105 protein-coding genes, 2 pseudogenes and 1 riboswitch (2 of these 108 only partly in view) are annotated in these 113,193 nt (G+C 66.3%); of the genes and pseudogenes, 52 read left to right on the top strand and 55 right to left on the bottom strand.

Features of this window, described 5'->3' with window-relative positions; all coding sequences use genetic code 11:
* Both QX135_RS18855 and QX135_RS18850 read right to left on the bottom strand, forming a co-directional pair.
* Positions 1–78, bottom strand: the beginning of a protein-coding gene (locus tag QX135_RS18855; RefSeq protein ID WP_315777516.1) for a hypothetical protein. Its footprint begins 507 nt before the window's first position; 78 of the gene's 585 nt are visible here — the first part of the coding sequence; the start codon lies at positions 76–78; its stop codon lies beyond the left edge, outside the window.
* Between the two features lie 116 nt (positions 79–194).
* The gene (locus QX135_RS18850) at positions 195–1,622 is read right to left on the bottom strand and encodes a carotenoid oxygenase family protein (RefSeq protein WP_316179148.1); all 1,428 of its coding nucleotides are present in this window, start codon (positions 1,620–1,622) and stop codon (positions 195–197) included.
* A gap of 109 nt (positions 1,623–1,731) precedes the next feature.
* Here QX135_RS18850 and QX135_RS18845 point away from each other — a divergent pair, with 109 nt between their 5' ends.
* Together QX135_RS18845 and QX135_RS18840 are read left to right on the top strand one after the other, a co-directional pair.
* Entirely contained in the window at positions 1,732–2,466 is a 735-nt protein-coding gene (locus tag QX135_RS18845) for a TetR/AcrR family transcriptional regulator (RefSeq protein WP_315739921.1), read from the top strand.
* 139 nt (positions 2,467–2,605) lie between these two features.
* Positions 2,606–3,262, top strand: a complete 657-nt coding sequence (locus tag QX135_RS18840; protein WP_315756537.1) for an SET domain-containing protein — start codon at positions 2,606–2,608, stop codon at positions 3,260–3,262.
* 26 nt (positions 3,263–3,288) lie between these two features.
* On the opposite strand, the gene QX135_RS18835 is transcribed toward QX135_RS18840, so the two are convergent.
* The 3 genes from QX135_RS18835 to QX135_RS18825 all read right to left on the bottom strand — a co-directional run bounded on the left by QX135_RS18835 (position 3,289) and on the right by QX135_RS18825 (position 4,686).
* On the bottom strand, positions 3,289–3,906 hold the full coding sequence (locus QX135_RS18835; protein WP_316179349.1) for a class I SAM-dependent methyltransferase: 618 nt from the start codon (positions 3,904–3,906) through the stop codon (positions 3,289–3,291).
* A 124-nt stretch (positions 3,907–4,030) separates the two neighbouring features.
* Positions 4,031–4,429 carry a hypothetical protein gene (locus QX135_RS18830; protein ID WP_315739918.1) on the bottom strand — a complete coding sequence of 133 codons (399 nt, stop codon included), beginning with the start codon at positions 4,427–4,429 and terminating at the stop codon, positions 4,031–4,033.
* Between the two features lie 32 nt (positions 4,430–4,461).
* Complete coding sequence (locus tag QX135_RS18825) at positions 4,462–4,686, bottom strand: hypothetical protein (protein WP_315739917.1); 225 nt, start codon at positions 4,684–4,686, stop codon at positions 4,462–4,464.
* A 100-nt stretch (positions 4,687–4,786) separates the two neighbouring features.
* Between QX135_RS18825 and QX135_RS18820 the strand changes: the two genes are divergently transcribed.
* Together QX135_RS18820 and QX135_RS18815 are read left to right on the top strand one after the other, a co-directional pair.
* Positions 4,787–5,605: a helix-turn-helix transcriptional regulator gene (locus tag QX135_RS18820; protein ID WP_316179152.1), complete on the top strand. Its 819-nt coding sequence runs from the start codon at positions 4,787–4,789 to the stop codon at positions 5,603–5,605.
* A gap of 67 nt (positions 5,606–5,672) precedes the next feature.
* Positions 5,673–6,338: a DsbA family oxidoreductase gene (locus QX135_RS18815; RefSeq protein ID WP_316179154.1), complete on the top strand. Its 666-nt coding sequence runs from the start codon at positions 5,673–5,675 to the stop codon at positions 6,336–6,338.
* Here the strand turns inward: QX135_RS18815 and QX135_RS18810 are convergent.
* The 3 genes from QX135_RS18810 to QX135_RS18800 form a co-directional block, all read right to left on the bottom strand.
* A complete protein-coding gene (locus QX135_RS18810) occupies positions 6,316–7,551 on the bottom strand; it encodes a GNAT family N-acetyltransferase (protein WP_410052034.1) in 1,236 nt (411 codons plus the stop codon). The genes QX135_RS18815 and QX135_RS18810 overlap by 23 nt on opposite strands.
* Before the next feature lie 139 nt (positions 7,552–7,690).
* Positions 7,691–8,737 (bottom strand): HD-GYP domain-containing protein, encoded by a 1,047-nt coding sequence (locus QX135_RS18805; protein ID WP_316179155.1) that lies wholly within the window; start codon positions 8,735–8,737, stop codon positions 7,691–7,693.
* A gap of 213 nt (positions 8,738–8,950) precedes the next feature.
* Positions 8,951–9,361: a hypothetical protein gene (locus tag QX135_RS18800; protein WP_316162750.1), complete on the bottom strand. Its 411-nt coding sequence runs from the start codon at positions 9,359–9,361 to the stop codon at positions 8,951–8,953.
* 218 nt (positions 9,362–9,579) lie between these two features.
* On the opposite strand from QX135_RS18800, the gene QX135_RS18795 reads away from it, so the two are divergent.
* Both QX135_RS18795 and QX135_RS18790 read left to right on the top strand, forming a co-directional pair.
* Positions 9,580–11,076: a caspase family protein gene (locus QX135_RS18795; RefSeq protein ID WP_316179157.1), complete on the top strand. Its 1,497-nt coding sequence runs from the start codon at positions 9,580–9,582 to the stop codon at positions 11,074–11,076.
* A 275-nt stretch (positions 11,077–11,351) separates the two neighbouring features.
* The gene (locus QX135_RS18790) at positions 11,352–13,325 is read left to right on the top strand and encodes a pyrroloquinoline quinone-dependent dehydrogenase (protein ID WP_410052036.1); all 1,974 of its coding nucleotides are present in this window, start codon (positions 11,352–11,354) and stop codon (positions 13,323–13,325) included.
* Positions 13,326–13,340: 15 nt separating this feature from the next.
* Here QX135_RS18790 and QX135_RS18785 read toward each other — a convergent pair whose 3' ends face one another.
* Both QX135_RS18785 and QX135_RS18780 read right to left on the bottom strand, forming a co-directional pair.
* On the bottom strand, positions 13,341–13,592 hold the full coding sequence (locus QX135_RS18785) for a PilZ domain-containing protein (RefSeq protein ID WP_315716061.1): 252 nt from the start codon (positions 13,590–13,592) through the stop codon (positions 13,341–13,343).
* Positions 13,593–13,753: 161 nt separating this feature from the next.
* Positions 13,754–14,212, bottom strand: a complete 459-nt coding sequence (locus QX135_RS18780; protein WP_409998121.1) for a PaaI family thioesterase — start codon at positions 14,210–14,212, stop codon at positions 13,754–13,756.
* A 249-nt stretch (positions 14,213–14,461) separates the two neighbouring features.
* Between QX135_RS18780 and QX135_RS18775 the strand changes: the two genes are divergently transcribed.
* Both QX135_RS18775 and QX135_RS18770 read left to right on the top strand, forming a co-directional pair.
* Positions 14,462–14,758: a hypothetical protein gene (locus QX135_RS18775; protein ID WP_316179161.1), complete on the top strand. Its 297-nt coding sequence runs from the start codon at positions 14,462–14,464 to the stop codon at positions 14,756–14,758.
* A gap of 121 nt (positions 14,759–14,879) precedes the next feature.
* Positions 14,880–15,128 carry a hypothetical protein gene (locus QX135_RS18770; protein WP_315798337.1) on the top strand — a complete coding sequence of 83 codons (249 nt, stop codon included), beginning with the start codon at positions 14,880–14,882 and terminating at the stop codon, positions 15,126–15,128.
* A gap of 18 nt (positions 15,129–15,146) precedes the next feature.
* Here QX135_RS18770 and QX135_RS18765 read toward each other — a convergent pair whose 3' ends face one another.
* From QX135_RS18765 to QX135_RS18755, 3 genes are all read right to left on the bottom strand, one after another.
* Positions 15,147–15,284: a hypothetical protein gene (locus tag QX135_RS18765; RefSeq protein WP_315739909.1), complete on the bottom strand. Its 138-nt coding sequence runs from the start codon at positions 15,282–15,284 to the stop codon at positions 15,147–15,149.
* 182 nt (positions 15,285–15,466) lie between these two features.
* Entirely contained in the window at positions 15,467–15,706 is a 240-nt protein-coding gene (locus tag QX135_RS18760; RefSeq protein WP_012045383.1) for a DUF6894 family protein, read from the bottom strand.
* A 1,369-nt stretch (positions 15,707–17,075) separates the two neighbouring features.
* Positions 17,076–17,369 carry a hypothetical protein gene (locus QX135_RS18755; protein WP_315777640.1) on the bottom strand — a complete coding sequence of 98 codons (294 nt, stop codon included), beginning with the start codon at positions 17,367–17,369 and terminating at the stop codon, positions 17,076–17,078.
* A gap of 563 nt (positions 17,370–17,932) precedes the next feature.
* Here QX135_RS18755 and recA point away from each other — a divergent pair.
* Positions 17,933–19,021, top strand: coding sequence for a recombinase RecA (recA, locus tag QX135_RS18750; protein ID WP_315739908.1), 1,089 nt, complete (start codon positions 17,933–17,935; stop codon positions 19,019–19,021).
* Between the two features lie 293 nt (positions 19,022–19,314).
* Positions 19,315–20,394 (top strand): DUF1835 domain-containing protein, encoded by a 1,080-nt coding sequence (locus QX135_RS18745; RefSeq protein WP_316179163.1) that lies wholly within the window; start codon positions 19,315–19,317, stop codon positions 20,392–20,394.
* Here QX135_RS18745 and gcvP read toward each other — a convergent pair.
* From gcvP to gcvT, 3 genes are all read right to left on the bottom strand, one after another.
* Entirely contained in the window at positions 20,373–23,246 is a 2,874-nt protein-coding gene (gene gcvP / locus QX135_RS18740) for an aminomethyl-transferring glycine dehydrogenase (RefSeq protein ID WP_316179165.1), read from the bottom strand. The genes QX135_RS18745 and gcvP overlap by 22 nt on opposite strands.
* A 148-nt stretch (positions 23,247–23,394) precedes the next feature.
* Entirely contained in the window at positions 23,395–23,760 is a 366-nt protein-coding gene (gene gcvH / locus QX135_RS18735) for a glycine cleavage system protein GcvH (protein WP_315770483.1), read from the bottom strand.
* A 9-nt stretch (positions 23,761–23,769) separates the two neighbouring features.
* Positions 23,770–24,918 (bottom strand): glycine cleavage system aminomethyltransferase GcvT, encoded by a 1,149-nt coding sequence (gene gcvT / locus QX135_RS18730; RefSeq protein ID WP_316179167.1) that lies wholly within the window; start codon positions 24,916–24,918, stop codon positions 23,770–23,772.
* 145 nt (positions 24,919–25,063) lie between these two features.
* A riboswitch (glycine riboswitch) is annotated at positions 25,064–25,175 on the bottom strand.
* A gap of 181 nt (positions 25,176–25,356) precedes the next feature.
* Here gcvT and alaS point away from each other — a divergent pair.
* Entirely contained in the window at positions 25,357–28,035 is a 2,679-nt protein-coding gene (alaS, locus tag QX135_RS18725) for an alanine--tRNA ligase (protein ID WP_316234217.1), read from the top strand.
* A 2-nt stretch (positions 28,036–28,037) separates the two neighbouring features.
* Complete coding sequence (locus QX135_RS18720) at positions 28,038–29,267, top strand: cyclic nucleotide-gated ion channel (protein WP_315739936.1); 1,230 nt, start codon at positions 28,038–28,040, stop codon at positions 29,265–29,267.
* Positions 29,268–30,110: 843 nt separating this feature from the next.
* Here the strand turns inward: QX135_RS18720 and QX135_RS18715 are convergent.
* Together QX135_RS18715 and QX135_RS18710 are read right to left on the bottom strand one after the other, a co-directional pair.
* Entirely contained in the window at positions 30,111–30,749 is a 639-nt protein-coding gene (locus QX135_RS18715) for a leucine-rich repeat domain-containing protein (protein ID WP_315798342.1), read from the bottom strand.
* Between the two features lie 719 nt (positions 30,750–31,468).
* Complete coding sequence (locus tag QX135_RS18710) at positions 31,469–31,846, bottom strand: tautomerase family protein (RefSeq protein WP_315798343.1); 378 nt, start codon at positions 31,844–31,846, stop codon at positions 31,469–31,471.
* A 97-nt stretch (positions 31,847–31,943) separates the two neighbouring features.
* Between QX135_RS18710 and QX135_RS18705 the strand changes: the two genes are divergently transcribed.
* The 4 genes from QX135_RS18705 to QX135_RS18690 all read left to right on the top strand — a co-directional run bounded on the left by QX135_RS18705 (position 31,944) and on the right by QX135_RS18690 (position 35,985).
* Positions 31,944–32,801 carry a LysR family transcriptional regulator gene (locus QX135_RS18705; protein ID WP_315716073.1) on the top strand — a complete coding sequence of 286 codons (858 nt, stop codon included), beginning with the start codon at positions 31,944–31,946 and terminating at the stop codon, positions 32,799–32,801.
* Positions 32,801–32,926 carry a hypothetical protein gene (locus QX135_RS18700; RefSeq protein ID WP_316234210.1) on the top strand — a complete coding sequence of 42 codons (126 nt, stop codon included), beginning with the start codon at positions 32,801–32,803 and terminating at the stop codon, positions 32,924–32,926. The genes QX135_RS18705 and QX135_RS18700 overlap by 1 nt, the downstream gene beginning before the upstream one ends.
* Before the next feature lie 305 nt (positions 32,927–33,231).
* Positions 33,232–34,581, top strand: coding sequence for a carbohydrate porin (locus tag QX135_RS18695; RefSeq protein ID WP_315739900.1), 1,350 nt, complete (start codon positions 33,232–33,234; stop codon positions 34,579–34,581).
* Between the two features lie 204 nt (positions 34,582–34,785).
* Positions 34,786–35,985 (top strand): adenylate/guanylate cyclase domain-containing protein, encoded by a 1,200-nt coding sequence (locus tag QX135_RS18690; RefSeq protein WP_316234209.1) that lies wholly within the window; start codon positions 34,786–34,788, stop codon positions 35,983–35,985.
* A gap of 156 nt (positions 35,986–36,141) precedes the next feature.
* Here QX135_RS18690 and QX135_RS18685 read toward each other — a convergent pair whose 3' ends face one another.
* On the bottom strand, positions 36,142–36,429 hold the full coding sequence (locus QX135_RS18685) for a DUF3303 domain-containing protein (RefSeq protein WP_316234208.1): 288 nt from the start codon (positions 36,427–36,429) through the stop codon (positions 36,142–36,144).
* Positions 36,430–36,605: 176 nt separating this feature from the next.
* On the opposite strand from QX135_RS18685, the gene QX135_RS18680 reads away from it, so the two are divergent.
* Positions 36,606–37,514 (top strand): amino acid ABC transporter substrate-binding protein, encoded by a 909-nt coding sequence (locus QX135_RS18680; protein WP_315770475.1) that lies wholly within the window; start codon positions 36,606–36,608, stop codon positions 37,512–37,514.
* Between the two features lie 74 nt (positions 37,515–37,588).
* Here QX135_RS18680 and QX135_RS18675 read toward each other — a convergent pair whose 3' ends face one another.
* The 3 genes from QX135_RS18675 to QX135_RS18665 form a co-directional block, all read right to left on the bottom strand.
* Positions 37,589–39,004 (bottom strand): TolC family outer membrane protein, encoded by a 1,416-nt coding sequence (locus QX135_RS18675; RefSeq protein WP_315739896.1) that lies wholly within the window; start codon positions 39,002–39,004, stop codon positions 37,589–37,591.
* 249 nt (positions 39,005–39,253) lie between these two features.
* Positions 39,254–40,033, bottom strand: a complete 780-nt coding sequence (locus QX135_RS18670) for an enoyl-CoA hydratase (protein ID WP_315739895.1) — start codon at positions 40,031–40,033, stop codon at positions 39,254–39,256.
* An 84-nt stretch (positions 40,034–40,117) separates the two neighbouring features.
* Positions 40,118–40,507, bottom strand: a complete 390-nt coding sequence (locus QX135_RS18665) for a hypothetical protein (protein ID WP_315739894.1) — start codon at positions 40,505–40,507, stop codon at positions 40,118–40,120.
* Positions 40,508–40,830: 323 nt separating this feature from the next.
* Between QX135_RS18665 and QX135_RS18660 the strand changes: the two genes are divergently transcribed.
* Positions 40,831–41,376 (top strand): sigma-70 family RNA polymerase sigma factor, encoded by a 546-nt coding sequence (locus QX135_RS18660; RefSeq protein WP_316179182.1) that lies wholly within the window; start codon positions 40,831–40,833, stop codon positions 41,374–41,376.
* A gap of 2 nt (positions 41,377–41,378) precedes the next feature.
* Complete coding sequence (locus QX135_RS18655) at positions 41,379–42,017, top strand: DUF1109 domain-containing protein (RefSeq protein WP_315777534.1); 639 nt, start codon at positions 41,379–41,381, stop codon at positions 42,015–42,017.
* Between the two features lie 28 nt (positions 42,018–42,045).
* Here QX135_RS18655 and QX135_RS18650 read toward each other — a convergent pair whose 3' ends face one another.
* Together QX135_RS18650 and QX135_RS18645 are read right to left on the bottom strand one after the other, a co-directional pair.
* On the bottom strand, positions 42,046–43,155 hold the full coding sequence (locus QX135_RS18650) for a DUF2336 domain-containing protein (RefSeq protein ID WP_315812633.1): 1,110 nt from the start codon (positions 43,153–43,155) through the stop codon (positions 42,046–42,048).
* An 11-nt stretch (positions 43,156–43,166) separates the two neighbouring features.
* Positions 43,167–44,315, bottom strand: coding sequence for a GGDEF domain-containing protein (locus tag QX135_RS18645; protein WP_316179185.1), 1,149 nt, complete (start codon positions 44,313–44,315; stop codon positions 43,167–43,169).
* Positions 44,316–44,637: 322 nt separating this feature from the next.
* Between QX135_RS18645 and QX135_RS18640 the strand changes: the two genes are divergently transcribed.
* From QX135_RS18640 to QX135_RS18615, 6 genes are all read left to right on the top strand, one after another.
* Positions 44,638–45,207 (top strand): sigma-70 family RNA polymerase sigma factor, encoded by a 570-nt coding sequence (locus QX135_RS18640; protein WP_316179187.1) that lies wholly within the window; start codon positions 44,638–44,640, stop codon positions 45,205–45,207.
* On the top strand, positions 45,204–46,046 hold the full coding sequence (locus QX135_RS18635) for a hypothetical protein (protein ID WP_316179189.1): 843 nt from the start codon (positions 45,204–45,206) through the stop codon (positions 46,044–46,046). The genes QX135_RS18640 and QX135_RS18635 overlap by 4 nt, the downstream gene beginning before the upstream one ends.
* 93 nt (positions 46,047–46,139) lie before the next feature.
* Positions 46,140–47,723 carry a S8 family serine peptidase gene (locus QX135_RS18630; protein WP_316179191.1) on the top strand — a complete coding sequence of 528 codons (1,584 nt, stop codon included), beginning with the start codon at positions 46,140–46,142 and terminating at the stop codon, positions 47,721–47,723.
* Between the two features lie 436 nt (positions 47,724–48,159).
* A complete protein-coding gene (locus tag QX135_RS18625; RefSeq protein ID WP_316179192.1) occupies positions 48,160–48,819 on the top strand; it encodes a TIGR03809 family protein in 660 nt (219 codons plus the stop codon).
* Positions 48,820–48,942: 123 nt separating this feature from the next.
* On the top strand, positions 48,943–49,539 hold the full coding sequence (locus QX135_RS18620) for a TetR/AcrR family transcriptional regulator (protein WP_316179354.1): 597 nt from the start codon (positions 48,943–48,945) through the stop codon (positions 49,537–49,539).
* A 68-nt stretch (positions 49,540–49,607) separates the two neighbouring features.
* Positions 49,608–50,468 carry a DMT family transporter gene (locus tag QX135_RS18615; protein ID WP_315739886.1) on the top strand — a complete coding sequence of 287 codons (861 nt, stop codon included), beginning with the start codon at positions 49,608–49,610 and terminating at the stop codon, positions 50,466–50,468.
* Positions 50,469–50,477: 9 nt separating this feature from the next.
* Here QX135_RS18615 and QX135_RS18610 read toward each other — a convergent pair whose 3' ends face one another.
* Complete coding sequence (locus QX135_RS18610; protein WP_316179193.1) at positions 50,478–51,854, bottom strand: TIGR03808 family TAT-translocated repetitive protein; 1,377 nt, start codon at positions 51,852–51,854, stop codon at positions 50,478–50,480.
* A gap of 228 nt (positions 51,855–52,082) precedes the next feature.
* Between QX135_RS18610 and QX135_RS18605 the strand changes: the two genes are divergently transcribed.
* Positions 52,083–52,370 (top strand): GlsB/YeaQ/YmgE family stress response membrane protein, encoded by a 288-nt coding sequence (locus tag QX135_RS18605; RefSeq protein ID WP_315739884.1) that lies wholly within the window; start codon positions 52,083–52,085, stop codon positions 52,368–52,370.
* Between the two features lie 46 nt (positions 52,371–52,416).
* Here QX135_RS18605 and QX135_RS18600 read toward each other — a convergent pair whose 3' ends face one another.
* From QX135_RS18600 to QX135_RS18555, 10 genes are all read right to left on the bottom strand, one after another.
* Positions 52,417–53,073 (bottom strand): pyroglutamyl-peptidase I, encoded by a 657-nt coding sequence (locus tag QX135_RS18600; RefSeq protein WP_316179195.1) that lies wholly within the window; start codon positions 53,071–53,073, stop codon positions 52,417–52,419.
* Complete coding sequence (meaB, locus tag QX135_RS18595) at positions 53,070–54,059, bottom strand: methylmalonyl Co-A mutase-associated GTPase MeaB (protein ID WP_316179197.1); 990 nt, start codon at positions 54,057–54,059, stop codon at positions 53,070–53,072. The genes QX135_RS18600 and meaB overlap by 4 nt, the downstream gene beginning before the upstream one ends.
* Positions 54,060–54,094: 35 nt before the next feature.
* Positions 54,095–54,868, bottom strand: a complete 774-nt coding sequence (locus tag QX135_RS18590) for an RsiV family protein (RefSeq protein ID WP_316179198.1) — start codon at positions 54,866–54,868, stop codon at positions 54,095–54,097.
* A 201-nt stretch (positions 54,869–55,069) separates the two neighbouring features.
* A complete protein-coding gene (scpA, locus tag QX135_RS18585) occupies positions 55,070–57,226 on the bottom strand; it encodes a methylmalonyl-CoA mutase (protein WP_316179200.1) in 2,157 nt (718 codons plus the stop codon).
* A 19-nt stretch (positions 57,227–57,245) separates the two neighbouring features.
* On the bottom strand, positions 57,246–57,710 hold the full coding sequence (locus QX135_RS18580) for a GFA family protein (RefSeq protein WP_316179202.1): 465 nt from the start codon (positions 57,708–57,710) through the stop codon (positions 57,246–57,248).
* Between the two features lie 2 nt (positions 57,711–57,712).
* The gene (locus QX135_RS18575) at positions 57,713–59,575 is read right to left on the bottom strand and encodes a methylmalonyl-CoA mutase subunit beta (RefSeq protein ID WP_316179204.1); all 1,863 of its coding nucleotides are present in this window, start codon (positions 59,573–59,575) and stop codon (positions 57,713–57,715) included.
* Between the two features lie 102 nt (positions 59,576–59,677).
* Positions 59,678–60,166: a 2-amino-4-hydroxy-6-hydroxymethyldihydropteridine diphosphokinase gene (gene folK / locus QX135_RS18570; RefSeq protein WP_315739934.1), complete on the bottom strand. Its 489-nt coding sequence runs from the start codon at positions 60,164–60,166 to the stop codon at positions 59,678–59,680.
* 5 nt (positions 60,167–60,171) lie between these two features.
* Positions 60,172–60,540 carry a dihydroneopterin aldolase gene (gene folB, locus QX135_RS18565; RefSeq protein WP_009028138.1) on the bottom strand — a complete coding sequence of 123 codons (369 nt, stop codon included), beginning with the start codon at positions 60,538–60,540 and terminating at the stop codon, positions 60,172–60,174.
* Complete coding sequence (gene folP / locus QX135_RS18560; RefSeq protein WP_315798357.1) at positions 60,537–61,394, bottom strand: dihydropteroate synthase; 858 nt, start codon at positions 61,392–61,394, stop codon at positions 60,537–60,539. The genes folB and folP overlap by 4 nt, the downstream gene beginning before the upstream one ends.
* A gap of 76 nt (positions 61,395–61,470) precedes the next feature.
* Positions 61,471–61,878 carry a DUF4332 domain-containing protein gene (locus QX135_RS18555; protein WP_315739877.1) on the bottom strand — a complete coding sequence of 136 codons (408 nt, stop codon included), beginning with the start codon at positions 61,876–61,878 and terminating at the stop codon, positions 61,471–61,473.
* A gap of 609 nt (positions 61,879–62,487) precedes the next feature.
* Between QX135_RS18555 and QX135_RS18550 the strand changes: the two genes are divergently transcribed.
* Both QX135_RS18550 and QX135_RS18545 read left to right on the top strand, forming a co-directional pair.
* A complete protein-coding gene (locus QX135_RS18550) occupies positions 62,488–64,098 on the top strand; it encodes a helicase HerA-like domain-containing protein (RefSeq protein WP_316179206.1) in 1,611 nt (536 codons plus the stop codon).
* A gap of 115 nt (positions 64,099–64,213) precedes the next feature.
* Positions 64,214–65,617 (top strand): M20/M25/M40 family metallo-hydrolase, encoded by a 1,404-nt coding sequence (locus QX135_RS18545; protein WP_316179208.1) that lies wholly within the window; start codon positions 64,214–64,216, stop codon positions 65,615–65,617.
* A 144-nt stretch (positions 65,618–65,761) separates the two neighbouring features.
* On the opposite strand, the gene QX135_RS18540 is transcribed toward QX135_RS18545, so the two are convergent.
* On the bottom strand, positions 65,762–66,979 hold the full coding sequence (locus QX135_RS18540) for a GGDEF domain-containing protein (protein ID WP_315812622.1): 1,218 nt from the start codon (positions 66,977–66,979) through the stop codon (positions 65,762–65,764).
* A gap of 145 nt (positions 66,980–67,124) precedes the next feature.
* Positions 67,125–68,219, bottom strand: a complete 1,095-nt coding sequence (locus QX135_RS18535) for a trypsin-like peptidase domain-containing protein (RefSeq protein WP_316179211.1) — start codon at positions 68,217–68,219, stop codon at positions 67,125–67,127.
* Between the two features lie 222 nt (positions 68,220–68,441).
* Between QX135_RS18535 and QX135_RS18530 the strand changes: the two are divergent.
* From QX135_RS18530 to QX135_RS18515, 4 genes and pseudogenes are all read left to right on the top strand, one after another.
* Positions 68,442–68,648, top strand: a pseudogene (locus QX135_RS18530) (co-chaperone GroES); the annotation flags it as partial.
* Positions 68,649–68,935: 287 nt separating this feature from the next.
* Positions 68,936–69,166, top strand: a complete 231-nt coding sequence (locus QX135_RS18525; RefSeq protein WP_315716108.1) for a hypothetical protein — start codon at positions 68,936–68,938, stop codon at positions 69,164–69,166.
* 234 nt (positions 69,167–69,400) lie between these two features.
* Positions 69,401–69,850, top strand: a complete 450-nt coding sequence (locus tag QX135_RS18520) for an Hsp20 family protein (RefSeq protein ID WP_315739871.1) — start codon at positions 69,401–69,403, stop codon at positions 69,848–69,850.
* A 90-nt stretch (positions 69,851–69,940) separates the two neighbouring features.
* Positions 69,941–70,474 carry a hypothetical protein gene (locus tag QX135_RS18515; RefSeq protein WP_316179213.1) on the top strand — a complete coding sequence of 178 codons (534 nt, stop codon included), beginning with the start codon at positions 69,941–69,943 and terminating at the stop codon, positions 70,472–70,474.
* A gap of 107 nt (positions 70,475–70,581) precedes the next feature.
* Here the strand turns inward: QX135_RS18515 and QX135_RS18510 are convergent, their stop codons facing one another.
* On the bottom strand, positions 70,582–71,361 hold the full coding sequence (locus QX135_RS18510; protein ID WP_315785119.1) for a class II aldolase/adducin family protein: 780 nt from the start codon (positions 71,359–71,361) through the stop codon (positions 70,582–70,584).
* Positions 71,362–71,465: 104 nt separating this feature from the next.
* Positions 71,466–73,118: a glycosyltransferase family 39 protein gene (locus QX135_RS18505; protein WP_315739867.1), complete on the bottom strand. Its 1,653-nt coding sequence runs from the start codon at positions 73,116–73,118 to the stop codon at positions 71,466–71,468.
* A 441-nt stretch (positions 73,119–73,559) separates the two neighbouring features.
* On the opposite strand from QX135_RS18505, the gene QX135_RS18500 reads away from it, so the two are divergent.
* Together QX135_RS18500 and QX135_RS18495 are read left to right on the top strand one after the other, a co-directional pair.
* Positions 73,560–74,492: a hypothetical protein gene (locus QX135_RS18500; RefSeq protein ID WP_316179214.1), complete on the top strand. Its 933-nt coding sequence runs from the start codon at positions 73,560–73,562 to the stop codon at positions 74,490–74,492.
* A 229-nt stretch (positions 74,493–74,721) separates the two neighbouring features.
* A complete protein-coding gene (locus QX135_RS18495; protein WP_315785129.1) occupies positions 74,722–75,138 on the top strand; it encodes a MucR family transcriptional regulator in 417 nt (138 codons plus the stop codon).
* 9 nt (positions 75,139–75,147) lie between these two features.
* Here the strand turns inward: QX135_RS18495 and QX135_RS18490 are convergent, their stop codons facing one another.
* Entirely contained in the window at positions 75,148–75,573 is a 426-nt protein-coding gene (locus QX135_RS18490; protein WP_315739864.1) for a SufE family protein, read from the bottom strand.
* Between the two features lie 74 nt (positions 75,574–75,647).
* Entirely contained in the window at positions 75,648–76,109 is a 462-nt protein-coding gene (locus QX135_RS18485) for a DUF5330 domain-containing protein (protein ID WP_316179216.1), read from the bottom strand.
* Positions 76,110–76,561: 452 nt separating this feature from the next.
* Here QX135_RS18485 and QX135_RS18480 point away from each other — a divergent pair, with 452 nt between their 5' ends.
* From QX135_RS18480 to QX135_RS18470, 3 genes are read left to right on the top strand one after another with little or no spacing between them, the layout of a single operon-like run.
* Positions 76,562–78,319, top strand: a complete 1,758-nt coding sequence (locus QX135_RS18480; RefSeq protein ID WP_316179218.1) for a PAS domain-containing sensor histidine kinase — start codon at positions 76,562–76,564, stop codon at positions 78,317–78,319.
* The gene (locus QX135_RS18475; RefSeq protein ID WP_315785137.1) at positions 78,312–79,004 is read left to right on the top strand and encodes a peptidoglycan-binding domain-containing protein; all 693 of its coding nucleotides are present in this window, start codon (positions 78,312–78,314) and stop codon (positions 79,002–79,004) included. The genes QX135_RS18480 and QX135_RS18475 overlap by 8 nt, the downstream gene beginning before the upstream one ends.
* 50 nt (positions 79,005–79,054) lie before the next feature.
* A complete protein-coding gene (locus QX135_RS18470; protein WP_315739860.1) occupies positions 79,055–79,405 on the top strand; it encodes a DUF1491 family protein in 351 nt (116 codons plus the stop codon).
* A gap of 32 nt (positions 79,406–79,437) precedes the next feature.
* Here the strand turns inward: QX135_RS18470 and QX135_RS18465 are convergent, their stop codons facing one another.
* Complete coding sequence (locus tag QX135_RS18465; RefSeq protein WP_316179220.1) at positions 79,438–80,391, bottom strand: DUF2336 domain-containing protein; 954 nt, start codon at positions 80,389–80,391, stop codon at positions 79,438–79,440.
* A gap of 398 nt (positions 80,392–80,789) precedes the next feature.
* Here QX135_RS18465 and QX135_RS18460 point away from each other — a divergent pair, with 398 nt between their 5' ends.
* Together QX135_RS18460 and QX135_RS18455 are read left to right on the top strand one after the other, a co-directional pair.
* Positions 80,790–80,978: a hypothetical protein gene (locus QX135_RS18460; protein ID WP_315777554.1), complete on the top strand. Its 189-nt coding sequence runs from the start codon at positions 80,790–80,792 to the stop codon at positions 80,976–80,978.
* A 20-nt stretch (positions 80,979–80,998) separates the two neighbouring features.
* Positions 80,999–81,760: a hypothetical protein gene (locus QX135_RS18455; protein ID WP_315785140.1), complete on the top strand. Its 762-nt coding sequence runs from the start codon at positions 80,999–81,001 to the stop codon at positions 81,758–81,760.
* On the opposite strand, the gene QX135_RS18450 is transcribed toward QX135_RS18455, so the two are convergent.
* Entirely contained in the window at positions 81,757–82,656 is a 900-nt protein-coding gene (locus QX135_RS18450) for a LysR family transcriptional regulator (protein ID WP_316179222.1), read from the bottom strand. The genes QX135_RS18455 and QX135_RS18450 overlap by 4 nt on opposite strands.
* A 97-nt stretch (positions 82,657–82,753) precedes the next feature.
* Here QX135_RS18450 and QX135_RS18445 point away from each other — a divergent pair, with 97 nt between their 5' ends.
* Entirely contained in the window at positions 82,754–83,602 is an 849-nt protein-coding gene (locus QX135_RS18445) for an MBL fold metallo-hydrolase (RefSeq protein ID WP_316179224.1), read from the top strand.
* Here QX135_RS18445 and QX135_RS18440 read toward each other — a convergent pair.
* The 5 genes and pseudogenes from QX135_RS18440 to QX135_RS18420 all read right to left on the bottom strand — a co-directional run bounded on the left by QX135_RS18440 (position 83,589) and on the right by QX135_RS18420 (position 89,269).
* Positions 83,589–85,078 (bottom strand): annotated as a pseudogene (locus QX135_RS18440) (acetyl-CoA hydrolase/transferase family protein). The gene QX135_RS18445 and the pseudogene QX135_RS18440 sit on opposite strands and share 14 nt — an antisense overlap.
* Positions 85,079–85,186: 108 nt before the next feature.
* Complete coding sequence (locus tag QX135_RS18435) at positions 85,187–85,690, bottom strand: CYTH domain-containing protein (RefSeq protein WP_315777559.1); 504 nt, start codon at positions 85,688–85,690, stop codon at positions 85,187–85,189.
* Positions 85,691–85,809: 119 nt separating this feature from the next.
* Positions 85,810–86,394 (bottom strand): DUF1254 domain-containing protein, encoded by a 585-nt coding sequence (locus QX135_RS18430; protein ID WP_315739852.1) that lies wholly within the window; start codon positions 86,392–86,394, stop codon positions 85,810–85,812.
* Positions 86,391–86,972, bottom strand: a complete 582-nt coding sequence (locus tag QX135_RS18425; protein ID WP_315777560.1) for a DUF1214 domain-containing protein — start codon at positions 86,970–86,972, stop codon at positions 86,391–86,393. Before QX135_RS18425 ends, QX135_RS18430 begins: the two co-directional genes overlap by 4 nt.
* Before the next feature lie 14 nt (positions 86,973–86,986).
* Entirely contained in the window at positions 86,987–89,269 is a 2,283-nt protein-coding gene (locus QX135_RS18420; RefSeq protein WP_315756480.1) for a PBP1A family penicillin-binding protein, read from the bottom strand.
* Positions 89,270–89,611: 342 nt separating this feature from the next.
* Between QX135_RS18420 and QX135_RS18415 the strand changes: the two genes are divergently transcribed.
* Complete coding sequence (locus tag QX135_RS18415) at positions 89,612–90,124, top strand: YcgN family cysteine cluster protein (protein WP_316179226.1); 513 nt, start codon at positions 89,612–89,614, stop codon at positions 90,122–90,124.
* Positions 90,125–90,293: 169 nt separating this feature from the next.
* Entirely contained in the window at positions 90,294–91,877 is a 1,584-nt protein-coding gene (locus QX135_RS18410) for an MDR family MFS transporter (RefSeq protein ID WP_316234207.1), read from the top strand.
* 188 nt (positions 91,878–92,065) lie between these two features.
* Here the strand turns inward: QX135_RS18410 and QX135_RS18405 are convergent, their stop codons facing one another.
* The 4 genes from QX135_RS18405 to QX135_RS18390 form a co-directional block, all read right to left on the bottom strand.
* Entirely contained in the window at positions 92,066–93,799 is a 1,734-nt protein-coding gene (locus tag QX135_RS18405) for a cell envelope biogenesis protein TolA (RefSeq protein ID WP_316179230.1), read from the bottom strand.
* A gap of 12 nt (positions 93,800–93,811) precedes the next feature.
* Positions 93,812–95,929 carry an OmpA family protein gene (locus QX135_RS18400; RefSeq protein WP_316179232.1) on the bottom strand — a complete coding sequence of 706 codons (2,118 nt, stop codon included), beginning with the start codon at positions 95,927–95,929 and terminating at the stop codon, positions 93,812–93,814.
* A gap of 258 nt (positions 95,930–96,187) precedes the next feature.
* Positions 96,188–97,780: an MBL fold metallo-hydrolase gene (locus QX135_RS18395; RefSeq protein WP_315756476.1), complete on the bottom strand. Its 1,593-nt coding sequence runs from the start codon at positions 97,778–97,780 to the stop codon at positions 96,188–96,190.
* Positions 97,781–97,826: 46 nt separating this feature from the next.
* Positions 97,827–99,359: a thymidine phosphorylase family protein gene (locus tag QX135_RS18390; RefSeq protein WP_315739844.1), complete on the bottom strand. Its 1,533-nt coding sequence runs from the start codon at positions 99,357–99,359 to the stop codon at positions 97,827–97,829.
* A gap of 382 nt (positions 99,360–99,741) precedes the next feature.
* Here QX135_RS18390 and QX135_RS18385 point away from each other — a divergent pair, with 382 nt between their 5' ends.
* Entirely contained in the window at positions 99,742–99,906 is a 165-nt protein-coding gene (locus QX135_RS18385; protein ID WP_315716136.1) for a Flp family type IVb pilin, read from the top strand.
* 229 nt (positions 99,907–100,135) lie between these two features.
* Here QX135_RS18385 and QX135_RS18380 read toward each other — a convergent pair whose 3' ends face one another.
* The 3 genes from QX135_RS18380 to QX135_RS18370 form a co-directional block, all read right to left on the bottom strand.
* Positions 100,136–101,632, bottom strand: coding sequence for a porin (locus tag QX135_RS18380; protein WP_316234206.1), 1,497 nt, complete (start codon positions 101,630–101,632; stop codon positions 100,136–100,138).
* 403 nt (positions 101,633–102,035) lie between these two features.
* Positions 102,036–103,037, bottom strand: a complete 1,002-nt coding sequence (locus QX135_RS18375; protein ID WP_315770659.1) for a LysR family transcriptional regulator — start codon at positions 103,035–103,037, stop codon at positions 102,036–102,038.
* A gap of 476 nt (positions 103,038–103,513) precedes the next feature.
* Entirely contained in the window at positions 103,514–104,488 is a 975-nt protein-coding gene (locus QX135_RS18370; protein WP_315739842.1) for a Ku protein, read from the bottom strand.
* Between the two features lie 263 nt (positions 104,489–104,751).
* On the opposite strand from QX135_RS18370, the gene QX135_RS18365 reads away from it, so the two are divergent.
* The 9 genes from QX135_RS18365 to QX135_RS18325 form a co-directional block, all read left to right on the top strand.
* Positions 104,752–104,904, top strand: coding sequence for a hypothetical protein (locus QX135_RS18365; RefSeq protein ID WP_315739841.1), 153 nt, complete (start codon positions 104,752–104,754; stop codon positions 104,902–104,904).
* 291 nt (positions 104,905–105,195) lie between these two features.
* Positions 105,196–105,870: a response regulator transcription factor gene (locus QX135_RS18360; protein WP_006614547.1), complete on the top strand. Its 675-nt coding sequence runs from the start codon at positions 105,196–105,198 to the stop codon at positions 105,868–105,870.
* A gap of 62 nt (positions 105,871–105,932) precedes the next feature.
* Positions 105,933–107,309, top strand: coding sequence for a sensor histidine kinase (locus tag QX135_RS18355; RefSeq protein ID WP_315739840.1), 1,377 nt, complete (start codon positions 105,933–105,935; stop codon positions 107,307–107,309).
* Between the two features lie 110 nt (positions 107,310–107,419).
* The gene (locus QX135_RS18350) at positions 107,420–108,886 is read left to right on the top strand and encodes a hypothetical protein (protein WP_315798372.1); all 1,467 of its coding nucleotides are present in this window, start codon (positions 107,420–107,422) and stop codon (positions 108,884–108,886) included.
* A gap of 107 nt (positions 108,887–108,993) precedes the next feature.
* A complete protein-coding gene (locus QX135_RS18345; RefSeq protein ID WP_315785165.1) occupies positions 108,994–109,263 on the top strand; it encodes a hypothetical protein in 270 nt (89 codons plus the stop codon).
* 138 nt (positions 109,264–109,401) lie between these two features.
* Complete coding sequence (ccmI, locus tag QX135_RS18340; protein WP_316179239.1) at positions 109,402–110,505, top strand: c-type cytochrome biogenesis protein CcmI; 1,104 nt, start codon at positions 109,402–109,404, stop codon at positions 110,503–110,505.
* A 31-nt stretch (positions 110,506–110,536) separates the two neighbouring features.
* Entirely contained in the window at positions 110,537–111,073 is a 537-nt protein-coding gene (gene ccmE / locus QX135_RS18335; protein WP_315756469.1) for a cytochrome c maturation protein CcmE, read from the top strand.
* Entirely contained in the window at positions 111,070–113,049 is a 1,980-nt protein-coding gene (locus QX135_RS18330) for a heme lyase CcmF/NrfE family subunit (RefSeq protein WP_316179241.1), read from the top strand. Before ccmE ends, QX135_RS18330 begins: the two co-directional genes overlap by 4 nt.
* A gap of 5 nt (positions 113,050–113,054) precedes the next feature.
* Positions 113,055–113,193: the beginning of a cytochrome c-type biogenesis protein gene (locus tag QX135_RS18325; protein ID WP_315812609.1), read on the top strand. It continues 350 nt past the right edge of the window; only the first 139 of its 489 coding nucleotides appear in the window; its start codon is at positions 113,055–113,057; its stop codon lies beyond the right edge, outside the window.

Raw genomic sequence — 113,193 nt, 5'->3', positions numbered from 1 at the left:
CAGGCTGAGCGTGGCCGAGACCACCATCATCAGCGCCGCGTAGACGCCGTAGGGCGCAAGGATAAGGAAGATCGTCATGGCGTTGGTCTGGCCAATCTTTACACTGCCAAGATTGATAGGGCGCGGATAGCGCCGCGTCAAGCAAATCTTGACAGTGTCAAAATTTCGTGAGATCGAGAATTAATCTAGTCTGATCAATGGTTTGGATTTTCGCTGCCGACCCAATTGCCGTGGAAGCCATCGGGCACGCGGTGTCCGAGATGCACCAGGGCGACGGGACCGCCGCCGATGTCGGTGGCGTTGAAGACGGCGAGGTCGCTGGTGTTGGAGCCGGCGCGCCAGACCACGGTCAGCAGCCAGCCGTCGCCCTCGGCGGCATCGAGGCTGCGCGGCACGAACACCGGCTCGGACAGGGTGTCGCCGGTGGGCAGGAGATGCGTCGCCTGGCGCGTGCCGGCGCCGTCGACATGGGCGAGCCCGGAGAGCGCGCCGAACAGCGGGCCGTCCGGATTGGCGCAGGCGTACCAGCCGTGACGGCTCTTGAGCCCGGCGCGGCGGTCGTCGATGCGGGGGAATTCGCCGGTGAGGTCGTCGAGATAGGTTTGCGTGTAGCGGTCGGTGCTGCCGGCGAGGTCGAAGCTCCAGCGGCACAGCCGCGCGACCGACTTTGCCGGATCGGTCGGGCGCCCGTCGGGATGCGGAAACAGCGGCGCTTCCTCGAACTGCATGACGTCGGCGACGATGCGGCCGCCGTCCTCCCAGGCGTTCATGATGTGGAAGACGTAGCAGGCGTCACCGCGAAACCAGACGATGTCCTTGATGTCGCCGCTGCGCTTCATCACACCGACATAGGCGCCCTTGTCGGGCTCCCAGGCATAAGGCGGCTTGCCGGACATTGCGCGCTCGATGCTGCCGGTGAGCGGCAGGATTGGAAACAGCACGTGGTTGGCCGTGACGATGAAGTCGTGCACCATGCTGGCATAGGGCGCCTCGAAACGATCGATGCGCGTCAGTTTGCCGGCCGCATCGACCGTGCCGTAGGACAGCGCCGGCGTCAGCGGACCGGCGGCGTTGTAGCCGAAGAACAGCAATTCGCCGGTGACCGGATCGGTCTTCGGATGCGCGGTGAAGGCGCCGCGCAGGCGGCCGCCGAAATCGTGGTAGCCGCGGGTGGCGAGCGTGCCCGGCTCGATCTCGGTCGGCAGATGCGCCTCTTCGAGCGCGAGCAGGCGGCCGGCATGGGCGATGATGTTGGTGTTGGCGACGCCGCCATCGGTGACGTCGGCGGGCGCGTCCGCCAGCCGGCGGCCGAAGCCGCCGAACAGGGCGTGGCCGGCCTTGCGCTCGGCCTCGAATTTCGGCGTGCGGATCCAGCGGTTGCGATAGGACGCGCGGCCGTTCTCGAGATGGAAGGCGTGCAGCATGCCGTCGCCGACGAACCAGTGCGAGCCGGGCGAAGCGAATTGCGGGTTGGGGCCATTGCGATAGAGCGTGCCGTTCAGCTCACGCGGCAGCTCGCCGGTGATTGCGAGGAACGGCGCGTCGCATTCGAACGGGATCGGCGCGAGATTGCTGCGCTCCTTCCGAGTCTGCCGGGCGGTCGTCGGCGTAGCGTCGCTCATGGTCGTTCCTCCACTTTATCTTTACGTTGTAAAGATAAAGCTAGCGGGCGAACATGGCGGGGTCAAGCCAAATCTTTACGCTGTCAAAATTGATTGTATAAGGAGGCTCATGACGAGCAAGACTGAAAAGGTCCGGGCGCAGCCTCGACGCATCGCGACATCGGCGGCACGGGCGCGGGTGCGGCGGGCGGCCGGCACTGCGGGCGAGGCGGCGACGCCCTATCATCACGGCGCGCTGCGTGATGCGCTGCTGGAGGCGGCCGAGCGCGTGCTGGAGCGCGACGGGCTCGCCGGACTCACCCTGCGCGCAGTGGCGCGCGAGGCCGGCGTGTCGCATGCGGCGCCGACGCATCATTTCAAGGATCTCACCGGCCTCGTCAGCGAGCTCGCCGCGATCGGCTTCACGCGCTTCAATGCCGCGATGAAGGCGGCGGGCGAGCAGCCGGGCACGCCGATCGAGCGCGCGATGGCGCGCGCCCGCGCCTATGTCGCCTATGCGCAGGCCAATCCCGGCATGTACGGGCTGATGTTCCGCACCGAGCGGCTCGACTATTCGCGGCCGTCGCTGCACGAGGCGGCCGAGGCCTCGTTCGCCGGGCTGGCGGGCTCGGTGGCCGCACGCAGCGAAGGCCAGGTCGGCAACGAGGAGCTGTCGCTCGATCAGGCCGCCGCGATCGCGCGCGCCTGGTCGCTGGTGCACGGCTACACGATGCTGCTGCTCGACGGCCGTCTCGCCGACATCCTGCGCCGCTCGCCTGCTGGCACCAACGCCGAATCGCTGCTCGAGGCGATGCTGAAGGCCACCGTGCCGAAGCTGCCGCCTGGCGCGCAAGTCGCGGGATGAGGACCAGGAATGCAAGAGAAAGCGGCTCGCGGCCCGCGCAAACTGGGGACGGCTCGAAACGGCGGCCGGAAACACCTGACAGCGTCGCCAAATTATCCTAGAACGGCGGCCTCGCGAGGTTCATCTCTTCTCATCGATCATGCCTGTCATCCCGCCGACCAAACCCTATCGCATCGGCCGCTCCAAGACGGGGCTCGGCCTGTTCGCAACCCAGCCGATCAAGAAGGGCACCAAGATCGTCCGCTATTTCGGTCCGCTGCTGGATTCGAAGAAGGCGGACGAGGACGCGATCGAGAACAAATATCTGTTCGAGCTCGACAAGCGCTGGACCATCGACGGCTCGGTCCGTGAGAACGTCGCCCGCTACATCAATCATTCCTGCAAGCCGAACGCCGAGTCCGACGTCAAGCCGCGCAAGAAGAAGATCTTCATCCGGGCCATCAAGAACATCGAGCCCGGCGAGGAGATCAACTACGACTACGGCACCGACTACTTCAAAGCCTATCTGAAGCCGATCGGCTGCAAATGCGACGCCTGCGAGAAGAAGCGGGCGAAGCAGAAGGCCGAGGCGCGTGCCGAGCGGACGCGGGTGAAGGCGAAGGCCGAGAAGAAGGCGAAGAAAAAGGCCGAGAAGCCCGTCAAGGACAAGGCCAAGCAGCGGCCCAAGGCCAGAGCCAAATCGGGCGGCGAGGCTGCTCGCGGCAAGGCCAAGACCCGGCGCCCGGCTGCTGGCAATCGCGGTAAGACCAGATCCACCCCGGCGAAGACCCTGACCAGCCGCGCCAAGGCGGCCTGAGCCGATCAGCTCGTTTCCGGGATCTCTCAGGACGGCTTGCCGAAGGCCAGCGTCGTCCAGGTGACGCCGGCAACCCGATTCTCCGCGCCGAGCGACTCGCCATGCCGGTTGAGCTGGAGCGTCAGCCCGAGCTGCCGCGCCGGCTCAACGATCGTCTCGGCCGCGATCTCGAACATCCGGCGGCCCGGCGGCACCGGACCATGCCGCAACGTCATGATCAGTATTCCGCCGGGAGCAATCCGCGCCGCGATGTTGGGAAGCGCGCGTCGCCGCTGCTCCTCATCGAGATGCATCAGGACGGCGGTCAGCATGACGAGGTCGAACTGCTCATCACGAGCGGCCAGTGTGGCGAGCTCCGGAAGGCTGTCGTCGATCCAGGTGATCGCAGGCGAGGCATGCAGCCGCATGGCGCCGACGCGCAGCGCATCGGTCGGCTCGACGGCAACCACCTGATGTCCGAGGCCTGCCAACCACGCGGCGTCGCGCCCCGTGCCCGCTCCAATGTCGAGCACGCGTGCGGGCGTATTCGGCAGCAGATGAAGCACGGCGGCATGAACCTGTTCCGACGGGATGCTCTCGTACCGCACGAAGAGACTGTCGGCTTCAGCGGCGTAGCCTTCCGTTCCTCTCACCTGCGGCTGCATCGCTGCGATCTCCTGTCGGTCGCCGATTATGCCGAAGGTGCATTCGCCGCGCATGCCCAATCTCGGTTGGGGCGGGAGCGCCGGCCCGCGCGAGCACGATGGCCGGTGCTCATCACCGATCGGGTCACGCCGTTACGGTGCCGGAACTGCGGCGCAAGCCGATATATTGCAGCTCGGCGAAGACGCCGGTGCCCACCGCCTGGGCCGCGACGAAGATTTCGCCGGGCACGTTCGGTGTGACGAGGCCGGAGAACAGCAGCGCGATGCTGCCGACCGTCCATGCCGCATTGCCGGCGATGACCAGAAGGATCAGCGGCCTTGGCGCCATCGGCCGCGCGCCCAGCCAGCCGACGAAGGCCGCGTAGACGATCAGGAACAGACCGGTCTCGCGCAGCAGCGCGTCGGGCAGTTGCAGCAGCGCCGCCAGCGGCGAGGCGCCGAATGTGAGCGCGAGCCCGGCAATGCCGCTGAAGGCGGCATCGGCGAGCAGGGCGCGGCGGAGCAGGGCGGACGAGGTGATCATGTCGGGTCTCCTTTGGTTTGGGGGAGGGCGGTTCAGCGGAACCAGGCCAGGAGCTGACGGCGCAGGCGCGCCGGGCGCAGCGAGCGTGCTGCCCTTGTCTCGATGGCATAGACCTGCGCGAAGACGAGGCTGCCCGTGACGTGCAGCAGCGGCTCCGGCAGGTTGAGCGAGCGCGCCAGCAGCGATGTCGCGAGACCCGCCAGCCAGTGGCCGACTGCGGTGAAGGGAAAGGTCTCGGGATTGCGCTGCCTGCTCATCGTCATCTCCTGTGGTGAGGACGATGACCTGCGCCGGGAGGCATTTCGATTACCTGGCAGGTCATGGAGGCGCTGACGTCAGCGTGATAGGTCTTGGCCCATGAATGCACAGCTTGCTTCGGCGCGCGCCGACCGCGCCAGACCCGTTCATGTCGGTGAGCACCTGCGGCAATGGCGGCAGCGCCGGCATCTCAGCCAGCTCGATCTCGCGCTCGATGCCGAGATATCGGCGCGCCATCTGAGCTTCGTGGAAACCGGCCGCGCCGCGCCGTCGCGCGACATGGTCCTCAAACTCGCGGAGCGACTGGACGTGCCATTGCGCGAACGCAACGTGTTGCTCGTGGCGGCCGGCTACGCGCCCGCCTTCCAGCAGCGCCCGCTGGATGATCCGGCGCTCAAGCCCGCGCGCGAGGCGATGAACCTCGTGCTCAAGGCCCATGAGCCCAACCCTGCGCTCGCGATCGACCGGCACTGGAACCTGGTCGCGGCGAACCGGATGATCGCGCCGCTGCTGACAGGCGTCCCACCGCGGCTGCTTGCGCCGCCGCTCAACGTGCTGCGCGTGGCGCTGCATCCGGAGGGGCTCGCAGCGCGGACGGTGAATCTCGCCGAATGGTCCGGACATCTGCTCGAGCGGCTGCACCGGCAATGCGAGGCGACGGCGGATGCCGATTTGCTGAAGCTCTATCAGGAGCTGAAGTCCTATCCGTTCCCGGCGCGATCGGCGCCGCTCGCGGCCGACAGCGTCGCGATCCCGCTGCGGCTGCGGGTCGGGATCGACGTGCTGAGCTTCTTCTCGACGACGATGGTGTTCGGCACGCCGGTCGACATCACGTTGTCGGAGCTGGCGCTGGAGACCTTCTTTCCGGCCGATGAGCTCACGGCCATCAGGCTGAAGGAGATGGTTACCTCGCCGTGACCGCGCTTGTCTCGGCGATGCAGAGGCTTATCTTGCGCGGATCGCAAGCGAACCTGGAGCGAGGCGCATGAGCACCTTGAAGCCGCTGATCATTGATGTTGTCTCCGACGTCGTCTGTCCCTGGTGCTACATCGGCAAGAAGCGCATCGAGGACGCGCTGGAGCTCGTGCCGGACGTCCCGGTCGAGGTGAATTTCCGGCCGTTCTTCCTCAATCCCTGGGTGCCGCGCGAGGGCATCAGCCGCGAGCAGTACCTGACGACCAAGTTCGGATCGGTCGAGGCCTACAAGGGCATCGCGGGCCGCGTGGTAGCGGCCGCGGAGCAGGAAGGGCTGAGCTATCATCCCGATCGTGTTGCCCGTCAGCCCAACACGATCGATTGTCATCGCCTGATCCGCTGGGCCGCCGAGATCGGCAAGGCGCCCGAGATGAAGCAGCGGCTGATGGAATTGTATTTCCGCGACGGCGGCGATCTCACCGATATCGATGTGCTGGTGCAGGCCGCAGCGGATTGCGGGCTCGATGCCCAGGTGGTCCGCAAGATGCTGGCGACCGACGAGGATGTGGCGCTGGTCTCTGCCCAGGCGCAGGAGGCCGCAGAGAAGGGCATCTCGGGAGTTCCGACCTACGTCTTCGCGCAGAAATACGCCATCTCCGGCGCGCAGGATCCGCAGATGCTGGCCCGTGCCATCCGGCAGGTGTCGGCGGAGGTCAACGCCGAGGCGGCTGAGTAGTCGGCCGGCGCTTTCGGATGGCGCGGACCGCGTGCACCGCGCGGCGTGCGATGGCCAGGCCTTCGCGTCGCGCAGTCAATGCGCCGTGAATTAGCTCGACGACCGGATCGCGCGTATAGAGCGGGATAATCACGTCGCCGATGACGAGGCGTTCGCGCCAGATCGGGTTGATCATGGGATGGTCGGGACCGGCAGTGGAGTCGGCGGCGTTGATCTTCGGATCCGCGCAAAGGTGCCGTGTCAGGTCGAGCGTCAGCTGGACACCGGGCGAGTATTTCGCGAAGCGCTCGTCGACGCCGAGCTTGAAGAAGAAGGCGCGGTCCTGATGGCGCAACACGACGCCAGCGGCGACGGTGGTGTCGCCCGCCCGGAGGCTGATGATCTCGCAGGCCTCGTGCTGCGCAAGCGCCGGTGCCGCGCGTCGGATGAACGCCGCGTCGCCGTCGTGCTGGATCAGCGCAGTGCCGCGGCGTCCCTTCCAGCCGCTCGCCTCCAGGACCAGAAACGTCTCCAGCGCAGCGGAGACGTCGCCGGGAGAGCGCGCGACCTCGAAGCGAACCGCACCATGCTCGGCCAGCCGATGACGCAGGCGGCGCAACTCCTTCAGCTTCTTGGCGCCGAGCGCGTCATGCAGCACTTGGTCGGCGTCCCCGGTCGCATCGAGAAAGGCTCTTTCATAGCAATGCAGCACGCGCGGGCGCAGGCCGCCGCGACGAAGGGCCGCGTCGAACGCCTGCATCACGGAGCCTGCCAGCGACATGTCGCGCAGCAGCACGGCGCGAGCGCCTGTTCGTCGCGCTTCGTCGAGCATCTGCGCCGCAGCCGGCTCCGCGCTCCCTGCGTCGAGCAGCGGCGTGCACAAAGTGCCGTAGGGATGGCCACTGGCGAGCGCGGGCAGTGGAAGCCTGCAGGCATGCCATAGGGAGGTCGTGGGCATCAGGCCGATGAGACGCGAGGGCTGATCGTCGTCCCATGCGCACAGCGCCGATGTTCCGGTGCGGCCGCGCGCCGTGGCGTTCACCGCGCGTTCCCATCCGGGCAGGTAATAGCCGTTCGGCTCGCGCGCACGCTCCGCGAGATCCTGCCATGCCTGCGGTGAAACGGTCTCGAGCGGCACCAGGTGGGCGGCGCGCACGCACGCGAGCGGATCGGCCTGGTGGTTCCTTGCCGTCGATGAAGCAGTCGCAATCGCGCGATCGATGATCTCGGCCACGTCCCGATGGTCCCCTCGCGGCGCGGACAACCCGCACCGCGTGGGCGACACTAGCGCAAAGCTGACAAGAGACACTTGACGTTGGCAGACAATTCGAATCGATGCGTTAACGGCCGGTTCAGCCTATCGCCGGCTGCGATCAGCGGATCAGCGCCACCTCGCGGAAGGCTCTGATCAGGGGCTTCTCGAGCTTGCCCTCCATCTCCTGGAGGATCTCATAGGCCTTCTCGCGCGTCATCACCGGCTTGTAGCTGCGATATTCGATCAGCGCAGAGAAGATGTCGGAGATGGTGAGGATGCGTGTCAGATCTGGAATGTTGTCGGCCATCAGCCCATCGGGATAGCCGCTGCCGTCGAGAAATTCGTGATGGTGGCGCACCGCCTTGAGCACTTCGTCGGTGATCGCTACGTTGTCCTTCAGCGCTTCGTAGCCGGCCACCGGATGGGTTTCCACCAGCGTGCGTTCCTTGACGTCGAGCCGTCCCGGCTTGTCGAGAATGGTCAGCGGGATTTTGGCCTTGCCGATGTCGTGGAACATCGCGGCCATGTAGAGACGCTCCAGATCGGAACTGTGGACGCCGAGGCTCAAGCCGAAATCGACGGTGATGCCGGTCACCAGCAGGCAGTGCTGATAGGTCCCCTCGTGATGGCGGCGAACGGTGGCGAGCCAATCGGACAGACCGTTTTCTGCAATGCATTCGGCAATCCGCTTGCCGGCGCGCCGGGTCTCCTCGACGTCGATCGCTGCACCGCCCAGAACGGCTGCAAACATCGAGGCGATGCAGGACGCGCCGGCAAATGCGGCCTGTCGGTCGTCGACCGCGATGCTCTTGGCCGCAGAACCGGGGCGCACATCGAGCAGCTTTCCGAGCAACTGATTGCGGCTCGGCATGCTCGACAGCACGCTCGTCGCGCCGAGCGCATAGGCCTGGACCGTCGACAGACGGGATTTGTTGTTGGTCAGGAAGATCCGCCGCGGAATACGCGAGAGCCGGTCGGAGATCTCCTTCAATGCGGTGATGTTGTCGACGTGGCGCAGATCGGCGGCCACGACGATCGCGTCGATGTCTCCGCCTTTGAAGTCGGCGTCACCGATCAGTTCAGATGTGAGCGAGCAGCGCTCGGCCAGCATGCCGCGAAGCAGAGCGAGCTTGGCCGTGTCATCGCCGACGAGGTGAACGTTCATGGAAAGCCAGGTCCAGGGTCATTCCGCGCCTTTTGCGAACCAGATGTTCCGCAGGAATCGTTAAATTTGAGCCATTCGTTCGCTGTGCGGTTGCGGAGTTGCGTTAGCTAAGAACTAACAATCCGCAACTGATGCGGTAGCCCGTTCCTGCACGCCAACTGACGTGGCGAGTTCCAGTCGACGTGGCGGATCCAGATCGCCTTCGGGTCAAGATCACTTCGTCGGCAGGACGGCTTTGTAATCTTCAGAAACACAGTCGTCGGCGGACGCCGCGCGTCGCCGGTCGATGATCTCGTTGTGCCTGATCGTGAGCCGATAGGTCTGGCGCCGGAGCGCGGCGCCGCTCACCGAGATGATTCCGGCCCGCACGCAGGCGGTCCATGTATCGCCGGCATCGGTCTGTCGGGCGGATGTGGCCTCGAGATCGCGCGGCAGCGTCGTTGCGACGAAGATCATGTCGAGATTCTTGCGCACCAGAAGCGCGACATCCGGCGCGGCTTCGGGCTGCGGCGGCGCGGGCGCCTTGGCGCGCATGAAGGCCGGCAGGCGCGCATTGCTGTCGGCGGCGCAGCCGGCCAGAAGCAGGGCCGAGAGCAGCCCCACCTGTGACGCAATCCGCCGCATGTCTCATCGCCCCCATTGCGGCGCGCACGCTAGCCAGCGATCGCGGCATTGCTACGGGGATCTCGTGCAGCAACGATGTCCGGCCGCGGGCGGATGCAGCAAGGGCGCGAACGGCGCTGGCCGTGCGGCATCGTGCTCACCGGATTGTGCCCGTCGGGATGAACCGGGTCACGAACCGGCCCGACCAACAGGCACGCCATGAGCAGATTGGAGGTCCCATGTTTCGGCACGCTCTCAGGGCTGCATTGCTCGCCGGCGGCCTGTTTGCCGGCCTCACTCCCGCATTGGCCGAAACCAGCAGGCTGGCGCTGGTGATCGGGCAGTCGGCCTATCGTTCGGTGACGCCGCTGCCGAATCCCGCCAACGACGCCAAGGTCATGGCGCAGATGCTGGGGGAGGCGGGGTTCGAGGTGACGACGGCCGCCGATCTGTCGCAGCGAGACCTCAACAGGGAGGTGGGCGACTTTGCCGCCAAGATTGCGGCCAAGGGACCCGACACGGTCGCGCTGGTGTTCTATGCCGGCCACGGCCTGCAGATCGATGGCGAGAACTATCTCGTGCCCGTCGACGTGGATCCGCGACGTGAAGCCGACATTCCGCTGCAGGCCGTGCGTCTCAACGATCTCCTGAACACGTTGAATTCTGTGCCGAGCCGGATGCGCATCCTGCTGCTCGATGCCTGCCGCAACAATCCGTTTCCTGCCATCAGTCAGAACGCGGGCCGCGGCCTTGCGCTGGTGGACACCAAGACCGGAGCACCGGGCACGTTCCTGTCCTACTCGACCTCGCCTGGCGCAGAAGCCGAGGATGGCACCGGCGCCAACAGCCCCTACACCACGGCGCTGCTGCAGGCGGCGCGGGAACCGGGCCTTCCGATCGAGCAGGCGTTCAAGCGCGTGCGCGTCGCGGTGAACAAGGTCACCGAGGGTCGGCAGACGCCGTGGGACTCCTCGTCCTTGACTGAGGATTTTCGCTTCGTGGTGTCGGCGGATGCGGGCGCTGCCAATGCCGGCCCGCGGCCGGTCGTCGCCAAGCGCAGCGTCGACGAATGGAAGCGCAACCTGCAGGGCAAGCCGATCGAGGCCGCCAACGAAATCATCGTTGGCGACGGCAGCGTCGAGGCGTATGAGGCCTTCGTGGCGCTCTACATCGCGCCGCCCTATGGCCCGCAGGCGCGCGAATGGCTCGACCTCCACAACAGGATGGCAGCCTGGAACGAGGCGGTGCTGATCAATATGGTGGCGTCCTATCAGGGCTTTCTCGACCGCTATCCGAACAGCGACCTGACCCCGACCGCGCGCAAGCTGATCGAGCGCTTGCGCAACCGGCCCGTGGTGACGCCGGTGGTGGCGGCCGCCAATGCGGCGATCCCGGCAACCCCGCCGGTCGTGCCGGCCGTTGCCGCGGCTGGTCCCACCTGTCCATGCTCGCAGACGCCTCCGCCGGGCCGGAAGTCCGAGACGCAGAAGCGGGTCGAAGAGAAGCCGGCCCGAAAGCGCGACGAGGATCCGCCCAGGCGCGCCAGCCGCACACCCCGTCGCGACCCAGATGATGTCGTCGTCTATGCGCCGCCGCCTCCGCCGCGCGAGTATTATGGACCGCCGGTGCGCGTGGCGCCGCCGGTCAGTATCGGGATCGGCATCGGCGGTGGCTATGGCGGTGGTTATGGGCGGGCTCCGCAGAGCTATCCGACACGGCGTGGTTACGGCTACTGAAGCTCGCTGACCTCTGCGCATCGATGTGGCCGTCCGCAGGGGCGGCCACTGACGTTTGAGAGGTTCGTTCGGGTCATCCGCTCGGTTCCGCCATCCGTCATCGCCCACCACCACTCGTCCCGCGGATGCCGCCGCCCGTCCCATCCCGCTCGATCCGCCTGCGAAGGCTGCTTTCATGGCCCGGCTGCGTCGCCTCGGATGCAGTTTGCGGGAGGAAGAGGTCCATGTCATTGCGTCGAGCGGGTGTTTGCGCGGTCGTCATCTGGAGCCAACTGATGGTGGTGCCGGCCGTCTCCTGGCAGCACTGGAGCGGCGATGCCGGTGGGACGCGGTTCTCTCCGCTGGCGCAGATCACGCCTTCCAATGTCGATCGGCTCGTGCCTGCCTGGGACTATCACACCGGGGATCTGCAGAGCCGGCCGCCCGCGGCCGCCTTGCGGACCAAGTTCGAGGCGACGCCGATCCTGGTCGAGGACAGCCTGGTGTTCTGCACGCCGTTCAACGAGGTGGTGGCGCTCGATCCCGGCACCGGCGTTCAGCGCTGGCGTTTCGATCCCAAGGTCGGCAACGGACGGCGCCCGGCCAATCGCTATGCCTGCCGCGGCGTTGCCTATTGGGTGGACGAGCGGGCGCCGGCCGGCGCGGCGTGCCGCAGCAGGTTGTTCATGGGCACGGTCGATGCCCGCCTGATCGCCCTCGATGCCCGGACAGGGCAGCCCTGCGCCGGCTTCGGAGCAGACGGTGAAGTGCGGATCGACATCGCCAAGGACCTGCTGTGGCCGGGCGAATTCCAGATCACCTCGGCACCGGTGGCGAGCAGGGGTGTCGTGGTGGTCGGCTCATCGATCGGCGACAATGTGCGGGTCGATGCGCCCGAAGGCACGGTCCACGGCTTCGATGCGCGCACCGGCGAGCTGCGCTGGCGTTTCGATCCGCTGATCCATGACGGCATCGCGGCGGGACATGCGAACGTCTGGGCGCCGATGTCGGTCGACGAGGTGCGCGGCCTCGTGTTCCTTCCGACATCCTCGCCCAGTCCGGATTTCTTTGGCGGTGCGCGTCCGGGTGACAACAGGCACGCCGATTCCGTGGTCGCTCTGCGGATCGAGAGCGGCGCACTGGCCTGGTCGTTTCAGACCACGCATCACGACGTCTGGGACTACGATCTGCCGGCGCAGCCGACCCTGGCGCGGATCGAGACCGGGCAGGGTGCACGTGACGTCGTGATGCAGCCGACCAAGCAGGGTTTCGTGTTCGTGCTCGACCGCGACACCGGCGCGCCGATCTGGCCAGTGGAGGAGCGCGCGGTGCCGCAGGGCGCCGTCGAAGGTGAGGATCTGTCGCCGACGCAGCCGTTCCCGACCCATGTGCCGCCGCTGCTGAATCAGCACTTCGAAGTGGGCGACATTTTTAGAGCCGTGCCGCGTGGCGTCGATTCCTCCTGTGACGATCAGCTCGCGGCGTTGCGCAATGAGGGTCTCTACACGCCGCCGACGACCCGGGGCGCGTTGCTGTTTCCAATGACCGGAGGCGGCGTGAACTGGGGCGGCGTGGCGTTCGATCCCGTGCGCCAGATCCTCTACGCCAATGTCAGCCGCGCCATCCACATCGTCAGGCTGATCCCGCGCGCGGAAGCTGACCGGATGACGCCGCCGCGCGGTGTCGATTTCGGGTTGCAGCGCGGGTCACCGTTCGCGGTGACGCGGGTGGTCGCCATGTCCAGGCTCGGCCTGTTGTGCAACCGGCCGCCATGGGGCGAAATGGTCGCGGTCGATCTCAAGGCCGGCAGGATCCTGTGGCGCTCGACGGTCGGCACCACCGAGGATCGCGGGCCGCTCGGGCTGGCGTTCAAGTGGGGCACGCCGCTCGTCAACGGCGTCGTGGTCATAGCCGGCGGCCTCGTCTTCACCGGCGCGATGGACGCCTATCTGCGCGCCTTCGACGCTGTCTCAGGTCAGGAGCTCTGGCAGGGCCGGTTGCCGGCGCCAGGCATCGCCAATCCGATGACCTATGAATGGAAGGGCGAGCAATTCGTGGTGATCGCAGCGGGCGGCCATTCGGAGGCGGGCACATCGCTCGGCGACAGCGTCGTGGCGTTTCGGCTGGCGCGCGATGGCGAAGGGCCCTCGCTGTGGTCACGGACGATTGATCGTCCGGGCGGACGGTTTGTCGCCGGCGTCCTGCTCGCGGTCGGGGTGCTGGTCGGTCTGTTGGTGACGTTGTGGCGATGGCGCCTGCGGCGGGTCTAGCCCGCCGCGCCGCCATCAGTCGAATGCGACGCCGATCCGCTTGTCGTGGCTCCAGACTGCGTGGCAGCGCCGCGTGAACTTGTCGGCCGGGATCACCAGCGTGAAGGCTTCGGGCAGACCGACCGGGCTGACCACCTCGACCCTGGCGCCGGTGTCGGACATGTTGCGGACCATGCAATCGACCGCGCCGCCGCCGTCGAATGCCAGCCTGCCCTGCTTCAGCACCCGATGCCTCGGTGCAATGCGCTTGTCACTCGTCTCGCTCATGGCCTGTAACCCGGTGCCGAATGGCGTCACCTTTCGCGTCAAAAGCACCTAAAATAAATCAGTCTCGCGTTTCGATCAGATGAATCCGGGCTGCGAAGCCCGGGCCGTCGCCTTCATGTTTCGTTAACCCCCGCCGGGCCGCGGATCAGAGAGGCCGCAGATCAGAGCATCGCGAAGGCGCTCGACACCATGGCCACCGGCTTGCCATCGCCGGCGCTGGTCAGTGTGACCCGCCCGAAGCTCATGGTGCGGCCCATCCGCACCACGCGCGCATCCGCCAGGACGTCAGCGGAGGCAACGGCGCGCATGAAATGCGTGGTCTGGTCGACAGTGGTCATCGGCCGGTAGCCGCCGCTCGCGGTGACCATCCCGATCACCATCGCGGTATCGGCAAAAGCCATCAGCGCCTGGCCGCAGACGACGCCATTGTCGCGGCAGAGCCGCGGCGAGAACGGCATGCGCAGGATGGCGCCGGCTTCGCCCTGCGGAGACGGCGCGATGTCCTCGACGATCAAGCCAAGATCCTTGATCCAGGGCGCGAACACGTCATCGAGGATGCGCCTCGCGTCGTCGGTGGTGAAGTTCAGGGTCTCGTTCGGCACGCGCGGAGGTCCTTCCATGATCGTGTCATCGATTTGTCTTGGCATCGACTTGCCTCGCCGCGATCGGCGGAGCCGCCGGAATGTTGCCGCAGAGCGGCGGCTTGAAAAGGCCGGAGTTGGAAAACTATGATGAGGGCACACCGTGGAACAGACGGCAGGTGCGCGCAGACGATGCGGCCGTGAACATCTCCACCGTTCCGGCATAGTGCCGCGGGCTTGGCGCATTGCGAAGCGATGGTATAAGGCGCCTATACCGGGGAGTAACCAATGAAGAAGCTGATCGTGACGATGGCGGTCGCCGTGCTGGCCGGCTGGGCGGTTCCCGCAATGGCGCAGATGCCCAACATCAACCTTCTCGCCGACGGTCCCTCCAAGTCGCCCGAGGAGAAAGAGGCCGAAGCGGCGCGGGAGCAGGCCTACAAGGACACCATGCGCAAGATTCCGGACGCCAAGACGAGCGCCGATCCCTGGGGCAACGTCCGGGCGGCGGAGCAGCCCAAGGCGGCGCCTGCCATGAAGACCACCGCGACCAAGAAGCCGAAGGCTGTCGGCAGCACCAACTGAGATTTATCGCGTTCGGGTCGGGCGGGCTCTGATCCTCCCGGGCCCGCTTGCCCGATTGCGGACTCGGATTCCTCGCGGCCCCGTCTATATTGACGGTGTGGCAGCGCGTTGGAGTTCGTCGATGGGGATGCGTCCTCGAGACATGGCCAGCCGGATGGCGGCCCGGCGCCAGAAGAAGAGCGCGGGCCCGGTTCGCGACGGCTACGTTCGTGACACGTTCACGTTGCCGCGCGAGCAAGCGCGCGCCAAGGCCCGCGATTATCTGACCCGCTATCCCAAGGCCGGCTACATGAGCGCCGTCGAAAGCTGGCGCGAGCTTCCCGATGGGGCCATCGAGTTCACGATGCGGCGGCTTCCCAGCGCCGATTGAATCATTCCGGCTAGCGCCTCATTCCTTCTCGCCGAGAAGCTTGCGCGTGTCGCGATTGATGAAATGAAGCCGCGTGCAGGCCTTGCAGACCACGGTTTCATAGGCGTACGCGGGATCGCCGGGCTTCGGCTCTTCCAGCCAATGCTGCACGTTCATCCCCGTTCGCGGACATTTGAAGATCAGATTACCCATACAAATTTAAATGTCTGCCAGGATGCAGACAGGCATTTTGATCTGGATCAAGCTCGGCTGGCGAAATGACGCGCAGTCACCTCGCCGGCCACAGGCTTCGGTTGTGGTTCTCGTCTGTGACGATCTACAAGAGGTGTGGCGAGCCGTCAGGCCTGATCCAGCGACTCGGCGACGATCCGGATGCGGAAGACCGGCTGCCGTGCCTCGTCGAGCAGCTCCATCTGCCATTCGGAGTTTTCGGCGAGCTTGCGCGAGATGCTGCTGGCCATGTCGGCACAGACGGTGGTCATCTCTTTCCAGGCTGCGTTGCGGTCGGCGCACTCGGTCCCATACTCGGACGCGCCTGAGAAGTGGCCGTTACGGATACGAAAGAAATAGAGCGGCATTGCCAAAACCGGTGAGCCCTGACCGCCCCAGGCCGCTGGGTTTGATGTACGCATCGCAAATGGAAGCGCAAAACCCCCTCGGATCAATTCCGGTAAAATACGGTCGGTCGCGCTGTCCGCTCGGTTGAGCTGATTGCCGTTGGGGATGTGCGGCGCAATCGGACGGATTGCGGGCCAACGAATGAGCCTCGGAGAATGAGCCTCGGACCGCCGCGGTCCGAGGCTCGGCGTCAACGTCGTAGCTTCCCAGCGAGGGCAGTTCGGCAATGACGTAGTTAGACTAGTGCGAAACTTGTAGGCGTGCCTTGCGTCAGATCAAGGTTGCCATCTCGATCAATCGCCGTGGGACGCGCGCCTAGCTGTGATCGAAGATCCGTTCCGGCACGACTGTCAGTCGGTAGGCGATCTGCGTCGCGCCGTCGACCATTTCCAAGAGTTCATCGCAAGCCGGACAGCGCCTCTCTCCCGCGGCGCCTTGCTGCGAGTGAAGCTCGATCCTTTGAAGGCCGGCCCTGCAGGACGGGCACGTCACGTCATCTCTTGTCATCGCCAATATGAAGCGCAACGCAAGCGATCCGTTCCTCGACATCACGACAATGACGGGGGGATGCATCCCGAGCGGAGCTATCAACGTCGAAAGCCCCGGACGTCGTCCGGGGCTTTCTTTCGGCGCGGATGGTTTCAGGGCCGTGCGCCTACGGGTGACGGAGCCTGCAAATGTTGTAGCTGGCAGGCTGCAAGGGATCGGTCGACGGCACACCACGGGCGATACACCAAAGGCGATACACCACTGACAATGTGCGGCGACCATCATCGCAACGAACAAACAAATCCGGGGCTGATCAAAAATTTGCTCAGACGTACGACAACCATGATTCTATAACGCAACCCAAAGTTTATGACAATGGTTTGTGGCTTGAAGATGTCGTGAGCGCCGCGTGCTGCGTGATGCGGATCACGCCGGCTTCCATTCGGCCCACTCATTCGCCCGGTCATAGGGGGCTGCGCGAACGGCTCTCGTGGCTCCCTCTGGCATGGCACGAGACAGCGTCCTGGCGGGCGCCGTTTCATCTGTCGCTCGTCATATGGCGGCCGTCGAGCTGTTCGCGCGCCGGCCATTGCTCCGGTCGGAACGCAGGGTGCCATTCCGCCTCAGAAAGCCGCGGCAGATCCGCGGACGCTTCTGTTGCGGAACTTCTGGCCGGACACAGCTTGCGCGCGGCCGAGCATTGCATGCGCATCTGCATCGAAACCGTGCGCCTGCACGCACGATGAGCCGAACAAAAGCAGAAGAGGCGAGGGAACTTCGTTCCTGTCAGGAGAACCCCGGAATGTGCGATCTACGCACGCGTGTAGGAGTTTGGTAGTTTCAAGGGAAAGACCTGACGAGCACGATCGGTCCAACGATCGCGGCGTTGAAGTCGGCGAGGTCTTCGCTGGGAATCCAGTACTCGAGATGCTCGCGGCCGCCGGCCTCGCGCACCTCGTAGTTGTCGATGAAGCCTCGCAGGATCGCGAAGCGCAGCACATGGCCGCGGCCGCTCGCCGGCACGTTCCAGTCCCGTGCGATCTTCACGGCATAGTCCTCGGTCAGCACCGGGTAGAAGATCGGCTGCTCCGGAAGGCGCGGCGGAAACGCACGCATGCCCGACGCCTCGATCAAGGCAAGCTCCTTTGGGCCGACGGGGCGCCACAACGTGAGGGTCTGTTCGTTGTTGGATCCGGTCATGCTGGTCCCGAAAATTGGAAGCGGTGTGCGAGGCTCATAGAGAAGGACCAGCAGAATGATAAGGGCAAAGCCGAGACGATAATAACAACTTATAATTGAGTCGACGTCTGCCGCAGGCGTGGGAAGCGAGATTGGAGCGCCCGGACAGGCCGGTCGTCATCCGCGCGATCGCCGGTCGGCGGCTGCGCCGCTCGCGCACATGGCTTCCGCCTCCAGCCGGATCAGGATCCTTTCGCGGTCGCCGTCATCCAGCACCCCGTACTTCGCTTCTGGGCGCGCTGATCGGGCAGCGCTCCCTCGCTGCTGCTCGGTGGACTGCGCGCCGGCCCCCGAGTGGCAGGCGTGTCCCCGCGGTTGTCAGGGGGGGCTGAGAGCGGTGATTGTTGAGAAGAACATATTGCGAACAAAGAACGGATGGAGTACATTCACCTCAAGATTGCTGGCCGACCTCGTTAACCGTTTGTCCATCTCGCGAATCCCCGCCATAAGGAGCGCCAATGTCCGCCACCGCCCTGCGTATCGTCGAAGGTTCCTCAATGGATAAGAGTAAGGCGCTCTCTGCTGCGCTGTCCCAGATCGAACGTCAGTTCGGCAAGGGTTCGGTGATGAAGCTGGGCAAGAACGACCGCTCGATGGATGTCGAGACGGTGTCGACCGGCTCGCTCGGGCTCGACATCGCGTTGGGGATCGGCGGGCTGCCGAAAGGGCGGGTGGTCGAGATCTACGGGCCGGAATCATCGGGCAAGACCACCTTGGCGTTGCACACGGTGGCCGAGGCGCAGAAGAAGGGCGGCATCTGCGCCTTCATCGATGCCGAGCACGCGCTCGATCCGGTCTATGCGCGCAAGCTGGGCGTCAACATCGACGAGCTGCTGATCTCGCAGCCGGATACGGGTGAGCAGGCGCTGGAAATCTGCGACACGCTGGTGCGTTCGGGGGCGGTCGACGTGCTGGTCGTCGACTCCGTCGCGGCGCTGGTGCCCAAGGCCGAGCTCGAGGGTGAGATGGGCGAGTCGCTGCCGGGCCTGCAGGCCCGCCTGATGAGCCAGGCGCTGCGCAAGCTGACCGCTTCCATCAACAAATCCCACACCATGGTGATCTTCATCAACCAGATCCGCATGAAGATCGGTGTGATGTATGGCTCGCCGGAAACCACCACGGGCGGCAACGCGCTGAAGTTCTATGCCTCGGTGCGCCTCGACATCCGTCGCATCGGCGCGATCAAGGAGCGCGATGAGGTGATCGGCAACACCACCCGCGTCAAGGTGGTGAAGAACAAGCTGGCGCCGCCGTTCAAGCAGGTCGAGTTCGACATCATGTATGGCGAGGGCGTGTCCAAGATGGGCGAGATCCTCGATCTCGGCGTCAAGGCCGGCATCGTCGAGAAGTCCGGCGCCTGGTTCTCCTACGATAGCCAGCGTCTCGGGCAGGGACGCGAGAATTCGAAATCGTTCCTCAAGGCCAATCCGGACATGACTGCCAAGATCGAAGCCGCGATCCGCCAGAACTCTGGCCTGATCGCCGAGCAGATCCTGGCCGGCAATGCCGAGCGCGACGCCGACGGCGAGGAGCCGGCGGAAGAGTAGGGGCACGGCGGCGGCGGGCGCCGTGGACGTTGAGTTGCCGACGTTCCAGCGCCCGTTTGCAGATGTGTGGTGCTCTGCCGAAATCTGCGGCTGCATTCCCGAATGCAGCGAGAATGCGTCTCTGAGCGCCGGATACGATCTTCAACGCGAATAGCTGAAGGCGTGCACGCGGACGAGCGGATCGGATCCGCACGGCGGCACCGAGACTTCCGACGCCGATCCTGGGCGCCGGGAGCCGATCGCGAATATGTTGATAGCGCCTTGAGGCAATCGGCCGTGCCGGAGCCAACAGCATGACGCGTTTGATTCTAGCGGCCGATGATCCGAGCGCCGGAGCGCTTCGGAGGGGCGGCTTTGCCGACCTGGTGGTGCCAATTCTCCATCGTTTCGTGTGGGGACCGCTGCCATCCGATGCCGAATTATCGGCGTATCTCGTCCAGCGCACCACGCGACGGAAGCGGGGGCATTGGTTGGATTTCGCCTCGCGTAGCGACGTCATGGCGGCCGGCGGGCGGAGTCACAGTTTTCTCGAACTTGTTGACCGCTGCGATAGCGTCGAGCTGTGGATGGGGACCCGTCCGAACGACCAGTTGGTCCTGATCTGGCTCTTGGATTATCTGCGCCATCACGCGGAGATCGCGACGAAGATCGTATTGCGGCATGTCGATGTACCGCTATTCGATGCCCCGGCCGGGCGACTCGCCGGTCGGACCATTGCCGGCGTAGAGCTCGCACGTGAGCATCTCGACCTGGGTCATCTGGCATGGCGGGCGTTTCGGGCGCCGACGCCGCAAGCCTGGTTCGATCTGTTGAAGCAGGATCTCAGTGCACTGCCGCAGCTTCGCCGCTGCGTGCAGGAGATGCTCGATGAGCTTCCCGGTGTTGCGACGGGCCTCGGAGCATCGGAGCTGAGAATCCTCGAATTGCTGTCAGCCGGCTATCAGTACCCATTCGACCTGTTGCCGCATCATCGGGATCGCTTTCAACGGCGCGTCTATGACTATTGGGAAGGAGGCACGTTGCTCGACGGTCTGGCGCTCGCGCCGGTGCCGGCAATTTCGGGCCTCGCCGAATCGCCATTCTCGGTCGAGATGCACGACAGCCGTGAACGCCTCGAGCGCTACAGGGCCAGCACGCTGTCGCTGACACCGCTCGGCAAGGCAATCCTCGCCGGCGAGGAGGATTTCAGCAGCCATAATCCGATCTGGCGCTGGTGGGGCGGCACCGAATTGATCAACGCCAATCTCTGGCGTTGGCATGCGGTGCTCATCGCTCCGGATCATGGCACGCCTCACGTCATTGATTGTCGCGAGCCGTGGCGCCCGATCCCTCGGAGCATGCGTGAGGAGGCTTACTCCGCCGCCTGGGCGTAGTCCGCCACCGGCGGGCACGAGCACACCAAATTGCGGTCGCCGTAGACGTTGTCGACGCGGCCGACCGGGCACCAGTACTTGTCGGTGCGCGAGGTGCCCGCGGGGAAGCAGCCCTCGCTGCGCCGGTAGGCCCTGTTCCAATTGTCGTCGGCGATGTCGTGCACCGTGTGCGGCGCGTGGCGCAACGGCGAGGCCTCGATTCCGAAGCGGCCCTGCTCGACCTCGGCGATCTCCTGGCGGATCGCGATCATGGCGTCGCAGAAGCGGTCGAGCTCCGCCTTGGACTCCGATTCCGTCGGCTCGATCATCAAGGTGCCCGCCACCGGGAAGCTCATGGTCGGCGCATGGAAGCCGTAGTCGATCAGTCGCTTGGCGATGTCGTCGACGGTGACGCCGCTGCTCTGCTTGAGCGGCCGCGGATCGATGATGCATTCATGCGCGACGCGGCCGCGCTCGTTGCGGTAGAGCACCGGAAAATGCGCATCGAGCCGCGCCGCGACGTAGTTGGCATTGAGGATCGCGATCTCGGTGGCGCGGGTCAGGCCCTCGCCGCCCATCAGCAGCATGTAGATGTAGGAGATGGTCAGGATCGAGGCGGAGCCATACGGCGCCGCCGAGACCGGCCCGATCGGATGCGCGCTCGCGCCATCGGTCGCAGGGTGACCGGGCAGGAAGGGCGCCAGATGCGCCTTCACGCCGATCGGCCCCATGCCCGGGCCGCCGCCGCCATGCGGAATGCAGAACGTCTTGTGCAGGTTGAAATGGCTGACATCGGCGCCGTAATCTCCGGGTCTGGAGAGGCCGACCTGCGCATTGAGGTTGGCGCCGTCGAGATAGACCTGTCCGCCGTGGGCATGGACGATGTCGCAGATGTCGCGGATGTGCTCCTCGAACACGCCATGCGTCGAGGGATAGGTGATCATGATGGCGGCGAGCTTGGCGCTATGCGCTTCCGCCTTCGCCTTGAGATCGGCCAGATCGACATTGCCGCCTGCATCGCAGCCGACCACGACCACCTCCATGCCGGCCATGTGCGCCGAGGCCGGGTTGGTGCCGTGGGCGGAGGAAGGAATCAGGCAGATGGTGCGGTGGCCCTCGCCGCGGGCGGCGTAGTAGCCGCGGATCGCCAGGAGGCCGGCATATTCGCCCTGCGCGCCCGAGTTCGGCTGCAGCGACACGGCATCATAGCCGGAGATCCGGCACAGCCAGTCGGTCAGATCGGCGAACATCGTGTGATAGCCGGCCGCCTGCGCGCGCGGCACGAACGGGTGCAGGCTGGAAAATTCCGGCCACGTCAGCGGGATCATCTCGGTGGTCGCGTTCAGCTTCATCGTGCAGGAGCCGAGCGGGATCATCGCACGATCGAGCGCGAGATCGCGGTCCGCGAGCTTGCGCAGGTAGCGCAGCATCTCGGTCTCGGAGCGATGCGCGTGGAACACCGGATGGGTCAGGTACGGCCGCTGCCGCTTGAGCTCGGCCGGCAGCGCCTCGCGCGCTTCCGCCTCGATCGCCGTGTAGGAGAGGTCGCCGCCGAATGCGCGCCAGACGGCTTCGACGACATCGGCCGTCGTGGTCTCGTCTAGCGCGATCCGCAGCCTGCTGCCGTCGCGGCCGAGATTGATCCGCTCGCCTTCCGCGAGGGCGATGATCGAATCGGACTTGGCGCCGGCCTCGACGGTGACCGTGTCGAAGAAGGTCTCGCTTTCCGGCGCAAAGCCGAGCTTGCGCAGCCCTGCAGCCAGCACCGCGGTCCGCCAATGCGCGGTGCGGGCGATCGCCTTCAGCCCGTCGGGGCCATGATAGACGGCATACATCGCAGCGATCACCGCCAGCAGCACCTGCGCGGTACAGATGTTCGACGTTGCCTTCTCGCGGCGGATGTGCTGCTCGCGGGTCTGCAGCGCCAGCCGATAGGCGGGGGCACCGCGCGAATCGACGGACAGGCCGACGATGCGGCCGGGCAGCGAGCGCTTCAGCGCATCGCGTACCGCCATGTAGGCGGCATGCGGTCCGCCATAGCCCATCGGCACGCCGAAGCGCTGCGCCGAGCCGATCGCGATGTCGGCACCGAGCTCGCCCGGCGAGGCGATCAATGTCAGCGCCAGCAGGTCGGCAGCGAGGATCGCGAGCGCGCCCTTGTCGTGCAGCCGGGCGATCGCGGGGCGCGGATCGCGCAGCGCGCCCGTCGTATCCGGATATTGCAGCAGGCCGCCGAACACCTCGGCGCTGTCCAGATCCTTGGCCGGGTCGCCGACGATCAGCTGCCAGCCGAGCGGCTCGGCGCGGGTGCGCAGCACCGCCAGCGTCTGCGGGTGGACATCCTGATCGACGAAGAACGCCTTGGTCTTGGTCCGTGCCGACCGCTCGGCCAGCGCCATGGCCTCCGCCGCCGCCGTGGCTTCGTCCAGCAGCGAGGCATTGGCGACGTCGAGCCCGGTGAGATCGCAGATCATGGTCTGGAAGTTGAACAGCGCCTCCAGCCGGCCCTGGCTGATCTCCGGCTGATAGGGCGTATAGGCCGTGTACCAGGCCGGGTTCTCCAGGATGTTGCGCTGGATCACCGCCGGCATCAGCGTGCCGGAATAGCCTTGGCCGATCAGCGAGGTGAAGACCTGATTCCGCGCCGCCAGTGCGCGCATATGCGACAACGCTTCGGGCTCGCTCAGCGCCGGCTCGAGGGTGAGCGGCGCCGTCTGCCGGATCGTGCCGGGTAGCGTCTGCGCCATCAGCTCCGCCACGCTCTTGGCGCCGACGGTCTCCAGCATCGCCGCGACGTCGCGCGGCGAGGGACCGATATGGCGGCGGGCGAAGCTGGTGGCGGCATCATCGAGCGGCTTGAGCGGCGTGGTCATGAGCAAATCCTCTATGCCTCGTCATGCCCCGCGACGGCGGGGCATCCAGTAAACATCGATGGTGAGATCAGGCGGAGAGAGCGCGGCGTAGTGGATCGCCCGGTCGAGCCGGGCGATGACAGTGGTGAGTATCGCCGCACCGCACGTCTCACGCCGTATGCGCCTTGTAGGCGGCCTCATCCATCAGGCCGCCGAGCTCGCCCCGGTCGGCGATCTTGAGCTTGAAGAACCAGGCCTTGCCGCCGGCGTCGGTGTTGACGAGCGCAGGCTCGTCGACGATCGCCTGGTTGACCTCGACCACCTCGCCGCTGATCGGCGCGTAGACGTCGGAAGCGGCCTTGACCGACTCGACCACGGCGGCAGCTTCCGACTTCTTCAGCGCGCGGCCGACCTGCGGCAGCTCCACGAACACGACGTCACCGAGCTGGGCCTGCGCATAGTCGGTGATGCCGATGGTGGCTGTGTCGCCATCGATGCTGAGCCATTCATGGTCGGAGGTGTAGAGCGTGGTCATGGACGTCCTTCAGCGCTTGTAGGTGTTGGGAACGAAGGGCATGGCGGCGACGCGCAGCGGCAGGCGCTGGCCGCGCACATCGGCGAACAGCCGGGTGTCGATTGCGGAGAGGGCGGTCGGCACGTAACCCATGGCGACCGGCGCATTCAGCGTCGGTCCGAAGCCACCGGAGGTGACCTGGCCGATCGGTTCGGCCGAGTCGGCGCTCGCGAACAGCGGCGCGCCCTCGCGCACCGGTGCGCGGCCCTCGGGCCTGAAGCCAACGCGGCGGCGTGTCGCACCGCCATCGAACTGCACCAGGATCCTGTCGGCGCCGGGGAAGCCGCCAGCACGCGCGCCGCCGGTGCGGCGGACCTTCTGCACCGACCATTCCAGCGCGGCCTCGACCGGCGTCGTCGTCGTGTCGATGTCATGGCCGTAGAGGCAGAGCCCGGCCTCGAGCCGCAGGCTGTCGCGGGCGCCCAGCCCGATCGGCAGCACGTCGTTGTCGGACAGCAGCGCTTCGGCGAGCTGCTCGGCCTTGGCGGCGGGAACGGAGATCTCGTAGCCGTCCTCGCCGGTATAGCCGGAGCGGGAGACGTAGCAGGGGAGCCCGTCGACCATGCGCGGGCCGGCGTCCATGAACCGCATGCCCTCGGCCTCTGCGTAGAATTTCGCCAGCACGCTCGCAGCCTTCGGCCCCTGCAACGCCAGCAGCGCGCGGTCGGTCAGCGGCTGCACGTCACAAACGTCGGACAGCCCGTCGCGCAGCAGCTTGATGTCGGCGTCCTTGCAGGCGGCGTTGACCACCAGCACTAGGTGCTCGCCGAAATTCGCCACCATCAGGTCGTCGAGAATGCCGCCGTCGGCGTTGGTGAACTGGGCATAGCGCTGCCGGCCTGCCGGGATGCCGACGATGTCCTGCGGCACCAGCCGCTCGAGCGCGGCTGCGGCGTCGGCGACCTTGCCGGATTTCGGCACCAGCGCGACCTGGCCCATGTGGGACACGTCGAAAAGTCCGGCCGCGCTGCGGGTATGGAGGTGTTCCTTGAGCACGCCGGGGGCGTACTGCACCGGCATCTCATAGCCCGCGAAGGGCACCATCTTGCCGCCAAGGCTGCCATGCAGCGCATGGAGCGGCGTTCGCTTCAAAGAAAGGGGGGCAGCCGGTTCAGCCATCGATCAGGGGTCCTCGCGCGGTTCCTCGGGACCAGTCCCGAAAAACGCCACCGAAGCCCCATCTGTCGCTGTGCCTGAGAGTATTATCCCGTCGGCGGACGCGGTCCGGTCAAAGCCCGGCCAGCGTCTCTTTCCAGATGCAGTTGCAGTCGCGAGGGTCCTTTTGCCTGAGAGTTTCCGGGGCGGTTGCTCCTTCGGCGCCGACCCTTGAAGTTCAACCAGAACCTCAGAAGACCGGTCTCTCCCGACGCGACTGTCGTCTATGTCCCGGACCAAACACCAGCCCGCGCAGGCTGTCAACGCGTCACTCGGGCTTTCAACCAGCTTTAGGAGCCGTGCAGCAAGCCCATGATGTTTCTGCACAGTTTCTGGACACGCGAAGTCCCCTTGTCTAAAAGCATCACCGCCGAATTCCCGGACTTCTTCGATTGGATTGCTATGAGCGGCGTCAACGAGATCAGGTCGACCTTCCTCAACTTCTTCGCCGCGAACGGCCACGAGATCGTGCCGTCCTCGCCGCTCGTGCCGCGCAACGACCCGACCCTGATGTTCACGAACGCCGGCATGGTGCAGTTCAAGAACGTCTTCACCGGCGTCGAGAAGCGCGCTTACAACCGCGCCACCACGTCGCAGAAATGCGTGCGCGCCGGCGGCAAGCACAACGACCTCGACAATGTCGGCTACACCGCCCGCCACCACACCTTCTTCGAGATGCTCGGCAACTTCTCGTTCGGCGACTATTTCAAGGAGAACGCCATCGAGCTCGCCTGGAAGCTCGTCACCAAGGAGTTCGGCCTGCCGAAGGACAAGCTGACCGCGACCGTCTACGTCGACGACGACGAGGCGTTCGGGCTCTGGAAGAAGATCGCCGGCCTGCCGGAATCCCGCATCATCCGCATCAGTGGCTCGGACAATTTCTGGCAGATGGGCGACACCGGCCCGTGCGGCCCGTGCTCGGAGATCTTCTACGACCACGGCGACAAGATCTGGGGCGGCCCGCCCGGCTCGCCGGAGGCCGATGGCGATCGCTTCATCGAGATCTGGAACCTCGTGTTCATGCAATACGAGCAGCTCGAGGGCGGGGTCCGCAATCCGCTGCCGAAGCCGTCGATCGACACCGGGGCGGGCCTGGAGCGCGTTGCCGCGGTGCTGCAGGGCAAGCACGACAACTACGACATCGACCTGTTCGTCGCCCTGATCCGCGCCATCGCCGACCTCACCAATGCCGACCCGCAGGGGCCGCAGAAGGCGTCGCTCCGCGTCATCGCCGATCATCTCCGCGCCTCGTCGTTCTTGATCTCCGACGGCGTGCTGCCGTCGAACGAAGGCCGCGGCTATGTGCTGCGCCGGATCATGCGCCGCGCGATGCGCCACGCCCAGTTGCTCGGCGCCCGCGAGCCCCTGATGCACAAGCTGGTCGGCACGCTCTCCCGCGAGATGGGCCAGGCCTATCCGGAGCTGATCCGCGCCGAGGCGCTCATCAAGGAGACGCTGCGACTCGAAGAGACCCGCTTCCGCAAGACCCTGGAGCGCGGGCTGGCCATCCTCGACGAGAAGTCTGCCACTCTGAAGAAGGGCGACATGTTCGACGGCGACGTCGCCTTCACGCTGTACGACACCTACGGCTTCCCGCTCGATCTCACCCAGGACGCGCTGAAGTCGCGCGGCATCAGCGTCGACCAGGCTTCCTTCACCGACGCCATGGACCGCCAGCGCGCCAAGGCGCGTGCGGCCTGGGCCGGCTCCGGCGAGGCTGCGACCGAGACCGTCTGGTTCCCGCTGCGCGAGAAGCTCGGCGCCACCGAGTTCCTCGGCTATGAGACCGAGACCGCCGAAGGCGCAGTGACCGCGCTGGTCAAGGACGGCGCCGAGGTCGAGAGCCTCAAGGCCGGCGAGAGCGGCGTCATCGTGCTCAACCAGACCCCGTTCTACGGCGAATCCGGCGGCCAGGTCGGCGACACCGGCCTCATGACCGGCGACGGCGTCCGCGTCCGCATCACCGACACCCAGAAGAAGGCCGGCGACCTGTTCGCGCATATCGGCACGGTAGAGCAGGGTACGCTCAAGCTCGGCTCCGCGCTGCAACTCGACGTCGATCACAGCAGGCGCTCGGCGATCCGCGCCAACCATTCGGCGACCCATATCCTGCACGAGGCGCTGCGCCAGGTGCTCGGCGACCACATCGCCCAGCGCGGCTCGCTGGTCTCGCCCGACCGCCTGCGCTTCGACTTCGTCCATCCGAAGCCGATCACCCCGGAGGAGCTCGCCCGCGTCGAGGACATCGCCAACGACGTCGTGCTGGAGAATGCCGAGGTCACGACCCGCCTGATGGGGCTGGACGATGCCCGCGAGGCCGGCGCCCGCGCGCTGTTCGGCGAGAAATATGGCGACGAGGTCCGCGTCGTCTCGATGGGCGACGCCGCGCGCGAGCAGGGCTCGAACGCGATGGGCTGGTCGGTCGAGCTGTGCGGCGGCACCCATGTCAAGCGCACCGGCGACATCGGCCTGATCGCGGTGACCTCCGAGAGCGCGGTGGCGTCCGGCGTCCGCCGCATCGAGGCGCTGACGGCACGTGGCGCCCGCGCGCATGCCAGCCATAACCTTTCGCTGGCCAAGGCGGCGGCGGCCGAGCTGCGCACCACGGTCGAGGACGTACCGGCGCGCATCACCGCGCTGATGGAGGAGCGCAAGAAGCTCGAGCGTGAGCTGTCGGACGCGCGCAGGAAGCTCGCCATGGGTGGCGGCCGGGAGACCGGCAACGGCGCTCCCGCCGGGATCCGCGACGTCGGCGGCATCAAGCTGATGGCCCGCGCCGTCTCGGGCATCGAGATGAAGGATCTCAAGTCGCTGGCCGACGAGGCCAAGAAGCAGCTCGGCTCGGGCGTCGCCGCGATCGTCGGCGTCACCGAGGACGGCAAGGCCGGCGTCGTGGTCGGCGTCACCGCCGATCTCACATCGCGTTTCAATGCGGTCGACCTCGTGCGCGCCGCGTCCGAGGCGTTGGGCGGCAAGGGCGGCGGCGGCCGTCCCGACATGGCCCAGGCCGGCGGCCCCGACGGCGGCAAGGCGGAGGCCGCGCTGGCCGCGATCGAGAGCGCGATCGGCAAGGCCGGCTGATCGTGCCGCCGCTCGGGCCGGGCGAGAGCGTTCGCGATCCCGATCTGCGCGACCGGCTGTACGAGCTGCTCGAGCACGACCATCTGCCGAGCACGCACGGCTCGCGCGTCGTCCAGTTCATCGTGCTCGTCATCACGCTCGACGTGCTGGCGGTGGTGCTGGCATCGGACCCGGACATCGCGGCCGCCATTGGCGGACTGCTGCGCGCGATCAAGATCGGCGCGCTGATCGTCTTCGCCGCGGAGTATGTCGCCCGTCTCTGGAGCGTCGCCGGCCACATGCCGCGGCGGCAGTCGCCGCGCCAGGATCGCTTCGCTTACGCCTTCTCCGCGCTCGGTGTCGTCGACCTCCTGTCCTTCGTGCCGGCCGCGATTGCGCTCGTGCTTGGCGACCGCAGTCTGGAAGCGGTGTGCATCGTGCTGCCGTTCCTCAAGCTGGTGCGCTATTCGCCGGCGCTGCGCTCGCTGCTGTCGGCGGTGCAGGCCGAGCGGCGCATCTTGATCGGCTGCCTCGTCATCCTGGCCGGCGCGGTGCTGCTGTTCGCCTCGCTGCTCTATGCGGTCGAGCGCGACGTCCAGCCGGACAAGTTCGGCACCATCCCGCATGCGATGTGGTGGGCGATCGTGACGCTCGGCACCGTCGGCTATGGCGACGTCGTGCCGGTGACGCCGCTCGGCCGCATCATCACGGTGTTCGCGATCATCTGGGGCTTTGCCATGATCGCGCTGCCGGTCGCGATCATCTCGACCGCGTTCGCCGAGGAGATCAAGCGGCGCGACTTCGTCGTCACCTGGGGCATGCTGGCGCGGGTGCCGCTGTTCTCGCATCTTTCGGCGTCCGAAATCGCCGACATCATGCGGCTGCTGCGCGCGCGCACGATCGAGTCCGGCGAGGTGCTGGTGCGGCGCGGCGATGCCGCCTCCTCGATGTATTTCATCACTGCCGGCGAGGTCGAGATCGAGCTGCCGACGCAATGCGTCAAGCTCGCCGACGGCACGTTCTTCGGCGAGATCGCGCTGCTGCATCGGACCAAGCGCTCGGGCACCGTGACGGCGACACGCAAGACCCGGCTGCTGGTGCTCGACGCGCAGGACTTCCACGCCTTGATCGCGCGGATGCCGGCGCTGGCCGCGCATGTCCGGACCATCGCCAAGGCGCGCATGGCCGATTCCGGCGACCTCGCCCTCGCCGAGCTGTCGCAGGCCGAGCACGACGACCAGACGGACGGGTAGGGGCGGCGCGCGGATTCCGTACGTCGTTGGCGACGGCAGGCGCAGAGCAGCCGCGCGTCTCATTCCATCTTCCAACGAGTCAAACAGCCGGGCGCGCGCGCACCATCCCGCGGCGCGATTGCACCCAGGAGATGCGGAAGACGTCCGCCCTCGATAGTGATGAGGGCGCAGGGAATGCCGGGTGAGGGCCTCACCCATGGCCCGCCTGCGAAAAAAATGCAGGCGGCAGGTACCACAGGCAAAGCCGGTTCATCCGGCATTCCCTGCGCGGCGGTTTTAGCGCTTATACGCGATCTCCTCGGTGCACCGGGCTTGTTGGCCACCGTGCGCGACGACGCGCTTCTCGCTCGCCGCCGCGGGGACACCAGCTTCGGGGTGTCAGGACCACGCGACTTCACGTCCGCAAGCGCATCATTCGTCCGCGCATGAAGCGCGCTGATGCCCTCACGTCCACCGCATTGCCGGCCCAACGTTTCGTGACGACGCGTACGCCCCTCATCCGGACCGGAACGAAGGGAGCATAGACATGATCTGCTGATTTTCGGAAGTAGTTTATTTTTGCGCGAAGCTCTTGAAATGAGCGATGATATTGAAGTCGCTGACGAAACGCGCCGTTCCGGCGAGCGCCGATCGGGGGGCGGCGGAGACCGATTTCGTTGCATGAAAGGCAGGGACGCTGCTCGTCGGGCAAATCAACGAACAGGAGGTCACGACCGAATTCGACCCCATCGCTCTGACCTGCGCGGCGCAGCAAGCCGGCGGCTGTCTGCGGTACAACGGCCATGGCGCTCAGGCGTTCGAGACGGCAGCTTGTGATCAGAGTGCACGTTGCAAACGCAAGCGTTACAGGTAAATCGCGCAACCTCGTTCTTCGAGCTCAGCGAACCAGTTCGGGCGTGAAATCGTCGTCACCCAGCGCAGATCAAGCTTTTCGAGACGTGGAAGCTTGAGCAGCGCTTCCGGCAAGGCGGCGACAGGGTTCCCTCTCAAGTCGATCTGCCGCAGCTCCACCATTGAACCGATATCTTCCGGCAAATGGGTCAAGCTATTGTTCCTGAGATGCAGCTCACGCAGCCGCGTCAACTTGGAAATGGTCGTCGGCAGAGTCGTCAGGCGATTGTCGGTCACGCGAAGTTCGAGAAGTCCTGACATCTCGGTAACCGCGTCGGGCAGTCTCTCGAATTCGTTTGCGCTGATGTTGAGGTAGCGCAACCGGGTAAGTCGCCCCAACGACGATGGAAGCTCTTTCAGCGCATTGTCGTGCAAGTACAGGAAGTCGCTCAGGCCGACGAGTTCGCCTAGCGCAGCCGGAACCTGCCGTAACAGGTTGTGGCCCAGGTCCAGCGTTCTCAGGGCGCGTAGCTCGCCGACCCTGTCCGAGATCTCCACCAGGCGATTGTCGGCCAGCACGAGCGATTGCAGATTCGTCCGATCCCAGACATGATCCGGCACGGCGCCGAGCGCCTGTTTCCACAAGGACAAGTGCAAGTCCGACGCGTTCCTCACAGCCAGATCATGCCTCGACTTCACCCGGAGACCAAGGGCGGTTCTGATCCATCTCGGGCATTTCGGTCCGCGGCGGAAGTTTACGCGATCGAGGTTCAACTGTAAGCAAGCCGACAGTGACACGACAACGCAGTTTCTGACCCGAAGCTGGCTGACCCGCCAGCCGGCGCGTAACTGGTGTTTACAAACTTGAACCGCAATTGCCGATGCAATTCTGGTGGGTTGGATTTGATGGGATCGATGCTTTGAGAACGGCAATTGCATTGCTGCTTGTTGCAGTTGCGCTGTCAGTGTCCGCACGGGCCGAGAACGACAAATTACGTCAAGTGGTCTCAAACCTCAAAGCCTGCGTCCGCACGCATGCACCAACGGCCAAAGCCGCTGGGGTTAAGACAGCAGGCGACGCCGTCAACTTCTTCATCGAGACATGCGGCCCACCGCCCAGTTATCTTGGGCCAGCAAACGTGGGCACGATCCCTCCTGGTCTGCTTCGGGGCGTCGTTCGCGATGAGTGGAATGCCTTCATTCAAGATGCGCAGCCTCGCTAGGACGTACGACGCGCTCTCTCCTTGTCATTGCGAGCGCAGCGAAGCATTCCAAACTGTCTCTCCGAAGGATTCTGGATTGCGTCGCTGCGCTCGCAATGACGCGCGCAGACATCGTGCTTCCAGGCGAGCCGCTCGCCACCGATCGCCTCACGCAAATTGCGCGAGGCCGTGGCCGACCGACCAGTTCTCCTTGGCGGCGTCGAGGATGGTCATGAACAGGTCCTCCGGCCTGATGCCGGGGCTGTCCCCGAGCAGGTCGGCGATGCGTCGGAACAGCGCCTTCTTCTGCTCTCGCGTGCGGGTGTTGAAGACGGTGATCTGGATGTAGACGAGATCGTCGCTGCGGTTGATGCCGAAGGCGTTGCCATAGCGGAAGTTGGAAGGATCGTGCTCGGTGATGGTCATGAACTGATCGTCCTCCGGCACGTCGAGCGCCTCGCGCATCGCCCGGTAGAGGCTGTCGAAGATCGCCTGCCGGTAGGCCTCCGGCTTGCCCGCGCGCAGCGAGATGTGAAGCAGCGGCATCCCTGGTCCTTTCATCCGTGATGTCGGCTGAGAGGTTAGATGCGGCGGTGCGGTTCGGGTATGCTGGGGATCGAGATATCAGTCATAATGGCTGGAAATGACCGAACACCCGCTCGACCTGGACGAGGTCCAGGCCTTCGTCCGTATCGCCGAGCTCGGCAGCTTCACCCGTGCCGCCGAGGCGATGCAGACGACCCAGGCCGCGATCAGCCTGAAGCTGCGGCGGCTCGAGAACAGGCTGGGGTGCCGGCTGATCGAGCGCACGCCGCGTCATGTGCAGCTCTCGGAGCGAGGCAGGGTCTTCCTCGATCCTGCCCGTCAGCTGCTGGCAGCGCACGACCGCGCGCTCGCGGTGTTCGCCGGCGTGCGGCAGCGTCTGATCATCGGCATCAGCGACCATGTCGCCGGGCCGGAGCTGCCGGCGCTGATCGCGCGCATGAACGACCATGATCCGCATCTCGTGGTCGAGATCCGCATCGGATCGTCGGCCGACCTGCTGCAGAGCTACGACCGGCGCGAGCTCGAGGCGGTGATCGTCCGCCTGCATGCCGGACGCAGCGATGGCGACCTCGTGGCCGAGGAGAAGTTCGGCTGGTTCGCTGGCCCGGATTGGGAGCCGCGCGCGGGCGAGCCGTTGCCGGTCGCGACCATGGCCGAGCCGTGCGGCGTGCGCGCGATGGCCGCGCAGCATCTCGATGCGGCCGGCGTGTCCTGGGCCGAAATCTTCGTCGGCGGCGGCGTTGCGGCGGTCGTCGCGGCCGTCACGGCCGGGCTCGGCGTTGCCGCACTCGCGCCGCGCATGCTGCCATCGGGCGCGGTCGATGTCGGCGCAAGGCTCGGATTGCCGGAGCTGCCCCGGCTGCCGGTCGTGCTGCACACGCGGGTGAGGGATGGCCGGGCGCGCGCGGCGCTCGATGCCCTCGTGGCGGCCTTCCGAAGCGCGGTGCGGGCGTGATGCATGCGGCGCGTGCCGCGGCGCAGGTGATGGAGCTTGGAGCTGCGATCAACTCCGAACGCTATTTCGACGGCCGGATTGATGTCCTGCTCGCGGATGGATCGCGTGCCCGCGCGCAGATCTGATCGCTCTTGGAATTGGCTCCTCAGGAGTCGCCGGGGTGGAATTGACGTAAGTCTTATTCCGCAATGCGGGATGTGACACTCATGTCACAGTTACGGTTATACCGACTCCCAAATATAATATGACTATTCAAGGGCGCCCTGGTGCTTGCTAGGATTGCCATCCAATCTCAGGTTGACGAAATCGCTCCTCGAATGAGCGGCGGCCGGGGTTGAGCCGTGGGGAAGCGCGTGCCGGGACGAAGGCTCTGGGCCGGACGCGACAGAACAACATCCAGAGCCTGGGGACGCTGCGAGGAGCAGGAAAAATGAGTGGGTTTGCGACGACCGCGCGCATGTGCGGCGTAGGGGTTGCCTTGTCTTGTTTGTTGGGTGGCGGTGGTGCGGTCGCGGCCGATCTGCCGATGAAGGCGCCGCCGATTCCCTATGCGGGTGTCGATGATTTCTGGACGCGGCCGTATCTGTTCGGCGATCTCGGCCGGACCAGGCTGAAGGAGCAGGGCATCTCGCTCGCGCTCACGCTCGGCGACGAAGCCGTCACCAATCTGTCGGGTGGCTCGCGCAACACAGCGGCCAATGCCGGGCAATTGTGGTTCGAAGCCAAGTTCGACATGGCCAAGCTCGCCGGCATCCAGGGCGGCATGATTGGCGTGACGCTGGTCGATCGCTTCGGCAAGAATCTCAACAGCGAGGCCGGCATTCCGGCGCTGCAACTGACCAACGAGGTGTTCGGCCGCGGCAACATCCTGCGCCTCACCGAATTCTACTATCAGCAGAAGCTGTTCGACGACCGCCTCGTGCTCAAGGGCGGCCGGCTGCCGGTCGGCTCCGACTTCTTCTTCGGCCAGTGCGAGTTCATCAACCTGACCTTCTGCGGCGGCCAGCCGGGCAACATCCAGGGCGGCTACATCTACAATTGGCCGGTGAGCCAGTGGGCCGGCGTCGTGCACTACAACTTCACCAAGGAATGGAAGCTGTCGGTCGGCGTCTACGACGCCAATCCGAACTATCTGACGACGTCGGACGCCGGCGTCTACCTAGCGCCGGGCATTCCGCGCTCCACTCCCGCCTCGGGCGTGCTGGTGCCGGTGGAAGTGGTGTGGGAGCCGAGCGGTCCGCTGAACGGCACCTGGCGCTTCGGCGGCTGGTATGACAGCGCGTCGACGATCGACGGCGGCTTGCCCGGCATCGTCGCCGTCGTCCCCGGTGGTCCCGGCGTGGGAGATCAGAATCTCAGCAGCCAGCGCGGCCGCTACGGCTTCTACGAATCGATCCTGCAGCGGCTGACGGTCGAGGGTCCCAAGGCGCAGGGCTGGTACACCTTCCTCAACACCAGCGTCGCCGATCACCGCACCTCGTATCAGGACTACCAGATCTCCTGGGGCGTCAAGCACACCGGCACCTTCTCGTTCCGTCCCGACGATGAGGTCGGCTTCGCGGTCGGCACGACGCATGTCAACTCGGCGGCGCTGACGCCGAATGCCGGCGGCAACGAGGTGCCGATCGAGGCCTGGTATGGCTGGCAGGCGACCGGCTGGATGAACCTGAAGTTCGACGCCCAGTATGTCATCAATCCGGGCGGACGCGGCTTCAACGCCGCCGGCGTGAAGACCGGCAATGCGGTGGTGCTCGGCCTGCGGACGGTCGTGCACTTCTGATCCTGTGATGTGAGCCGATGGGGCGGGTGTGCAGCATCCGCCCCATCTGCGCGGGCGTCTCGGCTGTCCGGGCCCGCCGATCCGATGAGGAGCCGGCGTATCCTGCCCATCCGGGTGGGCCGCGATGCGATGACGTCGATTGACTCTTTCGCATTGCGGCACGACATCTCCTGGACCGCGACGCCGAGCTGCCAGGAGACCGCCATGACCGCAACAGACAGCCATTCCGTCGCCGGCCGACGCCTGGGCGACGAGGTCGTGGACTGGCTCACCAACGGCACCCGCGACGAGCGCTTCATCGACAACATCTTCGGGCAGATGTGCAACCGGCTGCAGCGTGCCGGCATTCCGGTGAAGCGGGCCTCGCTGCACGTCCAGATCAATCATCCGCAGTGGCTCGGCGCGCGCATGCTGTGGAGCGACGGCATGGAGGGCGCCGACATCGCCCGCGTCGACTACGACGTCCGCGAGCGCTCGGAATACATCGGCAGTCCCGCCAGCGAAATCCATGAGGGCGTCGAGGAGATCCGCGAGAACCTCGCGCGCGACCCCGAGCTCGGCCGTCGGCACGCGATCTATGACGAGATGCGGGCGCAGGGCCTGACCGACTATGTCGCATGGCCGATGTATCACACGCTCGGCAAGCGCCACATCGTCACCTTCGCGACCGACCGGCGCGGCGGTTTCGACCAGGCGCACATCGACGCGCTGATCAGGCTCGTGCCGGTGCTGGCGCTGGTCAGCGAGATCCGCATCAAGAACCGGCTGGCGCGGACCCTGCTCGAAACCTATGTCGGGCCGCATGCCGGCGAGATGGTGCTGGCCGGCGCCACCCGGCGCGGCAGCGGCACCACGGTGCGCGCCGCCATCATGATCTGCGACCTCCGGGACTTCACCCGCATCTCCGACAACTGGCCGCGCGACGACGTCATCGATCTGCTCAACAGCTATTTCGATGCCATGGTGGAGCCGATCACGCAGCACGGCGGCGAGATCCTGAAGTTCATCGGCGACGGCCTGCTGGCGATCTTTCCGCTCACCGAGCCCGCTGCCTGCGCCAACCTGCTGCACGCCGTGAGCGGCGCCCGCAAGGCGATGACCGAGCTGAACGCGCGCAACGGCGAGACCGGCCGCGCGCCGCTGAACTACGGCATCGGTGTCCATGTCGGCGACGTCATGTACGGCAATATCGGCTCGCGCACCCGGCTGGATTTCACCGTCATCGGCCCCGCGGTCAACATGGCCTCGCGCATGGAGGCGCTGACCAAGCAGGTGGGCCGGCCGGTGCTGCTGTCGCGCGATTTCGCCGAGCTCGTCGAAGGCCCGTTCGCGCTGGAGCGCGTCGGCGAATTCCCGGTGCGCGGATTCAACGATCCGATCGAGCTGTTTTCGTTCGATGGGTAGGGCATTCAGTAGGGTGCGCAAAGGCGCAGCCGCGCTGTCTCCACGTTCGAGATCATCGTGGCGCCGTGCCCATCATCCTGCTGATGAGTTCGTGGAAAAACGGCGTGCACGCAGCCGCCTGCTGCTTTGCCCACCTTACGCGGACTTCTCCGCCGTTCACGCCTCGTCCAGAAACGGCGCCACAACCTCGCGCGTCTCAGCGCTCGTCACCACCGGCACGATCTCGAACGTCATGCCGGTGTCGCGAGCATTGGAGAGAATCCATTGCTGCAGCAATCGGGCGTCGTCGCATTCCATCAATTGGAAGCAGCGGTCGAAATTGGGTTCGATCCAGCTGCCGAGATATTTCAGCCCGTCGGGAAACGTGATGCCGGGATCGCGGACACGCCGATAGACCGGGATCGGATCGCGGTCCTTGAAACGTTCGATCACCATGAACAGCATGCGCGCCTCCGTCCTGACGTGCACGCATTGTGCGGTGAATCGGTGCGGGGTGCCAGCCCGGGGGGACATCGTTCGCCTGACGGACGAGGCCTCGATGGCCTCGTGGACGAGACGCCTTTCCCTGGCGCAGTCCTTGCTTCTGCGAGGGAACTCGCATCCAACGGGAAGAGAAACCCATGAAGAAGGCACGTCTCGTCGCGTACGCTCTGGTTGCAGCGGTGCTGGCCGCACCCGCCTTCGCGGAGGAGCTGACCGGCACCTTGCAGAAGATCAAGGAGACCGGCGCGATCACGATCGGCTACCGCGAAACCTCGCTGCCGTTCTCCTACATCGACGACAACCAGAAGCCGCTCGGCTTCGCGCTCGACATCTGCAACAGGATCGTAGACGAGATCAAGGCGACGCTGACGCTCGACAGGCTGGAGGTGAAGCTCACGCCGGTGTCGTCGGCGACCCGCATTCCGCTGATCGCCAACGGCACCATCGATCTCGAATGCGCCTCGACCACCAACAACATCGAGCGCCAGCGGCTGGTGTCGTTCTCGCCGACCTATTTCCTCACCGCCAACCGCTTCGTCGCCAAGGCCGCGAGCGGCCTCAAGACCATCGACGACCTCAAGGGCAAGACCGTCGCCTCGACATCGGGTACCACCAACATCAAGCAGCTCTTCGAGGCCAACACGGCGCGCCAGCTCGGCATGAACGTGCTGACGGCCAAGGACAATGCCGAAGGTTTTCTGATGGTCGAGAACGGTCGCGCCGACGCCTATGTGATGGACGACATCCTGCTCGCGGGCCTGGTGGCCAGCGCGAAGACGCCGTCGGACTTCGTGATCTCGACCGATCAGTTCTCGATGCCGGAGCCCTATGGGATCATGCTGCGCAAGGACGATCCGGCCTTCAAGGCCGTCGTCGACCGCGCCGCCACGAAGCTCTATACGAGCCCGGAGATCGCGGCCTTGTACGCCAAATGGTTCATGGCGCCGGTGCCGCCGAAAGGCGTCAACTTCAACTTCCCGATGACATCCGCGCTGCAGAAGGCGTTCGCGCATCCGAGCGACAGCGGCGATCCCAAGGCCTATTAGTATCTTCGGCTTATGTCATACGGCGTATCGACAGGATGGGATGAGGCCGGCGCTCGCGCGGGTCTCGTCGCGCGCTACTGCCCCGAGGGCGTGCGCAGGCCGTGCCAGGCGTCGCGCACCTGGTGGTAGTGAACCTCGGGCAGATAGTCCGGCGTGTTCAGGTTGAGGTTCTTGACGTCGAGCCGGCCGATCGCGCTGAGCAGCGTGTAGGAGGCGATGACGCGGTCGCGCTGGGCGCCGATCAGCCGCGCCTTGGCCTGGATCAGGTCGGCCTGCGAGTTCAGCACGTCGACGGTCGTGCGCTGGCCGCCCTGGGCCTCGCGCGAGACGCCTTGCAGCGCGACGGTGGCGGCCTTCACCTCGGCCTCGGAGGCGCTGACGGCGACCTTGGCGCCTTCATTGGCGACCCAGGCGCTGACCACCGCGGTGCGCGCCTGGTTGCGGACCTGGTCGAGCACGAGGCGGCTCTGCGCCGCGAGCTCCTTGCTCTGGCGGGTCTGCGACGCCGCCGTGCCGCCGTCATAGATCGGCGCGGTGACGCTGCCGACGATCGAGGCCTGGTCGGTGCCGAAGGTGCCCAGCGTCTGATCCGAATCGCGGCTGCGGCTGACACCGCCCTGCAGGGTCACGCTCGGCAGCAGCGCGCCCTCGGCGACCTTGATCGAGGTCGAGGCCGCGTCGACGTCGAAGCTCGCCGCAGCCACGGCCGGATTTTCCTTGTTGCCGAGCGCAATCGCGTCCTCGCGGCTGCGCGGCAGCAGGCGATCGATCGGGTCGGCCGCGCGCAGCTGGCCTGGCGCCATGCCGATGACCTGGGCATAGGTCGCCTGGCTGATGGCGAGGTTGACCTCGGCGGCGTTGAGATCGGACAGGCCGCGCGACAGCCGCGCCTCGGCCTGCGAGGCGTCGGTCGGCGTGACGTCGCCGGCATTGAGGCGGCGCTGCGTGACGGAGAGCGTCTCGCGCAGGAAGGCGACGTTGGAGCGTTGTGCCTCGACCAGCGACTGGTTGGCGAGCACGTTGGTGTAGGCGGTGACGGCGTCGAGCAGCACGCCCTGGCCGACATTGCGCAGCGCCTCGCGGCCGGACTGCACCTGCAGCTCCGCCATGCGCACGCTGTTGGCGGTGCGGAAGCCGTTGAACAGCGTCTGCGTGACGGTCACGCCGATGGTCCAGGGCTTCAATGTCGCGGTCTGGATCGTGTTGTTGGGGAGCAGGTTGCGCACGGCCTGCAGGCCGGCGCCGAGGCTCGCGATCAGTTGCGGACGATAGCCGGCCAGCGCCTGCGGCACGTTCTCGTCGGTGGCGCGCTGGCGCGCGCGCTCGGCATTGAGCGCCGGGTTGGTCTGATAGGCTTTCGCGAGCGCGGCCGCGAGATCCTCGGCGCGCACAGGCGAGCAGACGACGAGGCTGGCCGCGAGGGTCAGGCCGAGGCCGATCCTTCGCGCACGCACCTCGCCGACGCCAAATTCCTTGGCTCGACCCACCATCCGACTCCGCCGCGTCCCACTGTCTTAACCAGTTGTTTACCTGTTTAGGGCGGATGGCGGCCACACACAAACCGCGGATGTGGAATCCGGCAGGCTTTTCCATGGTTTGTTGTGTCGTGCTCGCCACAGACCGTTTGTCGCAGTGCTGCGACATGGCCGCACGGATACGCGCTCGGTAGGCGGGTGAGGGGCACCCGTGGACATCAGAGGCAGATCGATTCGTTCAGCTGCGAGTGACCCGCAGCAATCTCACCGGTTCTTGTTCACCGGCTTGCGCTTCTCGATGAAGGCAGCCATGCCCTCGGCGCGGTCCTCCAGCGCGAAGGTGGCGTGGAACAGGTTGCGCTCGACATTCATGCCTTCGGAGAGCGGGGTCTCGAAGGCGCGGTTGACGGCCTCCTTGGCCATCGCCGCCGCCGGGCGCGACATCGCCGCGATCTTCTCGGCCGCAGCCATCACCTCGTCCATCAGCCTGTCGGCCGGCACGATGCGGCTGACGAGGCCGGAGCGTTCGGCCTCGGCCGCATCCATCATGCGGCCGGTGAGGCAGAGGTCCATCGCCTTGGCCTTGCCGATCGCGCGCGTCAGGCGCTGGGTGCCGCCGATGCCCGGAATGGTGCCGAGCGTGATCTCGGGCTGGCCGAATTTCGCGGTATCGGCGGCGATGATGAAGTCGCACATCATCGCGAGCTCGCAGCCGCCGCCGAGCGCGTAGCCCGCGACCGCGGCGATGGTCGGCTTGCGGCAGCGCGCGACGCGGTCGCCGCCGATCGCGGTGAAGTCGCTCGAGAACATGTCGATGAAGCTCTTGGGCTGCATCTCCTTGATGTCGGCGCCGGCGGCGAACGCTTTCTCGCTGCCGGTGATCACGATGCAGCCGATGGCGTCGTCGGCCTCGAGATCATCCACGGCGGCGGCGATCTCGCGGAAGACGCCGAACGACAGCGCGTTGAGCATCTTCGGCCGGTTCAGGGTGATGACACCGACCGCGCCTTTGCCTTCGACGATGATGTGCTCGTAGACGCTCATGATGCCAACCCCGCAAATCAAAACAGCGGGCAATGTGCCCGCTGGATCGATGCGCATCAAGTAGGTGCGACGCCGCGCGGCGCCTCAGATCATGAACATCCGCGCCGCCGAGCCCAGGGTGAGCAGGGTGCCGCAGGCGATGAAGATCTTGCCGATGATCGAGGCCTTGTCCCAGCCGGAGCTGTCGTCATTGCTGACCGTGACCATGTTCACGGTGACGTCCGAGGCCGCCGGCGCATCGCTCGGCGCGGCGTCGGTCGATTGCGCCGCAGGTGCGGCCTGAGCCTGGGCTTCGGCCGGCAGCGGCGCCGGGAAGCCGTCCTGCTTCGCCGCCGGAGCGCTCTCGGACCCCACCGGCAAGAACGGACTATAGCTCTGCTGTTCGGCCGCGCGCGCGAATCCAGTGCCAACGAGGCCCAGAACGAACGCGGCGGCAATGATCAATGCTGAACGTCCACTGGCTTGGATCGTCATCGTCGGCTTTCTCCCCATCCCGCCAGCCCAAGCCGGAGTGAGACCCCGACAGATGTCGAGAACGGGGCAGAAAATGGGTATCTTCCTGCCGCTCACGGCAAAAGCTGGGCGCCGCCGCACTTTGCGAGCGGCCCATCAAACCTGATCATGCACCTCGCGATTCGGTGCTATGGAGCGGTTCCAAGACTTGCCCGGTGGCGTGCTCTCGGTGTGGCGTAACTCGGATGGTTCCGAGGCCAAAGTCCTCATCACGAATTAGTGATGAGGATGGAGCGAGAGTAACAAACTGAGTGTTTCGGGCGAATTGCTGGGGTGGAGCGGAGTTGCGCGAGCGTGACGACGAGTGGACGGGCTGGATGCGCCAGGCCGTCGCCGGTGACGACGAGGCCTATCATCGCCTGCTGAGGGCGATCACGCCCGTGCTGCGCGCAGCATCACGGCGCGGGCTGGCGCGCGCCGGCCAGCCCCCCGACCAGGCCGAGGACATCGTGCAGGAAATTCTGTTGGCGGTTCACCTGAAGCGGCACACCTGGGACGTCGACGCGCCGTTCGCGCCCTGGCTGTTCGCGATCGCGCGCAACAAGCTGGTCGACATGCTGCGCCGGCGCGGCCGGCGGGTGTTCGTCGACATCGACGATTTCTCGGAGACGCTAGCCGACGCGCCGCCGGCGCCCACCGTCTCGGCCAGCGAGGTCGAGGCGCAGCTGAAGACGTTGCCGCAGCGCCAGCGCGACGTGCTGCAGTCGATCGCGGTCGAGGCCGCCTCGATCAAGCAGACCGCGGAGAAGTTTTCGATGAGCGAGGGCGCGGTGCGGGTGGCGCTGCACCGGGCGCTCGCAAGCCTGACGGCCAAGCTACGGGATACCTGACCATGGACACCGATCAGCTCATCCGCACCCTCGCGGCCGACAATGCGCAGCGCGCGCAGCCGGTCGGCATCGTGCTGGCGCTGGCCCTGATGGCGGCGACGCCGGTATCGACCGCGATGCTGCTCATCGGCCTCGGCGTCCGGCCGGACATCTGGCTCGCGGTGCGCAATCCGTTCTTCGACCTGAAGTTCGTCGTCACCACGGCGCTGGCGATCCCGGCGCTGATCATCGGCCTGCATCTGTCGCGCCCCGAAGCCTCGCTGCAGGGCTGGAGCTGGCTGCTGATCGCGCCGATCGTCGTCCTCATCGGCGGCATGGCGGCGGAGATGATGCTGCCGCAGCGCACGCCGATGATGGCGCGGCTGGTCGGCCACAATTCGATGGTGTGCATGAGCGCCATTCCCGTGCTGTCGCTGCCGCTGCTGGCCGCCGCGCTGTTCGGCCTGCGCCATGGCGCGCCGTCGCGTCCGGCGATGACGGGCGCGATCGCCGGGCTGGTCTCGGCGGGGATCGCGGCGACGCTCTATGCCGCGCATTGCACCGACGACTCGCCGCTGTTCGTGGCGACCTGGTACACGGTGGCCGCGCTGATCGTGGCCGGGCTCGGCGCGCTCATCGGCGCAAGGGTCCTGCGCTACTGAGGGGGCTGCGCGACGAGCGAGGTCGCGACTACGCCTGCATCGGCGCCGCGGCGTCCTGCACGCGGTGGAAGCGCAACACCTGCTGCGCGGTGGAGCGCCGGAGCCGCTCATAGGTCGCCTTGCAGGCGTCGAGATCGGCCGGCGCGGTGGTGGCGAGCTCGTCGCGCATCAGGATGATCGATTTCACCGTCGGCCAGGACAGCCCTGCGACCTTGGCAAGGATCATCACGCCCTCGGCACGGCTTTCGATCATGATGCTTTCGGCGACCGCGACCGGCACGTTGGCCATGGCTGCGACGGCGGCATTGGCCTCGTCGAACTTGCGCTGCTCGGTGAACTGCACGACGAGACGGTCGTCGAGCCGGCCCTCGGCATGCAGCGAGCGCACCAGCGCGTGCGCGATCTCGGTCTGGCTGGTCAGCGCCACCGCGCTCGATCGCGCCCGCCGGCCCGCCATGCGCACCGCCGAGGAGACCTCCTGCGCGAGCTTCGGATTTGCCGCCTCGAGCCGCGTGCGGACCGTGGCAGACGCCTTGGCGACCAGCTTCAGATAGAGGTGGCGCGGCAGATTGGGCCGCATGGCGAGGCACGCGGCGAGGTTTTCGTCCAGCGCGGCGCGATCGACCAGCGTGTCGAGGCTGGTCCCCGAGACGTCGGCGCCGGGATTGCTGACGGTGCTGTGAACGACCTCGTCGTTGCCGCGCCTGAGCAGGATGTCGGTGACGGCGTGGCTGAGCACGCGCCGGAGCGAGATCGCGAGCAGATGCGCCTGGCTCTTGGTCTCGGCTGTGCGGATCAGCGCGGCCTCGTCGAGCCGTTCCGACTTCGACAGCACGGGGCCTGCGACATCGATGGCGTCGTCATCCGCCAGCCGGTGCAGCGTCCGCGGCGGCGCCGACGCCAGCGGCGCAAGCCGGCGCGCGAGCAGGGCGCGGGCCGAGATCTCGATGTGGTCGATCAGGCATTCGAATACGTCGTCGAACAGCGCGACCTGGTCATCGGCGAAGTCCGTCGCGCCGTCGACGAACAGGTCCGTCACCTTGCGCAGGGTCTCGACCCGCCGGGCGACGGTGCCGTGCGCGAGCGTGTCCTCGAGCTCGTCGAGCAGGCTTTCGTTCGGGGTGGGTTTCGGGGGCATGCCGGGATGGCTCAGGCGCTGGTGACGCGATTGCGGCCCTGCGCCTTCGAGTCGTAGAGCGCCCGATCGGCCCGGGCGAGCAGCGAATCGGCGGTCTCGTCACCGCGCGGGGCGGCCACGCCGGCCGAGAACGTGACCTGCAGGCCGGTCGAGAACGCACTCCAGTCGAGGCCGGCGATGATCTGGCGCAATCGTTCGGCGAGCCGTGCGGCGGCGTCCGCCGGCGCGCCCGGCAGCACCAGCAGGAATTCCTCGCCGCCGTAGCGGCCGAAGCGGTCGCTGCCGCGAATGTTGGCGAAGATCGTGATGGCGAAGGTGCGCAGCACGTCGTCGCCGGTCGGATGACCATGCGTATCGTTGATGCGCTTGAACCAATCGAGATCGATCAGCACGACCGAGCAGGGCTGGCCGCCCTGCCGCGCCTGCGCCATCTCCTCGTCCAGCACATCCATGATCGAGCGCCGGTTCAGCGCGCCGGTGAGCTCGTCGATCTCGGCCAGCTCCTCGATGCGGCGATAGGCTTCCTTGAGCTTCTGTCCGCGCTGGTACAGCGTCTCGCGCAGCGCGCTGGAGAAGATGCCGAGGAACATGCAGCCGGCGATGGTGAGGAGGAAGACCAGGAGCGTCGCGAGCCGCTCGAGGCCGCTGTCGTGCGGCATGCCGAGCGGCTTGTCGGTGAGCAGGAACAATCCCGCCAGGCCGATCGCGAGGAACGTCCAGCAGATCGCGCTCTGGCGCGGCGTCGCCCGCAGCGAGGCAAAGCCGACGACGATGTACAGCGTGCACAGGAACAGGATGCTGACTTCGGGCGCGATGTAGCAGAACGCGACCGTGATCATCATGCTGGCGAGCGATTGCGGCACCACGAGGTAGTGGTCGCGGAAACGGTCGTTGAAACCGCTCTCCGACAAAGCGGTCCACAGCGCGACGGTGAGAACGCCGATCGCTGCGTAGGCTGGCGCGATCGTGACCGGGACGGTTCCCGCCTGGGCGTAGATCAGCAGGATGACGGCATCGATCAGGTAGCATCCGGCGACCAGCGCCAGCATCTGCCGGCGCCGCCCGGCACGACGCGCGCGCAGGTCGCTGGACGGAGACGGCTGCGCGTCCCCGGCCTCAGCGACATTCGGACTGGGAAAAGGCGGTGCCGTCGTGCCCATGTGCTCGCGATTCTTCGTCGTTGGCTCAAAATCTACGTGGGAAAGCATTTAACTTTGGTATCTATGGGCATGGACGAAGAGGCCGCCGGCGCCGTGCTGCGACGGGGAATCTACGGCTTTCAGGACGCGCAGTTGGCGGGAACGGGCGGAACATGGTAGGCGGGAACCCGCTGGTCGCGATCGACCTGGGCGCTGCAGCGAAATCTGCAAGTCTGTGCGCCAACTCACATTTCGGGACGTATCTTTCCAGTATTTTGAAGATTTTTGCGGTTGTGTTCGAACCGCGACGTCAATCCTCCAGACCAATCTTGCGAGACGGCCATTGAGCGTGACAGCAGCGGCGTCAGATGAAACCCTGATTGCCCGGATCGCTCAAGGCGACCGGCTCGCCATGCAGGTGCTGTACGGACGGCACCATGTCAGGGTGTACCGTTTCGGGCTCCGGCTCGTGCGGGACGAGCAGGTCGCGGAAGACCTCATCAGCGAGGTCTTTCTCGACGTGTGGCGTCAGGCCGGCAAGTTCGAGGGCCGTTCTGCCGTCTCCACCTGGCTTCTGGCGATCACGCGGTTCAAGGCCCTGTCGGCACTTCGGCGCCGGAAGGACGTTGAGCTGGAAGACGAGGCCGCGAACGCGATCGAGGATACCTCCGACGATCCGGAGGTCGCGGTCCAGAAGAAGAATACCGGCGAAGCATTGCGCAAGTGCCTGACGGCGCTTTCGCCTGATCACCGGGAGATCGTCGATCTCGTCTACTACCACGAGAAGTCCGTGGAGGAGGTGGCCGAGATCGTCGGAATTCCGGGAAACACCGTCAAGACGCGCCTGTTCTATGCGCGCAAGAAATTGGCCGAACTCCTGAAAGCGGCCGGCATTGAAAGAGGCTGGCCATGATGGCTTTGAGCAAGATGCTGGAGCAAGAGCCCGGAGAGATCGAACTCCTGCTGCCGTGGTACGCCGCCGGCACCCTGAACGCGCGCGACATGCGCCGGGTCGAGGAGGTGCTTGCCCACGATGCCGATCTCGCCAGGCAGTATGCGGAGATCCAGAAGGAATATGCCGAGACCATCGCGCTGAACGAAAGCCTCGGCGCGCCCTCGATGCGCGCGATGCAGAAGCTGTTCGCGGCGATCGAGGCGGATCCGATGCAAAAGCCTGCCGCGCCGCGCGGCTTCAGCGCGCGGCTGATGGATTTCTTCGACAGCCTGTCGCCGCGGACCTTGGCGTGGACCGTCAGCCTCGGCGCGCTTCTGGTGCTGGCGCAGGCCGGCGTGATCGGCGCCGTGCTGATGCGCTCCCAGACCGCGACCTATCAGACCGCCTCGGTCGAGGACAAGAACGCAGCTCCCGAGCCCGCGAGCAAACCGATGGCCGCGCCACCGCCGCCGAGCGCTGCTGCGCCGGCCCCGGCGGAGCGGACGCCCGAGAGCATGACGCGTTCGCGGATGGCCGAAGCACCGGCCCCGGCCGCTCCGCTGATCCGCGGCCTTGGACCGCAGGTCGCCGGATCGACCGCGCCCGCCTATGCGCTGGTGCGGTTCGCGCCGGATGCGCGCATGGCCGACATCTCCGCGTTGCTCGACAGCTACCAGGCGTCGATCGTCGAGGGCGCCAGAGGCGGCCTGTTCAAGCTGCAACTCGGCGATCGGCCGCTGTCGAAGGCCGAGGCCGACAGCCTGATCGGCCGTCTGGCGCGAGAGAAGATCGTCAGCCTCGCGGTGGCCGCGCAATAGGCCCGCGCCGTCCGAACGTCATTCGGAGGCTCCATGTCGTTCACTTCGCCGCTACACTTCGCCAGATCGGTCGCGATACTGATTGTCGTCGCAATGCCTGCTTTCGCGGGTGGCGACCTCAGTGCCCATGCCCAGGCGATGATGCGTTCGCCCAACATCAACATCCCGAGCCGGGTGCCGAGCATCAACCCGGGCACCGCGATGCATGTGCCGCCGCCGACCGGGATGGCCTTGCGCCCGACCTTGCCCAATGCGCGATTTGCACCGAACCTGCAGGCCTCCTGCGACCCGGTGGATCGCAGCGCCTCGGGTGAATGTCTCGACCGCCGGCCGGTGACGGCAGACGGGCAGGGCCGGCGGTCCCAAGGAAGATTGGACAAAGGCAGGTCCGCCAAGGTGACGCCGCGGGGCGAGCCGAAAGCTGCGGCCGTGGTCGACCCGCGGACCGTCGCCAACGAGATCGTCGCCGAGATCGATGACGGTCTCTCGATCGACCAGGCCGACGCGCTGGCGCGCCGCCATGGCCTGCAGCGCATCAGCTCGCAGCGCTTTCCGCTGATCGGCGCCACCATCGGTCTGTTCAGGATCACCGATCGCCGCTCGGTGCAAGCGGTCAGCCGTGCGCTCGCGGCAGATGCCAGGGTGCGTTCGGTGCAGCCGAACTACCGCTATACGCTGCAGCAGCAGAGTGCGCCGCCCGTCGAGGGCGATCCGGCGCAATACGCGCTGGAGAAGCTGCGGCTGCCGGAAGCGCACAGGCTGGCCGAGGGCGCCAACGTCACCATCGCCGTGATCGATTCCGGGGTCGATCTCAAGCACCCGGAATTCGCCGACGCGTCGTTCGACGCGTTCGACGCGCTCGGCGGCGACGAGGGACCGCATGCGCACGGCACGGGCATCGCCGGCGTGATCGTGTCGCACAAGCGGTTGATGGGCAGCGCGCCCTATGCACGCATCATCGCCATCCGCGCCTTCGGCATGGCCAAGAAAGGCGGCGGGCCGGAGAGCAGCTCCTATGTGATCCTGAAGGCGCTGGACTACGCGGCCCTGCACGGCGCGCAGATCGTCAACATGAGCTTCGCCGGCCCGAAAGATGCGGTGATCGAGCGCGCGATCGCGGCCGTCGCTTCCAAGGGCGTCGTGATGGTCGCCGCGGCCGGCAATGCCGGGGCCAAGTCGCCGCCGCTGTATCCTGCGGGCAATCCGAACGTCATCGCCGTCAGTGCGACCGATGACAGGGACCAGTTGCTGCCGGCGTCGAACCGCGGCAATTACATCGCGCTGGCCGCGCCCGGCGCCGAGATCTTCCTGCCGGCGCCGGACGGAAAATATCAGATCATCTCGGGCACCTCGTTTTCCGCGGCCTATGTCAGCGGGCTTGCGGCGCTGGTGCTGGAGCGCAATCCGGCGCTGAAGCCGGAGATGGTGCGGACCGTATTAACCGGGACCGCGCGCGATCTCGGGACCCCCGGACGCGACGATCTGTTCGGGGCAGGGCAGGCGGATGCCCTGGCGGCGGTCCAGGCCGTGGTCTCGCCGCAGGGTGCGCCTGCTGCTGCTGTGCCTTCCGCGGGGCTGCAAACGGAGCCCGCGGCGGCCCGCGAGTTGCGCCCGGCGCCGGCCGCGGTGACCGAGGCATCTCCAGCCGGCGACACGCTTCGGCCGGCGCAGCAATGACGCCAACGTTTTCGTGAACGTTCCGAAATTCTCCCGCTCGCTTTGAACGTGCAGCGGGGCGGTCACGACAGAAAGCATGTGGGAGCGGTGATCCCCTCCCCAAGGCTATATACGGCGCGAGCGCCCATCCACCCCAAGCGCCCATATGGCTTGACCCGTCCGGTTGTCCCCCCGGACGGGTCTTCCATTTCTGGGCCAGGTCGAATCCCGGCGACATTGATATCCGACAGTGTTCGCCCGCCCGATGGGCACATCTTCGGGGTGTCAGGCGATGTCGTTGGCCGCGTTCGCGTGGCTGCACTAGGCCGGATTCCGAAAAAGCACGGAGAAAATTTCCGCACGACTACGGTTTGGCCGCCAAACAACATGGCATTAGCTAGACTTTATTAACCTTTTCCACAAAATATTCACGTCACGTTGCGTTGATTCGTGCCGAGTGCGTCCGTCCCCTTATCTCACGGGCTCCCCCATGACACATCGACCGGACGTGACTTGCAGCCGCGAACTGGCTGCACGCTGGTGCGCGCTTGCCGAAAGGCGCCTGGACCATCTGACCGAGCTGTTCCAGAGCGGCCGCTGGCGCCGCTACTACACCGAGCAGTCGCTCCTCGACGATATCCGGCACGCCAAGGCCGCGGTGCAGACCTGGCAGGCGCTATCCCGCGCCGAGCCCGAGCAGGTGAGCATCGTGCCGAGCCAGCGGCCGGCTGCGATGGTGGCTACGCCACCCGCTCCCGTGCGCCCCGCCGAGTCGGAGCCGATCAAACTCCGTCTCCACGAGAATCATCCCATCGAGCGGCGCCCCATCGCGCTGCCGCCCTCGCTCGAAACCATCCTTGCGGAGTCCGAGATCATCGTCGAGCCCGAGATCGAGCTGGCCGCGGATGATCTGGAACCGGACGGCGTCATCGAACCCGACTATGTGTCCGAAGATGCCATCGCGCCGGAGCCGACCGTCGCGCCGCCCCGCATCGACATGTTCGCCCTGGAGCAGGCTTTGAGCATCGGCATTCAATCCGACGCCGAGGATGACGAGCCGGTGGTCGATCTCGACGCCATCGAGCGCCGCTATCCCGTGCTGGCGGTCGCGTTCTAGGCGCAGGGCGAGCTCCAGACCCACTCCGCATCGCAGCCAAGGGGGCCGCAAGCCGCCCTCAATCTGGTCACTTGATTTCAAGACCGAATGGTCCATATATCGGTGATGAGCCGCCAGACTCCGATGCAGTTGCCGCGTGGGCGCCCGCGAACTTTCGACATGGACGCCGCTGTCGAGCGGGCAATGGGTGTGTTTTGGTCGCGTGGCTATCACGCGACGGCGCTGCCTGATCTTCTTCAGGCGACGAAGCTCTCGCGTGGCAGCCTCTACGCCGCGTTCGGTGACAAACACTCGCTGTTCCTGCTCGCGCTTGACCGTTACATCGCCGATGCCCTGGCCCGGATGGATACCGAGCTCGACCTAAGCAGGGAGCCGGTCGACGGCCTGCGGGCCTATCTTGCCGGCTACGTCGACCGCACGCGCGGGGCCAATGGTCGGCGCGGCTGCCTGCTGGTGGCGACAGCCATGGAGCTTGCTGGCCAGGACGCCGAAGTTGGTCGGCGCATCGCGAGTTTCTTCAAGGCCATGGAGGTCCGGGTGGCGGATGCACTGTCCCGCGCGAAGATGGCGGGCAAGCTGGCCGATGGTGTCGAACCTTCGAGTGCCGCGCGAATTCTCGTCTGTTTCGTTGAGGGGCTGCGCGTGGTCGGCAAGACGGGGCCGACGCCGATCACATCGCAAGCCACCGTTGACGCGCTTCTCGACCGCTTCATTCGATAGAGACCGTTGAGCGCCTTGCTTTCGAGTCGCCTATATCTGGACCGATCAGTCCTTAAATGGAGAATGCCATGACCATGGTCCAGATTCTCTGTTCGGTGGCCGTTCCCTTGCTGTGGGGTTATCAGTTCGTCGTCATCAAAGTGGGGGTGACGGAGTTTCCGCCGCTGTTCTTTCTCGCGCTTCGATTTCTGGCCATCGCGCTGCTGCTCGTTCCGTTCGTCAAAAGGCCGACGCGTCGACAGCTCGGTCACATCGCAGTCATTTCCGTTTTCCTGGGCGGCCTGAACTTCGGGCTGTTCTATGTTGGTCTTGGGCTCGGCTCGGGAAGCATGTCAGCCGTCGCCTATCAACTCGCCACGCCCTTCACCGTCCTGTTGGCGTGGCCGCTGCTGGCGGAGAAGCCGTCCCTCTCCACATGCGCTGGAGTAGGGCTTGCATTCGCCGGCGTGGTCGTGCTGGCGGCCGAGCCGGGTCTGACGGCAAACGTGCTTCCGCTGCTGCTGGTGGTTGGCGCAGCCTTCGCATTCGCGGTGTCCAACGTCCTGACCAAGCGCTACGGCCCTTTTGAACCGCTGATGCTGATGGGATGGTCGTCGCTGCTCACCGTGCCGCAAGTCATGGTCATGTCGTCGTTCCTCGAATATGGCCAGGTGGCGAGCCTTGCCGCGGCGGATGAACGCGGATGGCTGGCGCTCGCCTACACGGTCTTCATCGGCGGAATTGTCGGGTTTGGCGTCTGGTTCTGGTTGATCGCCCGCTACTCCATGAGCCGCGTCGCACCGTTCAGCCTGCTGCTTCCGGTGTTCGCCTTGATCTCGAGCGTATTGTTCCTGGACGAGCGGATGACACCGAAGCTGATTGCGGGCGGGCTGCTGGCGATCACCGGCGTCGCGATCACACAAGTGAGGCCGAGCGCTCGGCCGATTTGAAGCGGCGGCTCAGCTTCGTCGCACCGCGTTGCCGCTGACCAAGAGCTGCGCATAACCTTGCGTCCCGTCGCGCGTCAGGTCCGATGTCACCGGCTTGACGTGATCGAGCCCGATCACCGCGCCGCGCGGGGTGCCGGAGATCATGTTGTTGCTGACGAGCGCCGTGCCCGCGCCCGGAACGACGGACACGCCGACGCCCGCGAGCGCATTGCGAATGACGTTGCCGGAGATCACCACGTCCCTGAGATATCGGCCCCAACCGGCGACAATGCCGTAGGACGGGGCATTCTCGACCACGTTGCCGGTCACCGAGGAGTCCGCCTCGACATAGATCCCGATGCCGGCATCGTCGTCAGGTGCTGTGCCGATCGGCCGCTTCGGGATCAGATTGCGGATGATGTTGCCCTGGACCACCGCGATGCGGCCGCCTTCGTTGAAGTTGCAGACGGAGACGCCGAAGGCGGCACCATCCACCGTATTGCCTGAGATGACGGCGCCCTCGAATGCGAACTCCGAGTAGAGCGCGACCTCGCGCACGTCGCTGACGCTGTTGTCGACGATCTGGATGTTCGAGGCCGAGTTGCCGCGCACTGCCGAGTAGTCGCAGTTCCTGATGCGGTTGCCGCTGATGATGACGTTGCCGGCGCGAAAGGCGTTGATGGCGTTGCCGTACTGGCCCGAGCCGCCGGGGCCGGCCTTGATGTCCTCGATCCGATTGTCGAGCACCATCGTGCCGTCGTCGCCGATCGCAGTGCGCAGGATCTCGATGCCGTTGTCGCGGGTGCCGTTGATGGTGTTGCGCGACACGATCAGGCCGAGCGCGTCGAACGACACGATGGCGGTGACCGCGATGTCGGTGATCACGTTGCCGCTGACGTCGCCCGAGACCTGCTCGAGCCAGATGCCGCTGCCGCCGGAGCGGGTGATCTCGCAATCGGAGATACGGGCGTCGCGGCTAGCGGCGACATGGAGCAGGCCGCGGCGCTGGGGCAGGGCGATGCCGCCGCCGTCGAGCGCGATGCCGCTGACGCCGAGGCCGTCAGCGCCTTCTGCTGACAGCATCGACGGGCCGCCACCGGTGAAGACGAGCTTGGTGGCGCCGCGGACGCCGACCAAGTGGCTGCCCCTGGCGAGGCGCAGCATCGAGGTCCGGTAGGTGCCTGGCGGCAGCGCCAGCGGCGCCTGCGCGCGGGCGGCCTCGTCGATCGCACGCTGCAGCGCGCGAGTCTGGTCGTCGGGACTGTTGGGCTTGACGCCATACTGTGTGGCGTCGCGCCCGAGCGCGGAGATCAAGGGGGCGGCCTGTGCGGCATCCGCCGGCAAGGCCAATGCCCCGGCGGCGCCGGCAGCCGATCCAGCCAGAATGCGGCGGCGATTGACATCCATGGTCAGCGTCTCACGCAAAAGATGATGTGCGGCCACGACTTAAGCTGAAAGTCTCAATGCTGATGCTGAGGATGAGCGCCTGCGCCCGGGATTGTTGGCGGTAGGGTTAAATCTTCACGTCAGATCGCCGCCGGCGGTGGGTTGCCCGTCGAACCGCCGAGCCCCTCCCGAGGGAACCAATGGGACTCGGGGACATTGTTCCCGCAATGGATCGGCGAGGAGAGGGTCATGCATCTGTCCAATGAGAGTCTACTGGTTATTCTGTTCGTCGGCATCGTCGCCGGGTGGCTCGCGGGCCGCGTCATGGAGGGCGGCGGTTTCGGCCTGATCGGCGACCTGGTCGTCGGTCTCGTCGGCGCCTTCATCGGCAACTGGCTGTTGCCGCAGCTCGGCATCCATCTGGGCGTCGGACTGGTCGCCGCGATCATCAACGCCTTCATCGGCGCCGTGGTCCTGCTGCTCCTGCTGCGCCTGATCGGCGGGGGATTTGGCGGTCGGCGCCGTTGGAGCATCTGACACAGTGCTGACGGTCAGCGGTCATACGGTCATACCACTATCGACGTCAGCTCGTGCGACAGGTCGCCTGTCGCACGAGCTTGACCAGCTCCATCAGCATGGCTTCGCCGGCATCGACCAGCCCCTCCAGCGTGACGCGCGAACTGCCGTGCGGCAACGCCGAGCCGGCACGCGGCAAGGGAGGAATGTGGATGAAGGCGGCGACCCGCGGCCCTTCGGCGGCCTTGGTCGCCTCGATCGCGCGCCAGCTCAGATAGTTGCAGAGATAGCTGCCGGCATCGCGCGAGGCCCGGGCATCGATGCCGGTGGCGCGCGCCGCGCGCAGCAGCCGCGCCATGTGCGGACCGAACGTCGCCGGATGTGCGCCCGGCGCGATCACGCCCTTGCGCGCGACGTGGCGATCGGCATCGGGGAAGGTCGTGGTGATCGCATTGCGCGCGCGGGTCTCGATGCGCAGGTATGATGTTCGCCCGGCGAGGCCGAACATCAGGAGCGCATGCGGGCGCCGCTCGGCGATCAGGGCGGGCAGCTCGCGATCCACGGTCGCATAGGTCACGTGAAAAATGTGGCTCGTGATGTCGACGTCGTCCAGCGCCGGCCGCCGCAGCTCCGACAACCGCTTCACCAGCGGCATGGTCGGATTGGACGGCGCGCCGGGAAACGGGCCGAAGCCGGTGATCAGGATGCGCGGCCGCTCGCTCATGTCAGCATCTCCGCGAGCTGCTCGGCGGCGAGCGCCGGCGCGACGCGGCCCTCGGCGACGTCGGTCTCCAGCTTCTTCACTTTCGCGCGGACGGACGGATCGGTGCGCAGCCGCGCCATCAGCCGCTGCTCCAGCATGGTCCACATCCATTTCACCTGCTGGTCGCGCCGCCGCGCGGCGAACTCGCCGGAGGCGATCATCGCCTTGCGATGATCGAGCACCTTCTGCCACAGCTCGGCGATGCCCGTCCCGGCCATCGCCGAATAGGTCACGACCGGCGGATGCCAGTGCTCGGAGCGGGGGCTGAGCAGATGCAATGCGCCGCGATAGTCGGCGGCGGTGATGTTGGCGCGCTTGACGTTGTCGCCATCGGCCTTGTTGATCGCGATCATGTCGGCGAGCTCGACCAGGCCCTTCTTGATGCCCTGCAGCTCGTCGCCGCCGCCGGGCAGCATCAGCGCGAGGAAGAAATCGGTCATGTCGCAGACCGCGGTCTCGGATTGGCCGATGCCCACCGTCTCGACCAGGATCACGTCGAAGCCTGCGGCCTCACACAGCAGCATCGCCTCGCGGGTCTTGGCGGCGACGCCGCCGAGCGTGCCCGACGATGGCGAGGGGCGGATGAAGGCGTGCTCGTGATGCGACAGCCGCGCCATCCGCGTCTTGTCGCCGAGGATGGAACCGCCGGTGCGCGCGGAGGAGGGATCGACCGCGAGCACCGCGACCTTCTGGCCCTGTCCGATCAGGAACATGCCGAGCGCATCGATCGTGGTGGACTTGCCGACGCCGGGCGAGCCGGTGATGCCGACGCGGATCGCGTGCCCCGTCTGTGGCAGCAGCGCCTGCACCAGCTCGCGCGCGGCGGCCTGATGGTCGGTGCGCCGGCTCTCGACCAAGGTGATCGCACGCGCCAGCGCCGCGCGGCTGCCGGCGCTGATATCGTCGGCCAAGGCCGTGGTATTTGGCGAAGGAGAACGAGAGGACATGCGCCCGTTATAGCGGATGCGAGCGGCCCGGCCAGCTAGTTCTCCTCCGCATCCCCCTTCGGCCTCGCGCCGCCGAAGATCGCCTGCCCCTCCGTGCTGAGATAGGGCTTCAGCGTTTCCCAGGGCACGAAGGCGACATAATCGCCCTCCGCGTAGGCGCCGACGGCGTAGGGCGGATAGTGGAAGGTGAGGCCCGAGCTCTTGCCGGCCAGCGTCGAGGGCGCGAGCGTGACGGCGCCAATGCCGAGCAGCTTCGGCTCGACGCTCTTCAGCCACCACTCGTCAGTGTCGCCGGCGTCGCGCGCCTTCTTCTCTGCCCGCAGCGAGGCGATGATCGCCTTGCTGATCGCGGTCATGGTCGGACCGTTGTCGGCGGTCTCGTTGAAGAACGGGCGGATCGAGATGCGCTTGGCGGCGGCCTTGTCCCAGAGGATGGTGTCGACCGTCCGGTTGGGATGGGCGCCATGCGTGTCCATGTAGTCGTTGCGCAGCACGCTGACATAGCGATCGGCGACGATCGAACGCACCGAATAGTCGCGGCCATAGGTGTAAGGGCCGTCGCGGAACAGTTCCTTGTCCGCCTTGTAGTCCTTGGCGGCGTCCGCGGCCTGCTTGTCCATCCACTTGCGGCCTTCGGCGAGGCAATTCGCGGCGAGCGCCGGATCGGCCTTGATGTCGGCACTCAGCGTGACGCTGGCCTCGGCGGCCTTGGTCTTGATCGACGCATCGGGCTTGGCTTCGGCGGCGATCGCCGGCGAGAGGGTGAGCAGGCCGAACAGGGCGGCGACAAGCAGCTTGGCAGAATACATGAGACTTGTGATCCGGGTTTGGTGGTCTGTGCGCGCACGTACCGCAAAGGTTCGATCGTGCCCAGATCGAACGCGCGGCGATTGATTACAGCGCGTCAATAGCTCGACGCTCTCAGGAATGGACGCAAGACAAGGTCGAGATTCCGGGTTCAAGGCCTTTGGCCTTGCCCCGGAATGACGGTGGGGTGTGACGCAGTCGGACTACTCCGCCGCCTCGCTGTGGCCCAGCCGCGCATTGAGCTTTTGGATCAGCTCCTCGGCGGCGTCGGCGATGACAGTGCCCGGCGGGAAGATCGCCTCGGCGCCGGCCTTGTACAACGCGTCGTAATCCTGCGGCGGCACCACGCCGCCGACGATGATCATGATGTCCTCGCGGCCCTGCTTCTTGAGCGCGGCCTTCAGCTCCGGCACCGCGGTGAGATGGGCGGCCGCCAGCGACGAGACGCCGAGAATGTGCACGTCGTTCTCGACCGCCTGCCGCGCCGCCTCGTCGGCGGTGGCGAACAGCGGCCCGATGTCGACGTCGAAGCCGATGTCGGCGAAGGCCGACGCGATCACCTTCTGGCCGCGGTCGTGGCCGTCCTGTCCGATCTTGGCGACCAGGATGCGTGGCCGGCGGCCCTCGGCCTCCTCGAACGCCTCGATCAGCGCCTGCAGCTTCTCGGCTTTGCCGGACATGGCGGCGATCTCCCGCTTGTAGACGCCGGTGATGGACTTGATCTCGGCGCGGTGGCGGCCGAACACCTTCTCCAGCGCGTCGGAGATCTCGCCGACGGTGGCCTTGGCGCGCGCCGCGTCGATCGCGAGCGCCAGCAGATTGCCGTTGCCGTCACCGGCCGAGCGCGTGAGCGCCGCCAGCGCCGCATCGACCTCGGCCTGCTTGCGCTCGGATTTGAGCCGCGACAGCTTGTCGATCTGCAGCCGGCGCACGGTGGAATTGTCGACCTTGAGCACGTCGAGCGGCGGCTCGTCGGTCGGCCTGAACTTGTTGACGCCGATCACCGACTGGCGGCCGGTGTCGATGCGGGCCTGGGTCTTGGCCGAGGCCTCCTCGATGCGCAGCTTCGGCACGCCGGCCTCGATCGCCTTCGCCATGCCGCCGAGCTCCTCGATCTCCTGGATGTGGCCCCAGGCCTTTGCGGCGAGGTCGCGGGTGAGGCGCTCGACATAGTACGAGCCGCCCCAAGGATCGATGATGCGCGTGGTGCCGCTCTCCTGCTGCAGGAACAATTGCGTGTTCCGGGCGATGCGGGCGGAGAAGTCGGTCGGCAGCGCCAAGGCCTCGTCGAGCGCGTTGGTGTGCAGCGACTGGGTATGGCCTTGCGTCGCCGCCATCGCCTCGACCGCGGTGCGCACGACGTTGTTGTAGACGTCCTGCGCGGTCAGCGACCAGCCCGAGGTCTGGCTGTGGGTGCGCAAGGACAGCGAGCGCGGATCCTTCGGGTTGAACGGCTTCAGGAGCTTCGCCCACAACAGCCGCGCGGCGCGCAGCTTGGCGACCTCCATGAAGAAGTTCATGCCGATCGCCCAGAAGAACGACAGCCGCGGCGCGAAGCGGTCGACGTCGAGACCTGCGGCGATGCCGGCGCGCAGATATTCGACGCCGTCGGCGAGCGTATAGGCGAGCTCGAGATCCTGCGTCGCGCCGGCCTCCTGCATGTGGTAGCCGGAGATCGAGATCGAGTTGAACTTCGGCATCTTCTGCGAAGTGAAGGCAAAGATGTCGGAGATGATCCGCATCGAGGGCGACGGCGGATAGATGTAGGTGTTGCGCACCATGAACTCTTTCAGAATGTCGTTCTGAATGGTGCCCGACAGCTTTTCCGGCGGCACGCCTTGCTCCTCGGCGGCGACCACGAACAAAGCGAGGATCGGCAGCACCGCGCCGTTCATGGTCATCGACACGCTCATCTGGTCGAGCGGAATGCCGGCGAACAAGGTTCGCATGTCGTAGATCGAGTCGATCGCGACGCCGGCCATGCCGACATCGCCGCCGACGCGCGGATGATCGGAATCATAGCCGCGATGGGTGGCGAGATCGAACGCGACCGACAGGCCCTTCTGGCCCGCGGCGAGGTTGCGGCGGTAGAACGCGTTGGAATCCTCCGCCGTGGAGAAGCCGGCATATTGCCGGACCGTCCAGGGCTGGTTGACATACATGGTCGGGTAGGGACCGCGCATAAACGGCGCGATGCCCGGCCAGGTGTCGAGGAAGTCGATGCCGGCGAGATCGGCCTCGCCATAGGCCGGCTTCACCGGAATGCCTTCGGGCGTGAGCCACGGCTCGGCGTGGCCTGCGGGAGCCGGCGTGGCCGTGGGCTCAAACGCGATCGCGGTGAAATCGGGAATGCGGCTCATGGCCTGGCGTCCTCGTCTCTCAATCATGGTCCGGATGCTGATGGCTGACGATGGTCGCCATCTTCTCCGGTCCATAGTTCTGTTGTGTCGTCTGGCTCGGCAGATTGGCGATCGCGACCACCCAGCCAAGTCGCGACTCCGAGCCATATTGTCGCGTCGGCACCACCCGGTCCGGCCGGTCGAAGCTGCCGGTCATGATCTCGATCCGCGGCCCATCAATACGCCCGAAGCCGAGCGGCGTGCCGCAGGCGGGACAGAAGAAGCGCTCGGCGATCGTGGATGAACGGAACGCGGCGGGCTGACCGCGCGTCCAGGCGAAGTGCGCGCGGTCGATCTCAGCGAACGAGGCGAACGGCGCGCCGGAGGCTTTCTGGCACATCCGGCAATGACAGATGCTGACCTTGTTCGGCGTGGTCTTGAACGCGAAGCGGACGGCACCGCATTGGCAGCCGCCGGTCAGGAGAGGCTTGGTGTCGTCGGTCATGCTCACTCCAGATGCGTATAGGCGTCTTCGAGCGTCTTCAGCGCGTCGCCGCCGGCGGACACGAAGCTGCCGATTCCGGCCTCGCGCAGCGCGGCCTCCTGCTCGCCGCCGCGGCCTGCCAGATAGATATGTCGCGCGCCCGCGGCCTGAAGGGCCTTGGCCGCCGGAACCGCGGCGTCGGCATAGACCTTGTCGGACGAGCAGAGGCAGGCGATGGCGGCGCCGGAGGCGCGGAAGGCGGCAGCCAGCGCGGCCGGATCCGAAGCGCCCGCGCCATCGATCGCCGCGATGCCGCCGGCCTCGAAGAAGCTGCGGGCGAAAGTCGCGCGTGCGGTGAAATCGGCGGCGGTGCCGAGATTGGCGAGGAAGATCGAGGGGCGCTGTCCCTTGCTCTTCAACAGGGCGTCGGAGCGATCACGCAGCTTCTCGAACCCGTCTGCGAGACGGATGGGCGCGAGCGCCGTGAAGGTGAGCGCAGCCTTGGCTGTCGCCTGCGGAGCCAGCGGTGCAACCGCTTCGACCGCGACCTCGGCCTCGTTGAGATTTGGAAACTCGCTGGCGCCGGTCAGCACGTCGCGACGCCTGGCGATGTTGGCATTCCGCGCCGCCTTCACCGCGGCGACCTTGGACTGGATCAGCCCAGCCTGCAAGGCAGCCACGACGCCACCGGCCTTTTCGATCTCCTGGAACAGTGCCCAGGCGGTAACGCACAACTCGCTGGTCAGCGCCTCGATGCCGCCGGCGCCGGCGGAGGGATCGGCGACGCGGGCGAGATTGCTCTCCTCCAGCAGCACCAATTGCGTGTTGCGGGCGACACGGCGCGCGAATGCGTCGGGCAGGCCGAGTGCGGCCGTGTGCGGCAGCACCGTCACGGCGTTGGCGCCGCCTAATCCGGCCGCGAACGTCGCAATGGTTGCGCGCAGCATGTTCACGTAAGGGTCGCGCCGGGTGAGCATGCGCCACGCTGTCTCGCCCGAGATGAAGAGCGGCTTCGGTGCCAGCCCGCACGCTTCCTCGATGCGCGCCCACAGCCGCCGCAGGCTGCGGAATTTTGCCAGCGTGAGAAACTGATCGGTGTCGGCGGCGAGCCGGCCATAGATCATGCCGCGCGCGGTCTCGAGCGCGATGCCTTCGGCTTCGAGCGCCCGCAGATAGGTGACACCAGAGGCGAGCACGAAAGCGAGCTCCTGCGCCTCCGATCCGCCGGCGTCGTGCACGACCCGGCCGTCCGCGGCGAAGAACGGGCCTTTGAAGCCGGCCTCGTGCAGTTGCTTGACCAGCGCGCCCGAGTTGCCGCCGAGCATCGATGCGTCATGTGAGGTTGCGCCGCGACTGGCAGCATCCCCGATCGGATCGAGGCCGAATCGGATGTCGCAGCCAGCGGCCTCGACGCCGCGCTGCTTGACGTAGTCGGCGAGAAGCGAGGCGGGCGAGACCGATTCACCGAGCTGCAATTCGATTGCAATCGCAGCATCGAGATGCACGCCGTCGAGCGCGCGCGCCACTGCGTCGGCGCTGGCGGCGAGGCCGAAGCCGTGTGCGGCATTCGACCCGGCGAACACCAGCGACAAGCCGGTCGCGCCGTTCTCGAGGTCGATCAGCGCCTGCGCATTGGCCTTGGCCGGATCGGGATGATCGACGCGCTGCATGATCTGCCATGGCGCCGATGCTGAGCGGCCTGCGACCGGCGCGGCATGCTTGGCGCGCGGATAGATCGGCTGGATCTGGAGCCCGTCATAGGTCTTGCCGACCAGCTTCTCGAAAGCCGCGCCCTTCAGCACGCCATCGACCAGCTTGCGCCAGTCCGCTTCGCTGGCCGGAGCAAAATCGGCAGCCAGTCGCAGATCGTCGGTCTCGGTCGTCATGTCGGCACGCGTCTCCCGGGGCGTCTGTTATCGCGATTGTTGTGGCGCAAAATGCCACGTCAGGGGGGCCAAGCCAAACGGTTGTTTGGCCGGAGACGTCAGCTATTCGGCTGGCAGCGGCCGGATTCCGTCGCGCGAAACGGCGCGCAGGGCCTCATCGACGCGGCGGCCGGCAATCTGTCGCGCCGGCACGATCTCGGCCAGCGGCACCAGCACGAAGCCGCGTTCGAACAGCCGGGGGTGTGGCAGCGTGAGATCGGGCGTGTCGATCGCGAAATCGTCATAGGCGATCAGATCGAGGTCCAGCGTCCGCGGACCCCACCGCGTCTCCTGCGCGCGATTGCGGCCGAACATGCGCTCGACCTGGTGCAGAATGCCGAGCAGCGGCCGTGGGGGCATCGCGGTCGCGATCTCGATGCAGGCATTGATGAAAGGCGGCTGCTGCTCCTCGCCCCATGGCGGAGTGATGTAGTCGGACGACCGCGCGACAAGCGCCGCCGAGGCGCGCGCACAGATCTCCGGAATGGCGCGCCGGAACGTCGCCCTGACGTCGCCGACATTGCCGCCGAGAGCAATCAGCGCGCTCGCCATTGCCGTCATGGATGCCGCGAGCGCGTCAGCACGACGCCGACATCCTCGAAGATGGCGGCGATCGGCGCATGCGGCTTATGCACCGTCACCTTGACGGCGCGAATGCGGGCGAAGGTCGACAGGATCGCATCGGCCACCGCGCCGGCCGCGCGTTCGAGCAGGCGGTAGTTGACATCCTTGAACGCCGCCGTCGCGGTCTCCACCACGTCGGAATAGGACACGGTGTCGGCGAGGCGGTCGCTGCGCGAGGAGTCGGACAGATCGGTGTAGAGCTCGAGGTCGATGACGAAGCGCTGGCCGACCTCGCTCTCATGCTCCATCACGCCATGACGCGCGTGGATGAGAACGCCCTTGATGAAGATCGTATCGGTCATCCCAGTGCCTCGATTGCCGCGGCCACGCGCACGGCCTGAACCGTCTCGGCGACGTCATGCGCCCGGATGATTGCAGCACCGCGCCGAGCCGCAATCAGATGCGCCGCGATCGAGCCGCCGAGCCGCTCCTGCGGCTCCGACGCCACCACGGTGCTGATGAAACGTTTTCGCGACGCGCCGACCAGCAGCGGCAGCCCGAAGCGCGCGAATGCGTCGAGCCGCGCCAGTGCGGTCATGCTCTGCTGCGCCGTCTTGCCGAAGCCGATGCCGGGATCGAGCACGATGTTACCAATGGGGATGCCGGCCTTGGCGGCGATGTCGAGCGAGCGCGCGAAGAAGCCCAGCATGTCTTCGATGATGTCGATCTCCGGATCGACGGCAGCGCGGTTGTGCATCACCACGACCGGCGCGCCATGCGCCGCGACGACCGCGGCCATCGCGGGATCGCGCTGCAGACCCCACACATCGTTGGCGATCGCAGCACCATGGTTCAGCGCGTAGTCTACAACTTGAGATTTCATGCTGTCGATCGACACGGGGACGCCGAGTGCGACGATCGCGGGCAGGATCGGCTGCAGGCGCGCCAGTTCCTCCTCGGCCGTGACCGGCACCGCGCCCTTGTAGGGCCGGGTGGACTCGGCACCGATGTCGATGATGTCGGCGCCGGCCGCGATCATGCGCTCGGCCTGCGCGATTGCCCGCTCCGGTGCATCGAAACGGCCGCCATCCGAGAACGAATCCGGCGTGACGTTCAGGATGCCCATCACCGCCGGGAATGGACGCACCAGCCACGGCCGCAGCAGCGGGTGGCTCGACGTGAGGTCCGAGGCGGAGTGCGGCGAAATGGCGCTCATGGGCGCCGCTTTGCGCGGTTGCCACCGTCAAGTCAAGGTGTCGCGCGCGCACAAGCGCGGTCAATCTAGAGGCTGGTCAATAGCTGATCTTCGGCTCCAGCCGGCGCGCCTTTTCGATGAGCTGGCCGACCGACTTCTCCGACGGCAGGATGCGAACCAGCTTCCGCCGGGTGTTCACTTCCTTGATGTTCTGCGCCAGGCGGGCGGGGTTGCGGTGCGCCAGCTCGCGCACGGTGGGCACGCCGGCCGCGCGGACGAGGCAGACCTTGGCCTTGCCCATGCCGGGAATGCGCATGTAGTCGGCGGAATTTGCCCAATCGAGCAGTTGCTGCTCGCTGATGCCGGTCGTGGCGGCAAGCGCCTTGCGCCCTTTCACGGTCCGGGCGGCTTCGAGAAATGCGTCGGTGGTGCGGATGCCCAAAGCTTTCAGCTTGGCAGCATAGAAGGCCGTCATGCCTTCGAGTTCGGTGATCGGATATGTCATGATGCTCGGCGCGCGCGAAGGTGCTTCAGGTGATCTGGCCCAGGCGGTTGGGCTTTGGGCAACCGGCTCAGGCCGGGTGTGCCTGTCGCGATCGTGCCAACTGATCCGCTTCGGTTTGGTCGCGGCCGAATTTGAAAAGTTCACCGGCGGATCGCTGCTGCTCCCGTCGTTGCCGTCCATTGTCGCTGAGGAGGTCGGGCTCGGTGCCGATGATTTCAGCCACGACTCTACCGATGCCGGCCGTTCTGGCCAGCGGCTCAATCAACTCGTTCATGTGAACCCCGTATCATCCGGTCCCCCAAGACCGAACGTCCTCTCGCTGAATTCATCTTGATCGGACGATCCGTGAATTACAAGCGAGGAGCCGGCCCGGTGCGCGAATCGATTCGTGATCGACGATGAACTGTTGCAGCGATGCAAGACCAGATGTTGAATCCACGGCTCAAACCTGCGTATCCCGCAGCACCAATGTTAAGAAGAGTGCGTGTCGTGCGAAGAGGTAAGGCAGCCTGACCCTAGTTCCCATTCGCGAAACTCAACTATGTTACTGCACGAGATGCTCCGCTCCACGTGCGATGCGAAACAATCACTCTCGAAAGATGGATCATCATGGCACCATCCGGAAAATCCCTGGCTGATACCGACGACAAGATCTTCGTGGGAGCCGGTGAGCAGCCGGCCTGGTTGACGCTTGCGCTCGCCAATCGCCACGGCCTGGTCACCGGTGCAACCGGCACCGGCAAGACCGTCTCGCTGCAGGTGATGGCCGAAGGTTTTGCTCGTGCAGGTGTTCCGGTCTTCGCCTCCGACATCAAGGGTGACCTTTCGGGCATCTCGCAAACCGGCGAAGCGAAGGACTTCATCATCAAGCGCGCGACCGAGCTCGGGCTCACCTATCAGCCCGATCAGTTCTCGACGGTATTTTGGGATGTGTTCGGCGAGCAGGGCCATCCGGTGCGCGCCACCGTCACCGAGATGGGGCCGCTGCTGCTCGCGCGGATGCTTGACCTCAACGATGTCCAGGAGGGCGTGCTCAACGTCGCGTTCCGCGTGGCCGACGAGAACGGCCTCGCCCTGATCGACATGAAGGATCTGCGCGCGCTGCTCGACGCCATCATTCCGGAGGCCGGCAAGAAAGGCGCTGATGCCGACGCCGATCCGCTGGCGCCGATCCGGAAGGCTGCGCAATCGTTCGGCAACGTCACGCGCGCCACCGTCGGCACGATCCAGCGGCAGTTGCTCGTGCTCGAGAACCAGGGCGGCACGAAGTTCTTCGGCGAGCCGGCGCTGATGCTCACCGACTTCATGAAGACCGACCGCGACGGCCGCGGCATGATCAACATCCTCGTTGCCGACAGGCTGCTGGAGAGCCCGCGACTCTACGCGACGTTCCTGCTGTGGATGCTGTCCGAGCTGTTCGAGGAGCTGCCGGAGGTCGGCGATCTCGCCGAGCCCAAGCTGGTCTTCTTCTTCGACGAGGCGCACCTCTTGTTCAACGATGCGCCGAAGGCGCTGATGGACAAGATCGAGCAGGTGGTGCGGCTGATCCGGTCGAAGGGTGTCGGTGTCTATTTCGTCACGCAGAATCCGCTCGATGTTCCGGACCGGGTGCTCGGGCAATTGGGCAATCGCGTGCAGCACGCGCTGCGCGCCTTCACGCCGCGCGATCAGAAGGCGGTGGCCGCCGCCGCCGACACCTTCCGCCCCAATCCCAAGCTGGACACCGCCAAGGTGATCACCGAGCTCGGCAAAGGCGAGGCGCTGGTTTCGTTCCTGGAGGGCAACGGCACGCCGGCGATGGTGGAGCGCGTCCTGATCCGGCCGCCGTCGGCGCGGATCGGGTCGGTGACGCCGGAGGAGCGCAAGGCGGTCATCGCTGCGAGCCCGGTCAAGGGCAAATACGATACCGCGATCGACGCCGAGTCCGCCTATGAGCTGCTGCAGAAGCGGATCAGCGGAACCGCCGTGACGACGGAAGCCTCGTCCGGCAGCGTGCTCGGCAAGATCGGCGACATCGCCGCGACGATCTTCGGCACCAACGTCAAGCGCGGCCAGCTCTCGACGACACAGGTGATTGCGCGCAACGTCGCCCGCTCGGTCTCCGACAAGGTGGTGGGCGGGATTGCGGCCGATCTCGGCAAGCAGGTCGGCGGCTCCTTGGGCAGTTCGATCGGTCGCTCTTTGGTGCGCGGCGCGCTTGGGGGATTGCTGCGGCGATGATCCAGGCAGCGCTCTCCTTCGGCGCGATGCTCTCGCCGCGGGAGGCTGGCCCGGACCGCGCAACGGAGCTACAAGCGGGCCGATCGTCGTCAATTGCTAAAGGGGTCTCGTGGCCATGGCCAATGCGCAGCTTCAATCCGTTCTCGATCACATCGATGCTGATTTCGACAACAGCCTGGAACGGCTGTTTGCGCTGATCCGCATCAAGTCGATCTCGGCCGATCCGGCCTTCACTGAGGATTGCAAGGCGGCGGCCGACCACCTCGCCAAGGATCTTGCGACGCTCGGCTTTGCGACCGAGGTGCGGCCGACCGCCGGTCATCCCGCCGTGGTCGGCAAGAGCAACGGCCATGGCGCCGCCAGGCCGCATGTCCTGTTCTACGGTCATTACGACGTGCAGCCGGTCGATCCGCTCGAATTGTGGCACCGGCCGCCGTTCGAGCCTGTCGTCGCCGATCACGCCGACGGCCGCAAGATCATCGTCGCGCGCGGCGCCGAGGACGACAAGGGCCAACTGATGACCTTCGTCGAGGCCTGCCGCGCCTGGAAGAAGGTGACGGGCGCGCTGCCGCTCGACGTCACCGTGGTGATCGAAGGCGAGGAGGAGGTCGGTTCGAAGAACTTCGTGCCGTTCCTCGAAGCCAACAAGGACGAGTTCAAGGCCGACTTCGCGCTGGTCTGCGACACCGGCATGTGGGACCCGAACACGCCGGCGATCACGACCTCACTGCGTGGCCTGCTCTATGAAGAGGTGAAGATCAAGGCCGCCAACCGCGACCTGCATTCGGGCGTGTTCGGCGGCGGCGCGCGCAATCCGATCCGGGTGCTGACCGAGATTCTCGGCGGCCTGTTCGACGCCGACGGCCGCATCACCATTCCCGGCTTCTATGACGGCGTGAAGGACGTTCCGCCTGAGGTTCTGGAGCAGTGGAAGAAGCTGAACCTCACTCCCGAAAGCTTCCTCAAGCCGATCGGATTGTCGATCCCCGCAGGCGAGAAGGATCGTCTGCTGATCGAGCAGATCTCGTCGCGGCCGACCTGTGACATCAACGGCATCTGGGGCGGCTATATCGGTGAGGGCTCGAAGACCGTGATCCCGTCGCTGGCCCATGCGAAGGTCTCGTTCCGGCTCGTCGAGGGCCAGGACCCGCTGAAGATCCGCAAGGCGTTCCGCGACTACGTGTCGGCGCGCATCCCCGGCGACTGCTCGGTCGAGTTCGGCGATCATTCCGCAGGTGCCGCGATCGCGCTCGACTGGACCATGAAGCCGCTGGCGGCTGCCAAGCAGGCGCTGACCGAGGAGTGGGGCAAGGAGACCATCCTGATGGGCTCGGGCGCCTCGATCCCGATCGTCACCGACTTCAAGAAGACGCTCGGTCTCGATTCACTGCTGGTCGGCTTCGGTCTCGACGACGACAACATCCATTCGCCGAATGAGAAGTACGACCTCAAGAGCTACCACAAGGGCATCCGCTCCTGGGCCCGCATCCTCGCTGCGCTCGCGGAGATGCCGCGCTAGACCCGCTGGCCCTCGCATGAGTCCGTAGCCCGCACGAGCGAGGCGACATGCGGGGGCAACGCGGCAGCGCGTGAGATGCCGGATGTCGCTTCGCTCATCCGGGCTACGACTGCGACGGCGCAGATTGTTTGCACGAGGCTGAACTCACGCTGCGCTGGCGACCGACTTCGCAGCGAGATCGCCGCCGGCGATTTTGCGCAGCGCTGCGAGGTTGGCTTCGGCCGAGGCCAATCGCCAGCAGGATTTCCCGCTCGATTTCGCTTCATACAACGCGGCGTCCGCCGCGAACAGCAGGGCTTCCGGATCGGTGCCGTGCTCGGGTGCGACGGCGATGCCGATACTGATGCCGATCTGGACATGCGCACCGCCCGGCATGACCATCGGGGCGGCCATCACCTCGATGATCCGCTCGCCGAGCGCCAGTGCGTGGTCGATCGTCGGATCGCCGGCGAGCACCACGAATTCGTCGCCGCCGATCCGGGCGATGACGTCGTCCGGAGAGGCGGTCCGCCGCAGCGTATTGGCGACGATCTTCAGCAGCTCGTCGCCTGCGGCGTGACCGAAGGTGTCGTTGACCGGCTTGAAGCCATCGAGATCGAGATACAGGACGGCGAAGCTCCGGTCGCCGCCGGCCTTGTCCGTGAGTCTGCTCTGCAGCGCGTCGATCAGGCCGGCGCGGTTGGACAGGCCCGTGAGCGGATCGCGCCGCGCCCGCTCGTCGCTCTCGCGTTTGGACTGCATGACCGCCACCAGCATCTTGTTGAGCCGGAACGCCGCGCCGGTCATCGCGAGGAAGTAGACCGGCATCTGCAGATACATCGCGAACAACAGCGGCTCATGCGACGTCGCGACGCCCGGGATCACCGGGCCGATACTGAACAGGATCATGGTGCCGACGAGGCGCGGCGCGCTGAAATTGCGAAAGCAGATGCCGCCCACCATGGCGGCCGACGAGATGCAGGTGAGTGACGCGGCGACCCAGTCGCCCGACGCCAGGCTGATGCCGACGCCGAAGCCGACGCTGGCGCTCCAGGCCACCGACAGCAGGATGTGGATGTCGGTCGGCGTCGTTAGCCGCTCGCGCGCGCGGCGGTAGGCAATGATCATCACGATCAGCCGCGACAGGCAGATTACGACTTCCATCACGAACCATGTGATGAAGAGGGCGGTCGGCGTGCGCAGCGCAAGCGCCGCGGCGACCGCCACGGTGTTGATGGCGCCGCCGGCGAAAACCGACCAGCAGCCGTACAGCTCACCCGTCAATGCGAGTCGGATATCTGATGACACCGGATATCCCGGGTCGGCCAGCCAGCGCGTCACGCGCCAGCGTGGCAAACTGAACGCCAAACCATCACCCCGCATTTCAATACCTCCGCGGGGTTGCAATAAGCGCGATGGCACTTAACAGGCGTTTAGAGAGGTATCGGCGTCTCGCTGCATGCTTGATGCACGGTAAAAATTTACTCCACGTGGTATGCGCAGCTAACAGCGAACAGAAGTTGAATTCTCAGCCCGAGGTTCTCGCGCGCGCACGTTCTTCGGTGACTGGCGCGACCTCCACCGTCGCGTTGCCGAGCGCGCGGTCGCGCTCGAACACGAGACGGACGCGCTTCCCGACCGGTGTGAGGCCGATCAGGTTGCGAACCTGCGTGGCGCTGCGCACCGGCATGTCGTTCGCCTTCACGATGATGTCACCCTTGCGCAGTCCCGCGCGTTCGGCCGGCGAGCCCACGGTGACGTCGGCGACGCGCGCGCCCTGAATCCGGCCATCGGCCGGCGCATCCAGGTCGAGCAGGGTCACGCCGATACGGCCGCGATCGACGCGGCCATTGGCGACGAGCTGCTCCATCACCCGCCGCGCCATGTTGATCGGGACGGCGAAGCCGATGCCGACATTGCCGCCGCCGGGCGAGATGATCGCGGTGTTGATGCCGACCAGCTCGCCGCGCAGATTGATCAGCGCGCCGCCGGAATTTCCGGGATTGATCGCCGCGTCGGTCTGGATGAAGTCCTCGTAGCCCTGCTTGCCGAGGCCGGTTCGCCCGAGCGCGCTCACGAGACCCGAGGTGACGGTCTGGCCAAGGCCGAACGGGTTGCCGACGGCGATCACGAAGTCGCCGACCTCGAGCGCATCACTGTCGCCAAGCGAGATGGTCTTGAGGTCGATGGGGTCCCTGATCTGCAGCAGCGCGATATCGGTGGCGGGATCGCGCCCGACCAGGCGGGCGGCGAATTTGCGGCCGTCCTTGGTGCGGATCTGCGCTGTCGTGACGTGCTCGACGACGTGATTGGCGGTCATGACGTAGCCGCGCTGCGCATCGACGATGACGCCCGAGCCGGTGGCGCTGATCTGCTTCTCGACCTGCTTGGGGACATCGAAGAACTCGCGGAAGAGCGGGTCCTGGTAGAGTGGGTTGTCCTGGCGGACCTTGCCTTCGACCGAGATGTTGACGACGGCCGGCGTCACCTCCTTCACCAGCGGCGCGAGCGTCGGCACCCGGCCGAGCTTGAGATCGGGAATTTGGGCCAGGGCGGGCCCGGTCATCAGGCAAAACAGGATGGCAGGCGCCAGGACGGCCCGGAGAGAAGGCGGAAGCTGCATCGTGATCCCCAACAAGCGCGATCAGGATTTTTCGGCGACGACAGAGCTGGGAAAGCGGCCGGCCCGGTTCAAGAGCCGCACTGGCAATCGTTCCCCGAGAGTGCCAAAAAATTTGCGCGACCCTCTTGAACGAAAAGTTCGGCTTTCCTAGGTCGTTGCTCGCCCGGGGGCCTGATGGGACCCGGGTCTTGTGACATCGCTGATCTGTAAAGGAGGATGTGCATGCATTTCCGTCCATTGCACGACCGCGTGCTCGTGCGCCGTATCGATGCCGAGGAGAAGACCAAGGGCGGCATCATCATTCCCGACACCGCCAAGGAGAAGCCGCAGGAGGGCGAGATCGTCGCCGCGGGTCCAGGTGCGCGGAATGAGCAGGGGCAGCAGGTCGCCCTCGACGTCAAGCCCGGCGACCGGGTGCTGTTCGGCAAGCCGCGCCATCGATGGACTTCTGATCGCACGAATCCGGGCGGACTGGTCGCAGCCCGGCCCCGGCTGCGCGAAAGAAATATCTACAAACAACTCATCGCTGCCGCGGCCGGTCGTGGATCGGCCACAACGCGCAGCTATCAATCAGGTTGACGATCGCAGTTCGTCCAGAACCGGCCACAATTGCGTTCATGAGCCGGCTGTGAACGGACCGACGGTCGACGGGAGGTGTGGTTGAGCGCTGTCGCGCCGCCCGGTCTCATCAGCAGCGCGAGCTCGCAGGCCCGATCATGCCAGCCTGGCAATACGATCATCCGCCGCCTAACCCGACCTCCGTCATGAGCATGGGTGATCCTAGACGTTTGACGCGGTTCCTGATCGAGAGCGAGCAACGCGTGGTGGCGCACTGCCAGGCCGTGTTGTCGCGTGGCGACATCGATCAGCGCGAGCGCGACCGGCTGGTCAGCGTGCTCCGGGAGGCGACGATGCGGCTGCAGCGGCTGTCCGCCGTGGCCGCCTGACGGGTGCTGCGCTGCGAAAAAGGCTGCGACAAAAAAATCGATCCGTCCCTCTTGAAATGGATACCGGCTGTTCTAATTCGTCTGCTGCCGCTTCGGCGGCGCCGGGTGCCGTAAGGGCCCGGTCGATATCTGGGCGCTGACCGGTCGTCTGGTACTCAGAAGTTTCTGGGACTTTGAAGTCTGCATCGGCTCGGCGCTCCTTCGTATCCATCTTGCTCTTAGGAGGACTTGGCTATGAGGACCTACGACTTCTCTCCGCTGTGGCGTTCGACCATCGGCTTCGACCGTCTGTTCGACCTGCTCGACGAGACCCAGCGCGCGGTCGAGGACAACTATCCCCCGTACAACATCGAGCGGCTCGGCGACGACCGCTACCAGATTTCGCTGGCGCTGGCAGGCTTCGCCCCGGACGAGCTGTCCATCACCGCCGAGCACAACGTGCTCACGGTGGAAGGGCGCAAGGCCGACAAGGAGACCCGCGAATATCTCTATCAGGGCATCTCGTCGCGTCCCTTCAAGCGGCAGTTCAATCTCGCCGACTACGTGCAGGTCACGAACGCGGCGTTCGACAACGGCCTGCTGCGGATCGAGCTGGTACGCGAGATCCCCGAGGCGATGAAGCCGCGCCGCATTGCCATCGGCACGGCACCGGTCGAGCAGATCGCGCAGCAGAAGGCGGCTTGACGCCTTGTTCGAGCTGCGGCGCGGGCGGAATGTCGCCCGCGCCCTCGCAGCAACTGTCTCTTGTGAAAGGAGTGGAGGAGGAGAGGCGCCATGAGCGAGCACCGTTTTTCGATCACCCCCGGCAGTGCCGGATTCCATCCGGTCTCACACTACGAGTCGCCGGCAGACCTGCTGAATGACCGCAAGCTGTCACTGGCCGAGAAGCGGCTGATCCTGTCGTCCTGGGCGTCGGACATGTATGCCGTCGAGTCGCAGCCTGGCCTGCGCAAGATTCCCGGCATCTCCAGGCCGCTGCATCTGGCCGACGTGCTCGGTGCGCTGCGTCAGCTCGACCGCGAAGATCAGCCACCGCGCCCGCGCGGCGGGGCCGCCATGCGCATCGTTCCGCCCGTCGATGTCGAGGCCGATGGCGCCGCGGCCGACAATCTCCCCGGCGGCCGGATGCGGCCCGCCGCTCGCCTGCGCTTCTCGCGCGAGGCCAATGTGCGGCGCTATCGCAAGCTGCTCGCCACCCGCCTTGCCGAGCACGAGCGGCGCTTCGTCGAGCGCCGGCTGGCCGAGGAACTGCAGCAACTCGACGGTCTGCCCGAGCGGCAGAGCCTGTCTCGGGCGGTGTGCTGCTGACGGACGCATCATCGGACAAATAAAAACGCCGCCCGGAATTGGGCGGCGTTTCATTCCGAAAAGCGTAGAGGGTGATGGGCTCAGACTAGCCGATCAGCGGGCGACAATCAATTCCGGTAGCCCGGATTGAGGCGATCGAGCCGGCGCAGCAGTGGCGGCCAGACCAGCTGAGTGGAGCGCAGCTCGACGCGATCCTCATTGTCGAACAGCTTCGCGTTCTTGTCGATGACCTCGTCGCGCACCGGATAGGCCGAGGGTCCCAGCGTGCGCGTGCGCACCTGGATCGAGCAGGCGCGCTCAAGGTGATACATCCGCTCGAAGGCGGAGGCCACCGAGCGACCGACCGTCAGCGTGCCGTGATTGCGCAGCAGCATGTGGTTCCTGGTGCCGAGGTCGCGCTGCAGCCGCGGCCGCTCGTCATGGTCCAGCGCCACGCCCTCGTAGTCGTGGTAGGCGAGGTCGTGGGTGACGTATTGCGCGATCTGGTTCAGCGGCAGCAGGCCGTCGGCGCAGCTCGACACCGCGACGCCGTCCAGCGTGTGCAGATGGATGACGCAGCCGGCATCCTCGCGCACCTCGTGGATCGCCGAATGGATGGTGAAGCCGGCGGGATTGATGCTGTACTCGCTCTCGGACAGCTGGTTGCCGTAGAGGTCGACCTTGATCAGGCTGGAGGCGGTGATCTCCTCGAACAGCAGGCCATAAGGGTTGATCAGGAAGTGATGCTCGGGGCCGGGCACGCGGGCCGAGATGTGAGTGTCCACCAGGTCGTCCCAGCCGAACAGCGCCACCAGGCGGTAGGCGGCGGCGAGATTGACCCGCTGCGACCATTCGGCCTCGGTCATGTTCGACGGCACTTCCTTGAGGCGCGCTTCGGCTGGCGACATGGCATTCTCCGATTTCCAGGGTTGACCGGAGCCTAGGCGGCACGCCGCCGTGCGGCAAGGCGCAGGGCAGGGCAGCAGTCATGTCGTTTGGCTGAGCCGGCGTCTCAGGGCGCCGGGATCGACAGCAGGCTGGAAATGCTGCGGCCGCGGATGTCGTAGACCCGGGCGAACACGACGTCGTCGCGCTTGATCTCGACCATGACGGGGGCAGTCAGTCCCTTGCAGTAGAACTCGCCGAGCGTCATGGCGAAGTCGGCCGCATGGCTGTCCCAGCCGATCGTGAAATCGGGGCCGAGCGCGACCTGGGCGGGACGCTGCGGGCCGCACACCGCGACCTTCCATTTGTGCCCGATCGGCGGCACCTCCTGGCGCTCGTCGAGCTGCTCCTTCAGCCCGTCGGAGGCCTGCTTCAACGCCAGCCCCCAATAGTCGAGCATGAAGCGGGTGTCGGCCTCGCGCACGGTGCCGGCGATGAAGTTGAAGTGGGTGTACTGATAGGGATGCAGCCGGATCATCTCGGCCAGCGGCAGCAGCAGGCCGAAGCAGAAGGCGGCGATCGCCACCGGCTGCCAGCTGCGGCGCTCGTCGGCGTTGAGCCACGACAGCAACCACGAGAAGGCGATGCCGCCGAGCAGCGCCATCGGCGGGATCACGAACACGAAGTGGCGGATGCCGTTGTAGAGCGCCGGGCGTTTGACGATCGCGATCAGGATCGGCAGCGTCGCCGCCAGCGTCAGCATCAACAGGATGCTCTTCTGGCGTGCCGGCACGTCGGGCCGCGACAGCGACATGATGGAGGCCACGACGCCGGCGACGAACAGCGCAATCATCAATTCAGGCAGCTGCAGCGCGAACAGCGTCGGCAGGTACGACCAAGGCATGTCCGGCACTGAGACCAGCGCACCGTCGAACATCTCCTTCCACGGCTTCTCGAAGAAGTGCGAGAAGTAGGTCAGGGCCCGGAACGGGTTGGCCGGCTCGATGATCGACCAGGGCCAGATCAGTCCCATGATCAGGTAGCCCAGGATCAGGCCGGGGATCAGCACATAGAGCACGTGGGCGAAGCGGCGGATCGCCTCGCGCGGCCCTTGCGTGCGGTATTCCTCCATGAACAGCGGCAGGAAGCCGACCATCGCATAGACGACAGCCATGCCGCCCAGGATGCGCGAGCCGATCGCAAAGCCGGCCCCCAGGCCCAGGATCAGGATGGTGCGCGGCGAGGGGTAGGGATACTCATCGGCGAGGCGGACCAGGCCCATCAGCAGCACCACCATCGCCACCGCGAAGGGCGCATCCTTCGGGTTCATGAACATGTGGCCGTAGAAGATCGGGCAGAGCGCCAGCAGCAGCAGGGCGGCAAGGCCGGCCACCGGGCCGCCGATGCGGCGCGCCAGGCGCCAGGTCACGGCAAGGCCGATCAGCCCGACGATGGCGCCGACCAGCCGGCGGGTCTCGAACAGCTCCAGCGGCAGGATCTTGTGCAGCAGGGCTGCAACCATGTCGAAGCCGCCGCCGTACATATAAAGGTTGGCGAACGACAGCGCCGCCTGATCCCTGAAACCGGAACCGTACATGCGCAGCAACAGATCGGCATATTCGGCATGGGTGTAATCATCCCAGCCGAGGCCGTAATCCCGGAATGTGAGCCCGGCCACCACCGCGACCGCGGCAAGCACGAACATGGCAAGATCGTCATACGTCCGCTCAAGGGACCGCCGCGTCGGCGTCTCGAGGACCGAAGTGGTTATCGTTGTCATGGCTGAGTGTAACCCGGCGTCCCCTGGCGACCCCGCTTCCGCGTTTCAGGCCTGTGTTCCCCGCCTCCGTATAGCGCGTCCCGGCTTCCGAGGTGTCGGAATTATGGGAAGGCATGCTTCTCGCAGCGCAGCGGGGACCCGAATTTCGGCTGCTGAGCGCCATATTGGCACAGTCAAATGAACGCCCGCTGAACCACAGGGGCCGGAAGAACCCGGGAGGAACCTCAATGAATGCCGAGGGTTGGCCGATGTATATTGTGGCGGCATCATGACGATGGCTGCACGGCGGACGAGAACTTCAGCAGGATTGGCCGAACTTCCGCTGCAAATTGTCGCGGATTTGGACTAGAAACCGGATTCAAGGACGCGGGCAACCGCAACTATCTAATGTGATTTCGGTCGGGACACCGTCCGGAACCGGCGCATTAGGGGATGAGTTCGATGATGAGTGCAATGTTGGCCGCCGGGGCCCTCGCCGTGTTGGCCGGGCTCGGGGCGATCGCCTGGGGAATTCCAGTCAAGGAGTTCAGCGTCGGTAACACGCTGATCCTGTCGGGGACCCTTGGCGTCTGCAGTGGGCTGATCCTGTTCGGACTGTCGGCCGTCCTGAGCGAGCTGAAGATGATCTCGAGTCGGCTGCGGTCGCGTCCGGGCGCTGAGGCTGAGTCCGAACCCAGGCCTCTTCAGCTCCCGCTCGCCGCCGGCAAGACCGACTTCGAGACCGCCCCGGTGCCGCCGACGGAGGACGTCTGGCGCGAGGGCGGCTCGCCACGTCCGCGTCCCCGCATGCCGGACCTGTCGTCTCCCTTGTCCTCGGGGGTGTCGTCGTCGCCACTGTCCTCGTCTCCCTTGTCGGCCTCGCTGCGCGAGTCGAAGCCGGCCTCGGATGAGCCGCCGGCCGAACCCGCCGAGCGGCCCAAGCGCAACCTGCTGTTTGCGTCTTCGTCGCGCCGCGAGCGGGAGCGCGCCGAGAAGCGCGGCGCCGAGCCGCTGCCGACGGATTTCCGGTCTCCGCCCCTCAGCGACCCGCCGCCCGTGCCGCTGGACGAGCCCGCCGCAACCGAATCGGATTCGTCGTTCGACAATGGCTGGTCGCGACCGGAGCGGACGCGGACGCCGGAGCCTCTGCGCCCGCCCTTCCCGCGACGCTTGGCGCGGGCCGCACCGGCCTTCGTCGAGCCCGAGCCAACCCCGCCGCCGCCCGAGCCGAAGGACCTGGACGCGCCGGCCGTCAGCATCGTCAAGTCGGGCGTGGTGGATGGGATGGCCTATTCGCTCTATTCCGACGGGTCGATCGAGGCGCAGATGCCCGAAGGGATGATGCGCTTCGCGTCGATCGACGAGCTGCGCACCCATCTCGAAGGCCGCCCCTGACGGGCCAGACCACATGGTCAGGTTGAGCGCGTCTGGAATGTGGTACACAGTACTTGGCAGGTGACAGACTTCTCAAGAAGAAGTCCTCACTATCTTGTCATTTTGCCAGTCAATTGCCCATATTGCTTGTAGAATCGCGAGACAACGCTGTCACTCGGCGTGAGTGATACTTGCGATCGAGGAATACTTTGCGATCGACGGTCACAGGGCGGAGCGGGATGAGGGTTCGATGACCGAAGCGGCCGGCAAGAGCTTTATCGATCTGACGGCCGACATCGTGTCGGCCTATCTCAGCAACAACCCGACCCCGGCGGCGGAGATTCCCTCGCTGATCAGCCAGGTGCATGCCGCGTTGACCCGGGTCGCGGCGGGACGAAGCGAGGCCGCGCCGGAGCCGGCGCGGCCGGCGGTGCCCGTCAAGAAATCGATCCACCCGGACTATCTGGTCTGTCTCGAGGACGGCAAGCGCTTCAAGTCCCTGCGGCGGCATCTGCGCACGCAGTACAACATGACGCCGGAACAATACCGCGACAAATGGAACCTGCCGCCGGACTACCCGATGGTGGCGCCGAACTATGCGGTCACCCGGTCGCAGCTCGCCAAGAAGATGGGCCTGGGCCAGCAGCGGCCCGAGCGGGAGAAGTAGCCGAACCGATCAGGACGCCGTGGCGAGCGCTTCGCGGGCGTCGGCACGGATGCGCTCGACCATCGAGCGCAGGCCGTTGGAGCGCTGTGGCGTCAGGTGCTCGCGGAACCCGAGCTCGTCGAACACGGCGGGCGCATCGATGGTCATGATCTCCTGCGGCGTCCGCCCAGAATACAGCGTGAGCAGAATTGCGATCAGACCGCGAACGATATGGGCGTCGCTGTCGCCGAGATAGTTCAGCACCGGCACGGCGCTGCTGCGATCGACGTGCTTCGACAACCAGACCTGGCTGGCGCAGCCCTGCACCTTGTTCGCGGCGGAGTGCTCGTCCTCCGGCATCGGCGCCAAGGTGCGGCCGAGCTCGATCACGTAGCGGTAGCGGTCGTCCCAGTCGTCGAGCAGGGCGAAATTGTCGCGGATGTCGTCGATCGTCATGATGCTCTTCGGTCCCGATATCGGCCTTCATATAGGCGTTCGGGACGGCGAAAGCGACAGTCGGTTCCGCCGGTTCAGGGCGTCGGCGGCAGTTGCCATTCGGCGGCGAGATCGTCGGCCGAGAGCGTGTCGGCCGGCGCGTCGCCCGGGGGAGCCTCCTCGACCACGGGGGTGTCGATCGAGCCGGTGTGATCGTTGCCGCGCTTGTCGAGACTGGCTGGTTTCACCGGGCCGATGAACTTGTCGGCGCCGGCCGGCTTCTCCGCGGCATCGGCCTTGTCGGTGATGATCTGGTAGATCTTGCGCGCGCCTTCCTGGGCGCGGTGGCCGATTACGGTCGCAGCCTGGCCGCCGACCTCGCAGGCCTGCGGCTGCCGCTTGCAGAACTGGCTCATGTCGGAGACGGCGGCGGTCGCAGCCTGCACGGCTTCGTGCGCATTGATCTGCGGCAGCTTGTCGGCGTCTTGGCTCTTCTCGCGCGGCAGCAGCACCAGCACGAGCCCGAGCCAGAATGCCATCCGAAGCAGAAAGAACATCACGCAACCCCGACCGTGCTGCTGATCTCGCGTGCTCAAATCGCGCAACCGGGATCGCAGCTGATTGTTCTATGTCGCGACTGCTTGCATTGGGCTTAATTGGTTGAGATTTCGCGAAGCCGGAGGCCGGATTTTCTTCGGAGTAAATTTTTCATTGGCGCGGGCCGCATGCGCCGCGCAACCGGCTGTAGATCGCACAGCTTTCGCAACCGCAGGCCCGGCCGGAAACGATGCATTCACCATCCCGGCCGAATGGCGGGCTCACCGCAGTCTGGCCCTTAGCGTTCGCTTAATGCGAGTCTGACACGGTGACTTCCGACGACAGGGGGCGTCCCGGCGCGTTCTCTTTGTGAGAACGACCGACAGGCCGAGGCGCGAGAGCCGTGAGTGTGTTGAGTATCATCCGCGATTGTCTCGATGCGTTATTGCATCCATCGGCTCGAACTGATGCGATGACGCGCGCGCGTCACCGCGCCTTCATCGCGCCGCGCCTGCTCGGCAGCCTCGCCGTCTTCGCCGTGTTTCCTGCCTATCTCGCGATGCGCGGTGCGCCGAGCGCGCTCGAGGTCGGCGCGCTGTCGTGGCTGATCGCGCCCATCCTGCTGTCCTGGTATCTGTCGCGCACCGGCCGCTACGAGAGCGCCTGCGCGCTGTCGTCGCTGGCGTTGTCGGCGTTGATCATGGCGGTCTCGATCGAGACCGGCGGCATCGAATCCTTTGCTGCGGTGTGGCTGATCGTCGTTCCCCTGGAAGCCTCGTTCTCGGCCTCGCGCCGCGTCGTCGTGTTCTCCGCGGGGCTCGCGCTGTGCTGCGCGCTGCTGCTCATCCTCATCGGTCATTTCGGCTGGCTGCCGAAGCCCGAGACCACCCCCGCCTTGCGCACCGTGCTGCTCGCCTTCGGCGTCGCCTCCGCGACGCTCTATGCGGCCGTGCTCGCCTTTGCCGCCGACACGCTCGCGCGCACCAGCGTGACGCTGCTGTCGATGGAGGAGGAGCGCTATCGCCTGCTCGCGCGCAACATGAGCGACGTGATCTCCCGTCATCGCCGCAACGGCGCTGTCATGTTCATCTCGCCCGCGGTCGAGACGCTGCTCGGCGCGCCGGTCGCGCAGTTGCACGGCCATGGCCTGTTCGAACGCGTCCATGTTGTCGACCGGCCGGCCTATCTCACGGCGCTGTCGGAGGCGGCAGGCGGCAGCGAAGCCTCGAGCGTCGAGTTCCGCCTGCGCCGCGATGCGCCGGGCGAGGGGCGCGGCTTTCAGCATCCGGTCGATTTCATCTGGGTCGAAATGCGTTGCCGCCCGCTCGACCGCATCGGCGTGGCGCCGGGCGGATCGGAGCAGGAGGTGGTCGCGGTCATGCGCGACGTTACCGACCGCAAGCTGCAGGAGCAGGCGCTCGAATTGGCGCGCAGCGCCGCCGAGCGCGCCGACGCCGCGAAGACGCGATTCCTCGCCACCATGAGCCACGAGCTGCGCACGCCCTTGAATGCCATCATTGGCTTCTCCGAGATGCTGATGCAGGAGCAAATGCTGGTGCTGAACGCCGCGCGGCGTCGCGAATATGCGCAGCTCATCAACGATTCCGGCCAGCATCTGCTGTCGGTCGTGAACGGCATCCTCGACATGTCGAAGATGGAGTCCGGCAATTTCGAGCTGACGCCGGAGCCGTTCGCGCCGCGCGCGGCGCTGATCAATTGCTGCAACCTGCTGGCGCTGCGGGCGCGCGAGAACGGTGTCGATCTGTCGGCCGACGTGCCGCAGGACCTGCCGATGGTCACCGGTGATCCGCGCGCCTTCAAGCAGATCGTGCTCAACCTCGTCTCCAATGCCATCAAGTTCACCGAGCGCGGCGGCCGTGTCACGGTCTCTGCCGGCGTCGACGGCGCGCGCCTGCTGCTGCGAATCACCGACACCGGCGTCGGCATCGCCGCCGATGATCTCAAGCGCATCGGCGATCCGTTCTTCCAGGCCGGCAAGACCTACCAGCGCCGTCACGAGGGAACTGGCCTCGGTCTGTCGATCGTCAAGAGCCTTGTGAACTTGCACGGCGGCGAAATGTCGATAGAAAGCAAGATCGACGAGGGGACCACGGTCACGATCGCGCTGCCGATCAACTTCGTGGCCGAGGCGATCGCGGGCGCCACCATCACGCCGCTGTCGCGCTCCGCCCTGCCAGGGCAGGTCATGCAGGTGAAGAAGAGTGCCTAGACGAGCTGCAGAGGATGATCCGGCGCCGCCGCGCCGTCGCAAGCGCGCTGCCGCGGCTGCGGCCGTCGTCGACGTGGCGGACGAGCGCGGCTGGCTGCTGCGGGCCATGCTCTACAGCCCCAAGGATCTGTTTGCGGGCCTGCTGGCCTGCGCGGCCGGCAGCGCCATCATCGTCAATGCCGTGTTCCTGCAATCCGGACCGCATCCGGCGCCGATGTTCGGGTCCATCGTGACCATTCCGCCCAATCTGACGAGCTCCAATCCGCTGCCGCGGCCCCGGCCGATGGACATCTCGCCCTTGGATCCGAAGGTGATCGAGACGCGGCCCGCTGAAACCAGGGCGGCGGAGCAGAGGGCGGTTGAGCAGCGCGCCACCGAGGCGCGTCCGGATCAGAAATATGCCGATCCGCTGGCCGATCTCGTCCGCTCGGTCAGCGGCGGTCAGGGCAACGTGCCGCGTCCGCAGCCGACGCAGCAGGGCGGCAATGTCCGCCGTGTCGCCGCGGTCCAGCGTGCGCTGACCGAATACGGCTATGGCCAGTTGAAGCCGACGGGGATGGTCGGCTCCGACACCCAGGCCGCGATCCAGAAGTTCGAGCGCGAGCGCAAGCTGCCGGTGACGGGCCAGGTGTCGGACCGCCTGGTGCGCGAGCTTGCGATTGTCATCGGTCATCCGATCGAATAGAGCAGGGGCGGCTGCGACTTGCAGCGCGCTTGCACCTGCATCGAACCATCATGCGATTGAAGAGCAGCATCTGGGTGAGCGCCTATCTGCGGCGTTGCCAGTCGGCCGGCGCGTTCAGCGCGATCCGCCACCGTGGCGCGGAGGAAGCCGGCGCGGTGTTCGTCAAGGTCGCGCTGATGGACGGCACGGCCCAGCTCTATGTTCCCGCGCCGCAGACCGTCTATGATGACAGCCGGCCGATCGACCGCTTCTTCGTACCGATATCGCCGCAGCCGATCGAGGAAGCGCAGATCGAGGAACGCCTGGTCAAGGAGCTGCGCTTCGATCCCGACGCCTGGATCATCGAGACCGAGGACAGGCAGGGCCGTCATTTTCTCGATCTCGTGCGCGAGCGTCCCTGATCATCGCCAAGATTCGGGGCAGCGATCGCGCGTCATCGCTTGAAGCCGTCGGTCCCCGTGCGCACGATCGGCCTCGTCGCGGTGCCGGCCCGCGCCGTGCTGCCACGGACGTGCTGACGTTCGTCGTCATAGAGAGCCGTGCGATGCTTGGCCCTGATCGCGGCCATCCCGGAGCCGCGCCAGGCCGCCAGCATGATCAGCGCCGCGCGCTCGCTGAGGCGCTCGTAGAAGCGTGACAGCCGAAACACGGTCTGGACGGACTGGCCCATCTCCGGCTTGAGGAACAGCAGCACCCGCTCGAACACCGGCGCCGGCATGCCGAGCGCCTTTGCGGCGCAGGCCAGCGGCTCGCCGTTCGGGTCGTTGACGACCTCGTGGGTCATGCGTGAGGGCAGGATCAGGCTCTCGCCGAGCTCGATCGTGAACGTCTCGACGTCGGCGTTGAAGGCGGCCATCTCGAGCGCCTCGATCGCATGCACCGCGCGGTGCAACGGCGTCGGCGCGGCGGGTCTTAGCGGCGTGGTGGCGAGGTTCTGCAGGATGGCGATGCGTTCGTGCGAGGCGGCGCGCATGAACATCTCGCTGAGCTCGGCGGCATCCTTCGGCTGCATCGACAATCCAGACGCCGCGTCGTCGCGCGGCGGGATCGGAGACGACGCGCGAAGCGATGCGGGAATGGGGCCGGCGAGCGGCGGCGCCGGCTCGCTCTGCGCCGGGCGCAAGCCCAGCTTGTTCAAAATCTCGATCGGCGTCGCCGGATAGATCGCCAGCCGCGCTCGAACCGCCGCACGGGTCGCATCATCGACGTCGTCGACCAGACGGGAGGCCAATTCGACGAACTGCCGCTCCTCGTCGGCGGAATGCGCGCTCGCCTGGACATAGAGGTCGGTCAGGACGCGCAGCAGAGTGGGCTTGATGTCCACGCCCTCGCGGCGCGAGAGCGTGAGCAACCCGTCGAAGCCGGGGAACAGCGATGATCTTGTCATGTCGGGGTACGCAACTTCGGCAATCGTTGCGCCGATTAGAGCGGAGTTGTTTTAATGCGGCGTTAAGGAAAACAATCGGTGAAGATGGGCCGAAATGACCCGGTGAGACAAAGGCGCAACGCTGGCTTGCCTTCTCTCCCGCCGGTACACGCGATCCGTGTCGGGCGGCCCGCGCATTAATATCCTCTTAACCACGTCCTGATCTTAATCGATCCGTTCGATGATCTCGCCTTGGCCGCGTCACGCGGCCAGCCTGATCTTCGCCGCGCCGAATGCCAAAGTGCAGCTTCATGCGCCGGCATTCGTGATCGTCAGTTCTGCGTGCCCTCTTGCCTGCGAAGTTCGGGCGACGGGGAGTTTTCAGGGGGTCAGAACTTCGGGCACGAAAGAGAGTCAACATGGCGACCATCATTGAATTCCCGGCGGGCGTTGCGCGTCGCGCGCGGCCTGCCGTGACCGGCGCGCCGCAGGAGGGCATGGGAACGATCCTGATTCTTCCCGTCGTTCGGATCGAGCGCGAGACCCCGACCGACGACCGCGGGCCCCGCGAGGGCACAGCGCCAAGCCGCCGCCGCCGTCGCCGCTGACAAGGTCGGGGGAAACGGGAATGCCGGCCATCGTGAATCCGGCCCGGCGCGCGGTGCCGGTCCTCGCACTCGTTCTCGTCGGCGGACTGCTCGGCGCCTGCAGCGGCGGCGATTTCGGCCGCACCCGCGCCGACATGCGCAATGACGACATGCACAAATGGATCGGGGCGGAAGCCACCGCCAGCGTCGGCGTCAACCCATCGCAATTCCAACTGACCGACAACGAGCGCCAACTGCGCGATCTCGCTTATCCGCTGATCGAGCCGCCGCATTCGCGCCCTGCCTGGAAGAGCGTGTTCGGCGACTATCAGCCGTCGGCCTCGCCCTGGCGCCAGAAGGTCGTGTTCGACCGCACCGCCTATGGCCGCGCCCTGATCGACGAGCCGCACCGCTCGCACGCCTCGCGCTACGCCCAGTTGATTGACGACGTGCGCGACGACATCACCCGCTTCGAGCCGTTCTTCGCATCGGCCATCCGCGTCATCGATCTCGACCGCAAGCGCGATGCCAGCATGAGATACATGACCGAGCTCTCGCCGCGCGAGAAGGCCGATGCGGTCGCGCGCATGCAGGAGAACTCGCTGATCGTGCAATGGGTGCAGATCAGTCTGGAGCAGCGCGTCTCGTCCTACCGCTGGGCCTTGGAGCGCCTGGTGCTCCAGGCTCCCGACGGATTGGCCGCCGACGCCGATCGCCTGATCCATGAACTGGCGGCTCAGACCGCCAATCCGCCGGTCGCGGCGCGGCCCCTGATCGAACGGCCGCTGACGACGCGGGGCTAGCCCGGCGCGACCTTGCTCCGGCGCCGGCCTCGCTTGGCCGGTGCTCCCTTTTGCCGCCCTGCTGTCGCACGGAGCTTCTGCGGCGCCGCCGCGCGCAGCGTCGCGATCAGGATCTTCAGCGCCTCGGATGGAGCACGCGCGGCGGAGTAGGCGAGGCCGACCTGGCGCTTCAACGTCATCTCGATCTCGCGGACCGCAACGTCGCTTCGGCCGTGCACGACGCCTTCGGGAACGATCGCGACGCCGACGCCGGCGGCGACCAGCGCCAGGGCCCAATCCTCGGTTTCAGCAATGGCGGCGATCTCGCGCGGCCCGCCGCTGCGTCTCGCCAGTGCGCTGTGCTCGCAATGGCAGCGGTCGATCATCGCCACGTCGGCGAGGTCGGCCGCGCGCAAGCGCGGCTTCAGCGTGAGCGGATGCGCGAGCGGGAGCGCCGCGACATAGCGCTCGCTCCACAGCGGCAGGAAATACTCGCCGTCGCCGACCAGGCTTTTTGAGACGATGCGTCCGTCGGCCCGCTCGGTCGGACCGACGATGTGAAGCCTGAGATCCTCGCGCGCCGTGAGCGGCTTGAGCAGCGCGGTCACGCGGCGTCCGTCAAGGGTGCGCATGAGCCCGAGCTTGAGCGCCTGCTTCGGCGCGCCGTGCCGGAACAGGTTGCGGGCGGCATCGGCCTCGCCGACGATCCGGCGGGCGATCGGCTGCAGGCGTTCGGCCGCCTCCAGCGGCACGACACCCTTGCGGTGGCGGAGGAACAGCTCGGTGCCGAGCTCGGCCTCGAGATTGGCGATCGCCAGCGAAATCGATGGCTGCGAGACGAAGCAGCGCGCCGCGGCTCTGGTCAGGCTGCGTTCCTCGAACACGGCGGAGAAATAACGGAGCTCGCGGATATCCATAGGAGCTGCCTATGATGCGTATCACTGATCAATATTTTACTTATCTCAGGCCGGCACGCAAGGATGCGCCCGATATCGGCAATGAAGGAGGAGATCGATGCGCGTCCACCACCTCAACACCGGCACGATGTGTCCACGCGGCGGTCGGCTGGTGAGCGGCAGCGGCGGCCTGTTCGCGCGCGCCCGCCTCGTCTGCCACTGCCTGCTAATCGAAAGCGATGACGGCCTGGTCCTCGTCGACACCGGCATCGGCACCGGCGACATCGCCGCGCCCGAACGATTGGGGGCACGCTGGGTGAGGCAGGCCGCGCCGCTTCTCGACGCGTCGGAGACGGCGCTGCAGCGGGTGCGGGCATTGGGCTTCTCGCCCGATGACGTCAGGCACATCCTGCTCACTCATCTCGACCGCGACCACGCCGGTGGCATCGGCGATTTCCCGAAGGCCAAGGTGCACGTTCATCGCGCGGAGCATGCGATGGCCGTCGAGGGGGCTCCGGCGCCGCCGCGCGGCCGCTACGTCGCCGGCCAATGGCGGCATCGTCCCGATTGGCAGTTCTACGGCGATGACGGCGAGGACTGGTTCGGCTTTCGCGGCGTCCGCGCTGCCGTCGATCGCAGCGGCGACATCCTGATCATTCCTCTGCCGGGCCATACGCGCGGGCATTGCGGCGTCGCCGTGCGTCGCGGCGACAAATGGCTGCTGCACGCCGGCGATGCCTATTTCTTCCACGGCCAGCTCGATCCGCGGCCACGCATTCCGCTGCTGCTCGGGCTATTCCAGCGCAAGGGCGATCAGGATCGCACGATGCGGATCGCCAACCAGGAGCGGCTGCGGCGCCTGAAATGCGACCATGGCGACCGGGTCACGATCGTGAACAGCCACGATCCCGTTGCCTACGAGACGTGCCGCTGCGGTGATCGGGCCGCAGCGCTCATTCCGGCCTGAGCAGGCGGAACGCCTCCTCGAGCAGATGCGGCGTGTGCTTGCCGGTCGAATCACGGCAGGCGCGTTCGAAATAGTCCGCCAGCGCCGGCCGGAATTTGGGATGCGCCGCCTGGTCGATGATGGCGCGGGCCCGCTGTTTCGGCGACAGGCCGCGCAGATCGGCGAGGCCCCGTTCGGTCACGAGAACCTGTACGTCGTGCTCGGTGTGGTCGACATGGGTGACCATCGGCACGATGCAGGAGATCGTCCCATTTTTTGCCGTCGAGGGCGTCATGAAGATCGATAGATAGGCGTTGCGGGCGAAGTCCCCGGAGCCGCCGATGCCGTTCATGATGCTGCTGCCGCGGACATGGGTCGAATTGACGTTGCCGTAGATGTCGGCCTCGATCATGCCGTTCATGGCGATGACGCCGAGCCGGCGGATCACCTCGGGATGGTTGGAGATCTCCTGCGGCCGCAGCACGATGCGGTCGCGCAGGAACTCGATCTCGCGATTGAATTCGATCGCAGCTTCCGAGCTCAGCGACAATGCGGTCGCGGAAGCGAGATCCATCCGGCCCGAGCGGATCAAATTCAGCATGCCGTCCTGCAGCACCTCGGTGTAGGCGGTGAGATGCGGGAACGGCCCGTCGTCGAGCCCGGCCATGACGGCGTTCGCGACATTGCCGACGCCGGATTGCAGCGGCAGCAGATTGCGCGGAGGCGGCCCTGCTTCACCTCGTGTGCGAAGAACTCCAGGATGTGCCCGGCGATCGCGCCGGAGACATCGTCGGGCGCGGCGAAGCTCGTGTTGCGGTCCGGCGCATGGGTCTCGACGACCGCGATGACCTTGTCCGGATTGCAGCGATAGGTGGTCTCGCCGATGCGGTCGCCGGGCGCCACGATCGGGATCGGTTTGCGATGTGGCGGAAGGCGCGTGCCGTAATAGATGTCGTGCATGCCGAGCAGCGCCGGGTTCATCCACGAATTGACTTCGATGATGACGCGGTCCGCCAGATCGAGCCAGGTCTTGTTGTTGCCGATCGAGGTCGATGGGATCAGCCGCCCGTCGGGCAGGATGCCGGCGCATTCGATCACGGCGACGTCGAGATGGCCGAGAAAGCCAAACCACACGAACTGTGCAACATGGCTGAGATGCAGATCGATATAGTCGATGCTGCCGGCGTTGATGCGCTGTCGTGTCGCCGGATCGGACTGATAGGGCAGGCGCAGGTCGATGCCATCAGCCCGGGCGAGCGCGCCGTCGAGCTCGGGCGCGGTGCTTGCCCCGGTCCACACGCCGATGCGGAACGGCTCGCCGCGCGCATGTGCGGCTTCGATCCGGCGCGCCAGCGCGAGCGGCACCGCTTTCGGGTAGCCCGACCCGGTGAAGCCGCTCATGCCGACATGGTTGCCGGGCTCGACCAGCGCGGCAGCCTCGTCCGCCGACATGATCTTGGCGCGCAGCGCCTGTGACATCACCTGCGATGAACTCATCGTGCAAACTCCATGCGCGATCGTTCAGACCGCCAAGTCCGCGCTGTTTAAGGTGGGCCCTCGACGGGTGATTTGACAGGGGTCAAGCCGCAACGGCCCGTGCGTGCATCACAGCCCTGCAAGGCGCGCGCGCCGCAGCTCCCGGACCTTCGCGGCGCGCGAGCGCTCCGTCAGCATGTTGGCCTTGCTGTAGCGCGGGTCGCCGGTGACCTCGTCGCCGACCCAGTCGGGAAGGGTCACGACGGTCGTTTCGGTCGGCAGCTCGATCTCGGCGATGACGACGCCCTCGAGCGCGTCGTGGTAGACGTCGACCTCCCAGACGCCGCTTTCCGCGGGCACGTAGTGACGCGTCTTTTCGAGGATGCGCCCATTGCAATGCGCGAACAGTACCGCGGCGTGGTCCGCGGGGATGTCGTATTCGAATTCATCTCGGGTCAGGCCGCGGCGGCCGCTCTTCACGCACAGCGTCGTCCGGTTGCCATAGCAGCGAACGCGAACCTTGAGGCCGTCCTGACGTGCGACGAGCCCGTCGCGCAGGCGTTCACTGTGCGTCGCCTGATCCCGCCAAGCATCGGACTTGACGAGAAACTTCCGTTCGATTTCGAGAGCCATGACCTGATGTTGAGCGAAGCGCCGCCGTCCTGATACGTCATAGCAGCGGCGCGCGACAACGACTATGCCACCAAGGATGAAGAGAGTGTTGTCGAATTCATCCAGGACGTCGTATTGACTTATCGTTTGCCGCGCGGCTTCTCGGCCTTGGCCGGTGCCTCGGTCTGTACGCCGCAGCTTGCCGCTGCAAGGGAGGCCTGCGCCTGCGGCATGAGACCCGGCTCGGCGGCAAGGGCCTTCAGCACGATCAACCCGGTCGTCGTCGGCGAATCGATGATCAGCCGGTCGGCGGCCGTGATCTCCTCGTCCTCGGGCAGGTCTTCATGCTGCGCCTCGGTCATCAGGTTGAGCTCGATCACGCGCTTGCCGGCGGAGCGATCGTTGATGGCGTAGTAGGCGATCTCGTTGCGCGTATAGAACGACACCGACGTATAGGCCTGGCTCACCGGAACCGTGAGCTTCAGTGGTCCGTCGGACAGATCGTAGCGGCAGATCGCCATGGCGAAAGCCGGGTCCATGAACGGCATCGGCGAATTGCCGGGATCGGCGAGCGGCAAGGGCGTCACGGCGTTCAGCTTGGTCATCGGCGTCAGCCGGGAATAGGCGTCCTGGGTCGAGATCCGAGGCAACGCCAGCACGCTGACGAGATGGACCACGCCGCCGAGCAGCACGCCGACGACGACCGTGAACAGCAGCCGGATCATGATGGGCAGCCCACTGTCGTGATCGACGGCATCGGCGCGTCGCGCTGCGTGCGGGTTGCGACACCGACCGGCGTGTCGTAGAGCCGCAGCATCAGCGCGTAGCGCTCGATGCCGCCGGTCGGCAGCCAGTTGCCGGAGCGCGAGCGCGCGGCGACGCGAATCTCGAAGGAGCCATCGGCACCTCGCACCAGCTCCTGGCTGGTGAAGCCGTAGCGCTGCAGCGTGTTGGCGACGAGGTGGCCCTTGCGGTCGTAGAGCGTGAGCGTCCAGAAGCGGGCGGGGGGCGTGACGCCGCTGACGAGGATGTCGCAGCGACCGTCGAGCGGCTTCTTCTTGTCGTCTCTGGTGGCGGTGAAGGCCACGCCGTCGCCGGTGCCGATCGGCAGCTCGCCGTTGCGGGTGATGGTCGCGCGGGCATAGGGGTCGACGTCGGCCGTGCCCGTCTTCGGACGCGCCGTCCACGCGCCGATCGTCAAGGTGCCGAATTCGGTGCCGCGGGTCGTCGTCATCCAGGTCGCGCCGATGCCGACGCCGGTGGCGATCAGGAGCGTAAGCAGGGTGATGAAGAGCAGCCGCACGGGGATCGCTGACGTCAGTTCTTGCGCAGGGCAGGAGTGGTCACGCCGTCGGCCGTTGCCGCGACGTAGTTTTCAGGAAAGGCCAGCGCGCTCGACGACACCGGCTTGGCGGGTTTGCGCGGATCGACGGGCGCCGCCTTCTCGGCCACGCGCGCGGCGTCGTCGAGCATCTTCTCGACCTGGACCAGGACGTCGGCGCCGCGACGGGTCAGGACCGGCGGTGGGCCGGGCTTGATCTCCAGCGTTTTCGGCTGGCCGGCCTGCGCCATCGCGGCGGACGCGGGCTGCGGTGGCAGCTTCTCGCCCATGCCGACTCCGGGCAGCTCCTTGACCTCGATGCCCTGATGCGCGGCGACCATGATGTCGTGCCACGTCTGTGCCGGCAGCGAGCCGCCGGTCATACGGTTGGTCGGCGAATAGTCGTCATTGCCGTACCAGACCGCGCAGGTGAAGTTGCCGGTGTAGCCGACGAACCAGGCGTCCCGATAGGCATTGGTGGTGCCGGTCTTGCCGGCGGTCGGAATGCCGTCGAGTGCGGCGCGGCGTGCGGTGCCTTCGCTGACGACGTGGCTCATCATGCCCGCCATGTCGGCAGCAACCGAGGCCGGGATCGCCTGCTTCGGCTTCGGGCCGTCGCGGTCCCAGCGCCAGACCAGGTCGCCGCCGCCGGTGCGGACCTCGAGCACGGAATGCGGCGTCACCGCCTTGCCCTTGTTCGGGAAGGTCGCATAGGCGACCGCGTGCTCCAGCACCGTGACCTCGTCGGAGCCGATCGGCATCGACGGCGTGTCGGGCAGCGGCGCCTTGAGGCCGAAGCGCCGGGCGACCTCGATGATCTTGGCGCGGCCGGCCTTTGGTCCCTCCCTGCCGCCAAGCGCGATCGACAGCTTCACAGGCACGACGTTGATCGAGCGCGTGATCGCCTGCGTCAGCGTGACCGAGCCGGAATAGGAATGGCCATAATTCTGCGGGCACCAATTGCCGATGCAGACCGGACCGTCGACGACGATCGACGTCGGCTTGAAGCCGTTCAGCAGCGCGGTGGTGTAGACATACGGCTTGAACGACGATCCCGGCTGCCGGTAGGCGTCCACGGCGCGGTTGAACTGGCTGGCGCCATAGTCGCGGCCGCCGACCATGGCGCGGATGCCGCCGTCGAGGTCGGAGACGACAGTCGCCGCCTGGGTCGCATGATAGTCGCGGCCGAACTGGCGCAACTGGTTCTCGATCGCCTCGTCGGCCGCATGCTGCACGGTCATGTCGATCGAGGTCCGCACCACGAAGACGCGCTCGGTGTAGGATTTCGGGAACGTGTCGACCAGCTTGCGCATCTCGTCGAAGGCGTAGTCGAGGAAGTAGTTCGGCGAGCTCTCATCGCGGCGGTCGACCGCGAAGGCCGGGTTGCGGCGGGCGCCGAACACCTGGCCTTCGGTCATGAAGCCGGCGTCGACCAGATTGTCGAGCACGACGTTGGCGCGAGCGCGGGCGGCGGGCAGGTTGATGTGGGGGGCGAACTTGGTCGGCGCCTTGAACAGGCCGGCCAGCATCGCGGCTTCGGCGAGGTTGATGTCGCGCACCGACTTGTTGAAATAGAAGTGTGCCGCGCCGTCGACGCCGAAGGTGCCGCCGCCCATATAGGCGCGGTCGAGATAGAGCTTGAGGATCTCGTTCTTGGTCAGCCGGGTTTCCAGCCAGATCGCCAGGAACGCCTCGTTGACCTTGCGCTCGATGGTGCGCTCGTTGGACAGGAACAGGTTCTTGGCGAGCTGCTGGCTGATCGAGGAGCCGCCCTGGCGGACGCCGCCGGCCTGGGCGTTGGTGACGAGGGCGCGCGCCGTGCCGGCGATGTCGATGCCGAAATGATCGTAGAAGCGGCGGTCCTCGGTGGCGAGCGTCGCCTTGATCAGATTGTCCGGAAAGTCCTCCAGCGGGATCGAGTCGTTGTGCTTGATGCCGCGGCTGCCGATCGGGTTGCCGTAGCGGTCGAGGAAGGTGACGGCGAGGTCGGACTTCTTCAGCCAGTCCTCATCGGCGGTTTCCCGGAAGGCGGGGATCGCGAGCGCCAGCATCAGCACCAGGCCGCCGAGCCCGATCGTTGCGGCCTCCGAGAACGGCTCGACGAACACCCAGCGCTTCCAGCCGCCGACATAGAAGCGGTCCATGAACGCCGAATAGCGCTCATACAGCTCGCGGGTGCCGCGCAGGGAGGAGAACAGCGCCGAATCGAAGCGGGCGTCGAGATCCAGGCGGAAATTGTTGATCCGCTTCTTCCAATCGTCTGGAATGATCTGCCGCACGGGAACCCTGGTCGTTTCGAAAGCGTGTCAGCTGGCTTCGAAAGCACTCAGCAAGTGGGGCTGGGGGCCATCGAAGGGTCTTGCGCGATTGTTGCGGCAAACCCATGGCACTGCACAGTCAGCCGCCCGAACCCGAGCACCTGACCCCAAGCCGCGTTGCCGGCGCCGCGCCGGAGTGACTCAACCATCTATCTAGCCGAGCGGAGGTCACAAACCAATGGTTCCGCTCACAATTTGATGCACAAAGCTAACGTGCCGCCGTATTCGGCAAAGCCCCTTGCGCGGCTCGGGGCCGGGCACCTAGATGGCGGCCACGCCACGCCCTCCTTGAGAATCGCCCGAATGACCGCACCGCTCAAACGTCCCTCGGGCCAGGAGGGAATGTTCTGGAAAACCAAGCTCTTGGAAGAGATGTCCGAGGCAGAATGGGAAAGCCTGTGCGATGGCTGCGGGCGATGCTGCCTGGAGAAGCTGGAAGACGAGGATACCGGCGACATCTACTTCACCCACATCTCGTGCAAGCTCTTGGATGCCGGGCTATGTGCCTGCAAGGACTACCCGAATCGTTCCGAACAAGTGTCGGATTGCGTTCGCCTGACGCCTGAGAACGTCCGCACCCTGACGTGGCTGCCGCCGAGCTGCGGCTACCGCCTCGTGGCTGAGGGGCGCGATCTCTACTGGTGGCATCCCTTGATCTCGGGCGATCCTCAGACGGTGCATGAAGCCGGCGTCTCGGTGCGCGGCCGGGTCGAAGGGACCGAGGACGACGTTCCGGACGACCAGCTCGAGGATCACATCGTGCAATGGCCGGTGCTGCTGCCGAAGCGGGCCAAGCTGAAGCGACGGCCGAAATAGGCTCGATCACCTCGCGTTCGCAGCAAATCACGATGATGCGACCGTTCTCGTGCTGTCGGGATGCACCCATGCGCCCGGCCGGCTGCCGCGGGGGAAATTTATGCCTTAAGTAGTTCGCCAGTCAGCGAATCCGCGCGGCGTTGGTCGCGCCCGGCATAGCATTCATCCCATGAACAAGTTCGATCGGCAGAGCCATTGTCCTGCCGCGTCCCAATCCCTGCCCGAAGAGATCGCCGCCGAGCTGCCGGCCATTCCGCCGCAGGTGCAGGCGATCGAGGATGCGCCGCCGCTCGCGCCGCCGGTGCCGCTGACCCAGGCCGAGGTGCGGACCATCCTGATGAGCCTGCTGCTGACGATGTTCCTGGCCGCGCTCGACCAGACCATCGTGGCGACCGCACTGCCGACCATCGGCCGCGAGTTCCAGGACGTCACCAATCTCTCCTGGGTGATCACCGCCTACCTGCTGGCGTCGACCGCGGTGGCGCCGGTGTTCGGAACGCTCTGCGACATCTATGGCCGCCGCTCGATGATCATCACCGCGCTCAGCCTGTTCGTGGTCGGCTCGGTGGTCTGCGCGCTGGCGCCGAACATGCCGGTGCTGATCCTCGCCCGCGGCCTGCAGGGGCTCGGTGGCGGCGGCATCATGCCGGTGGTCCAGACCGTGATCTCCGATGTCGTCAGCCCGCGCGAGCGTGGCCAGTACCAGGCCTATTTCAGCGGCGTCTGGCTGTTGGCCGGCCTGCTCGGGCCGGTGATCGGCGGCTTCTTCGCCGACCATCTGCACTGGTCGATGATCTTCTGGATCAATGTCCCCCTCGCGATCGCGGCGCTCGCATTGCTGCTGCCCAAGATGGGCCGGCTGCCGGTCTATCACCGGCTGCGCAAGGTCGACTGGGCCGGCGGCCTGCTGCTGATGGCCTCGGCCGTCGTGTTCATGCTGGTGCTGACCTGGGGTGGCCACAAGCTGGCCTGGCTGTCGCCGACCTTGCTGGCGATGATCGGCAGCGCGGTGGCGCTGGGCTTGGCCTTCGTCTGGCACGCCAGACGGGCCGATGAGCCGTTCCTGCCGCTGTCGCTGATGGGCGGCACGGTCGTGCCCTACGGCATGCTGGCAAGCGGCTGCGCACTCGGCGCGCTGATCGGGCTCACGGTCCATCTGCCGCTCTATTACGAGCTGGTCTATCATTTGACGCCGAGCGAGGCCGGCCTCGGCCTGATTCCGATCGCGGCGATCTCGACCTTCGGCGCCGCGATTGCTGGCCGCACCATGGCCCGGGTCAGGCATTACAAGCGCGTTGCCATCGTGGGCACGATCATCGGCACCATCGCCGCCGCGGTCATGACGGTGACGACGCCCTCGCTCTGGGTGCTGATGGCGCTGCTGTCGATCTACGGCATCGGGCTCGGAACGGCGTTCCCGATCTCGGTGGTGTCGCTGCAGAACGCGGTGGACCGCTCCCAGATCGGCACCATCACCGGCGCCATGAACTTCTTCCGCTCGATGATGTCCTCGTTCACGGTCGCGGCCTTCAGCGCCATCCTGCTGATGGCGCTGGGCGCCGACATTTCGCTGGCGGAGGGCGCCCATGGCGCGGTCAGCGGCATCGCGGAAGCCGACATGATCCATGCCTTCCGCTTCGTCTATGCCGCGGCCACCGCGATGCTGGCCTGCGCCTCCGTCTGCATGATGCTGATGGAGGAGCGGCCGCTGGCCGGCCCGTCGCGCAACGAGGCGGTGGAGATGGCGGAGTAGGAAAGACAGGTAGGGTGGGCAAAGGCGCCGGGCACAGCCGTTGTTCCAAGGCACCCTGTCGCGCGCCGTGCCCACCGTCGTCAAGCACAGCCCGCGGCGAGATGGCGGGCACGGCGTCACCACGATGGGACGTGAGGAGAGAGCACAGCAGCGCCTTTGCCCACCCTACGGTTCGTCAGTTGGGGCCGCTACTCGCGCGGCTGAGGGATCTCGATGTTGTCCTGCCCGCGCGAGCCGTCGTCGAGCGATGACTTCACCAGACCAGCCTCGACGCGTTTCGCAAATTCGGTCGATCCGCCGTTCGCCAGCTCCCTGGCTTGGCTGATCCATCGCTCGCGCTCGATCCGTCCTGCGAACGCCAGATACGAGCCGACCCATTTGGCGTGCTCGGCGGTCCAGGCTGCGATCTGCTCGAAATGCCAGATGCCGAGGCCGTGCAGCCGGGCCTCGTTCTGCTTGCCGATGCCCTTGATGAGCTTGAGATCGTCGGCCTGGCCGCCGCGCGGCGCCGCCAGTCCGAGCGGGCGGGCGCCGCCATGGACGTCCTCGTTCTCGACGGGCGGCATCAGCGCCGGCAGGTGGGCCAGGAGGTAGCTCGCCTCGTCCTCGCTCAGCGGCGCGTCGGCCTGATCATCGATCGTGATCGCGCCCGACTTCACCGCAGTCGAATGCGCGGTGTCGAGGCCCGCGGCGAGCAGCTTGGCCTGCGCGATCCAATGCTCGCGCTCGATGCGGCCGGGGAAGGCCATGTGATGGCCGACCCAGCTCGCATGGTCAGGCGACCACGCCGCGATCTGGCTGAAATGGTGGATGCCGATGTCGTTGAGGACGCGCTCGTTCTTGGGTCCGATGCCCTTGATCAGCTTGAGATCATCGGCTGCACCGTTGGGTGCGGGCAGGGCCGGCGGCCTGCCGTCGGCTGTGGCTGGGATCTCCGGCGCCGATGATGCGGCAACCTCGGCGGCAAGCCGTTCCGCCTCGGCGTCTGCGGCGAGGTCATCGGCGTCCGTCCTTGCGGCCGCTTCGGCGGCGAGGCGATCGGCCTCGGCCTTGGCGGTCGCTTCGGCCACGAGACGCTGAGCCTCCGCCTCGGCTTTCGCGACGGCCTCCGCCGCAAGACGGTCTGCTTCGGCTTTCGCCGCTGCCTCAGCGGCCAAGCGTTCAGCTTCGGCCTTTTCGGCCGCTTCTGCCGCAACACGATCGGCCTCTGCTTTCGCGGCTGCTTCCGCAGCGAGGCGGTCCGCTTCGGCTTTCGCGGCGGCCTCCGCAGCAAGGCGCTCGGACTCGGCGTTCGCCGCCGCCTCGGCAGCGAGCCGTTCGGCTTCGGCCTTCGCTGCGGCCTCGGCAGACAGACGATCAGCCTCGGCCTTTGCCGCGGCTTCCGCGGCGAGCCGCTCAGCCTCGGCCTTTGCGGCCGTTTCGGCGGCTAGACGCTCGGCCTCCGCCCTTGCAGCGGCTTCGGCCGCAACACGATCGGCTTCGGCCTTTGCGGCGGCTTCAGTGGCGAGGCGATCGGCCTCGACGCTGGCTGCGGCCTGCGCAGCCGGGGATGGGCTGTCCGCCCAAGGACTGGCCGCCGCCGTTGCGCCGGCGAACGCGACGCTGTGTCCAGGACCGCCCGGCGACATCGCACTGGTGTCACCCAGCCCGACATAGTCCTTGAGCTGTCCGCCGATCAGGCAGCCGAGCACATAGGCGCCGACCATCAGCAGGCCGACCTCGAGCCACAGGCCGGCACGTCCGGGCAGCACGCTCAGCAGCGCCATCACGATCCCGATGACGAGGGCGAGCGTCGCCGGCAGCAGCCAGCTTCTCAGCCAATCCGGCCGCGGCGCGTCCGACCAGGTGCGCCAGCCGACAAAGCCGCCGATGCCGACGGCGAAGATGATCCAGAACGGAAATGTCGCAAGGTCGTACATCATGATGTCAGCGCCTCACTTGACGACGAATTCGATGCGGCGGTTCTGCGCGCGGCCTTCGGCCGTGTCGTTGGAGGCGACCGGCTTGGTCTGGCCGTAGCCTTCCGAGGTCATGCGCGAGGTGTCGATGCCGGCGTCGCCGATATAGCCGACCACCGCGGCAGCCCGGCGCTTGGAGAGGTCCATGTTGTTAGCTTCGTCGCCGACATTGTCGGTGTGGCCTTCGATCGCGATCTCGGCGTCCTTGCAGCGCTGCGCAACCTCGATCAGGTGATCGAGCAGCGCCAGCGACTCGCGGCTGAGCTCGGCGCTGCCGGTGCTGAAGCGGACGCGGCCCTTGGCGAGCAGCCCGTTGAACGCCGGCTGGCACTCCGCGACCGCGAGTGGCGGGCTTTCCGGCTTGAGGCCGATCTTGACGTCGTCGAGCTTGAAGCCGCTGCCGACCGCATCGGCGAGCTCCTTGCGGACCTGCTCTGCCGACTTGTCGTAGATGGCGAGCCCGTCGACCGTGATCGCCGCGTCCTTCGCCGTCAGCGCACCCGACCACAGCCGCGCCAGCGCCGGGAACGTCGCCTTCAGCGACTGCACGTAATCCTTTGGCGCACCGTCGCCGATCTTCAGGCCGTCCTCGACCGTCTCGGTGATGAACGTCGACGTGGCGGCGTCGACGAGATCGCGGCGGGCGGCATCATCAGGCACGTAGCCGCTCAGCATGACACGGCCGTCCTGCTTCTGCAGTCCGAACGCGTAAGGCGAGACCGGGCCGTCGCGGACGTCGATGGACGCGAGCGCAAACGGCGCGGGCAGGGCGCCGGCCAGTTGCTCGCGCACGGCTGCGCCGGTGACGTTGGCGAGTCCGACGCCCCTGAGCGAGACCTGGGTGTCGTTGATCTCGGCGCGCCCCTGCGAAAGCCGGGCGAGCTGCTGCAGCAGGCTCGCGCTCGCTTTGGCAAGGTCGCCATCCGGGGCGCCGCGGGCGATGCCGATCTGGCTCTTGATCGGCTTGCCGTCGAACTGTCCGCTGGCGGAGCCCAGCATCGCATCGCGGGTCGCTCCGCTCGGCGCGAGACCTGTGAGGCTCAAGCCGGTGCCGTCGAACTCCGCCGACCAGCGATAGGGCTTGATCTCCGGCGGCAGAATGTCGGCCTTCGCCAAGGTCAGCCCGGTCGGCAGCTTGCCGACACCGGCCATCGTTTCGTCATAGGCGGCGGTCGAGGGCGCCTCGCCCGAAATCGTGTAGGTGGCGTCGGAGATGACGACGCGGCCCGTGCTCAGCCTGGTGAGCTCCGTCAGCGCATAGGACGTGTAGGCACCAAAATCGCCAGCAGGCGCGCCACGCGCGATCTGCATGTGATGCATCACCGACGCGCCGGGCCAGGCCTTGATCGCGGCGGCCTCGAGCGCGCGCCTGATGTCGTCATTCGGAACGACGCCGGACATCACCAGCGTGTTGCTCTCGCGAACCGCGCTCCAGATGAACGGTTTTGCCTCCGGCGGCAGGATCGCGACCTTGTCGAGCACGGCGCCGCCCGGCAACTGCCGCGTCGCGGCGATGGCGGCCTCATAGGCGTCCGACGATGCGGCGGCACCTGCGATCGAATAGGCCTTGTCCGCGAGCGCGAACGCGCCGCCGCTGAGCTTGGCGGCCTGGACCGATCCGTGGCTCGCGATGGCCGCGAAGTCGGCCGGAGCTCCCAGCGCATAGCCGAGGCGATCGACCACCTCACCGCCGGACGAACGGACGGCATTGAGCACGGCATTCCGAACGGCGGGCGTCGGCACCGCGCCTTCGAGCACGAGCTGGCTGCCGTTTCGCGTGGCGCGGAAGGCATACGGTTTCGGTGTCGGCAGCTTGTCGTAGGTGCCGTCGACGAGCCGAACGCCGTTGACCGACGCGGCGTCCTCCAGTTTCGTCGACTGATCGGGACTGAACTCCGGCCCTTCGATGCGAACGTCACGCCCCGCGACAGAGACCTTGAGAGCCGCGGCTGTGTCGGGGACGGCGGCGGCAACGGCGGCACGTGCCCGCGGTGCGATATCGTCCTCGACCCCCGCCGTCTTGAAGCTCATGGCCGCGAGCCACAGCACGGCAACAGCGATCAGTCCCGCCCACCATTTCGATGGTTGATGCATGTGAGAGCCCCTCGTTTCCCCACCTGCGCCCGGTTCACCCGGATCGTTCCGTTGTCATGAACCACGTGTCGAGCCTATCAGAACAGCTCTCGGAGACCAGCCGTCGGCACGTTGTGTGTTTCAATATGCACAAGCTGCGAGAGCGTCGCCGTCTGCGAGCTTCGCACCGCACCCGATCGTCCTCAAGGTGCGATCAAAGTGTGACCGTTCGACGACGAACATCGCAGGCGCGCAGCCTTCGCGGCTACGCCGCTCGCATCACTCCTCCAGCGCCCGGCGCAGGCGGCGGATGATGACGCCGCGGGCGCGATCGTCGGCGGCCTGTTCGATCCGCTCGTGGATGTCGAGCAGCAGACCCGACATGTCGTTGTGCCAGTCCAGCCGGGTGACCGCCTCCGGCGCCAGCCGTCGTCGGCGCGCGACGTCGAGCGGCGTCGGCACTGCGCTCGTCAGCTCATAGACGTCGTCGAGCAGGGGCGAGAACACTTTCGCCGCCGGCACGATCCGCTCGGTGACGCGCGTCGCCAGCGCCGCGATCGCAGCGTCCTCGCCGTGGGACAGGAAGAGGCCGCGCGCGATCGGGCGGCGGGCCGCGATCCAGCGCGCGATCTCGGCGCCGTCGGCGTGGCCGGAATAGTCGTCGATCATGCGGATGCGCGCCGCGACCTTGATCTCCTCGCCCTGGATGCGCACCGCCTTGACGCCGTCCTGCAGGAAGCGCCCAAGCGTGCCGTTGGCCTGGTAGCCGACCAGCAGCACGGTGGCGCGGCTGTTCCACAGCCAGCGCTTGAGATGATGGCGGATGCGACCGGCATCGCACATGCCGCTGGCGGCGATGATGATGTGGAAGCCGGTCAGCTTGGCGATCGCCTTGCTTTCATCGACGGTCTCGGTGAATCGCAGATGCGACGACGACAACAGACGGCCGACATCGCTGCCGCCGTCGAGGCTCTCGGTGTGCGCGCGAAACACCTCGGTGGCGTGGATCGCCAGCGGCGAATCCAGGAACATCGGCGCGGCCGGAATCTCGCCACGCTCCATCAGGCCGACCAGATCGACGATCAGCTCCTGCGTCCGTTCCACCGCGAAGGCCGGGATCAATAGCGCGCCCTGGGCCGCCGCCGCGTCGCGCACCTCGCCGGCCAGACGGCCGCGGCGCAGCTCCGGCGTGGTCGGCTCACGGATGCGGTCGCCATAGGTCGCCTCCGAGATCACGTAGTCGAAGCCCTCGGGCGCTTTCGGATCCGGCTGCAGCAGCTTGGCGTCGGGCCCGACATCGCCGGAGGCGAGCAGCCGCAGCGGCGCGCCGTCGGCGCCTTGTCCTGCGAATTCGATCTCGATCGAGGCCGAGCCCAGCAGATGCCCGGCATTCCAGTAGCGGGCGCGGACGCCGGGAATGATCTCGGTCCAGGTCTCGTAGGGGACGGCTTGGAAGTATTGCAGCGCGGCGATGGCATCGTCCTGGGTGTAGATCGGGCTGACCTCGCCGCGGCCGCGCGCGGTGTTGCGGCGGTTCAGCGCCAGCACCTCCTGCTCCTGGATGTTGCCGGCATCGGGCAGCATCCAGGAGCAGAGATCGATGGTGCCGCGCGTTGCGAAGATCTTGCCGTCGAAGCCCATGCGCACCAGTTTCGGCAGCAGGCCGCTATGGTCGATATGCGCATGCGTCAGCAGCACGGCGTCGATATCGGCGGGACGGAATGGGAAGTCGCCGTAATTGAGCTCCTTCAGCGTCTTCTGACCCTGGAACAGGCCGCAGTCGATCAGCATCTGTCCGTTGTCGGTCCGGACCAGATAGCAGGACCCGGTGACGGTGTGCGCCGCACCGCAGAATCGAACGGTCACACTCATGCGGCGGTCTCCCGAGGACGATGGATCGATGCTCGACGACGGTTCATCACGAACGACCGTTCGCGCCGTCGGCGAAGCTATAGCCGTGGTTGGCGGCGGCCGCGGCTGCGGCCAGATCATGCTCCGACGGATCGCAGGTGAACACGCGATAGAGTGGCTCACCCCGGTCGACACGATCGCCGATCTTCCTGAACAGCATGATCCCGGAGCCCTTGTTCACGGGCGCGCCGGCGGTGCGCGCCAGGCGATTGAGCCGCAGGCAATCGATCGCGGACACGATACCGTCGTGTTCGGCCTTGACGTCGAAGGCGAGATCGCCGAGCTCGCTGCGGCATTCCGGTGGGCCCTGCGCATCGATGATCTTCAGCATCTGTTTGAGCGCCGCGCCGCTGTCGAGCAGCTCGCGCGCCCTGTTATAGCCGGCGCCGCCGCGCAGCTTCGGATCATATTCGAGCAGATGCGCCGCCAGCCGCAGCGATTTCTCGCGCAGGTCAGCCGGGGCCGACGGCTCGTTGCCCAGCACCGCCATCACGTCGCGCGCCTCCAGCACCGGCCCGATGCCGTTGCCGATCGGCTGGCGGCCGTCGGTGGTGATCACCTCGACCTTGAGACCGAACCTGTCGCCGACGAACTCGAACAGCTTGCGCAGGCGCATCGCCTCCGCGCCGCTGGTCAGCTTGGCGGTCGGGCCGACCGGCAGGTCGAGCAGCAGATGCGTCGAGCCGGCAGCGAGCTTCTTCGACATGATCGAGGCGACCATCTGCTCGCGGGTATCGAGGCTGAGCGGGCGCTCGACCGAGATCAGGATGTCATCGGCAGGCGACAGGTTGACGTGGCCGCCCCAGATCACGCAGCCATTGCAGGCGGCGACGATCGATTTCATCTCCTCCGCGCCGACATTGACCCGCGCCAACACCTCCATCGTGTCGGCGGTGCCGGCCGGCGAGGTGATCGCACGCGAGGAGGTCTTCGGGATGGTCAGGCCGTGGGCGGCGACGATCGGCACCACCACCATCGAGGTGCGGTTGCCGGGGATGCCGCCGATGCAATGCTTGTCGACCACGACCGGGTCCGGCCATTTGAGCTGAGTGCCTGCATTGGCCATGGCGCGCGTCAGCGCCAGCAGCTCACCCGAGGTCATGAAGCTGGCCGACCCGATCAGGAAGGCTGCGATCTCCATGTCCGAATAGCGGTAGTGGGTGAGGTCCTCGATCACGGCAACGATCGCCTGGTCGCTCAAGGTCTCGCCCCGGATCTTGGCCCGGACCGCCTCCATGCTGTCGGGCGGCGTCGCGGGCGACACGGTCGCGAGCGTGCCGGCCGGCTCGGCAAAGCGCCGCAGCGCCGGCTCCGACAGGCCGATCTCGTCGGGCCCGATCAGTGCGTCGTCGTCGGTGATCAGGAGTGTGGCCAGCAGCGTCCGCGAGTTGCAGCGCAGCTCGACGCGGCTGAAGCCGCGGAAGACCTCGGGCCGCAGCGCCTTCGAGCGGCGGGAGATCACGACAACGTTCTCGCGGCCGGTGTCGAGCGCGACGCTGCGGATCTTGAGCTGGGGGCGGGCGGAATCTGTTGTGCTCATGGCGACCAGGATAACCTTTAAGGCGGTCCACGCCATCGCCGTTGACCCAGATCATGACGTGGCATCCGGCGGATAAGCCGAATTTTTTCTGAATGTGTCGGACGAGGATTCAGCGGCTCGGCTCTACCGCCAACCGGCCGGGGGCCGCGGACTGAGAATAAAGCGAAGCAAGTTCAGTTGCTTGCACTCCGGTTCGGATCTCGGACGTCGGGTGAGGGCGGGCCTGCGATGGAATGCCGGCTCCGAATCTGGGCCGCGCAGGTACCTCATCGGGTTAACCGATTGTTCAAGCCGATGACGGAGGGTTTCCGGCGGGGCGTCCATCCCGGCCTCGGCGCGCCCTTCCGGCGCGTCAGATGATCGAGCCCGACCGGAGAGGTAGATGCGGCAGTTGATTGCGAGCTTCCTGAAGAATCAGGCTGGCGCGACCTCGATCGAATACGCCATCATTGCCGGCGGATTGAGCATCGTGATCCTGGCGGCCGTCAATGGCCTGGGCTCGGGACTGAGCAGCAAGTTCACCGCGATCAACACCTCGATCAAGTAGCCCGCCGGTCAAATTGCCGCGCGATCAAGTCGGCGCGTGATCAACTCATTGGCCGAATCAACTCATTGGCCGATCAAGTCACAGGCGTCGTGATTGTGCACGACGCCTGCTGCATTGTGCCCCATCCCATTCTGTTGCATGCGACGCGCCGCCAGTCTCCACGAACGAAGCTTCCGGCGGGGGCATCGCCGGAAGCTCGTCGAGCAGTCAGAGGTTCAACAGCCCAGCTTCAAAAGTTGCGCTGGGCGCGCAGCAGCATGCTCACCGTGTCCTGGTCCTTGAGCTGGTAGATCGCGGCCGGCTTCGCCGTGCTCGTGACGGCCGGAGCAATCGCCGTGCCCGAATATTTCTGGTCGAGGTGGCTGTAGGTCACGTCGGCCGAGAAGGTCAGGCCCTTGACCGGCGTCCATCGGGTGATGAGGCCGATCTGTCCGAGATTGAAGTCGGGGTTGCAGGTCGAGCCCGCCGTCAGCATCGCGGTGGCGGCGATGCCGGCACAGATGAGGCTCGATCCCGTCTGGCCATAGCGCACCTGGGCATAGGCGCCGTACAGCGCCGTATTCCAGCGCGGATCCCAATTGTGGGTGAAGGCGCCGCGCATGCCCCAGGTCTGCACGGTCGACAGGCCCGTGCCGGTGCCGAACACCGCGTCGGCGACGCCGGCGAAGCCGATGCTCTGATAGGCGCCGGCTACGTTGGTGCCGCCATACATCGCGTAGGTCGTGTTGGCGAGGCTCTGGAAGTTGTAGCGGCTCGCGCCGTCGGTGTAGACCGCCTGCAGGTTGACGACGTCGCCCGGACCGGTCGGGATGTTCTTGATCGACAGCGCCAGTTGCGCGGCCCAGCCCCACTTGTCGGAGGGATGACCCGAGGTCTCGGTCGCGCCGTAGTAGGCGGCATGGTTGTCATGCGCGGCGAACGACGCCTGGAAGATGCCCCACGCCTGGTCGACGCGAACCATGCCGATGATGTCGGGAGACACCGTCCCGCCGAAGCTGCTCGAGCCATAATTGCCGCCGAGCACGCCGGCCGCGGTGATGCCCGACGTGTTCCAGATGTTGGTGGTGAAGAACTGCGTCTGGTCTTCCAGCGAGACCGCGGCGGTGATGCCCTGGCCGAAATCGGCGGTGTAGGTGAACTGGTTGACGCCGTTGTTGGAGCCGCTGCCGCCGACCAGGCCGTCGAAATTGTTGCCGGGATAGTTGATCCAGGGCGCGTCGAAGGTCGACACCGCCTTGCCCATCGTGAAGCCGGCGAACTGAATGAAGGCGTAGTAGACGCCGACGATGCCGCCCGAGATGGCATCGCCGGTGTAGGAGGTGGCGCCGGCGCCCGCGCCGCCATAGGAGCCCGAAGTCCAGTTCAGCACGGTCTCGAAGTAGGTGCGCACCACGCCATATTCGGTCGCGGTGCGCGTATCGATGTTCAGATCCTGGCGCGAACGGGTCTGATAGCGGTTGCTCAGGCGGTTGTCTGCGCCGGCCTGGCCTGAATAGGCGCCACCGTAATTGCTGTTGGTCCACAGCGCGGTCTCGGCGCGCAGATAGCCGCCGAGCTTGATGCAGGTGTCGGTGCCGGGAATGTAGTAGAAGCCGGTGCCGTACAGCGAGCACACCTTCACATATTCGACGGCCTTGGCCTTCAGCGGAAGATCCGCGGCCTGCGCCGCCGCGGCGGACAGTATCACTGCTCCCGTTCCGAGTAGCAGGCCCCTCAACGTCTTCATTTCCGTTTCTCCGGTTGACGGCGATGCACACGGCCCCCCGCGTGTCGCCTCTGGCTTCGCCAGATTGCGGCTCTCACACATTTGATTCCGGCGACGGCTTGATCGGCGCGACTGGCGGAATGGTTGAATGCAGTGTGCATGAGCCAATTTCGATTTGATGAATGTGCTCTGCTTGTTCGAGGCACACTCGATCGTCGTTAACACGCTGCTCGCACGCACCAGCGTCGACGCGGTCACGCCGCGGTTTTGGCCTCGCTGTGTCGATTTGTTAATGGTGATAATGGTGAATAGGTTAGGTGGGAATCCCGAACAATCCCGCTGCACATCGCAGACTGCGCGCATCATGGCGTTTCGCAGCGTCGCTGCCGACGCGCGAATGATCTCTCCGGCCTCGCACGTGATCTTAGCGGCGGTTGGGCTCGACGTGCATCGACGTTCGATGGGACGTCGCTGCTACCAACCCGTGTGCGCCGTAATCCGCCGCGCGCGACATCGCGTCCAGGGTGACGCCGCTGCGCCAGCGCTTGACGAAGTCGAGAAAGACCTGCAGCGGCATCGGCGGTTGCCGGCGGCTTGGATGGTACAGGAACAGTCCGGGCGTCGCGTAGCGCCAGCCGGGCAGCAGCCGCATTAGCCGTCCTTCGGCCAGATGCGGCTCGATCATCGGCTCGACGAGATAAGCGACGCCGATGCCGTCGAGTGCGGCATTCAGCGCGAGATCGAAGTCGTTGACGATGAGGGAGCCGTCCACAGCAATCTCGGTGCGCTCGCCGCCCTTTTCGAAGATCCAGGGCTGCAGCGTATCGTCGGCAGGGACCCGATGCCGGATGCAATTATGGGCCTGGAGATCCTCGGGAACGGCCGGCGCGGGATGCGCCGCGAGATAGCCGGGGGCGGCAACCGCAACGAAGCTGCACTCGTCGAAGACGCGGATGACCTTCATGTCGCGCTCCACCCGGTGTCCGGATCTGATGCCGGCATCGAAGCGATTGCGCACGATGTCACTGTTGGTGTCGTCGACAGCCAGTTCGATATGGATGTCCGGGTATTCGGCCAGGAATGACCTGATCAGGGGGCCGAGCCCCCTTACGGCGAACACGCGGGATACGGTCAGGCGCAGGGTGCCCATCGGCTTGTCGCGGAACGCGTTGATGCTCTCGATGGCCTGGTCGACCCGTTCGAGAATCGGCTGGATCTCCGCCAGCAGGCGCTCGCCGGCCTCCGTGAGGGCCACGCTGCGTGTCGTCCGGTTGAACAGCCTGACGTCCAGCCGCTCCTCGAGGCTCTTGATGGTCTGGCTGATGGTGGGCAAGGAGCAGCCGAGATAAGCGGCGGCCTTGGTGAAGCTCAACGAATCCGCGACGGCTGCGAAAGCGGAGAGCTCGGACAGCTGAACCCGTGCCATCGCTAGGCGTACTGCGCCCGGCGTTGGTCCGCATCGTGCTGAAACATCCATATCCCCCTGATACGCCGCGTCGTGCGGCTGGGACGACTTCGCCAGCGTCGTCCCGACCGACCAGGCACATCGATCTTCCATCAGGAAGCTGTACGCCCGGATCACCATCCCGCGCCGCAGAGCTAGGCGCGACGTGATCATTCCGCAAGCATCGAAGCGATGTCGACACGATCACAAATCCGCGCCTGATCGATGGATCACCGTCGCAGGATCAACTTACCTGACCAAGGCAGATGTTTCCGCCGTGAATGGGACGGCGGCGATCGATGCGGTGTCGTTGGTGGATGACAGACCCGTGGTGTCACGCGCGGTGTGGCGTGCCCGCTGCAACACCTGGAACTCGCGGCAGTCGCGGCCGAGCGACCGTTATGCAGAGGACCCGTACGACGTGCAGAGATCCGGAGGTCGCTCGCCGTATCGAAGCCTCAACTCGCTTTGCGTGAGCGCGCGGTGGTTCGCACGGGCTTCTCCGACTTCTTCGGCTCCTCGGCCTTCTTCGTCTCGTCCTTGGCCTTCTTGCCGCTGATCGGCAGCAGCATCTCGCGCTGGCCTTCGACGCGCTTCTTCGGCTTCTTGGCCTTGGCCTTCGGCGCGGGGGCGGCCGCGGCGGGCGCCTTGTCACCCTCGCTGGCAAGGCTGCGCTTCAGGGCGTCCATCAGGTTGATGACGTTGCCGCTCGACTTCGGCGCGGCCTTGGCGGCGATCGTCACGCCGCTGCGCTTCTTGTTGATGAGCTCGATCAGCGCGGCCTCGTAGTGATCCTCGAAGTTCTCCGGCTGGAAGTCGGCCGATTTCTTCTCGACGATGTGCTTGGCGAGATCCAGCATGTCGCTGGTGATCTTCACATCCTGGATGTCGTCGAAATATTCTTCCTCGTTGCGCACTTCGTAGGGGTAGCGCAGCAGCGTTCCCATCAGGCCCTTGCCGAGCGGCTCCAGCGCGATGATGTGCTCGCGGTTGGTGAGCACGACACGGCCGATCGCGACCTTGTCCATGCTGCGGATGGTCTCGCGAATGACCGCGAAGGCGTCATGGCCGACCTTGCCGTCAGGGACGAGGTAATAGGGGCGGATCAGATAGCGGCTGTCGATGTCGGTGCGCGGCACGAACTCGTCGATCTCGATCGTGTGCGTCGATTCCAGCGCGATGTCCTCGAGCTCGTCCTTGGTGACCTCGATGTAGGTGTCGGTGTCGACCTTGTAGCCCTTGACGATGTCGTCATTGGCGACTTCCTCGCCGGTCTCGGCATCGACCCTGCTGTATTTGATGCGGTGGCCGGTCTTGCGGTTGATCTGGTTGAAGGAGACCTTCTCGGACTCCGACGTCGCCGGATAGAGCGCGACCGGACAGGTCACGAGCGACAGGCGCAGAAAACCCTTCCAATTGGCGCGCGGGGCCATGACCTACTCCACTTAACTCCGAACTAACGGCTTGCTCCGAACCGGGCTGCTGCGGACGTCGTTCTCGCGGCAGCCGCGAGGATAACACCCGAGGCTGCGGATTCAACAAGCTGGCCGGCAGATTCTCGGATCGGCGTTAACCCGTCGCAGGGGGGCGCCGTACCGGAACATCACCTGGCTGCCGACGTTGCCAACGAGAGTGCGTGACAGAGCGCTTTACCGCTCGAACGCTCGAACGCGGATAACAGTCAGCTGAGGGCACCATGGCAGCCAGACGACCGACGCAGATCGTCGAGACCCCCACCGAAGCGCGGCAGGGTGAGCCTGGACCGTCCGTCCTGGCGATCCTGGCCATCTCCACCGGACTGGCGCTGCTGGTCCTTGGCCTGGTCTGGTTCGTGTTCTTCCGCACGTGACACGAGGACCGTTCGACCCGCTCCGTTGCGTGGCTGGGGAGGGGACCCGGGGAGCAACGTCCGTCCGCGTCCCCGCGGGTCCGCGTTCGAGCCCCGCCATCGGTGCGGCGGGTCTTCACATGCCCATCCTCCAGAGCTTATATCCGCCCCAATTCTGTCGGCCCTTGCCGGCGGTCCCGATCGAGATGACCAAAAAGTAACTTGGTCGCTCGGGTTCCGTTCATGCACGGTTCACGGCCTTCCGGTTCATCTTGAGGGCGGAAATCGTGCAGTTCAGCTTTGGAGGCAAGCGTGCGTCTGCTCGTTGTCGAGGACGATCCGGATCTCAACCGTCAGCTCACCACGGCCCTGAGCGACGCCGGCTACGTTGTGGACCGTGCGTTCGATGGTGAGGAAGGGCACTATCTGGGAGACAGCGAGCCCTACGACGCTGTCGTGCTGGACATCGGCCTGCCCAAGATGGACGGCATCTCGGTGCTGGAAGCCTGGCGGCGCAATGGCCGGGCGATGCCCGTGCTGATCCTGACCGCGCGCGACCGCTGGAGCGACAAGGTCCAGGGCTTCGACGCCGGTGCCGACGACTATGTCGCCAAGCCGTTCCATCTCGAGGAAGTCCTGGCGCGCATCCGCGCGCTGCTGCGCCGCTCGGCCGGCCATGCCCAGAGTGAGCTGACCTGCGGGCCGGTCACCCTCGACACCCGCACCGGCAAGGTCAGCGTGTCGGGCAACCCCGTCAAGATGACCTCACACGAATACCGCCTGCTGTCCTATCTGATGCATCATTCCGGTCGCGTCGTCTCGCGCAGCGAGCTGGTCGAGCATCTCTACGACCAGGACTTCGACCGCGATTCGAACACGATCGAGGTGTTCGTCGGCCGCATCAGGAAGAAGCTCGACTGCGACGTCATCCAGACCGTGCGCGGCCTCGGCTACCTGCTGACCCCGCCGCCGGCCGCAGGCGCCTGATCCGTTTCCGGAGCATGCCATTCGAGGTGGCCGGGCGCCGGCCGTTTCGCTAGTTTGCGGTCATGCGCCAGAGTTCACTTGCCACCCGGTTGTTCCTGTCCGCGACCGCGTGGCTCGTGGTCATTCTCGCAATTACGGGCATCGTGCTGTCCTCAGTCTATCGCAACGCGACCGAGCGCGCCTTCGACCGACGGCTCAACCTCTATCTGCGCACCCTGATCGCCGAGGTCGCCACCCCCGATGATCCACCGGACCGCCAATTCCAGTCATTGGGTGAGCCGCTGTTCGAGCTGCCGCTGTCCGGCTGGTACTGGCAGATCACCCGTACCGACGCCGAGAAGCCGGAGGTACGGGCCTCGCGCTCGCTGTGGGACAAGAAGCTGCCCAAGCTGGAGGAGCAGGGGGTCGAGCTCACGGCGGCCGGGATCCGGATCGGCTATGTCGAGGGGCCGGAGAACCAGGACCTGCGCATGGTCGAGCGCCCGGTGGATCTCGGCTCCGACGGCAAATTCCTGGTCAGCGTCGCCGGCGATGCCTCGGAGATCTTCGACGAGACCCGCAGCTTCGACTATTACCTCGGCGGCACCTTCACGGCGCTCGGGATCGTGCTGCTGCTCACGACCATCTTCCAGGTCCGCTATGGCCTCGCGCCGCTGAAACGCATCTCCGAATCGATCGCCGACATCCGGTCCGGGCGCGCCGAGCGGCTGGAAGGGGAGTTTCCGGTCGAGATCGCGCCGCTGGCCCGCGAAACCAATGCGCTGATCGATGCCAATCGCGAGATCGTCGAGCGGGCGCGCACGCATGTCGGCAATCTCGCCCATGCCATCAAGACGCCGCTCTCCGTCATCGTGAATGAAGCGGCGACCCATGCGGCGGACCCCTTCGCGGCCAAGGTGATGGAGCAGGCGGACGTCATGCGCGACCAGGTCGCCCACCACCTCGAGCGGGCGCGGATCGCCGCGCGTGTCACCATCGTATCCACCGTGACGGAGGTGGCGCCGGCCATCGAGGCGCTGCGGCGCACCATGGAAAAGATCTACCGCGACCGCAGCATCGTGGTCGAGGCGACCGCCGATCCCGCCGCGAGGTTTCGCGGTGAGCGCCAGGATCTGGAGGAGATGGTCGGCAATCTGGTCGACAATGCCTGCAAATGGGCGGCTTCGCGGGTTTCGGTCGAGCTCACGGTGGAGCCGCCGGCCCAATCCGGGGCGTCGCCGATGCTGCGGATCGTGGTCGACGACGATGGCCGCGGCCTCTCGGCCGCCGAGCGCGCCCAGGTGCTGCGGCGCGGCCAGCGGCTGGACGAATCCAAGCCGGGATCGGGGCTCGGGCTGTCGATCGTCACCGATCTGGCCGCGCTCTATGGCGGCCGCCTGACCCTGGGCGATGCCCCGACCGGGGGACTGCGGGCGGAGCTGAGATTGCCCGGCGTTTGACGGGGCGGCGAATTTCGCCATCCTAAAGGTGTTCTTAATACCGCGGACGCTATGGTTCGGGCAGGGGTGCGCGATGTGCGCTCTCGCCGTGGAAATTTGCACGCCGGCGCATGGGTCAGACAGCTCACGAGCGGTTAAGGGAATATCTCGGGCAGCTGCCGCCGAACGCGCAGTCGCTCCTGATGCGCGAATTCGAGCGCGCCATCGAGCGCGGCCAGGACGTCGCCGTGGCGACCCTGGTGCTCGAGCAACTGCGCAAGGTGGTGCGTCCCGTCGCGCCGCCGGCTCCCGCGCCAACAGCCGACCCGGCGCGGCCCCAACCCGCCATCGAGATCGCCCGTCCGCAGGCCCGCGAGGAGCGCCGCCAGAGCGGCGATGGCCCGCGTCGGCTGTTCCGGCCGCTCGACCCGTTCCTCACCGATTCCACCGGTCCTCTCCGTCCCGGCCAGATCCGCCGTGCCTCGCTGCTGCCGGTCTGGCAGTGGCTCGGCCGCGAAGGGGCGCCGGAGCGCTACGCCGAATTCGAGGCCGCGATGGCGGTCTCCAGCGACAGTTCGCGCGAGGTCGAGATGGCCGCGCGCAAGCTGCAGCGCGCCGCCGCCGACGCGCTGATGAACCTCGTCGGCCCCAACGCGACCGGCGACCGCCAGCGCGCGCTGGCCCGCATCGGCGCGCCCAGCGTGATCGAGGATCTGCTGCCGATCGGGCTGGTGCTGCAGAATCGCGAGGCGCTCGACGGCCTCAACGGCCGGCTGCCCGGCATCATCCGCGTGCTCGGCGATTCGCAGATTGCCTCCGTCACCGAAGCCATCAACGTGCCGTCGCTGCAGACGCCCTCGATGCTGCCGTTCGCATTGTCGCTGGTGATGCAGCGGCTCGCCGCGCCCTGGCAGATCATCCGGCTCGCCACCAAGATCGCGGCATCGGACGACGAGATCCGCGTGGCGGCGACCCCGTTCGGCGTCGCCGTCACCATCGCGCTCAACGATCTCGCCGGGCTCGCCTCGGTGCTGCGCGCCGACATCCGGCGCGGTCATTTCTCCAATCTCGGCGATACGCTGAAGACGCTGCATGACGGCGTTCGCGGCCTGCGCACCGAGCTCGACCTGCGCTCGGAATCGAACTGGGGCAAGCAGCTCACCGCGATCCGCGCCGACATCTCCAATGCCCTGCAATCGGAGATCGACAGCGTGCCGGGCCGCGTCCGCCGCATCCTGCGCCAGCGCGCCGACAAGGACATTCCGGCCGGCGCCGGCGTCGACGGCAGCGAGGTCGAGGAGGTGGCGGCGCTGATCGAGTTCGTCGCCGTCTGCCGCAACTATGCCAGCGAGCTCGCGATCAACGAGGTGACGCTGCGGACCTATTCCGACCTGCAGCAATATGTCGAGAAGGCCACCGAAGCGCTGGTGCAGTCGCTGCGCTCGGGCGATGCGCGGGCGCGCGCCTATCGGCAGTCGCAGGTGTCGGCGGCGATCCGCTTCTGTCACGTCCTGTTCGGCAACGACTACGCCCAATTGATGAGCAGGGCGGCCGAGAACGCGATGAACGGCGAACGAAAATCCTCGCGCGCCGGCTGAGATTTTCTGCTAATCTGTTTACGTTTTTGATTTTGCAATTTCAAGTTGACCCCGCCCCGGGGCCACGCATAGGTTCCCGCCAGGTTCCATCCTTTTTCATCAAGACCATGATTTCCGTCATCAACTTCGTCGAGGTCGAGAACCGCGTCGTTCGCGCGACCTATCGCAACCTCATGATCAAGGCGAAGGTCGTGCTCGTCGACAAGACGAGCGGGGCGCCACTCGCCGATCCCGTCATCACCATCGCCTCGCCGGTCCCGGTCGGGTCGCTGCGGATCAGGCTCACCGACCATGTCAGGCCGGGGACCTATTTCCTGGTGGCCCTGAACGGGCGCGGCAGCTATCTCGCCAAGAGCGCCGAGTTCGAGGTCCCCTAATTACGTAATCTTCCTGAGTTTTTCGGCGCAGACGGCTGGGCTACCACGGCGGCAAATGTGAATTGCCGCCGGGAACGGTGCTGGTTAAAAGCGGCGCGAGGCGCGCCTGCCGGTGGGCGCTGACTGGAACTCTGTCCGATGACTCTCTGGTTCGTGTTCGCCGTGATGACGGCCGCGGCGATCTTCGCCGTCCTGCTGCCGCTCGGCCTGGGCGCGCGGGCCTCGTCGGACGGTCGCGAGGTCGTCGTCTACAAGGACCAGCTGGCCGAGATCGAGCGCGACGTCGAAACCGGGCTGATCGGCAAGGTCGAAGCGGAGGCCGCGCGGGTCGAGATCGGCCGCCGCCTTTTGGCCGCTGCGGACCAGGAGGGCGAGGCCACGGTGAAGCCGAGCCTCGGCCTGCGCCGCGCGTCGGCCGTGCTGGCGCTGATCGGCGTGCCGATCGTGGCGCTCGCGGTCTACCTGCCGCTCGGCTCGCCGCAACTGCCGGATTTCCCGCTCACCGCGCGCGCGGCGCCGCCCACCGGGACGCAGCCGCTGGAAACGCTGGTGGCGCAGGTCGAGCAGCATCTGCAGAAGAATCCGACCGACGGCCGCGGCTGGACCGTGCTCGCCCCGGTGCTGGCACGGCTCGGCCGCACCGATGACGCGATTCGGGCCTATCGCAACATGATCACCTATGCCGGCGACGGCGCGGCCAAGCGCGCCGATCTCGGCGAGGTGATCACGGCCGCCGCCGGCGGCGTCGTCACCGCCGAGGCGAAGGCGGAGTTCGAGCGGGCCCATGCGCTCGAGGCCGACGAGCCGAAGTCGAACTACTACCTCGGTCTCGCCGCCGAGCAGGACGGCCGCAAGGACGATGCGGGCGCGATCTGGCGGGCGATGCTGGGCAAGGCGCCGGCGGATGCGCCGTGGCGGCCGCTGGTGACGGCGGCGCTCGGCCGGGTCGGCGGCGGCGAGGTGCCGGCGCTGCCGAGCGAGGCGATGGCCGCGGCCAAGAGCATGAGCGACGGTGACCGCGAGACGATGATCCGCGGCATGGTCGACCGGCTGGCGGCGCGGCTGAAGCAGAATGGCGACGACGTCGAGGGCTGGCTGCGCCTGGTGCGCGCCTATGTCGTGATGGGCGATCTCGACAAGGCCAAGGGGGCGCTGTCGGATGCGCGGCAGGCGGTGTCCGGCGATGCCGAGCGGTTGCGGCAGCTCAACGAGGGCGTGAAGACTTTCGGCTTGGATGGATGAGCGGCGCTTCCGCCGCCAACGGGATGACGGGATGACACGCAAGCAGAGGCGTTTGACGATCATCGGCGGTGCGCTGTTCGTGCTCGCGGTCGCGGCAGGGCTGGTGCTCAACGCGCTGCGCGACTCCATCGTGTTCTTCTCGACCCCGACCATGGTGGCGGAGAAGCATATCGGCCCGGGCAAGCGCTTCCGGCTCGGTGGACTGGTGCAGCCGGGCTCGCTGAAGCGCGGCGACGATCTCGACATCAGCTTCGAGGTCGCCGACGGCGGCGCCAAGCTGCCGGTCGCCTACAAGGGCATCCTGCCGGACCTGTTCCGCGAAGGGCAGGGCGTTGTCGCCGAGGGCGCGCTCGATGCCAACGGCGTGTTCAAGGCCGACACCGTGCTCGCCAAGCACGACGAGACCTACATGCCCAAGGAAGTCGCCGACAGCCTGAAGAAGCAGGGCCATTGGAAGGACGATTACGGCAAGCCGCAAGCCGGCGCCAAGCCAGCCGGCGCAGCCACACCAAGCCCGGTGTCGATGCGCGAGGGGGCTGACAAGAGCGCTGCAGGAGCGACGCAGTGATTGCAGAGAGCGGACATTATGCCCTGGTGCTGGCGCTCGCGCTGGCGCTGATCCAGTCCACCGTGCCGATGCTCGGCGCCGCCCAGCGCGACGTCGCGCTGATGAATGTCGGCCGCTCGGCGGCGCTGGCGCAATTGCTGTTCGCCGGCCTGTCCTTCATCGCGCTGATCACCCTGCACGTGACCTCGGATTTCTCCGTCGCCAACGTGTTCGAGAACTCGCACTCGATGAAGCCGCTGCTCTACAAGGTCACCGGCGTGTGGGGCAACCACGAAGGCTCGATGCTGCTGTGGGTGTCGATCCTGGCGCTGTTCGGCGCCATGGTCGCGGCCTTCGGCAACAACCTGCCGCTGTCGTTGCGCGCCCGCGTCCTCGCCGTGCAGGCCTGGGTCGCGACCGCGTTCTATCTGTTCATCCTGACCACCTCGAACCCGTTCACGCGCCTCGCCACCCCGCCGATCGAGGGCCGCGACCTCAACCCCGTCTTGCAGGACATCGGGCTCGCCGTGCATCCGCCGATGCTCTATCTCGGCTATGTCGGCTTCTCGATCTCGTTTTCCTTCGCCATCGCAGCCCTGCTCGAAGGCCGCATCGATGCCGCCTGGGCGCGCTGGGTGCGACCGTGGACCCTGATGGCCTGGATCTTCCTGACGCTCGGCATCGCCATGGGCTCGTACTGGGCCTATTACGAGCTCGGCTGGGGCGGCTGGTGGTTCTGGGACCCGGTCGAGAACGCCTCGCTGATGCCCTGGCTCGCCGGCACCGCGCTGCTGCACTCCGCCGTCGTCATGGAGAAGCGCAACGCGCTCAAGGTCTGGACCATCCTGCTGTCGATCCTGACCTTCTCGCTGTCCCTGCTCGGCACCTTCCTGGTGCGCTCCGGCGTCATCACCTCGGTGCACGCTTTCGCCAGCGATCCCACGCGCGGCGTCTTCATCCTCGGCATCCTCGTGCTGTTCATCGGCGGCAGCCTGACGCTGTTCGCCGGCCGGGCCACCGCGCTGAAGCAGGGCGGCCTGTTCGCGCCGATCTCGCGCGAGGGCGCGCTGGTCTTGAACAATCTGCTGCTCACCGTGTCCTGTGCCACCGTGCTGTTCGGCACGCTCTATCCGGTGATCATGGAGGCGCTCGACTTCAAGCTCTCGGTCGGCGCGCCCTTCTACAACATCACCTTCGGCCCCTTGTTCGCGCTGCTGCTGCTGATGGTGCCGTTCGGCCCGATGCTGGCCTGGAAGCGCGGCGATCTCGTCGCCGCGATGCAGCGGCTGCTCGCGGCCGGCATCACCGCGCTGGTGGCGATCGCGATCGTCTGGGCGTGGGCGCGCGGCGGCAGCGCGCTGGCGCCTGTTGGCATCGGCCTCGGTGTGTTCGTCATCACCGGCTCCGTCGTTGATCTGGTCGAGCGCAGCGGCGTGGCCCGCGTGCCGTTCAGGACCGCGCTGCACCGGACCCGCGGCCTGCCGCGCTCGGTGTGGGGCACGGCGTTCGCGCATGCCGGCCTCGGCGTCGCGCTGCTCGGCATCGTCTGCGAGACCACCTGGAACAGCGAGCTGATCAGCACGCTCCGTCCCGGCGACGTCCGCAATCTCGCCGGCTACCAGATCAAGTTCGACGGCATGACCCAGCGCCAGGGCCCGAACTTCAGCGAGGTCGTCAGCACCTTCGTCATCAGCGAGGACGGCAGGCAGCTCAGCGTCCTGACGCCGAGCAAGCGCAGCTTCGCCACCCGCGGCATGTCGACGACGGAAGCCGCGCTGATGACCCGCGGCGTCAGCCAGCTCTACGTCTCGCTCGGCGACGCCACCGCCGACGGCGGCCTCGCCGTGCGCATCTATCACAAGCCGCTCGTGCTGCTGATCTGGTTCGGTCCGGTGCTGATGGCGTTCGGCGGCCTGCTGTCGCTGTCCGATCGTCGTCTCCGTGTCGGTGCGCCGCGGCCGGCGCGTGCCGCGCACGCGCTGCAGCCGGCGGAGTAGGGCGGATGCGACGCATTCTCGGTCTCGCGGCGCTCGCGCTGCTGCTGCTCGCCGCGCCGGTGGCGCATGCGGTGCAGCCCGACGAGGTCATGGCCGACACGGCCAAGGAGCAGCGCGCCCGCGCTCTGTCGCGCGAGCTGCGCT

Origin of the sequence: Bradyrhizobium sp. SZCCHNR1098 (assembly GCF_032489375.1) — a bacterium.
Taxonomy (GTDB): domain Bacteria; phylum Pseudomonadota; class Alphaproteobacteria; order Rhizobiales; family Xanthobacteraceae; genus Bradyrhizobium.
Note: the sequence above shows the minus strand (reverse complement) of the source record. Positions and strands in the feature narration are given on the sequence as shown.

Bases quoted from the DNA above. Each gene is read 5' to 3' on its own strand.
- QX135_RS18850 (WP_316179148.1), bottom strand. From the start codon at position 1,622: ATGAGCGACGCTACGCCGACGACCGCCCGGCAGACTCGGAAGGAGCGC.
- QX135_RS18845 (WP_315739921.1), top strand. From the start codon at position 1,732: ATGACGAGCAAGACTGAAAAGGTCCGGGCGCAGCCTCGACGCATCGCG.
- QX135_RS18840 (WP_315756537.1), top strand. From the start codon at position 2,606: ATGCCTGTCATCCCGCCGACCAAACCCTATCGCATCGGCCGCTCCAAG.
- QX135_RS18835 (WP_316179349.1), bottom strand. From the start codon at position 3,906: ATGCAGCCGCAGGTGAGAGGAACGGAAGGCTACGCCGCTGAAGCCGAC.
- QX135_RS18830 (WP_315739918.1), bottom strand. From the start codon at position 4,429: ATGATCACCTCGTCCGCCCTGCTCCGCCGCGCCCTGCTCGCCGATGCC.
- QX135_RS18825 (WP_315739917.1), bottom strand. From the start codon at position 4,686: ATGAGCAGGCAGCGCAATCCCGAGACCTTTCCCTTCACCGCAGTCGGC.
- QX135_RS18820 (WP_316179152.1), top strand. From the start codon at position 4,787: ATGAATGCACAGCTTGCTTCGGCGCGCGCCGACCGCGCCAGACCCGTT.
- QX135_RS18815 (WP_316179154.1), top strand. From the start codon at position 5,673: ATGAGCACCTTGAAGCCGCTGATCATTGATGTTGTCTCCGACGTCGTC.
- QX135_RS18805 (WP_316179155.1), bottom strand. From the start codon at position 8,737: ATGAACGTTCACCTCGTCGGCGATGACACGGCCAAGCTCGCTCTGCTT.
- QX135_RS18800 (WP_316162750.1), bottom strand. From the start codon at position 9,361: ATGCGGCGGATTGCGTCACAGGTGGGGCTGCTCTCGGCCCTGCTTCTG.
- QX135_RS18795 (WP_316179157.1), top strand. From the start codon at position 9,580: ATGTTTCGGCACGCTCTCAGGGCTGCATTGCTCGCCGGCGGCCTGTTT.
- QX135_RS18790 (WP_410052036.1), top strand. From the start codon at position 11,352: ATGGTGGTGCCGGCCGTCTCCTGGCAGCACTGGAGCGGCGATGCCGGT.
- QX135_RS18785 (WP_315716061.1), bottom strand. From the start codon at position 13,592: ATGAGCGAGACGAGTGACAAGCGCATTGCACCGAGGCATCGGGTGCTG.
- QX135_RS18780 (WP_409998121.1), bottom strand. From the start codon at position 14,212: ATGGAAGGACCTCCGCGCGTGCCGAACGAGACCCTGAACTTCACCACC.
- QX135_RS18775 (WP_316179161.1), top strand. From the start codon at position 14,462: ATGAAGAAGCTGATCGTGACGATGGCGGTCGCCGTGCTGGCCGGCTGG.
- QX135_RS18770 (WP_315798337.1), top strand. From the start codon at position 14,880: ATGGGGATGCGTCCTCGAGACATGGCCAGCCGGATGGCGGCCCGGCGC.
- QX135_RS18765 (WP_315739909.1), bottom strand. From the start codon at position 15,284: ATGAACGTGCAGCATTGGCTGGAAGAGCCGAAGCCCGGCGATCCCGCG.
- QX135_RS18760 (WP_012045383.1), bottom strand. From the start codon at position 15,706: ATGCCGCTCTATTTCTTTCGTATCCGTAACGGCCACTTCTCAGGCGCG.
- recA (WP_315739908.1), top strand. From the start codon at position 17,933: ATGTCCGCCACCGCCCTGCGTATCGTCGAAGGTTCCTCAATGGATAAG.
- QX135_RS18745 (WP_316179163.1), top strand. From the start codon at position 19,315: ATGACGCGTTTGATTCTAGCGGCCGATGATCCGAGCGCCGGAGCGCTT.
- gcvP (WP_316179165.1), bottom strand. From the start codon at position 23,246: ATGACCACGCCGCTCAAGCCGCTCGATGATGCCGCCACCAGCTTCGCC.
- gcvH (WP_315770483.1), bottom strand. From the start codon at position 23,760: ATGACCACGCTCTACACCTCCGACCATGAATGGCTCAGCATCGATGGC.
- gcvT (WP_316179167.1), bottom strand. From the start codon at position 24,918: ATGGCTGAACCGGCTGCCCCCCTTTCTTTGAAGCGAACGCCGCTCCAT.
- alaS (WP_316234217.1), top strand. From the start codon at position 25,357: ATGAGCGGCGTCAACGAGATCAGGTCGACCTTCCTCAACTTCTTCGCC.
- QX135_RS18710 (WP_315798343.1), bottom strand. From the start codon at position 31,846: ATGCCGCTGCTTCACATCTCGCTGCGCGCGGGCAAGCCGGAGGCCTAC.
- QX135_RS18705 (WP_315716073.1), top strand. From the start codon at position 31,944: ATGACCGAACACCCGCTCGACCTGGACGAGGTCCAGGCCTTCGTCCGT.
- QX135_RS18700 (WP_316234210.1), top strand. From the start codon at position 32,801: ATGCATGCGGCGCGTGCCGCGGCGCAGGTGATGGAGCTTGGAGCTGCG.
- QX135_RS18695 (WP_315739900.1), top strand. From the start codon at position 33,232: ATGAGTGGGTTTGCGACGACCGCGCGCATGTGCGGCGTAGGGGTTGCC.
- QX135_RS18690 (WP_316234209.1), top strand. From the start codon at position 34,786: ATGACCGCAACAGACAGCCATTCCGTCGCCGGCCGACGCCTGGGCGAC.
- QX135_RS18685 (WP_316234208.1), bottom strand. From the start codon at position 36,429: ATGCTGTTCATGGTGATCGAACGTTTCAAGGACCGCGATCCGATCCCG.
- QX135_RS18680 (WP_315770475.1), top strand. From the start codon at position 36,606: ATGAAGAAGGCACGTCTCGTCGCGTACGCTCTGGTTGCAGCGGTGCTG.
- QX135_RS18675 (WP_315739896.1), bottom strand. From the start codon at position 39,004: ATGGTGGGTCGAGCCAAGGAATTTGGCGTCGGCGAGGTGCGTGCGCGA.
- QX135_RS18670 (WP_315739895.1), bottom strand. From the start codon at position 40,033: ATGAGCGTCTACGAGCACATCATCGTCGAAGGCAAAGGCGCGGTCGGT.
- QX135_RS18665 (WP_315739894.1), bottom strand. From the start codon at position 40,507: ATGACGATCCAAGCCAGTGGACGTTCAGCATTGATCATTGCCGCCGCG.
- QX135_RS18655 (WP_315777534.1), top strand. From the start codon at position 41,379: ATGGACACCGATCAGCTCATCCGCACCCTCGCGGCCGACAATGCGCAG.
- QX135_RS18650 (WP_315812633.1), bottom strand. From the start codon at position 43,155: ATGCCCCCGAAACCCACCCCGAACGAAAGCCTGCTCGACGAGCTCGAG.
- QX135_RS18645 (WP_316179185.1), bottom strand. From the start codon at position 44,315: ATGGGCACGACGGCACCGCCTTTTCCCAGTCCGAATGTCGCTGAGGCC.
- QX135_RS18635 (WP_316179189.1), top strand. From the start codon at position 45,204: ATGATGGCTTTGAGCAAGATGCTGGAGCAAGAGCCCGGAGAGATCGAA.
- QX135_RS18630 (WP_316179191.1), top strand. From the start codon at position 46,140: ATGCCTGCTTTCGCGGGTGGCGACCTCAGTGCCCATGCCCAGGCGATG.
- QX135_RS18620 (WP_316179354.1), top strand. From the start codon at position 48,943: ATGCAGTTGCCGCGTGGGCGCCCGCGAACTTTCGACATGGACGCCGCT.
- QX135_RS18615 (WP_315739886.1), top strand. From the start codon at position 49,608: ATGACCATGGTCCAGATTCTCTGTTCGGTGGCCGTTCCCTTGCTGTGG.
- QX135_RS18610 (WP_316179193.1), bottom strand. From the start codon at position 51,854: ATGGATGTCAATCGCCGCCGCATTCTGGCTGGATCGGCTGCCGGCGCC.
- QX135_RS18605 (WP_315739884.1), top strand. From the start codon at position 52,083: ATGCATCTGTCCAATGAGAGTCTACTGGTTATTCTGTTCGTCGGCATC.
- QX135_RS18600 (WP_316179195.1), bottom strand. From the start codon at position 53,073: ATGAGCGAGCGGCCGCGCATCCTGATCACCGGCTTCGGCCCGTTTCCC.
- meaB (WP_316179197.1), bottom strand. From the start codon at position 54,059: ATGTCCTCTCGTTCTCCTTCGCCAAATACCACGGCCTTGGCCGACGAT.
- QX135_RS18590 (WP_316179198.1), bottom strand. From the start codon at position 54,868: ATGTATTCTGCCAAGCTGCTTGTCGCCGCCCTGTTCGGCCTGCTCACC.
- scpA (WP_316179200.1), bottom strand. From the start codon at position 57,226: ATGAGCCGCATTCCCGATTTCACCGCGATCGCGTTTGAGCCCACGGCC.
- QX135_RS18580 (WP_316179202.1), bottom strand. From the start codon at position 57,710: ATGACCGACGACACCAAGCCTCTCCTGACCGGCGGCTGCCAATGCGGT.
- QX135_RS18575 (WP_316179204.1), bottom strand. From the start codon at position 59,575: ATGACGACCGAGACCGACGATCTGCGACTGGCTGCCGATTTTGCTCCG.
- folK (WP_315739934.1), bottom strand. From the start codon at position 60,166: ATGGCGAGCGCGCTGATTGCTCTCGGCGGCAATGTCGGCGACGTCAGG.
- folB (WP_009028138.1), bottom strand. From the start codon at position 60,540: ATGACCGATACGATCTTCATCAAGGGCGTTCTCATCCACGCGCGTCAT.
- folP (WP_315798357.1), bottom strand. From the start codon at position 61,394: ATGAGCGCCATTTCGCCGCACTCCGCCTCGGACCTCACGTCGAGCCAC.
- QX135_RS18555 (WP_315739877.1), bottom strand. From the start codon at position 61,878: ATGACATATCCGATCACCGAACTCGAAGGCATGACGGCCTTCTATGCT.
- QX135_RS18550 (WP_316179206.1), top strand. From the start codon at position 62,488: ATGGCACCATCCGGAAAATCCCTGGCTGATACCGACGACAAGATCTTC.
- QX135_RS18545 (WP_316179208.1), top strand. From the start codon at position 64,214: ATGGCCAATGCGCAGCTTCAATCCGTTCTCGATCACATCGATGCTGAT.
- QX135_RS18540 (WP_315812622.1), bottom strand. From the start codon at position 66,979: ATGCGGGGTGATGGTTTGGCGTTCAGTTTGCCACGCTGGCGCGTGACG.
- QX135_RS18535 (WP_316179211.1), bottom strand. From the start codon at position 68,219: ATGCAGCTTCCGCCTTCTCTCCGGGCCGTCCTGGCGCCTGCCATCCTG.
- QX135_RS18525 (WP_315716108.1), top strand. From the start codon at position 68,936: ATGCCAGCCTGGCAATACGATCATCCGCCGCCTAACCCGACCTCCGTC.
- QX135_RS18520 (WP_315739871.1), top strand. From the start codon at position 69,401: ATGAGGACCTACGACTTCTCTCCGCTGTGGCGTTCGACCATCGGCTTC.
- QX135_RS18515 (WP_316179213.1), top strand. From the start codon at position 69,941: ATGAGCGAGCACCGTTTTTCGATCACCCCCGGCAGTGCCGGATTCCAT.
- QX135_RS18510 (WP_315785119.1), bottom strand. From the start codon at position 71,361: ATGTCGCCAGCCGAAGCGCGCCTCAAGGAAGTGCCGTCGAACATGACC.
- QX135_RS18505 (WP_315739867.1), bottom strand. From the start codon at position 73,118: ATGACAACGATAACCACTTCGGTCCTCGAGACGCCGACGCGGCGGTCC.
- QX135_RS18500 (WP_316179214.1), top strand. From the start codon at position 73,560: ATGATGAGTGCAATGTTGGCCGCCGGGGCCCTCGCCGTGTTGGCCGGG.
- QX135_RS18495 (WP_315785129.1), top strand. From the start codon at position 74,722: ATGACCGAAGCGGCCGGCAAGAGCTTTATCGATCTGACGGCCGACATC.
- QX135_RS18490 (WP_315739864.1), bottom strand. From the start codon at position 75,573: ATGACGATCGACGACATCCGCGACAATTTCGCCCTGCTCGACGACTGG.
- QX135_RS18485 (WP_316179216.1), bottom strand. From the start codon at position 76,109: ATGTTCTTTCTGCTTCGGATGGCATTCTGGCTCGGGCTCGTGCTGGTG.
- QX135_RS18480 (WP_316179218.1), top strand. From the start codon at position 76,562: ATGACGCGCGCGCGTCACCGCGCCTTCATCGCGCCGCGCCTGCTCGGC.
- QX135_RS18470 (WP_315739860.1), top strand. From the start codon at position 79,055: ATGCGATTGAAGAGCAGCATCTGGGTGAGCGCCTATCTGCGGCGTTGC.
- QX135_RS18465 (WP_316179220.1), bottom strand. From the start codon at position 80,391: ATGACAAGATCATCGCTGTTCCCCGGCTTCGACGGGTTGCTCACGCTC.
- QX135_RS18460 (WP_315777554.1), top strand. From the start codon at position 80,790: ATGGCGACCATCATTGAATTCCCGGCGGGCGTTGCGCGTCGCGCGCGG.
- QX135_RS18455 (WP_315785140.1), top strand. From the start codon at position 80,999: ATGCCGGCCATCGTGAATCCGGCCCGGCGCGCGGTGCCGGTCCTCGCA.
- QX135_RS18450 (WP_316179222.1), bottom strand. From the start codon at position 82,656: ATGGATATCCGCGAGCTCCGTTATTTCTCCGCCGTGTTCGAGGAACGC.
- QX135_RS18445 (WP_316179224.1), top strand. From the start codon at position 82,754: ATGCGCGTCCACCACCTCAACACCGGCACGATGTGTCCACGCGGCGGT.
- QX135_RS18435 (WP_315777559.1), bottom strand. From the start codon at position 85,690: ATGGCTCTCGAAATCGAACGGAAGTTTCTCGTCAAGTCCGATGCTTGG.
- QX135_RS18430 (WP_315739852.1), bottom strand. From the start codon at position 86,394: ATGATCCGGCTGCTGTTCACGGTCGTCGTCGGCGTGCTGCTCGGCGGC.
- QX135_RS18415 (WP_316179226.1), top strand. From the start codon at position 89,612: ATGACCGCACCGCTCAAACGTCCCTCGGGCCAGGAGGGAATGTTCTGG.
- QX135_RS18410 (WP_316234207.1), top strand. From the start codon at position 90,294: ATGAACAAGTTCGATCGGCAGAGCCATTGTCCTGCCGCGTCCCAATCC.
- QX135_RS18405 (WP_316179230.1), bottom strand. From the start codon at position 93,799: ATGATGTACGACCTTGCGACATTTCCGTTCTGGATCATCTTCGCCGTC.
- QX135_RS18400 (WP_316179232.1), bottom strand. From the start codon at position 95,929: ATGCATCAACCATCGAAATGGTGGGCGGGACTGATCGCTGTTGCCGTG.
- QX135_RS18395 (WP_315756476.1), bottom strand. From the start codon at position 97,780: ATGAGTGTGACCGTTCGATTCTGCGGTGCGGCGCACACCGTCACCGGG.
- QX135_RS18390 (WP_315739844.1), bottom strand. From the start codon at position 99,359: ATGAGCACAACAGATTCCGCCCGCCCCCAGCTCAAGATCCGCAGCGTC.
- QX135_RS18385 (WP_315716136.1), top strand. From the start codon at position 99,742: ATGCGGCAGTTGATTGCGAGCTTCCTGAAGAATCAGGCTGGCGCGACC.
- QX135_RS18380 (WP_316234206.1), bottom strand. From the start codon at position 101,632: ATGAAGACGTTGAGGGGCCTGCTACTCGGAACGGGAGCAGTGATACTG.
- QX135_RS18375 (WP_315770659.1), bottom strand. From the start codon at position 103,037: ATGGCACGGGTTCAGCTGTCCGAGCTCTCCGCTTTCGCAGCCGTCGCG.
- QX135_RS18370 (WP_315739842.1), bottom strand. From the start codon at position 104,488: ATGGCCCCGCGCGCCAATTGGAAGGGTTTTCTGCGCCTGTCGCTCGTG.
- QX135_RS18365 (WP_315739841.1), top strand. From the start codon at position 104,752: ATGGCAGCCAGACGACCGACGCAGATCGTCGAGACCCCCACCGAAGCG.
- QX135_RS18355 (WP_315739840.1), top strand. From the start codon at position 105,933: ATGCGCCAGAGTTCACTTGCCACCCGGTTGTTCCTGTCCGCGACCGCG.
- QX135_RS18350 (WP_315798372.1), top strand. From the start codon at position 107,420: ATGGGTCAGACAGCTCACGAGCGGTTAAGGGAATATCTCGGGCAGCTG.
- QX135_RS18345 (WP_315785165.1), top strand. From the start codon at position 108,994: ATGATTTCCGTCATCAACTTCGTCGAGGTCGAGAACCGCGTCGTTCGC.
- ccmI (WP_316179239.1), top strand. From the start codon at position 109,402: ATGACTCTCTGGTTCGTGTTCGCCGTGATGACGGCCGCGGCGATCTTC.
- ccmE (WP_315756469.1), top strand. From the start codon at position 110,537: ATGACACGCAAGCAGAGGCGTTTGACGATCATCGGCGGTGCGCTGTTC.